The sequence below is a fragment of the Brevibacillus sp. FSL K6-2834 genome, assembly GCF_038592925.1.
Lineage (GTDB): Bacteria > Bacillota > Bacilli > Brevibacillales > Brevibacillaceae > Brevibacillus > Brevibacillus borstelensis.
In genome coordinates, this window is sequence record NZ_CP151945.1 from 4,877,745 (window position 1) to 4,993,087 (window position 115,343).

General features: G+C 50.5%; 93 protein-coding genes, 1 other RNA gene, 6 pseudogenes and 1 riboswitch (2 of these 101 cut by a window edge). Of the genes and pseudogenes, 33 read left to right on the top strand and 67 right to left on the bottom strand.

What is annotated here, in order from left to right; all coding sequences use genetic code 11:
* From nikC to NST96_RS23790, 6 genes are all read right to left on the bottom strand, one after another.
* Positions 1–39 carry the 5' end (the start) of a nickel transporter permease gene (gene nikC / locus NST96_RS23765; protein ID WP_003390100.1) on the bottom strand. Its footprint begins 858 nt before the window's first position, so the window shows 39 of its 897 coding nt (coding positions 1–39); it begins with the start codon at positions 37–39; its stop codon lies beyond the left edge, outside the window.
* Between the two features lie 14 nt (positions 40–53).
* Entirely contained in the window at positions 54–1,058 is a 1,005-nt protein-coding gene (locus tag NST96_RS23770; protein WP_003390102.1) for an ABC transporter permease, read from the bottom strand.
* A gap of 71 nt (positions 1,059–1,129) precedes the next feature.
* A complete protein-coding gene (locus NST96_RS23775) occupies positions 1,130–2,098 on the bottom strand; it encodes a dipeptide ABC transporter ATP-binding protein (RefSeq protein WP_003390104.1) in 969 nt (322 codons plus the stop codon).
* A gap of 2 nt (positions 2,099–2,100) precedes the next feature.
* Positions 2,101–3,117, bottom strand: a complete 1,017-nt coding sequence (locus NST96_RS23780; protein WP_003390105.1) for an ABC transporter ATP-binding protein — start codon at positions 3,115–3,117, stop codon at positions 2,101–2,103.
* A gap of 23 nt (positions 3,118–3,140) precedes the next feature.
* Positions 3,141–4,322, bottom strand: coding sequence for an amidohydrolase (locus NST96_RS23785; RefSeq protein WP_003390106.1), 1,182 nt, complete (start codon positions 4,320–4,322; stop codon positions 3,141–3,143).
* Positions 4,323–4,458: 136 nt separating this feature from the next.
* Complete coding sequence (locus NST96_RS23790; protein WP_003390107.1) at positions 4,459–6,078, bottom strand: ABC transporter substrate-binding protein; 1,620 nt, start codon at positions 6,076–6,078, stop codon at positions 4,459–4,461.
* A gap of 165 nt (positions 6,079–6,243) precedes the next feature.
* On the opposite strand from NST96_RS23790, the gene NST96_RS23795 reads away from it, so the two are divergent.
* From NST96_RS23795 to NST96_RS23815, 5 genes are all read left to right on the top strand, one after another.
* Positions 6,244–6,753, top strand: a complete 510-nt coding sequence (locus NST96_RS23795; RefSeq protein ID WP_152562186.1) for a hypothetical protein — start codon at positions 6,244–6,246, stop codon at positions 6,751–6,753.
* 133 nt (positions 6,754–6,886) lie between these two features.
* Complete coding sequence (locus NST96_RS23800; protein WP_024984641.1) at positions 6,887–8,506, top strand: peptide ABC transporter substrate-binding protein; 1,620 nt, start codon at positions 6,887–6,889, stop codon at positions 8,504–8,506.
* Between the two features lie 84 nt (positions 8,507–8,590).
* The gene (locus NST96_RS23805; protein ID WP_171506581.1) at positions 8,591–8,854 is read left to right on the top strand and encodes an ATP-binding protein; all 264 of its coding nucleotides are present in this window, start codon (positions 8,591–8,593) and stop codon (positions 8,852–8,854) included.
* Positions 8,855–9,037, top strand: a complete 183-nt coding sequence (locus NST96_RS23810; protein WP_003390111.1) for a hypothetical protein — start codon at positions 8,855–8,857, stop codon at positions 9,035–9,037.
* Positions 9,038–9,060: 23 nt separating this feature from the next.
* Complete coding sequence (locus NST96_RS23815; RefSeq protein WP_275261596.1) at positions 9,061–9,135, top strand: hypothetical protein; 75 nt, start codon at positions 9,061–9,063, stop codon at positions 9,133–9,135.
* A gap of 393 nt (positions 9,136–9,528) precedes the next feature.
* On the opposite strand, the gene NST96_RS23820 is transcribed toward NST96_RS23815, so the two are convergent.
* Both NST96_RS23820 and NST96_RS23825 read right to left on the bottom strand, forming a co-directional pair.
* A complete protein-coding gene (locus NST96_RS23820) occupies positions 9,529–10,194 on the bottom strand; it encodes an elongation factor G-binding protein (RefSeq protein ID WP_024984639.1) in 666 nt (221 codons plus the stop codon).
* Positions 10,195–10,508: 314 nt separating this feature from the next.
* Positions 10,509–10,775 (bottom strand): CD3324 family protein, encoded by a 267-nt coding sequence (locus NST96_RS23825; protein ID WP_024984638.1) that lies wholly within the window; start codon positions 10,773–10,775, stop codon positions 10,509–10,511.
* A gap of 152 nt (positions 10,776–10,927) precedes the next feature.
* On the opposite strand from NST96_RS23825, the gene NST96_RS23830 reads away from it, so the two are divergent.
* The gene (locus tag NST96_RS23830) at positions 10,928–11,425 is read left to right on the top strand and encodes a hypothetical protein (RefSeq protein WP_342404886.1); all 498 of its coding nucleotides are present in this window, start codon (positions 10,928–10,930) and stop codon (positions 11,423–11,425) included.
* Here the strand turns inward: NST96_RS23830 and raiA are convergent.
* The 6 genes from raiA to NST96_RS23860 all read right to left on the bottom strand — a co-directional run bounded on the left by raiA (position 11,377) and on the right by NST96_RS23860 (position 17,101).
* Complete coding sequence (gene raiA / locus NST96_RS23835; RefSeq protein WP_024984637.1) at positions 11,377–11,907, bottom strand: ribosome-associated translation inhibitor RaiA; 531 nt, start codon at positions 11,905–11,907, stop codon at positions 11,377–11,379. The two genes, NST96_RS23830 and raiA, sit on opposite strands and share 49 nt — an antisense overlap.
* A 296-nt stretch (positions 11,908–12,203) precedes the next feature.
* Positions 12,204–12,473: a hypothetical protein gene (locus tag NST96_RS23840; protein ID WP_003390116.1), complete on the bottom strand. Its 270-nt coding sequence runs from the start codon at positions 12,471–12,473 to the stop codon at positions 12,204–12,206.
* Positions 12,474–12,587: 114 nt separating this feature from the next.
* A complete protein-coding gene (locus NST96_RS23845) occupies positions 12,588–13,826 on the bottom strand; it encodes a U32 family peptidase (protein ID WP_342404889.1) in 1,239 nt (412 codons plus the stop codon).
* Between the two features lie 19 nt (positions 13,827–13,845).
* Positions 13,846–14,766 (bottom strand): peptidase U32 family protein, encoded by a 921-nt coding sequence (locus tag NST96_RS23850; RefSeq protein ID WP_327986135.1) that lies wholly within the window; start codon positions 14,764–14,766, stop codon positions 13,846–13,848.
* Between the two features lie 222 nt (positions 14,767–14,988).
* On the bottom strand, positions 14,989–15,567 hold the full coding sequence (locus tag NST96_RS23855) for a uracil-DNA glycosylase (protein WP_171505897.1): 579 nt from the start codon (positions 15,565–15,567) through the stop codon (positions 14,989–14,991).
* A 203-nt stretch (positions 15,568–15,770) separates the two neighbouring features.
* Positions 15,771–17,101 (bottom strand): IS1182 family transposase gene (locus NST96_RS23860; protein WP_122958896.1). Its coding sequence is split into 2 segments (ribosomal slippage): positions 15,771–16,561 and positions 16,561–17,101, totalling 1,332 coding nucleotides; the frame shifts between segments, so codons are not numbered across the junction.
* Positions 17,102–17,530: 429 nt separating this feature from the next.
* Between NST96_RS23860 and NST96_RS23865 the strand changes: the two genes are divergently transcribed.
* Positions 17,531–18,811 (top strand): Nramp family divalent metal transporter, encoded by a 1,281-nt coding sequence (locus tag NST96_RS23865; protein ID WP_051925595.1) that lies wholly within the window; start codon positions 17,531–17,533, stop codon positions 18,809–18,811.
* A gap of 45 nt (positions 18,812–18,856) precedes the next feature.
* On the opposite strand, the gene lpdA is transcribed toward NST96_RS23865, so the two are convergent.
* From lpdA to NST96_RS23900, 7 genes are all read right to left on the bottom strand, one after another.
* Positions 18,857–20,236, bottom strand: a complete 1,380-nt coding sequence (gene lpdA, locus NST96_RS23870; RefSeq protein WP_039070176.1) for a dihydrolipoyl dehydrogenase — start codon at positions 20,234–20,236, stop codon at positions 18,857–18,859.
* Between the two features lie 12 nt (positions 20,237–20,248).
* Entirely contained in the window at positions 20,249–21,610 is a 1,362-nt protein-coding gene (locus tag NST96_RS23875; RefSeq protein ID WP_342406550.1) for a dihydrolipoamide acetyltransferase family protein, read from the bottom strand.
* A gap of 70 nt (positions 21,611–21,680) precedes the next feature.
* The gene (locus NST96_RS23880) at positions 21,681–22,718 is read right to left on the bottom strand and encodes an alpha-ketoacid dehydrogenase subunit beta (protein ID WP_003390124.1); all 1,038 of its coding nucleotides are present in this window, start codon (positions 22,716–22,718) and stop codon (positions 21,681–21,683) included.
* A gap of 18 nt (positions 22,719–22,736) precedes the next feature.
* Positions 22,737–23,729 carry a thiamine pyrophosphate-dependent dehydrogenase E1 component subunit alpha gene (locus tag NST96_RS23885; protein WP_251237800.1) on the bottom strand — a complete coding sequence of 331 codons (993 nt, stop codon included), beginning with the start codon at positions 23,727–23,729 and terminating at the stop codon, positions 22,737–22,739.
* Positions 23,730–24,053: 324 nt separating this feature from the next.
* A complete protein-coding gene (ltrA, locus tag NST96_RS23890) occupies positions 24,054–25,319 on the bottom strand; it encodes a group II intron reverse transcriptase/maturase (RefSeq protein WP_024985202.1) in 1,266 nt (421 codons plus the stop codon).
* Between the two features lie 610 nt (positions 25,320–25,929).
* The gene (locus NST96_RS23895; protein WP_003390128.1) at positions 25,930–26,748 is read right to left on the bottom strand and encodes a biotin/lipoate A/B protein ligase; all 819 of its coding nucleotides are present in this window, start codon (positions 26,746–26,748) and stop codon (positions 25,930–25,932) included.
* A gap of 22 nt (positions 26,749–26,770) precedes the next feature.
* The gene (locus tag NST96_RS23900) at positions 26,771–28,639 is read right to left on the bottom strand and encodes a sigma-54-dependent Fis family transcriptional regulator (protein WP_039070220.1); all 1,869 of its coding nucleotides are present in this window, start codon (positions 28,637–28,639) and stop codon (positions 26,771–26,773) included.
* 606 nt (positions 28,640–29,245) lie between these two features.
* On the opposite strand from NST96_RS23900, the gene NST96_RS23905 reads away from it, so the two are divergent.
* Positions 29,246–29,836, top strand: a complete 591-nt coding sequence (locus tag NST96_RS23905; protein ID WP_003390131.1) for a sigma-70 family RNA polymerase sigma factor — start codon at positions 29,246–29,248, stop codon at positions 29,834–29,836.
* On the top strand, positions 29,811–30,887 hold the full coding sequence (locus tag NST96_RS23910; RefSeq protein ID WP_338463188.1) for a hypothetical protein: 1,077 nt from the start codon (positions 29,811–29,813) through the stop codon (positions 30,885–30,887). Before NST96_RS23905 ends, NST96_RS23910 begins: the two co-directional genes overlap by 26 nt.
* 233 nt (positions 30,888–31,120) lie before the next feature.
* Here the strand turns inward: NST96_RS23910 and NST96_RS23915 are convergent, their stop codons facing one another.
* From NST96_RS23915 to NST96_RS23965, 11 genes are all read right to left on the bottom strand, one after another.
* Positions 31,121–32,809 carry a DUF4179 domain-containing protein gene (locus NST96_RS23915; RefSeq protein WP_003390134.1) on the bottom strand — a complete coding sequence of 563 codons (1,689 nt, stop codon included), beginning with the start codon at positions 32,807–32,809 and terminating at the stop codon, positions 31,121–31,123.
* On the bottom strand, positions 32,806–33,360 hold the full coding sequence (locus NST96_RS23920; protein ID WP_003390136.1) for an RNA polymerase sigma factor: 555 nt from the start codon (positions 33,358–33,360) through the stop codon (positions 32,806–32,808). The genes NST96_RS23915 and NST96_RS23920 overlap by 4 nt, the downstream gene beginning before the upstream one ends.
* Before the next feature lie 165 nt (positions 33,361–33,525).
* Positions 33,526–34,929 carry an L-cystine transporter gene (locus NST96_RS23925; RefSeq protein WP_243014883.1) on the bottom strand — a complete coding sequence of 468 codons (1,404 nt, stop codon included), beginning with the start codon at positions 34,927–34,929 and terminating at the stop codon, positions 33,526–33,528.
* A gap of 22 nt (positions 34,930–34,951) precedes the next feature.
* Positions 34,952–35,341: an aminotransferase class I/II-fold pyridoxal phosphate-dependent enzyme gene (locus tag NST96_RS23930; RefSeq protein ID WP_327925947.1), complete on the bottom strand. Its 390-nt coding sequence runs from the start codon at positions 35,339–35,341 to the stop codon at positions 34,952–34,954.
* Positions 35,242–36,123, bottom strand: a complete 882-nt coding sequence (locus NST96_RS23935; protein ID WP_322630250.1) for a PatB family C-S lyase — start codon at positions 36,121–36,123, stop codon at positions 35,242–35,244. Before NST96_RS23935 ends, NST96_RS23930 begins: the two co-directional genes overlap by 100 nt.
* Positions 36,124–36,328: 205 nt before the next feature.
* The gene (locus tag NST96_RS23940) at positions 36,329–37,762 is read right to left on the bottom strand and encodes an MBL fold metallo-hydrolase (RefSeq protein ID WP_342404892.1); all 1,434 of its coding nucleotides are present in this window, start codon (positions 37,760–37,762) and stop codon (positions 36,329–36,331) included.
* Between the two features lie 88 nt (positions 37,763–37,850).
* Positions 37,851–39,047, bottom strand: a complete 1,197-nt coding sequence (locus tag NST96_RS23945; protein ID WP_122957861.1) for an FAD/NAD(P)-binding oxidoreductase — start codon at positions 39,045–39,047, stop codon at positions 37,851–37,853.
* Positions 39,048–39,074: 27 nt separating this feature from the next.
* Positions 39,075–39,356, bottom strand: a complete 282-nt coding sequence (locus NST96_RS23950) for a sulfite exporter TauE/SafE family protein (protein WP_122957844.1) — start codon at positions 39,354–39,356, stop codon at positions 39,075–39,077.
* A 424-nt stretch (positions 39,357–39,780) separates the two neighbouring features.
* On the bottom strand, positions 39,781–40,464 hold the full coding sequence (locus tag NST96_RS23955) for an SOS response-associated peptidase (protein WP_003390143.1): 684 nt from the start codon (positions 40,462–40,464) through the stop codon (positions 39,781–39,783).
* Between the two features lie 150 nt (positions 40,465–40,614).
* Entirely contained in the window at positions 40,615–41,022 is a 408-nt protein-coding gene (locus NST96_RS23960) for an ankyrin repeat domain-containing protein (protein ID WP_024984623.1), read from the bottom strand.
* Between the two features lie 87 nt (positions 41,023–41,109).
* Positions 41,110–42,201 (bottom strand): hypothetical protein, encoded by a 1,092-nt coding sequence (locus NST96_RS23965; RefSeq protein ID WP_340701099.1) that lies wholly within the window; start codon positions 42,199–42,201, stop codon positions 41,110–41,112.
* A gap of 404 nt (positions 42,202–42,605) precedes the next feature.
* Between NST96_RS23965 and NST96_RS23970 the strand changes: the two genes are divergently transcribed.
* Positions 42,606–43,883: an erythromycin esterase family protein gene (locus NST96_RS23970; protein WP_031933190.1), complete on the top strand. Its 1,278-nt coding sequence runs from the start codon at positions 42,606–42,608 to the stop codon at positions 43,881–43,883.
* A 99-nt stretch (positions 43,884–43,982) separates the two neighbouring features.
* Here NST96_RS23970 and NST96_RS23975 read toward each other — a convergent pair whose 3' ends face one another.
* Complete coding sequence (locus NST96_RS23975; RefSeq protein ID WP_003390150.1) at positions 43,983–44,402, bottom strand: VOC family protein; 420 nt, start codon at positions 44,400–44,402, stop codon at positions 43,983–43,985.
* Positions 44,403–44,896: 494 nt separating this feature from the next.
* Here NST96_RS23975 and NST96_RS23980 point away from each other — a divergent pair, with 494 nt between their 5' ends.
* Positions 44,897–45,223: a metalloregulator ArsR/SmtB family transcription factor gene (locus tag NST96_RS23980; protein ID WP_024984620.1), complete on the top strand. Its 327-nt coding sequence runs from the start codon at positions 44,897–44,899 to the stop codon at positions 45,221–45,223.
* Positions 45,220–45,641 (top strand): annotated as a pseudogene (locus NST96_RS23985) (SRPBCC domain-containing protein). Before NST96_RS23980 ends, NST96_RS23985 begins: the two are co-directional and overlap by 4 nt.
* Positions 45,642–45,778: 137 nt before the next feature.
* Here the strand turns inward: NST96_RS23985 and NST96_RS23990 are convergent.
* The 8 genes from NST96_RS23990 to NST96_RS24025 all read right to left on the bottom strand — a co-directional run bounded on the left by NST96_RS23990 (position 45,779) and on the right by NST96_RS24025 (position 54,891).
* Positions 45,779–45,943 (bottom strand): hypothetical protein, encoded by a 165-nt coding sequence (locus NST96_RS23990; RefSeq protein WP_155808004.1) that lies wholly within the window; start codon positions 45,941–45,943, stop codon positions 45,779–45,781.
* An 80-nt stretch (positions 45,944–46,023) separates the two neighbouring features.
* Positions 46,024–47,655 carry a peptide ABC transporter substrate-binding protein gene (locus tag NST96_RS23995; RefSeq protein WP_024984619.1) on the bottom strand — a complete coding sequence of 544 codons (1,632 nt, stop codon included), beginning with the start codon at positions 47,653–47,655 and terminating at the stop codon, positions 46,024–46,026.
* A 28-nt stretch (positions 47,656–47,683) separates the two neighbouring features.
* Entirely contained in the window at positions 47,684–48,640 is a 957-nt protein-coding gene (locus tag NST96_RS24000; protein ID WP_342404893.1) for an ABC transporter ATP-binding protein, read from the bottom strand.
* A complete protein-coding gene (locus NST96_RS24005; protein WP_342404894.1) occupies positions 48,633–49,655 on the bottom strand; it encodes an ABC transporter ATP-binding protein in 1,023 nt (340 codons plus the stop codon). Before NST96_RS24005 ends, NST96_RS24000 begins: the two co-directional genes overlap by 8 nt.
* 13 nt (positions 49,656–49,668) lie before the next feature.
* The gene (locus tag NST96_RS24010; RefSeq protein ID WP_031933194.1) at positions 49,669–50,616 is read right to left on the bottom strand and encodes an ABC transporter permease; all 948 of its coding nucleotides are present in this window, start codon (positions 50,614–50,616) and stop codon (positions 49,669–49,671) included.
* Positions 50,617–50,620: 4 nt separating this feature from the next.
* Positions 50,621–51,553, bottom strand: coding sequence for an ABC transporter permease (locus tag NST96_RS24015; RefSeq protein WP_122957850.1), 933 nt, complete (start codon positions 51,551–51,553; stop codon positions 50,621–50,623).
* A 116-nt stretch (positions 51,554–51,669) separates the two neighbouring features.
* A riboswitch (SAM riboswitch) is annotated at positions 51,670–51,774 on the bottom strand.
* A 426-nt stretch (positions 51,775–52,200) separates the two neighbouring features.
* Positions 52,201–54,324 (bottom strand): multicopper oxidase family protein, encoded by a 2,124-nt coding sequence (locus NST96_RS24020; protein WP_342404895.1) that lies wholly within the window; start codon positions 54,322–54,324, stop codon positions 52,201–52,203.
* 30 nt (positions 54,325–54,354) lie between these two features.
* A complete protein-coding gene (locus NST96_RS24025; protein ID WP_024984206.1) occupies positions 54,355–54,891 on the bottom strand; it encodes a hypothetical protein in 537 nt (178 codons plus the stop codon).
* Positions 54,892–55,034: 143 nt separating this feature from the next.
* On the opposite strand from NST96_RS24025, the gene NST96_RS24030 reads away from it, so the two are divergent.
* Complete coding sequence (locus tag NST96_RS24030; protein WP_171505906.1) at positions 55,035–55,733, top strand: response regulator transcription factor; 699 nt, start codon at positions 55,035–55,037, stop codon at positions 55,731–55,733.
* The gene (locus NST96_RS24035; protein WP_003392921.1) at positions 55,723–57,054 is read left to right on the top strand and encodes a HAMP domain-containing sensor histidine kinase; all 1,332 of its coding nucleotides are present in this window, start codon (positions 55,723–55,725) and stop codon (positions 57,052–57,054) included. The genes NST96_RS24030 and NST96_RS24035 overlap by 11 nt, the downstream gene beginning before the upstream one ends.
* A gap of 264 nt (positions 57,055–57,318) precedes the next feature.
* Here the strand turns inward: NST96_RS24035 and NST96_RS24040 are convergent, their stop codons facing one another.
* Complete coding sequence (locus NST96_RS24040; protein WP_024984208.1) at positions 57,319–57,630, bottom strand: zinc-binding dehydrogenase; 312 nt, start codon at positions 57,628–57,630, stop codon at positions 57,319–57,321.
* A 111-nt stretch (positions 57,631–57,741) separates the two neighbouring features.
* Here NST96_RS24040 and NST96_RS24045 point away from each other — a divergent pair.
* A pseudogene (locus NST96_RS24045) lies at positions 57,742–57,857 on the top strand (TetR-like C-terminal domain-containing protein); the annotation flags it as partial.
* A gap of 245 nt (positions 57,858–58,102) precedes the next feature.
* Here the strand turns inward: NST96_RS24045 and NST96_RS24050 are convergent.
* The 7 genes from NST96_RS24050 to secG form a co-directional block, all read right to left on the bottom strand.
* The gene (locus NST96_RS24050) at positions 58,103–58,687 is read right to left on the bottom strand and encodes a Fic family protein (RefSeq protein ID WP_172920115.1); all 585 of its coding nucleotides are present in this window, start codon (positions 58,685–58,687) and stop codon (positions 58,103–58,105) included.
* 561 nt (positions 58,688–59,248) lie between these two features.
* On the bottom strand, positions 59,249–60,769 hold the full coding sequence (locus tag NST96_RS24055) for an IS1182 family transposase (RefSeq protein ID WP_342404896.1): 1,521 nt from the start codon (positions 60,767–60,769) through the stop codon (positions 59,249–59,251).
* A 379-nt stretch (positions 60,770–61,148) separates the two neighbouring features.
* Positions 61,149–61,503, bottom strand: a transfer-messenger RNA (tmRNA) gene (gene ssrA / locus NST96_RS24060).
* A gap of 83 nt (positions 61,504–61,586) precedes the next feature.
* Complete coding sequence (locus NST96_RS24065; protein WP_161785219.1) at positions 61,587–61,730, bottom strand: hypothetical protein; 144 nt, start codon at positions 61,728–61,730, stop codon at positions 61,587–61,589.
* Positions 61,731–61,949: 219 nt separating this feature from the next.
* Positions 61,950–62,423: an SsrA-binding protein SmpB gene (gene smpB / locus NST96_RS24070; RefSeq protein ID WP_003392607.1), complete on the bottom strand. Its 474-nt coding sequence runs from the start codon at positions 62,421–62,423 to the stop codon at positions 61,950–61,952.
* Positions 62,424–62,738: 315 nt separating this feature from the next.
* Positions 62,739–65,213 (bottom strand): ribonuclease R, encoded by a 2,475-nt coding sequence (rnr, locus tag NST96_RS24075; RefSeq protein ID WP_327955490.1) that lies wholly within the window; start codon positions 65,211–65,213, stop codon positions 62,739–62,741.
* 133 nt (positions 65,214–65,346) lie between these two features.
* Entirely contained in the window at positions 65,347–65,589 is a 243-nt protein-coding gene (gene secG, locus NST96_RS24080) for a preprotein translocase subunit SecG (RefSeq protein WP_003392604.1), read from the bottom strand.
* 321 nt (positions 65,590–65,910) lie between these two features.
* Here secG and NST96_RS24085 point away from each other — a divergent pair, with 321 nt between their 5' ends.
* The 3 genes from NST96_RS24085 to fetB all read left to right on the top strand — a co-directional run bounded on the left by NST96_RS24085 (position 65,911) and on the right by fetB (position 67,908).
* Entirely contained in the window at positions 65,911–66,306 is a 396-nt protein-coding gene (locus NST96_RS24085) for a YqzM family protein (RefSeq protein ID WP_003392602.1), read from the top strand.
* 109 nt (positions 66,307–66,415) lie between these two features.
* Complete coding sequence (locus tag NST96_RS24090) at positions 66,416–67,174, top strand: ATP-binding cassette domain-containing protein (protein WP_003392600.1); 759 nt, start codon at positions 66,416–66,418, stop codon at positions 67,172–67,174.
* Positions 67,162–67,908, top strand: a complete 747-nt coding sequence (gene fetB / locus NST96_RS24095) for an iron export ABC transporter permease subunit FetB (RefSeq protein ID WP_171506761.1) — start codon at positions 67,162–67,164, stop codon at positions 67,906–67,908. The genes NST96_RS24090 and fetB overlap by 13 nt, the downstream gene beginning before the upstream one ends.
* Before the next feature lie 99 nt (positions 67,909–68,007).
* Here fetB and NST96_RS24100 read toward each other — a convergent pair whose 3' ends face one another.
* Positions 68,008–69,453 (bottom strand): IS1182 family transposase, encoded by a 1,446-nt coding sequence (locus NST96_RS24100; RefSeq protein WP_024985259.1) that lies wholly within the window; start codon positions 69,451–69,453, stop codon positions 68,008–68,010.
* 298 nt (positions 69,454–69,751) lie between these two features.
* On the opposite strand from NST96_RS24100, the gene NST96_RS24105 reads away from it, so the two are divergent.
* The 8 genes and pseudogenes from NST96_RS24105 to NST96_RS24140 all read left to right on the top strand — a co-directional run bounded on the left by NST96_RS24105 (position 69,752) and on the right by NST96_RS24140 (position 76,446).
* The gene (locus NST96_RS24105; protein WP_340701094.1) at positions 69,752–71,809 is read left to right on the top strand and encodes a 3'-5' exonuclease; all 2,058 of its coding nucleotides are present in this window, start codon (positions 69,752–69,754) and stop codon (positions 71,807–71,809) included.
* A 743-nt stretch (positions 71,810–72,552) separates the two neighbouring features.
* A complete protein-coding gene (locus NST96_RS24110; RefSeq protein WP_024984602.1) occupies positions 72,553–73,086 on the top strand; it encodes an RNA polymerase sigma factor in 534 nt (177 codons plus the stop codon).
* Positions 73,067–74,428, top strand: coding sequence for a YjgB family protein (locus NST96_RS24115; protein WP_172920174.1), 1,362 nt, complete (start codon positions 73,067–73,069; stop codon positions 74,426–74,428). Before NST96_RS24110 ends, NST96_RS24115 begins: the two co-directional genes overlap by 20 nt.
* Before the next feature lie 107 nt (positions 74,429–74,535).
* Positions 74,536–75,051, top strand: a pseudogene (locus tag NST96_RS24120) (transposase); the annotation flags it as partial.
* Complete coding sequence (locus NST96_RS24125) at positions 75,039–75,281, top strand: zinc ribbon domain-containing protein (RefSeq protein ID WP_265575845.1); 243 nt, start codon at positions 75,039–75,041, stop codon at positions 75,279–75,281. The pseudogene NST96_RS24120 and the gene NST96_RS24125, both read left to right, overlap by 13 nt.
* Positions 75,282–75,365: 84 nt before the next feature.
* Complete coding sequence (locus NST96_RS24130; protein WP_228006655.1) at positions 75,366–75,536, top strand: hypothetical protein; 171 nt, start codon at positions 75,366–75,368, stop codon at positions 75,534–75,536.
* Between the two features lie 247 nt (positions 75,537–75,783).
* Positions 75,784–76,113, top strand: coding sequence for a hypothetical protein (locus tag NST96_RS24135; protein ID WP_342406551.1), 330 nt, complete (start codon positions 75,784–75,786; stop codon positions 76,111–76,113).
* Positions 76,114–76,446 (top strand): DDE-type integrase/transposase/recombinase, encoded by a 333-nt coding sequence (locus NST96_RS24140; protein ID WP_311068017.1) that lies wholly within the window; start codon positions 76,114–76,116, stop codon positions 76,444–76,446.
* Here the strand turns inward: NST96_RS24140 and NST96_RS24145 are convergent.
* Positions 76,414–77,118, bottom strand: coding sequence for a PaeR7I family type II restriction endonuclease (locus NST96_RS24145; protein WP_228006664.1), 705 nt, complete (start codon positions 77,116–77,118; stop codon positions 76,414–76,416). The genes NST96_RS24140 and NST96_RS24145 overlap by 33 nt on opposite strands.
* A 26-nt stretch (positions 77,119–77,144) precedes the next feature.
* Positions 77,145–78,944 carry an N-6 DNA methylase gene (locus NST96_RS24150; RefSeq protein ID WP_172920215.1) on the bottom strand — a complete coding sequence of 600 codons (1,800 nt, stop codon included), beginning with the start codon at positions 78,942–78,944 and terminating at the stop codon, positions 77,145–77,147.
* 240 nt (positions 78,945–79,184) lie between these two features.
* Between NST96_RS24150 and NST96_RS24155 the strand changes: the two are divergent.
* A pseudogene (locus tag NST96_RS24155) lies at positions 79,185–80,307 on the top strand (IS3 family transposase).
* A gap of 114 nt (positions 80,308–80,421) precedes the next feature.
* Here the strand turns inward: NST96_RS24155 and NST96_RS24160 are convergent.
* The 4 genes and pseudogenes from NST96_RS24160 to NST96_RS24175 form a co-directional block, all read right to left on the bottom strand.
* Positions 80,422–80,685: a hypothetical protein gene (locus tag NST96_RS24160; protein WP_172920216.1), complete on the bottom strand. Its 264-nt coding sequence runs from the start codon at positions 80,683–80,685 to the stop codon at positions 80,422–80,424.
* Between the two features lie 14 nt (positions 80,686–80,699).
* Positions 80,700–80,942 carry a hypothetical protein gene (locus NST96_RS24165; RefSeq protein WP_311068015.1) on the bottom strand — a complete coding sequence of 81 codons (243 nt, stop codon included), beginning with the start codon at positions 80,940–80,942 and terminating at the stop codon, positions 80,700–80,702.
* Between the two features lie 249 nt (positions 80,943–81,191).
* A pseudogene (locus NST96_RS24170) lies at positions 81,192–81,665 on the bottom strand (SOS response-associated peptidase).
* A gap of 612 nt (positions 81,666–82,277) precedes the next feature.
* Positions 82,278–82,403, bottom strand: a complete 126-nt coding sequence (locus NST96_RS24175; protein ID WP_342404898.1) for a hypothetical protein — start codon at positions 82,401–82,403, stop codon at positions 82,278–82,280.
* Positions 82,404–82,534: 131 nt separating this feature from the next.
* Between NST96_RS24175 and NST96_RS24180 the strand changes: the two are divergent.
* Positions 82,535–82,905: pseudogene (locus tag NST96_RS24180) on the top strand (hypothetical protein); the annotation flags it as partial.
* 16 nt (positions 82,906–82,921) lie between these two features.
* Here NST96_RS24180 and NST96_RS24185 read toward each other — a convergent pair.
* The 7 genes from NST96_RS24185 to NST96_RS24215 form a co-directional block, all read right to left on the bottom strand.
* On the bottom strand, positions 82,922–84,151 hold the full coding sequence (locus tag NST96_RS24185) for an MFS transporter (protein WP_172920218.1): 1,230 nt from the start codon (positions 84,149–84,151) through the stop codon (positions 82,922–82,924).
* Positions 84,152–84,163: 12 nt separating this feature from the next.
* Positions 84,164–84,994, bottom strand: a complete 831-nt coding sequence (locus tag NST96_RS24190; protein ID WP_228006665.1) for a GNAT family N-acetyltransferase — start codon at positions 84,992–84,994, stop codon at positions 84,164–84,166.
* Positions 84,991–85,770 (bottom strand): alpha/beta fold hydrolase, encoded by a 780-nt coding sequence (locus NST96_RS24195; RefSeq protein ID WP_172920219.1) that lies wholly within the window; start codon positions 85,768–85,770, stop codon positions 84,991–84,993. The genes NST96_RS24190 and NST96_RS24195 overlap by 4 nt, the downstream gene beginning before the upstream one ends.
* A 330-nt stretch (positions 85,771–86,100) precedes the next feature.
* Positions 86,101–88,038, bottom strand: a complete 1,938-nt coding sequence (gene asnB, locus NST96_RS24200; RefSeq protein ID WP_029098756.1) for an asparagine synthase (glutamine-hydrolyzing) — start codon at positions 88,036–88,038, stop codon at positions 86,101–86,103.
* Positions 88,039–88,062: 24 nt separating this feature from the next.
* Positions 88,063–96,987: a non-ribosomal peptide synthetase gene (locus NST96_RS24205; RefSeq protein ID WP_172920221.1), complete on the bottom strand. Its 8,925-nt coding sequence runs from the start codon at positions 96,985–96,987 to the stop codon at positions 88,063–88,065.
* A complete protein-coding gene (locus tag NST96_RS24210) occupies positions 96,984–105,527 on the bottom strand; it encodes an amino acid adenylation domain-containing protein (protein ID WP_342404899.1) in 8,544 nt (2,847 codons plus the stop codon). Before NST96_RS24210 ends, NST96_RS24205 begins: the two co-directional genes overlap by 4 nt.
* A 119-nt stretch (positions 105,528–105,646) precedes the next feature.
* A complete protein-coding gene (locus NST96_RS24215; RefSeq protein WP_172920223.1) occupies positions 105,647–106,291 on the bottom strand; it encodes an ankyrin repeat domain-containing protein in 645 nt (214 codons plus the stop codon).
* 184 nt (positions 106,292–106,475) lie between these two features.
* Between NST96_RS24215 and NST96_RS24220 the strand changes: the two genes are divergently transcribed.
* Positions 106,476–107,666: an ISL3 family transposase gene (locus NST96_RS24220; RefSeq protein ID WP_172920624.1), complete on the top strand. Its 1,191-nt coding sequence runs from the start codon at positions 106,476–106,478 to the stop codon at positions 107,664–107,666.
* Positions 107,667–107,979: 313 nt separating this feature from the next.
* On the opposite strand, the gene NST96_RS24225 is transcribed toward NST96_RS24220, so the two are convergent.
* Both NST96_RS24225 and NST96_RS24230 read right to left on the bottom strand, forming a co-directional pair.
* Complete coding sequence (locus tag NST96_RS24225) at positions 107,980–108,354, bottom strand: hypothetical protein (protein WP_031933206.1); 375 nt, start codon at positions 108,352–108,354, stop codon at positions 107,980–107,982.
* A gap of 83 nt (positions 108,355–108,437) precedes the next feature.
* Positions 108,438–109,451 carry an iron-siderophore ABC transporter substrate-binding protein gene (locus NST96_RS24230; protein WP_024984605.1) on the bottom strand — a complete coding sequence of 338 codons (1,014 nt, stop codon included), beginning with the start codon at positions 109,449–109,451 and terminating at the stop codon, positions 108,438–108,440.
* Between the two features lie 217 nt (positions 109,452–109,668).
* On the opposite strand from NST96_RS24230, the gene NST96_RS24235 reads away from it, so the two are divergent.
* The 4 genes from NST96_RS24235 (at position 109,669) to NST96_RS24250 (ending at position 112,980) form a co-directional block, all read left to right on the top strand.
* Entirely contained in the window at positions 109,669–110,679 is a 1,011-nt protein-coding gene (locus NST96_RS24235) for an iron ABC transporter permease (protein ID WP_003392585.1), read from the top strand.
* Complete coding sequence (locus tag NST96_RS24240; protein WP_024984607.1) at positions 110,676–111,713, top strand: iron ABC transporter permease; 1,038 nt, start codon at positions 110,676–110,678, stop codon at positions 111,711–111,713. Before NST96_RS24235 ends, NST96_RS24240 begins: the two co-directional genes overlap by 4 nt.
* A gap of 20 nt (positions 111,714–111,733) precedes the next feature.
* Positions 111,734–112,591, top strand: a complete 858-nt coding sequence (locus tag NST96_RS24245; protein WP_342404902.1) for an ABC transporter ATP-binding protein — start codon at positions 111,734–111,736, stop codon at positions 112,589–112,591.
* A gap of 182 nt (positions 112,592–112,773) precedes the next feature.
* Entirely contained in the window at positions 112,774–112,980 is a 207-nt protein-coding gene (locus NST96_RS24250; protein ID WP_172920300.1) for a DUF4083 family protein, read from the top strand.
* Positions 112,981–113,395: 415 nt separating this feature from the next.
* On the opposite strand, the gene eno is transcribed toward NST96_RS24250, so the two are convergent.
* Entirely contained in the window at positions 113,396–114,682 is a 1,287-nt protein-coding gene (eno, locus tag NST96_RS24255) for a phosphopyruvate hydratase (protein WP_342404905.1), read from the bottom strand.
* A gap of 123 nt (positions 114,683–114,805) precedes the next feature.
* A protein-coding gene (gene gpmI / locus NST96_RS24260; RefSeq protein ID WP_122958727.1) for a 2,3-bisphosphoglycerate-independent phosphoglycerate mutase crosses the window boundary here: on the bottom strand, positions 114,806–115,343 show its 3' portion. It continues 1,004 nt past the right edge of the window; only the last 538 of its 1,542 coding nucleotides appear in the window; the start codon falls outside the window, past its right edge — the gene reads right to left on this strand; the stop codon is at positions 114,806–114,808.

Sequence of the window (115,343 nt, forward strand, 5' to 3'; positions counted from 1 at the left end):
CAATTCTTCTGCCGGCATCGTTGCCAAACCCGACTGCATCAGGGAACACCTCGCTATTTGTATTGAATTCTTGGGTCAAGATAGCTGTACAACAAGTCGACGATCAGATTCACGACAATGAAGATGACAGCAAGCACCAAAATGCCGGACTGGATGACAGCGTAATCGCGGTAGCCGATGGCATTGTAGATGTACTGGCCAACGCCCGGCCATCCGAAGATCGTCTCGGTCAACACGGCTCCTCCCAGAAGCCGCCCAACCTCCAGGCCGATGATCGTCATCACAGGAGCGAAGGCATTTTTCAATCCGTGCTTGTAGACGACAAAGAATTCGTGCAGGCCCTTTGCCCGCGCAGTGCGGACATAGTCGTGCTTCAGCACCTCCAGCATGCTCGACCGGGTCATCCGGGCGATGTACGCCATCGGGATCGTTCCCAGCGCCATCGCCGGAAGGATCAGGTGGCGCACGGAGGACCAGAACTGCTCGTAATTCCCCGCCAGCAGCGTGTCGATCAGATAAAAATGGGTGATGGTCTCGACGGTCACCCGCGGGTCATTGCGTCCGAGAACCGGCAGCCATTCCAACTGCAGCCCGAACAGCCATTGCTCCATCAAGCCGAGCCAAAAGATCGGCATGGACACCCCGACCAACGCCAGCAGCATCGGTATGTAGTCGATCCAGGTGTTCCGTTTCCACGCCGATACAATTCCCACATTGACCCCGACGATCACGGCAAAGATCATCGCAAACAGCGTCAGCTCCGCCGTAGCCGCCAAATGCGGGAGCAGCTCTTCGCTGATCGCCTTTCCCGTCACCAGCGATGTGCCCAGGTCTCCCTGCAAAATGTTCAGCAAGTAGTTGCCGTACTGCTGATACAGCGGCAAATCAAGCCCGAGCTCGTGACGCAGCTTCTGTATCGACTCCGCGTCCGCCCGCTCGCCCAAAATGACCTGCGCAGGATCGCCCGGAATCAGGTTGATGATCGCGAAAACGATAATGGATACGCCGAAGAGTACCGGGATTAATTGAAAGATTCGTCTGGCTGTGTACCTTATCACTGGTTTACACCCCATTGCTTCAAAATCTGTCCACAGCCTTTGCGGCCTGAACGGTATCTGTTACACCCGCCTTAGTACAAATGACAGGCAACCAGCTGCCCTTCGTGTGCCTCTCTGAAATCCGGACGGGTCGTCCTGCACACATCCATCGCATGCGGGCACCGTGGATGAAAGGCGCATCCGACAGGCGGATTGACCGGACTTGGCACATCGCCCTGCAGGATGATCCGCTCCCGCTGTTGGCTCGGGTCGGGAATCGGTACCGCTGAAAGCAGCGCTTGGGTGTATGGATGGAGCGGGTTTTCGTACAGCTTGTCGCATTCCCCCTGCTCGACGATCCGGCCGAGGTACATGACCCCCACCCGGTTGCAGATGTGACGCACCACGCTCAGGTCATGGGCAATAAACAAATAGGTAAGCTGAAACTGCTTTTGCAAATCCTGCATCAGGTTGATCACCTGGGACTGGATGCTTACATCCAGAGCGGAAACCGGCTCGTCTGCCACGACCAGCTTTGGCTTGAGGGCAAGCGCCCGGGCGATCCCGATCCGCTGCCTTTGGCCGCCGCTGAATTCATGCGCGTACCGGTCGGCGTGATACCGGTGCAATCCGACTACTTCAAGCAGCTCGCTGACACGCCGCTGCCGCTCTGTTTTGCTCTTCACCCCGTGAACCAGCAGCGGTTCCTCCAGGATCTGACCGATCGTCATGCGTGGATTCAACGAAGCGAAGGGGTCCTGGAAAATGATCTGCAAGTCTCTGCGCTTGGCCTGCATTTCCCTTTCACTCAGCGCAGCCAGATTCTCCCCTTGAAACAGCACCTCGCCATCCGTCGGCTCGGTCAGGCGCAGGATCGATCTGCCTGTCGTCGACTTGCCGCAGCCGCTTTCGCCGACAAGTCCAAATGTTTCGCCCTCATAAATCGTAAAGCTGACATCGTCTACCGCCTTGACAAAATGCTGCTGGCGACCCAGCAGCGATTTGCTTCCGACCGGGTAGTACGTTTTGAGTCCGTTTACTTCCAACAGCGCTTTTTTCATAGTCACTCGCTCCTCGCTTCCGGGTTCGCCAGGTGAGAAGGTCGTTCTTCCGCAAAGAGCCAGCATCGCACTTGGTGCGGTTTGGCGCCGCCCACCTGCTGAAGCACAGGCTCCTCCCCGAGACAGATTTCGGAGGCATGCTCGCAGCGCGGCGCGAATTTGCAGCCTTTGGGCATTTCCGCCGGTATGGGCACGTTGCCCTTGATCGAGTCGAGCCTGTCCTTTCGCTCGTGCAGCGTCGGCATCGACCGCAGCAGTCCCTGCGTGTAGGGGTGCTTCGGGTCGGAGAACAGCGTGTGGACATCCGCTTCCTCCACGACCTTGCCGGCGTACATGACGACGACCCGGTGGCACATTTCCGCCACCACGCCAAGGTCGTGGGTAATCAGCATGATGGCTGTTCCCGACTCCTTGGAGATGCGCTTCATCAAATCGAGAATTTGCGCCTGAATCGTCACGTCCAGCGCGGTCGTCGGCTCGTCGGCAATCAGCAGCTTGGGATTGCACGCCATCGCCATGGCGATCATGACGCGCTGGCGCATTCCTCCAGAAAGCTGATGCGGGTATTCGTCGACCACTTGCTCTGCCCTCGGCAGGCCTACCTGCTTCAGCAACTGGATGGCACGCTCTTTGGCCTCTTTCTTTTTCAGCCCCATATGCAGCTGAATCGTCTCGCACATCTGCTCGCCAATGCGGAAGACCGGGTTCAGGCTGGTCATCGGCTCCTGGAAAATCATCGCGATCTGATTGCCGCGGATGGCGCGCATCTCTTTTGCCGACAGCTTGAGCAGGTCCCTGCCTTCAAACTGGATTTCCCCGCCGACCACCTTGCCGGGTGGGTTGGGCACAAGCCCCATGATCGACAGCGATGTGACGCTTTTTCCACAGCCGGACTCTCCGACGACACCCAGGATTTCCCCTTCGTCCAGCGTGAGATCTACACGATCAACGGATTTGACAACCAGGTCGTCAGTGAAAAAATAGGTTTGCAAACCACGCACAGATAGTAGTGGAGCCATCGTTTTATCCCTTTCTGTCCAAGCTATTTGAGCAGTGAAAGTGCAACGTTCGTAAACGCTTTGACGCCGATGACAAGCGAATCCTCGTCAATCGTAAAGCGGGGGTGGTGATGCGGATGGACGATTCCTTTGGACACGTTGCCCGCTCCCACCCAGAAATACGTGCCGGGCGCCTTCGTAAGGAAAGAAGAAAAGTCTTCTCCGCCCATCGTAGGAATCAGCGGCTGAACCTGATCTGCCCCGAATACCTCGACCAACGTTTCTTTCACTTTTGCCGTCAGCTCATTGTCGTTAATGACCGGGGCATTTCCGTACGTGTAATGGAACTCGTACGACGCTCCGTGAGCCTCGGTGACGCCTTTGATGACGCGTTCCATCAAAGTGGGAATCGTCTTGCGCACCTCGGGATTGTACAAGCGGACTGTACCGCCCAGGTGGACAGCGCCAGGAATGACGTTGTTGGCCGTTCCCCCTGTCACTTTGGTCACAGAGAGGACGAGCGGCTCGATCGGGTCCGTATTGCGCGAGACCACATATTGCAGATTCGTTACGACCTGCGCGGCTACAGCCAGACTGTCTACCGTGTCATGCGGCTGCGCGGCATGCCCGCCTTTGCCCAACACCGTAATTTCAAACGTATCGGCAGCCGCGTGGGAAGGCCCCGCACTGACGGCCACGTACCCTACCTCCAGCGGAGAATGCAGGTGAAGCCCGATCACCATGTCGACTCCATCCATCACGCCCGCCTCGACCATTTGCTCCGCTCCGCCAGGGAACTGCTCTTCGGCGTGCTGGAACAGGAAGCGGATTTCCCCTTTTACCTGCTCGCGCATGCCGGCCAGAATTTTTGCCGTCCCGAGCAGGATCGAGGTGTGTCCATCATGTCCGCAGGCATGCATGACGCCGGGATTTTTGGAAACAAACGAAAAATCATTTTCTTCCGGGATCGGCAATGCGTCGATGTCGGCCCGAATCGCCAATGTTTTTCCCGGCTCGCTGCCGATCAGCCGGGCCATTACGCTCGTTTCAGTCGGCCGCGACAGCTCCAGTCCCTCAAACGTTTGCAGCGTTTCATATATAAAGCGGGAGGTGTTCACTTCCTCATACGAAAGCTCCGGATTTTCGTGAAGGTGACGCCTCCATGCAATGACTTGTTCCTTGATTTGCTCTGCCATAGTCTCCAGATGATCGCGTGTGGTACTCATCGGGCACCGTCGCCTCCTCGCGCTTCGTCATTCTTTCCCCGTAAGGTGACCGCACCTGCACGCGTTGCCGCAAGACATGCAGGTGCAGCTCTCTATTTTTTGCCCTCACGTTTTTGTAAAACCGTGCAGGCGTTTTCTAATTGGTGAGATCTACATCCGTAAACTGCGGACCGTAGGTAACCTGCGGAACGTAATTCGCTACCCTCGCGCTAGCCGCCCGCACCGGAGTCGAGTGCACCAGCGGGTTGATCGGCGCGTCTTGATAGATGATTTCCTGCGCTTTTTTGTACATCTCCGCCCGTTTTTCCTGATCGGGCTCCTGTAGTGCATCATCGAGCAGCTTGTCCACTTCTGGATTTTTATACATTGAGATATTGTTGGTCGGCACGCTGTCCGTGGAACGGTGATGCGTGTACATCATCGTCGTCGGGTCCCAGGTAGCGGAGGACCAGCCCAAGAGAGCCATTGGCGCTTCGCCGCTCTGTACCTTGTCGAGATACGTCGCCCATTCAAACGAAACGATTTTGGCGTCGACACCGATCTGCTTCATGCTCGCCTGCAAGGCCGTTGCGATTTTTTCCGGCTGCGGCATGTACGGACGTGCGACAGGCATGGCCCACAGTTCCGTTTGGAAGCCGTTTGGATAGCCCGCTTCGGCCAGCAGCTGCTTTGCTTTCTCGATGTCAACCGGATAGGTTTTCAATTCCTTGTTGAAGCCCCAGCTCCCCGAAGGAAGAATCGTTACAGCCGGCTCCGCCTGTCCGTAGTAGAAGGCGTCGATCAACGCTTGCTTGTCGATAGTCATGCTGATCGCCTGACGGACGCGCGGGTCGTCAAACGGTTTTTGCTTGGTGTTGAAAGACAGATAGCCGACGTTGTTGCTCGCGCTGGTGTACGTTTTCAGATTGGGCAGCTTTTCCAGAGAGCTGACATCGGAAGGATTGACCCCTTCCATCAGGTCGATCTGCCCCGACTTCAATGCATTCAGACGAGCCGAGTTGTCTTTGATTACCTGGAAGATCAGCTGGTCTACTTTCGGGAAGCCAGGAACGCGGTATTCCGGATTTTTCTTGAGAACGACCTTGTCGTTTGGAGTCCAGCTTACAAACTGGAAGGCCCCGGTTCCGATCAGTTGGTCTTTAAACTGACCATTGCTCTTCTTCAAGCTCTCCGGCGAAACGATGCCGTATTGCGGTTCTGTCAGCATCGCGACAAACGGGGCAAACGGGTGCTTCAGCTTGACCCGTACCGTATGGTCATCTACCTTCTCGATGCCTTCGATCACGGTAGAATCATCGCCTTTGAATCCGCCCATATCCGTTTTGAAGATCGAGAACGTTCCCTGATGGTACGGATGGTTCGGGTCCCACCAGCGCTCGAAGTTGAACACGACTGCATCAGCGTTGAACGGGGTGCCGTCATGGAACTTTACATTTTCCTCCAGCTTGAAGGTCACCGACAGCTTATCGGGTGAAACCTCCCAGCTCTTGGCCAGCAGAGGAGACAGATCGGAGGTCCCTTTTTTGTATGTAACCAGGGTTTCGACGACTTCCTCTGTCACGCGATTTGATTCGTCTTCTGTGGATTGCGCCGGGTCGAGGGTGACTGTGTCTCCGCCCCGTCCCACTACGAGTATTTTCTCGCTTGCGGACTTTTCCGACGATTTATCGGACGGATTGGAACCGGACGAACATCCTGTAAGCGCTAACAGTGCAGCCAATAAAACAACAGACGTCTTGATAGCAAGCTTCTTCATTACAACTCCCCCTTTTTTTCTCCTGAAATTGGTGCCGGGTAACTTCCAAGTTGTCATTCCTGATGAAAGCTGCAAGCCTCATGTCAAACCACTTTTTTGTCAGCTCCTCCTCGCCGAGAGATTTTGATAATGTCGAAAAATAGAAAATCTTATTAATTTGTCGAATTGACTTTAAGGTGGATTATAGTAAATTTTTTTACATTTGAAAATAGTATAAAGAAAATTTTTTTACAACCGGAAGGTCATATTTCGTTAAAATGGCTTCTTTATGCCCTTTTTCGTTACTCTGGCAGTTCAGTCAAGAAAAAAAGACACCTGCGTTCAGATGCCTTTCTCTATGATTTGCAGCAACAGCAGTTTGTCGTTTGTCGCGTTTGCGGCAGCTCGCGACGATTTGTGCAGTTTGTCGCGTTTGCAGCGCTGGCGACCATTTGCAGCGGTTGCGACGTTCGCGGCAGTTTGCAGCGGTTGCAGCATCGGCAATGGTTTGCAGTATTTGCAGTATTTGCGGCGTTTGCTCCAGTTTACGCCAGGTCGCGCCAGTTTACTGCTGTTCACGCCCGGTTGACGCTATTTACGCCAGCCGGCAGCCCTGAAAAAAATTTTCTTTCTGGATTTTCGGCTGCCTTGCTATCCCGAGTCAAAACCTCCTCTTCCATGCGTTTTATTCGTTAAGGGACAAATTGTATGAATTTACTGACTTTTTATGAGCTAATTTCGGCTTATATTTATACATCACGGTGAATGACATAATCATTTTTCCACCTTATCCTTTTAGCAATGACAAAGACAATTTGGGAGGAAAAGCATGAAAAAATGGTTTTCAGCCTTGTCCGCCGCGGCTTTGCTCTTTAGTCTTGTAACGGGTTGCAGCGAGAATGCTTCACAGAATGCTCTGCCTGCTTCCGAAACGTCTTCAACCGAACCGATGGTACTGCATTGGAGCATCACCGGGGAACCGCCGACGATGGACCCGGGCATCGCGACAGATGCGTCTTCCATGGATATGATCAATCTTGCCTTTGAAGGCTTAACCGCTGTGAATCGGCAAGGAGAACTGATCAACGCAGTTGCCGAGAGCTTTACCAATACCCCCGATTTTACCCAGTTTCGTTTTATCCTCCGCAGGGATGCCAAGTGGAGCAACGGCGATCCCGTCACCGCACACGATTTTGAATACGCGATCAAGCGCAATCTCGACCCCAAAACCGCCTCGGCTTACGCCTACCAGCTCTTCTACATCAAAGGCGGCGAGGAATACTTCAACGGGACAGGGACGCCGCAGGATGTAGGAGTCAAGGCAACAGACGACTACACCGTCGAATTCACCTTGCGCTCGCCGACTCCGTTTTTCCGCGAGCTTACCTCCTTCACCACCTACTATCCACTGCATAAGGAAACGGTCGAAAACAGTCCGAAATGGGCTACGGAAGCAGCCACCATCGTTGGGAACGGCCCGTTCGTGATCGATGAGTGGGAGCATAAGGCCAAGATGGCATTCAGTAAAAGTCCGACCTATTGGGACAAGGCCAGCGTCAAGCTGGACCGCATCGAAATCGTTATGATCGAGGACAACAACACGGCCCTTTCCATGTTTGAAAACGGCGACCTCGACTGGGGCGGCTACCCGTCCTTTGGCTTGTCGCCGGACGCGGTCGGACAGCTCAAAGAAGAAGGCCGGCTCCTTGTCGCGGACAATCCCGGCACCAAGGCCGTCATCTTCAACACGGAAAAGCCGCCGTTCACCAACAAAAAGATTCGCCAGGCATTCGCCTATTCCATCAACCGCCAGGAGCTGATCGACAACATCCTGCAGACTGGAGTTCCTCCGGCGTACGGCTGGGTGCCCATTTCCATGGGGCTGAATCCGGACGGCTATTTCAAAGAAGATGTGGAAAAGGCAAAGCAGCTTCTGGCCGAAGGGATGCAGGAGCTGGGACTGAAGGAATTCCCGAAGGTCACCTACTACTATGACACCGGCGAGACGGACAAAAAGCTGGCGCAAGCCCTGCAGGACGGGTGGAAGCGAACGCTGGGGCTCGACATCGAGATCCGCACCTCGGAGTGGAAGGTGTTTAATTCCGACGTACAAAATGGCAAGTACGATTTTGGCATCTGGCTGTGGGGGGCGGATTTCAACGACCCGATCAACTTTCTGGAAATGTACAAGGACAAGGCCGGGGGCAACAACGTAGTCCGCTTTGACAACAAAAAGTATCGCGAACTGCTGAACCAAAGCTACTACGAAACCGATCCGGAGAAGCGCAAAAAGCTGATGTTTGAGGCAGAAAAGATTTTGATGGAGGAAATGCCGCTGGCTCCGCTCCACTTCCGCGGAAACGCCTATGTGAAAAACGACAAGGTGAAGGATTTCGTCATCCTGCCGCTGGGCGGTTCCTACTTCAAGTACGCGTATATCGAAAAGTAGCGTGGAAGCCGGAGCGTCCAGCTCGTTTTTGACGAAGCCGTAGAGCACGCCATTCCGGACATCAAAAACTGCATTTACAAAACGGTGCGGGAAGCTGTCACCAACGGTGTGAAGCACGGAAATCCCGGTGCCTTTCAGATTGAAGTAGCCAAGCGAGGCCATTTCATACACGTCGCGGTAAAAGACGATGGCAGCGGCTGCAGCGAGATATCCAAATCTCATGGGCTCCGCGGCATCGAGGAAAGAATCCAGCTGCTTGAAGGCACGGTCCGCTTTTGCTCGGAAAAAGACCGCGGCTTTGCGGTAATCGCCAAGATTCCTTATGTCACAGCTAGGGAGAGTGTCTAGATGACAGATATCATGATTGTCGATGACCAGAGAATTGTTCGAGATGGCTTGAAAATGATCCTCATGGACCTCAGGATGCGCGTTATGACTGGCGTGGAAGCGACCAAGGCTGTAAAGGAAACATACCCTGCGGCCGAGCAGGTCATGCAGGGCAAGAGGCTATTGACGAGACACTGTTTCTGAGCGAAGGCACCGTAAAAAACTATGTGTCCCATATCCTTGGCAAGCTTCATCTGAACAGCCGCACTGAGCTGGTGCTGTATTTGACAAAAGAGAAATAGCGAAAGCATCTCTCCCTGTTGAGTGCCTCCCACAGCTCGTACCAGAACAAAAAACCACCCGACGAGGTGGTTTTTCTTATGTGCAGCGTATTTCAGGCGATTAGGCCTCATCGACGATCACCTGCATGCGGAAATTGAACACCAGACAGCTAAACCCGGTCTACCGCTGATAGGAACGGAAGAGAAATTTTCGTCATTCTGCCGCTTGTTACTTTCGTAAACGTTCACGATGACTATCGGAATTTCCTCTCTGCAGGGCAGCTCCCCCTGACCAAGCCTCATGCATTTTTGATACGGTCGAAATCAAATCGCCCATGCAAGCAAAAAATCGCCTGTTCCGGTGACCTGACTGAGAGATGAGGCGGACATTCCATACAGCCAAATCCGGGTGAACTAGTCGATTGCGCGGCCTGTAATATCGTGGATAAAGCGCTCCAATGCCGTCACGTCCGTAATCCTTTTGTTGCACTGGGCGCTGTCCGTGCAAATATAGTTGCCAATCGCTTTGTAATAATCGGGCGATACATGAGCCATCCTTGTTTTGCTGATAGCCGAAAACAAAGCCACTTCCCCGTGCCCATTGCATAAGGAGCACGTATTTTTCCTGTTTGCGATCGTATACTTTCCTTCGATCCCAACGACATCTTCCCTTGCAGGGTACACGATGAACAACTTGTTTGTGGCGACATCCATCCAGCCCAGATACGTTATTGCGTGGTAATCAATCGTCAGCAGATCGGGAACCTTGAGCTTTTTATTTTTAGGGAACAGCTTCTTGAGCTGTTTTTCGGTCACCTGCGGAAACGGGATTACATACGGCAATAGCGAGTGTACATACTGCTTGAAATCCTCTGCCTCTTTTAGAGAAGCTATTTTCTTCAACAATTGCACCTGGATTTCCGTAGCATGCGGAAACGCGTTCAATACCTTTGATTCCGCGCTGTACCTTACGGCTTCCAGCACTTTCGGATCGGCAACGGATACGGTCGCCTTCTGCACGATCTCCGCCTGATTTTTAATGAAGTTATATTGATGGTGTCGAATAAACGGTTCAACCATACCGTTCCCTCCTTGCAATCAATTTGTCGTCCGTTCGTTCTCGGGAGCTTTGTTCATTTGCGCCCCCTTTCACTATAAAAAAATGTGCTGCTCGCAAGAAATGCCGGATTTGATTTAGAAACGAACTCGCCATATAAAAAGCTTCCCTTTGAATCCTTTTCGCAGCAGCGGATTCTTTGGCAGCAAAAGCTGTTTATGCGGACCGGAACGCTTACACTGAGCCCTATACACTTGAGAAAAAAGTGAAACGTCCCTGCAAGAAAAAAGCACCGGCAATCGATTCCCTCGATAACCGGCGCTTCCGTCGTCTTTTCCTATTTGTTTGTATACACAATCTTTTTGATCGTCTCCACTGCAAGAAAGTGATCGTCAGCCAATTGATGGATCGTCTTTCCTTTTTTAAACGCTTCTTTAATCGCGCTGTTTCGCTCCTGGATGGCCCTTCTTCCTCCAGAACGCGCCCCCCATTTTTCATAGGTGGTTTTCGGTTTTGGAATATAGATGGTTTCACCCTGGATATATTTCTGAATTTCGCTGATCAGCTCTTCAGGTAAAATCGTGGTTGCTTTTACATATTTCATTTCTGCCCGCTCCTTATTCATTCGAGAATGGAAATAAGGGGCAAAGCCAAATGATTAGAAATGATCTATGCTCATACGGGCGATGAAAAATTCATGTCCGCCCCATGCAAAGTATCGCCTCCAATACTTGGCTTTGCATGAGTGGCTGCCGTATGCGGCAACAAACCCGTTATTGCCATTGCTGCTCACCTCCCCGGACATTTGCTGTCTTTGAAACGATTGTCCGCTCCCTTTCATCATATACATGTACGGATTCGGTGTTCAATAGCAGGCCTGGATTCGGTGAAAATTTTCGTTTCTTCCATTTCCTTCAGAAAAGTTCCCGTACCGCAAACTGTTGCCTGTCGGCCTTTACTGTCGCCACGGCCATTTTCGTTTCCCTGATTTGCAAGACAAGAAAAAACACCCTGGGCGCAGTTCATTGTGGCGCACAGGGCGGTTTGATGGCATCGAATGATTTGTACAAGATCAACTTTTATACTGTTGATCTGGGGCAGCAGCAGCTCTTCGTTCCGCTACGGGCATGGCCGCTGCCTTCAGGCGAATCGTTTAGCAGCGTATTTTTTCCTGCATCCTTTTTCCTCAAGCTTGTTCACATCGACTATACGGAGGGTTCGATCAAGCCAAATCCACCGTCATTTCGCTTGTAGACCACGCTCACCTGATTGGTTTCCGCGTTGGAAAAAACAAAGAAATTGTGTCCGAGCAAATCCATTTGCAGGATCGCCTCATCCACGCTCATCGGTTTGTACTCGAACCGCTTAATTCTGACGACGCTCTCCTGTGCTTCCGCCGGTTCCTCTGCAAACGCCTCAGGCGGAGAGGTCAGCAATTGCCTGTTGCGGGTTTCCAAGCGGTTTTTATATTTGCGAATCTGTCTGTTCAGCTTGTCAATTACAAGATCGACAGATGCGTACATATCCTCGGTGGATTCTTCAGCCCGAAAAATGGCGCCTGGGGTCGGAATCGTCATTTCCGCCGTGTGGCGTTTCTTCGTTACGCGCAGGGTTACCCGGCACTCGTCGGAAGCGGTCAGCAAATCGAATTTCTCCAGACGGCTTACCTTGTTTTCCACATACTCGCTTAAAGCTGGCGTAACAACCAAATGGTCACCGTGAATATTGCATCTCATGAGCGAAAACCCCTTTCGCGGCTTCTGGGGAGCTTTTCTTGTCCTCCCTAGTTCTCATTATGGGCGATAAAAAAAAGAGCGGTGTGAGATAAATCACACTTTGCTCTCGAAAAGCGTCAAATCCCGCTCGGCAGTTGCAATATTTAAAACATTTGCCACAAATAGCCGCGGCCGCAAATAAGTGGCTCCGCCTCTATTCACCTTCCCAAGCAAACGTATATCGCGTGAATGGCTCCGATAAGCCATCTCCGAGTATATCTCGTATATCCTTACAGTTAGTGCCATCATAAAGAACTTCACGTTATCATAAGAATCATTCCGATTACTAATAAAGCGATTACAGAAATGCTTCCTAATGGATTGAGAACTTTTTGGGCGAACCAAGTTTTTTCAAATCGAGGCGTTGTAAAGATGATCAGCAAAATCAATGTTGGCACACCAATGAAAAATACCCCCGTCCATTCTGACAACAGTTTTGAGATCCAGCTCACCAAAAATAGCAGTATTAATTTATCTAACGGGTGAAAAAATCCCTTACAAATAAAATCAAAGAACTTTTTCAACATAACCACTCCTTGAATATGCTCTTAAAAAATAAAACAACCCCTGTGTCATATCCAGGTGTTGTTTCGCAGTAGCTAACCAATCACAGCAATTATTTTATTATATTCGCCGAACCGTCACGTTGTCCCTTTTTCCTTTCGCATCAGGTCGTAAGGCTTTACCGGCTTCTCCACTCTCACCAAAACCTTTTGCATCGGGTGCGGGGCTTCGTCCAGACTGTTCCCTTCTTCATCCCACATCTCGCCGATCCGCTGGATGAACCTCTCCCGTCCCGGTCCGATAAATTCAACCTCTTGCCCCCGTTTGAAATGGTTGCGCTGCTCGATGGTGGCGATGCCCGTCTCTTCATCGTAGGCAAGCACCAGTCCGGCAAAATCATAGGCGGTCATTTTCGGCGGCACGCCAAAGATCTGGTCGTCTTCGGTCGGCTGGTTGAAATAAAAGCCGGTGGTCAGCGGACGGTTGGCCGCCTTCATGATCTCTTCCCGCCACTCCGGCTTGAACACGAACGTTTCCGGGCTGTCCCAGTAGGCGTCAATGACTTGCCGGTACGCGTTGACAACGGTAGCGACATAGTGAATGCTTTTCATTCTCCCTTCAATTTTCAGCGAGTCCACCCCCGCTTCGATCATCTCCGGGATATGCTCCAGCATGCACAGGTCTTTGGAGCTCATCGTAAAGGTCTCATCACCCTCGGCAAATAACGGATGCATGTCGCCCTCTTCCTCCGCAAACAAATCGTACTTCCAGCGGCACGATTGGGCGCAGCCGCCGCGATTGGCGTCGCGGTTCGTCATGTGGTTGGACAGGACGCACCGGCCCGAGTAGGAAATGCACATGGCTCCATGCACGAACGCTTCGATCTCGATATCGACGTGCCGTTTGATTTCGCAGATTTCCTGCAGTGAAACCTCACGGGCCAGCACGACTCGCGGAATTCCCTCTTCCGCCCAAAATTGCACCGCCTGCCAGTTGGTGACGGACGCTTGCGTGCTGATATGGATCTCCAGACCGGGGGCCGCTTCCCTGCACACATCGACGATCGCCGGATCAGCCACGATCACGGCGTCAATGCCAACCTTTTGCAGCATTTGGAAATAATCAGCCATCCCCGCGAAATCTTCGTTATGGGCCATGATGTTCGCTGCCACATACACCTTCGCTCCCCGTTCATGGGCGAATGCCACGCCCTCCCGCATGTCCTCAAACGTGAAGTTTCCCGCCTTGGCACGCAGCCCGTATTGCTGCCCGCCAATGTATACCGCATCCGCACCGTACAGCACGGCGAACTTCAACTTTTCCAAGTTGCCGGCAGGTGCGAGCAGTTCCGGTTTTTTCCTGATCTGATTCGTCATCGCAGTTTCCGTTCCCCCTTTAATAAACCTGCTCTCGAAAGTAAAAGCCGGTACCAAGCGGCCGTTCCGTCGGTTGAACCGCCTTGATCGCATCCAGCAAGGCAGGGTCAAGTGCAGCCTGCGGATTTTTCGCCAGGCAGTCAATCGCCTGCCGATAGACGGAGACAACCTGGCAATTGTACGAAAGCGGTTTGCCCAGCGCCTCTATGTAGAAGGAATCGATGCCGTTTTCGATCAAAACTCCCAAGTGCTCCAGCATGCATATATCTTCATGGCTCATGACATGTGTGCCGTTGTGATCCTCAAAAATGGGATAGTGCTGTCCGCTGCGCGTATTTTCCTTCAAAACCATCAGTTGCTCCTGCTTGCTGTCCCCTTTGCCCAGAATGTGCAGGTAATTGCTGACCAACGGCCGCTTTGAATGAAAGATGCAGGTCATGCCGTGAACCTGGACCTGGACCGGAATCCGGCTTTGCTGTTTCACGCCAATGACTTCTTCTAAAGACAGCTCACGGGCCAGTATCGCCCGGCTCGCCCCTTTTCTCGCCCAGAAATTGACGGTTCTCCAGTTCGTCGACGTCGTTTCCGTACTCCAATGCCGCTTCAACCCGGGCGCTGTTTTCTGCATTGCCACGAGTACCGCTGGATCACCGAACACCACCGCATCCACTTTACTTTGCGCAAGCTGCCGTACGTACTCGTCCAACCCGTTCAATTCCTCTTGATGCAGCAGGGCATTCAGGGCGACATATACTTTTTTCCCTTGCCCGTGAGCGATACGGACAACGTCAGTGATCATCGGCATGGAAAGATTGCCCGGCACGCGCAGCGCATACCGCCCGTCTCCCACGGTTACGGCATCTGCCCCTGCCGAAAGCAGCTTCTCGGCTTCTTCCGGACTGCCTGCAGAGACAACCAACTCCGGTGTGTGGAAATTCATCAGAACCATCCTTTCTTTCAGACAGGCCAACAGAACCATTTTATGGACCCAAGCGCCTCCTCTCAATCAGGGGGTTCCCCCATTTTCTCCGGTGAAATCACTGATTTTCGGAATGACAATGCCAGTTGAAGTCTTCTCCCGGCAGAAGGGTGGCCCGGGCGGATACAAAAACAGAGCCCTGGCCATCCCGCACGGGCGATTAGATGACCAAGGCTCACTTTGTTACTGACGGCTTTTTTTATACACAGACACAAGAAACTTCCAATCTTCCAGAAAATCGGCCCAAAGGTTAGGGCGTCTGCGCACAGCCAATGGATGGTAGGAAACTGCCGTTTTCACACCACGGGGGAAGTGCCACTGCTGCCGCAGCGCCTTCACCTCCGCTTCCCTGTTTGCGAAAAACGCCTGTGTGGCTACATTTCCCAAACAAAAGACGAGCTGGGGCGTTTTGCTTTGCAGTTGGACGAGCAGATGCTGCATGCAGGCTTCTCTCGCTCCTTCTTTGTCGTAGGCCCGGGTCGGACGGCGCTTCAATACATACGTAACGTACACATCTCTTTCCCCGAGCCCTGTCTCGTAAGCCGCCTTTTGCAGCGTTTCTCTCGTGCCGCAAACAAACGGGTTTCCGTGCCGGTCTTCTCTTGCTCCCGGATTGTCGAGCACGACCATGATCGGCGCATGCGGATTCCCTTCGCCCCAAATCATCCGCGAGCCGTGCTCAAACAGTCCGCAATCCATGCAGCTCTCAACGCCCTTTGGCGGCTCCTCCTCAGGCCAAATGGCCGGGCATGTTGCATCCATCGCGATCCCTCCGCCGTCGTTGTCGGCTATCCGCCTATGAATAGGATTGGATGGAGGAAGGAGTTTCAAACGCATACAAAGAAGAAGCAGCTCCTATGAGGGCTGCTCCAGGCTGTCGAGAAACCCCACAATATGTTGGAGTTTCTTCTTTCATAACAATAAAATTGAGCACGAAGTGCTGGAAGTCTTAGATAGCACCACACCTAACATGCCTTTGCAAGGTGGAGTGCTATCTTTTTTATATTTTGAACGGTTGCTGTCAGCAACGCTTGCTCTTGGACATTTTCACGTCCGCGCAACCTACAATAGCGAAGTCCATGCAGTTCTTTGGCATCTGCAAAACTTCGCTCTATCGTTTGGTATCTCAACCTGTATAGGTATTTTCCTGACTTACTTAAGCGGTTCTGTCGAACCCATTCTTTACTCTCTTCCCATACATGCCTGGTTATCACCTTTTGGTGATTTTTTGACCGTGTACACATAGTGAGCATCGGACATGCCTTACATATTTCTTTATTTGACTTATACATTCTGTATCCGTTACGGTCAGTTGTCGAATAAGCAAGCTCATGTTTTTGGGGGCAAATATAGACATTCTTTTCGGGATCATATTTAAACCGCCATTTGGCGATAAGGCCTTTAACAGGTGAAAAAGCTCGATGGCCAATGACGGCAAAGATATTTAGATCGTGCAGAGCCTTGCAGATTGGAGTAGTTAAATAGCCAGCATCCAATGCAACGGCTTCAATGGTATCTGTAAACCCAAACTTCTCAATTTGGTGTTGTAGCCGATCTACATAAGGAACAGAATCATGAACGTTACCCGCAGTCACGTGTACATCAGTTATGATATTGTACTTATGATCGACTGTCCGATGATCGAGATAGAAAAAGCCTTCAGGCTTTCCGTCACGAACCATGTAACCACTGTCCGGATCAGTAGTACTCACCTTGATTTCCTTTTCTTCCTTCACATCCTCTCTAGGCTTCAATCCTTTTTTCCGTGTGCTTCACGGTCTTCATTAATGGCTGCTTCTAAATCACTAAGGTAGGCTCGACTAGATTTTTCAATAACATGCTTCTTAAATTTACGTTTGTTCGCATTTGCTTTCAGATGAGTGGAATCACTTATCAAAACACGTCCGCCAACCATGCGATGTTGGATAGCAAGGCGAACGATTTCATCAAAAATCTCTTGGAAAACATTTGTGTTTTTAAAACGAGTTCGACGATTCCAACTGATGGTAGTGTGGTCTGGAACTCGATCTGTTAGTGAAAGGCCAAGAAACCAGCGGTAAGCGATATTCGTCTGAATTTCCTTTTCGAGTTGTCTTTCTGACCGGATACCGTAAAGGTATCCAATGAAAATCATTTTAAATAAAACCACCGGATCAATGGCTGGTCTACCGTTATCTTCACAATAGTATTGGCGTACTTTTTCTCGGATGAAAGAGAAGTCTACATGCTTTTGAATAACTCGTAGCAAATGGTCCTCCGGGACCAACTCATCAAGGCATACAAATTCATATTGCATTTGTTGCTTTTTTTCATTAGAGGAAAGCACAATAATCACCCGCCAGTAAATGTAATTACAAGAATATTATAACACATTAACGCGGTGTCGTCATAAAATACAGGGAAATAAAAATGGCTGTCGACTTTCTCGACAGCCTGAAGCAGCTCCTATGAGGGCTGCTCCTTTTTAAGTTACCCACAAGGAGAAACTGGATACACTTGGGAATGCATTTGATTACATCTATGTCGACCTGGCTCCCGAATTCCGAGGTTGATCTTTATATCCCAATCAAAAAAGTTCAATAAAGATTGTCCCTTCGATTACAAGGGACTTTTTCTTTTGTCATGCAAATGATGATCTTCCGTTAAGCAGTCATCTTTTGGGAAAGCTAGATGAGGACACTAGCAGAACGGTATTCATAAAGGATGAACATCATTGAAAGACAAAATGTTTACCAAACGGACATTCTTACATGGACATACAAACTCCCGCAACGCGCAGGCTGCACTGAGAGGAGAGCTGTCGGGCGTAAAAAGGCTCCTTCCTTTTCTGGGCCCCGCATTTATCGCTTCTATTGCTTATATAGATCCAGGAAACTTCGCGACAAATATTACAGCCGGCTCAAAATACGGCTATCTGTTGCTCTGGGTGATTGCCGTCTCCAATCTGATGGCCGTCCTGATCCAATCCTTGTCAGCAAAGCTGGGCATCGCGACGGGAAAAAATCTGCCCGAAGTAGCACGTGAACGGCTGCCTAAAGGCGTGTCTTTTTTTCTATGGGTGCAGAGCGAACTCGTGATTATCGCGACAGATTTAGCGGAGTTTATCGGAGCGGCACTCGGGCTCTCTTTGTTATCCGGTCTTCAGATGCCTGCAGCGGCTGTCATTGCTGCTGCAGGCTCGTTTGCCATATTGGAGCTGCAGCGAAGGGGGTACCGTTCCTTCGAGGCGGTTATCGCTTCCATGCTGCTTGTCGTCGTATTGGCATTTGCGGTCCAAATCTTCATGGTAAAGCCGGATCTTGCAGCCATTGCAAAAAGCGTGTTTTTGCCGAGGTTTGCAGATACGGACAGTATCCTGCTGGCAGCCGGCATATTGGGTGCGACGGTAATGCCCCATGCCATTTATCTGCATTCCTCGCTTACACAAAATCGCGTGATCGGACGGAACGATCATGAAAAAAAGCAAATCTTCAAGTTTGAATGCATCGATATTATCATCGCAATGGTCATCGCCGGAGCGATTAATATGAGTATGCTGATCGTGGCCGCCGCAATGTTTTATGCACACGGTCTATTCATCGAAGACTTGACCACGGCCTTTCACGCATTTAACGATTATGTCGGCCCAGTCGCCTCCTTTTCGTTCGGGCTGGGACTGCTCATCGCCGGATTGTCCAGCTCTTCGGTCGGAACACTGTCAGGCGATATTGTCATGCAAGGGTTTGTAAACATGCGAATCAACTTGTATATTCGCAGAGCTGTCACGATGATTCCGCCGCTGCTGCTCATCGTTTCGGGAGTAAACCCTACGAGTGCATTGGTGACAAGCCAGGTCGTTTTGTCATTTGGAATTGCTTTTGCCCTTGTCCCGCTCATTCTATTTACGAGCAACAAGAGCATTATGGGGGGATTGGCGAATCATCGTGTGACAACGCTATTAGCTTGGATCGTCGCTCTTTTGGTTGTCATTTTGAATATATTTCTGCTGGTTGAGACGCTTTTTTAAAAGGGGTTCGCCACTCACTTGCATGGCTTACCGGCAATCCGCGTCTCAGCCATGGATGGCTTGGCCTGTCGCATTCAGTATGGCCTCCAGCAGCGTTTCCGACAGAGTCGGATGGGCCGCGATAAAGTCTTCCATGGCATCTGCCGTCATTTCCGCATGCAGCATGACGGTTCCCTGACCGACCATTTCCGTCGCCCGGGGACCGACAATCGAGATGCCGACGATTTCATTGAATGTCGGCTCGACGATAACCTTCACTTTTCCCGCCTGTTCATGTAAGATCAACGCTTTTCCATTTGCGGCAAAAGGGAATTCGCCAACGCGGACATCCCCGTACCGCTCTCTGGCTTGCAACTCCGTAAGCCCGACACTGGCGATCTCCGGCGAGGTGTAGATACAGCGGGGGACAGCGCGATAGGATGCTTTCTTCTCCACGCCGCAAGCGTTGAGTGCCGCCACTTCGCCCTCGTGAAAAGCGACATGGGCAAGCTGAATGCCGCCAATGACGTCTCCGCAGGCATATATGTGGGAGACGCTTGTCTGCATGGTCTCGTCAACCTGAATGCCTTTCCCGGAATACTGCACGCCAATCCGGTCCAACCCCAGCTCCTCTACCCTCGGCTTTCTGCCAATTGCCACCAATACATGCTCCGCCCTTATTTCTTCCACTCCGGCTCCCGTTTGTACGGACACTGTTTTCGTTGCCGCATCTGCGCCCGACAGGGCAGTCCCGGTATAAATGGTTGCCCCATCCTCTTCCAACCGCCGTTTCAGCACCTCTGCGATGTCGCGGTCTTCTCCCGGCAACAGTTGTTCAGCCATTTCTACGATCGTGACCTTTGCGCCCATTCTGCTGTAGATGCTGGCAAATTCACAGCCAATCACCCCTCCCCCTACGATCAGGAGCGTGGCGGGAATGCGAGAAAGCGACATCGCCTGACTGCTGTGGATGATCCAGCTTCCGTCAAATGGAGCAAACGGCAGTTCGATCGGCTCGGAACCCGTTGCAATAATAAAGCGGTCAGCGGCGACTTCTTCCACTCCGTCCGGTTTTTCCACTTTCACGACCCGGTCCGTCAAAAAGGAAGCTTTCCCCTGGATGACTTGCACCTTGTTTTTTTTCATCAGGTATCCTACGCCGAGGACGAGCTTTTTCATCACGCTGTTTTTATATTGCTGGACCCCGTACCAGTCGACGTACACGCCGCTTGCCGGCACGGCGATCCCGAAGGCGGAGGCCCGCTTTACCTTTTCAAGCGTTTCCGCGCTTTCCAGCAGCGATTTCGTCGGGATGCAGCCTTCGTTGAGGCAAGTGCCGCCCAATTGGCGGTCCTCTATGACAATGACTTGCTGTCCTTTGCGTGCGGCTGTTATGGCAGCGACGTAGCCTGCCGGTCCTCCGCCGATAATGACTACAGTTCCCACGAGGTCTCCTCCTTACAATAGCAGACTCAGCGGATTCTCCAGGCAGTCCTTGACGCTTCCCAGAAATTGAGCCGCCGGCGCTCCATCCAGCACACGGTGATCAAATGTGAGGCTGAGCGGAAGCAGGCTGCGCCGTTGCAGCTCTTCTCCCCGGTAAACGGGCACCGCCTCGATTGCGCCGACACCGAGAATGCCGGCCTCCGGAGGATTGAGCACAGGCGTAAAATGCTCTACCCCGTACGCCCCCAAATTGCTGATCGTAAAGGTTGATCCTTTCATCTCGTCGCCGCTCAGCCGGTTGTTGCGGGCTTGCTCGCCAAGCGACTTGATCGCCTTCGATAGCTCCAGCAGCGAAAGTTGGTCAGCGTGGCGGATTACGGGGACCACGAGCCCCTTCTCCAGAGCGACGGCGATTCCGAGATGGACATGTCCATATGTCTCGATTCTCGGCTCCTGCTGATCGGTCAAATACGCGCTGTTCATCAGTCTATGCTTTTTCAGCGAAAGGACAACCGCCCGGGCGATCAAGTCGGTTACGGTAAGCTTCCCTTCCTGGCGCTTTTCCAGTTCGGAGGCAAGCTGTCTTTGCAACGCCAAAAGGTCGGTCAGGTCAGCCTTTGCGGTCATCGTTAGTTGGGCGCTCTGCTGCAGGCTTTCCAGCATGCGTGTGGCGATTACCTTTCGCATTCCGGTCACTGCGGTACGCTCCACCACTTCCTGATTGGAAGCCGTTTTTGAAGCTTCCACGGCAGGCTGCGTGGATGACAAAGGGGCTGCCGCAGGCTGAGAAGTCCCTTGCGGCTGAGGGGCCGTTTCTGCGCGGGAAGCGGCCTCCTTCGCCAACGCCTTTTCCACGTCCTCCTTCGTGATGCGGCCTTGCGGGCCAGTACCTGTGATGGACTCCAGATCCAATCCCGCTTCTTCCGCCATTTTTTTGGCGACCGGCGAAACTCTCAGATTGCTGCCTTTGCGCCCTGCCAGCGCTGGTGTCGTGTTTTCCGTTGTCGGCGCTGGTGTCGTGTTTTCCGCCGTGACTGCTGCTGACACCGGCGCCGTTTTTTCCGCCGCGACTGCCGCTGCGGCCACCTCCTGGGTTGATTCTGCTCCTGCATGGGATGCGTGTTCAATTTGCTCCCCCGACTCTCCGATATAGCCGAGTACGGTTCCATAAGGTACAACTCCGCCATCATTGACGGCGATCGCAAGCAGGATGCCGTCTGCCGGCGCTTCCAGCTCCATTTCGATTTTTTCCGAGCTGATGTCGACAATTCCCTCGCCTTTCGCGATTGGGTCCCCGACTTGCTTTTTCCAGGCGATCACCGTTCCTTCCACCATGGACATTCCCAATTTGGGCATGATCACTTCCGCTGCCATGTTTTCCATTCCCTCCCTCGTTTATTGGGCTGGCAGGCACTCCTTCTCGCTCGGGGAGTGCCCCGCTTTTTCAGGAAACCGCCATGATGGACTCGTCGCCGATCAATTCGGAGACGACCTCGATCACTTTTTTCGCAGAGGGCAAATACAGGTCTTCCAGAGGCGGCGAGAACGGCACAGGCGTATGCGGAGCCGTAATCCGTTTGATCGGCGCGTCGAGCGTGTCAAAGCCTTTGTCTGCGACGAGCGCCGCGATGTCGGTCGCAATGCTGCAGCGCGGATTGGCTTCGTCGATGACGATGAGCCGGTTGGTTTTGGCTACGGAGGAGAGGATGGTGTCTTCGTCCAGCGGCGACAAGCTGCGCGGGTCTACCACCTCGACCTCGATGCCCTTCTTGGCGAGCAGCTCGGCCGCCTCCAGAGCCGTGTGCACCTGTTTGCCGATGGCGACGATGGTCACATCGGAGCCGGTGCGCTTGATGTCCGCTTTCCCGAGAGGAATCGTATAGTGTCCTTCCGGTACCTCACCCGTCATGTTGTAGAGGGTTTTGTCTTCGAAGAAAACGACCGGGTCGTTGTCGGCGATGGCCGTCAGCAGCAAGCCTTTCGCATCGTAAGGTGTCGACGGAACCACCACCTTGATGCCGGGGATGTGGGTGAACATGGCATACAAGCTCTGCGAGTGCTGGGCCGCAGCGCGGAATCCGGCCCCGTGCATCGTGCGGATCGTGATCGGCACCTGGGCTTTGCCTCCGAACATGTAGCGGAATTTGGCCCCCTGGTTCATCACCTGGTCGAGACAACTGCCGATAAAATCGTTGAACATCAGCTCCGCAATCGGCCGCAAGCCCGTTGCGGCTGCAGCCATGGCCGCCCCCACATAACCGGCTTCCGTAATCGGCGTATCGAGTACGCGGTCCCGGCCAAATTCCTGGACCAAGCCTTTGGTCACGCCAAGAACGCCGCCCCATGCTTCATCGTCCTGCAGATGATCGACCTGCGCCCCTCCGGCTACGTCTTCTCCCAGCAAAATGACGTTTTCGTCCTGCTTCATCGCAATCTTCATCGCTTCATTAATCGCTTTTGAAAAACTGAGCTTTCTCGCCATCATTTCTCCTCCCTTCCATTAATAAGAGACGTATACATCGGTCAAGAGCTCGCCCGCTTCCGGGTATGGACTCTGCTCGGCAAAGCGGATCGCGTTCTGAATCGACTGTTCCACCGCTTCCTCTATCTGCCCCAATTCAGCTTCTGCAAGCAGCCGGCTTTCCGTCAGATAATCCCGGAACAGCTTGATCGCATCGCGTTCCTGGATGTGGGCCTGTTTTTCCGATTCCTTTTTATACTTTTGGGCGTCGCCCTCGAAATGACCGTAGTTGCGATAAGTAATGCACTCGATCAGGGTCGGCCCTTCTCCCGCTCTGGCCCTTTTCACCGCTTCTTCGGCGACACGGTAGACCTCCAGCACATTTTTGCCGTCCACGATAACACCGGGGATATTGTAAGCGCTTGCGCGGTCGGCTATATTTGTACAACTGGAGGCATACGTAAATGGCGTCGCCTCCCCGTATCCGTTGTTTTCGGCGACGAAGATCACGGGCAGCTTCCAAATCGCCGCCAGGTTGATCCCCTCATGGAATGTCCCCTGGTTGTTGGCTCCGTCGCCAAAAAAGCAGACGCTTACACTTTGAGTCCGCTTCAGCTTGGCTGTCAAAGCCGCTCCGCACGCCAGAGGGAAGCCTCCTCCCACGATGCCGTTTGCTCCCAGCATCCCTTTGTCCAGATCGGCGATGTGCATGGAGCCGCCTTTCCCTTTGCACAGCCCCGTCGCCTTTCCGTAAATCTCGGCCATCATCCCGTCCAGATCGCAGCCCTTGGCAATGCAGTGGCCGTGCCCGCGGTGTGTGCTCGTAATCGTGTCCCCCACTTCAAGATGGGCTCCGACTCCCACCGCAATCGCCTCCTCGCCAGCGTACAAATGAACAAATCCCGGAAGCTTCCCTTGGCCAAACAGGAGATGCACGGCATCTTCAAACTTGCGAATCTCCAGCATTTTTTGATACATCCATCTCGCCTTTTCCTGTGACAACACCTTATCCTTTGTCGCGGTTATCTTCATTCGAGCTTCCTCCCATCTTTCCTGAGCTTACAACCCGCAAATCAACTACTCGCACACGATTCCCAGCTTCGGCCAGCCTTCCCCCTTCCTTGCCCTATACCCGAAGCAAGTCGTGTGCCAACGCGGCAAACACCGCCGCTTCGTTGAAAAACGGGCATTGTCCGCGCGTCGTCCCATTATCTTGCAATACGAAATGAGACGAATTCCCAAACTGTCTCATTTTGTCTCAGACGTACCCCAGAGCCGCTTTTGGAATCGAGTAGGAGGGGGCGACTAACCCCCGTCCTCTCACACCACCGTACGTACCGTTCGGTATACGGCGGTTCACCAAGCTTGACGAATTTGAGAATATCGTTGCACTAAGCTTTTCAGCCCTTGTTGTTGCCAGTAGGCAATGCCGAGGGCTTTGTGTATATGCGGAGATTTTGTGGTACGCCATGCACCCTTGCGGGTATTTGCAATTTCAATGGCTTTTACGTGAGATATGCCAAGAGAACGAAGTTCTCGATATCTGGTTCTCACGCGTTTCCACTGCATCCACAAACAAAGACGGAGCCTGCGCCTTGTCCATTCCTCAATGGATTGTAGAATGCCCTTCGCGTCTGCAAGGGCGAAATATCCAATCCAGCCCATGAGGTACTGATTTATTCTTTCAATCCGCTTCTCCATCGAGATGCTCCACACCGGATTCGTGATCGTGCGGATTTTCTCTTTTAGCTTGAGGAGGGATTTGGGGTGGATGCGAATCCTTGTCTGTTTTGCAAAGGTAAAACTAAAGCCCAAGAATTTTCGTTTCCATGGTCGGTCTATCGCGCTTTTCTCCTCATTTACTTTTAGCCTTAGTACCTTCTCCAAGTGGTTTTGAATACTCTTCTTTACTCGTTCCCCTGCCCGTTTTGTTTTCACGTAGATATTACAATCGTCTGCGTAGCGGCAGAAACGGTGGCCTCTCTTTTCGAGTTCCTTGTCCAAATCATCAAGTAGGATATTTGCCAAAAGTGGGCTTAACGGCCCACCTTGCGGTGTTCCTTCACTTGATGTTGTACAGACGCCATTTATCATGATCCCCGCATTCAAGTAGGAACGAATCAGTCTTAAAATTCTCTTGTCCTGAACTTTTCGAGCCACACGGCTCATTAGAATATCATGATTTACGCGATCAAAGAATTTCTCTAGATCGATGTCCACCACGAAACGATATCCTTCGGAGATATACGCTTGCGCTTTCCTTACTGCCATGTGAGCGCTACGTTTTGGACGGAACCCATAGCTAGATTCCGAGAAGGTGGGGTCGAAGATCGGCGTTAACACTTGGAGGATGGCCTGCTGAATAAAGCGGTCTACCACGGTGGGAATGCCTAATAACCTTACACCACCGTCAGGTTTCGGGATTTCGACTCTGCGAACAGGTGAAGGTCTATAGGTTCCCCTTTCCATCTTCTCGCGGATGGCTTGCCAGTGTTCACGTAGATAATCGCGTAGTTGTTCGGTTGAAACACCATCGACTCCACCGACACCTTTGTTTTCCTCCACTCGTTGGAGTGCCATCCGTAAGTTTTCCCGTGATAAGACTTTTTCCAGCAAATCCATAATGATGTTCCTTCCTTCGCACATGCGGACTCCGTGCTTGCTGTACGATACTCAGCCCTCTTTTGTACCCTCGGGGCTTCACCCCTGCTCTTCAAAAGTAGTTCCTTGACAGAATTCTGCTTCGACGTACCGTATCAAAAGACATGGATCGCATGCTGACTTGATGTTCGGCCCTTCCCCATTCAAGCGTCCTCTACTCGGGTACTATGGCCTCTGCTGACTTCTGCATGTTCAGCGTCTCCTTACGGAGACGGTTACCAACAGTTGAAGGCGTTTCATGCAGACCTCCCCAGGTAAGAACGATAACTTTCATCCCATGTACCTGCCCAAGTTTACTACTGTATCCCTTGGCTGTATGGGGCTTTGTCTTGTTTGGCAGACTCGCCCGGATACAACAGCCTCAAATTGGGTTCGTGTACCTCAGGTCGGGATTTTGCCGCCGGCTTCCTTCAGATTCGACCTCGCGGTCGACACCCTTGCCTTGAGCTAACGGTTGGTACAGCCAACCCCCGTTCGGGACTTTCACCCTATAGCTATCGCCCATGCTGGGCGCACCAAAAAAACAGCCACCGGTGCGGAAAACACCGATGGCTGCGCTTTTGTTTTTTCCTTACACGTGCACAGGGTACCTCCTGCGGCAATCGTCCACAGCCTGCTGCAAGCCGTCCAGCTCAAACCGCAAGCAGTCGCTGTACGGCACGAGTGATGACAGCGAGGCAAGCTGCTGTGTGAGCAGCCCGACAAAGTCTTCTGCGGTCATGTCCCCCACAAGCTCCGACAGACTCGACATGCGGGCCGGTTCCACGATGGGATGGTCTGCCGCAGACGCTCCCCCGGCGGCGAGATCATAAAACGCTTTGACCAGCTTTCCTCTCGCCTCGCCGCTTCCTTCGACCAGCACAAATGCCTGGACGATGACTGCTCTCGTCTGCCTTCTTTGGGCGATTCCGCAAAACTTTTTCCCCCTGACGCTGACGTCAAATTCTCCCGGACAGTACGAGCCGCTTACTTCCCCGGTTTCGATCCTGCAAGACCGGCTTTTCAGACTTTGCCGGATGAGCTCCGCCATCAGGGCAAAGTGGCGCTGTACATCCAGATCGCCTTGCCGATTGGGCAAAATCAGGGACAGATTGACGACGCCGGGGTCCAGCGGCACTGCCGCTCCTCCTGAATTGCGAACCGTCACGGAATAGCCTTGTCCCTGCAGCCACTGGACAGCTTCCCGGACCCGGGGCAGCTTCCAGTCTCTCGACCCGAGCACAAACGCTCTTTCATGCCTCCATAGATGAACAGCGGGCTCCAGCAGGCCGTGCCCTACTTGCCTTCCGTACACTTCATCGAAAGCAAACGGAACCACGATGTCTCCTGTCATCACGTTGGCTGCGGCATCGATAGCGCCTAGCCGAGCAGGCAAGCTTGCTTTGTCCATTCCATCTCCTTTCCGCGCTGCCTTACAGGTTGTACTTTTGCAATTTCCTGTAAAAGGTGCTGCGTGGCATTCCCAAAAGACCAGCTGCAGCGGAAGCGCTTCCATTCGTTTTCTGCAAAGCCTGGATGATCGATTGCTTTTCAAGCTCCTCGCGGTACGTCAACGTTTCCGCACGGCCGCCCCCGCTCTCGCCACCGCCTTTCACAGCAGTCAGCGATCCAGCCATCAGGTTTGGGGACGCTGCCCCTCCCGCCCCGGTCTGAAATTGTTCATGCAGGAGGTATGGCAGCTCCTCTTCGCCGATAATGCTGAGCCTCTCCAATGTATTGAACAGCTCCCGAATGTTCCCGGGCCAGTCGTATTCCATCAGCTGCCGCATGACATGAGGGATAGCCGGCAGCTCCACTTTATTCTGCTGGCAGAAAAAGCGAATCAGACTGGGGATGTCTTCTTTCCGCTCGCGCAGCGGCGGCAGATAGAGCGGGAACACGTGCAGACGGTAGTACAAGTCCTCCCGGAACTTCCCTTCCTTCACCAGCAGGGCCAGGTCCCGGTGCGTAGCGGCAATGACGCGAATATTTACCGGAATTTCCGCATGGCTGCCGATCGGCGTAACCTTCCTTTCCTGCAAAACGCGCAGCAGGGCAACCTGCATCTGATGCGGAATCTCGCCGATCTCATCGAGGAACAAGGTGCCTCCGTTTGCCTGCTCCAGCTTTCCTTTATATCCGTGGCGCCGCGATCCGGTAAAGGCCCCTTCCGCATAGCCAAACAGCTCGCTTTCGATCAGGTCTTTGGGGATGGCGCCGCAATTCACCGCAACGAAGGGGCCCGCCTTGTACGGACTGTTCAGATGAATGGCCCGGGCGACGAGCTCCTTCCCCGTCCCGCTTTCCCCCCGGATGCATACATTGGCGCTGCTTTTGGAGATGCGTTCGATTTGCCCGAGAACGTGCCGGAACGCTTTGCTTGTTCCTGCTTCGCCCGGGAACTGAATCTGACTGGACGGAAACGGAGCTTGCAAACACCGGATGCTTGCCTCGGACTCCAGCAATACCGCACAGTACCCGAGCAGTCCTCCGTGCTGCCTGGAGTAGACAGGCGTACGCTTTCGTTCCACATAGCGGTACTCGTCCAACAGGTCCTGGTAGTCGCATGCTCCCGGCCACTGCAGCATCTTTTGACGAACAGCTTTGTTGACGAAAACGACCTGCTGTCGCAGGTTCAAAATCACGATCGGCTGATTCGTCTCCGCCAGCTCCCATCCACAGCGGATAAGCTCCAGCTCTTCCAGCTCGCGCCTTCTGCTCCATTCCTGCTCTACGGTATAAGCGATGGAGGAAACGATGGCCAGCATATGGGGATGGCTTCGCTCCAGCGGGCACGAGATATCGAGGATGCCGACCAGTTTGCCTTCGTCGTCGTGAATAGGCGCGGCCGAGCAGCTCCATTTATGGGAAGCCACCGAATAGTGCTCCGGGCCGCTGATCAGGATCGGCTCTCCGGCATGGAGCGCTGTGCCAATCGCGTTTGTTCCCACCTCTTCTTCGGTCCAGCGAACGCCCTCCACGAAATTGATATCTTCGGCATATTGCAAAATGGACTTCTTCCCTTTCATGGAGAGCACATAACCCTCAGCGTCTATCAGGATGGCGATCATCCCGGTGTCTTCAATAAATTTGGACATTTTCTCCACATGCGGCAAGGTAATTTCGAGCAATTGCCGATGCTTCCGCTTCTGGCTGTCAAAAGACTCGCCCTTCAAAATTTCCCGTCCCGTCCCCAGATAGGGATCGACATACCTGTTTTTGCAGCGAAGCCACGATTCAGAGATTCGCTTGTTGATGCGTGCAGAGTCGATAACACCTTCTTGTACAAAACGTTTCCACATTTTCGAAGAAAGCGTTTCGTTATACAAGGAGCCGCCCTCCTTTGCTTTTCATGGATAAGGGAATATCTATAGATTACCTGTTTTCATCCGGTTTCTCAATATTCCGAAAATGACCTCTTTGTCTTGGCTGCCGGTGTTTCCGTCGAAAAGCCAGCTCATTATAGTTTGCCTTTTTCTTTCAATTTTTCTTCTCCTGTAGCTTGGGATAGCGAATGGCTTTCTGTGATTTCTGCTTCGCAAAAAAAAACACCCAGCGAGTTTCACGCAAAGTCTGATAATCATTTATGATGGACAAAACTGTATTTTTGCCCGTATCGACTGACAGGGCATCAGTTTTACACGGAATATGACCTTAACCACAGATTGTTAACCTTCACAATACCGCCAGGATGATGTGGCACTAAATCAGCCAATTCCTTTACCATCAACTGAAACTCATCGCTTCTTGCTTCATCTATTAGCAAATATTGTACGGTGACTGATCCGGCAGAAGGTGAAATGTCCCTCGCACTCAACCGTTTGAAAAAAATTAAGAAGAGACCCGAACCTTTTTCCCATAGAGAGGCAATATAGGGTGTAAGCTGCTTACTCAGGAGGGCCCTCTGAATGCAAAATGAAGAGATGTACCAATTACTCATAAAAATGAAAGAGGGTGATCAACAGGCGTTTCATACGGTGTATGATGCCACCTATAAGGACATCTACCGGACAGTCTCCTTTCTGGTGGATCATCAGCAGGATCGGGAAGATATCATGAATGAGATCTATATGCAAATGTGGACCTCACTTGCCAACTACGATACGAACCGTCCTTTCCACTTTTGGCTGCACGGCTTGGTAATCCGTCAAGTGCAGAGATTTCGGGTCAAGAGCTGGAGGAGATTCCGAATTTTTGAACGCATCCGTGCCTTCTCTCGGGAAGAGTCTTATTGGGATCAACATACTGCTTTGATGGATGGTACAAACCAAATGATATCGCAATCCATACGAAAACTGACCGACAAACAGCGGACAGTGATTATCTTCCGCTTTTTTCACGACTATACCCTTGAAGAAATTGCGACTTTGCTCGACATTCCGCTGGGTACAGTGAAGTCTAGATATCATGCTGGCCTCCAGGCGCTTCGAAAAAACTTAGGGAATCTCCCCCTGGAAAGGATGGAAAAGATCAATGACTATCGAACGCAAAATCCGTGAGCATCTGCACGAAGAGGCAGAAACGATGGAGTGCCCTCCGGCCATTTCCAAACGAATCGAACAATCCTACTATCAATATTTGCAACGAAAAAGGAGCGAAAAACCCATGAAAAAACGAGTAATTGGCGGAATCGTTGCTGCTGCGTTTTTGATTCCAACCGCAGCATTTGCGGCCCCTGCCCTGATTGAAATGCTTACCAGAACACCAATGACTGCTGAACAAGTCAAGGTGGATGAGGTTGGCAAAGCAGCACTGGAGAAGCTGTATAGCGCATTTCCCGAAACAAGATCGTTTGAGATTGTCGATGCAAGCTACCTTGGAGAAGCCCCCGCTGATTCAACTAAAAAGCAAGCGATCCAGACAAGCATCGCACTGCAGGAAAAGGGAGGAGCCGGCAAAAAGATCAGCCTTACCATCGGTGTTACGGGCAAGATTGACAGCGTGATTCAAGAGAATTGGGAGGAGAAGCCCGTCAGTTCTTTAACCAATCAGGAAATCAAAGAGAAAGTAAATAACCTCATTGACAAAATGTATGGCAGCATCGACGGCTATGAGGTTTCTATGGAGCCAATGGGGGAGCCGCATCAAAAGACGTTTCGATTGAATTACATCGAAAAGGGGTCCCAAATACCGTTCTACCAGGTATTTGTTAAGGACAATAGAATAGATGTTACTCTGCACGGAGGCGAGCGTACACCTTCAAACCTTGTTAAAGTAGAAGGCTTTTTCACCAGAGATGGCAAGCCTGATACTTTTGCTGATTCCTTTTTAAATGATGAAAACCTGTTTTCTTTACTAAACATGAGCCCAACAGAATTGAAACAAGAATTAGCAAAAGGCAAATCTGTTGTGGAGGTTGCCGCCTCTAAAAATGTCTCTAAACAACAAGTGATTGATGTGATTGCAAAAACACAGGTTGAAAAAGAGCTACAAGCTGACCAAAATGGAGCAAGTGTAAGCAATCATGTAAAGGAACAAATGATGAAAGCACTTGAACCAAAAGTAGTACATGTTATTGAACACAAATCTGAAACGCCAGCGAAGAACTGACCAGTCACCACAGTATCAATCGAGATTCGTAACAAGAATAAGAGGCCGGTTTCCTTATCGTTCAGGAAACCGGCTTTTTTAGATCAAACGGGGCTTAGCGTACAAAATCCGCAGTTTGTTGGCGGGACCTTTCTTCAACCGCCTGTGAGTGTAGGACAGGAAAAGTCTAGCGTCAAGGGTTGATTTATAAACTTTTCCACCCTTGTTTGAAAGGTTGAAGAAAGGCTTCGTTGCTATTGCTCTACCTGGATCGGAACTTCCCATTTTACATCATGCTGTTTGATTTTCTCATCATACGTGATCGTGAACTCTTTCACGTCTTTATTTTTCGTCCTGATCTTAATCTGGGCATTCAGCTTCCTTGTGCCGTCCTCTGCGATGGTTATTTGGGGACTGAGTAAAAGAGCGTTGGACTCTCCCTTCTCGTCTGTTGCCATCCAGCTTTTCCCAACACCCACAACATCCTTTGCCAAAGTGCCTTCCATATCAATGATGTAAATGGTATCATCCCCACGCTCTTGCTTTTTGACGGGTGTAAACGTAAACGTATTTCCTTCCTCTGTGACCGTCACTGGCTTTTTATCCAGTTCAGCAATCGAAAGCTTCGCACGAAAATCAGCTTTTTCTGCTGTATAGACAGCATCCAGTTTCATTGTTACTTTTTTTGTGTGATCAATCGGAGCGAAGGAATGAACCCAGACGTTTTTATAGGGCAAACGTCCTGCATTATACATTCCACCTCGACTTAAACCCGGTATGACATTGCTGCTCAGCTCTTCACCGGGATAAATCACATGCAAGTCGTCCCAAGAAGCCAAAACCGTTCCCTGCTCATCAATCAGGCTGTACCGGACACCTTTGTCCCGGCCGGTCCCCTCGCTGACGGCAAACTGCAGCTGAGCCGCGCTTGGGCTAAAACGAGCTTCCTTCAGATCGATCCATTCTCCTTGCGGTGTCGTGAGCTTCTGCTGGACGGAGACCGTTTTTGTCGCTGCTTTTGCCGGTCGCAGATCAATCGGGATATCAAAGTTCCAGCTCCCTTTCGTCTCTCCCAATTGCTTTACCCGTACTTCGAGTATCGCTTCGTCCGGCAGCCTGCTCCGATCGTCAAATAGCTCTGCAAAATCACGTCCGATTACAAAATTCTCACCGTTTGGCAGAGGCATCCATCGAAATGAATCTGGAAGCTTTGAATTAGGCGGGTTCAAGACACGCCCATTTTTGTCTTTTAACTGGATGACTCGATACTCTTCCACATTTTCACTGGAAATTCTGCTGAACTGGTCCTGCCAGAAGGTATCCAGCTTTTTCCCCTCCTTGTCGGCAAGCGAACCCAGAACCATGATTCGAGCAGAGTCGGCCAACACTGCCTTCATTTCCATGGTCAGGCCCTGATCCGTCACTTTCAGGTTAAGCGGCTTTACATATCCCTTCTCGGCAGCTACGAGAGCTCCTTTATCTGTCTGCTCTTCTGAATACAAGCTGACAACGCTCTCGGTATCGGTATACGGCCCTTTCAGCGGATTTGCTGCATAGAACAGTCCATTCACATACGAAGCGAAAGTCGGTGACACAAGTGTTCCCAAAGCCACAACCACAGCCAGTCCTGCTACAGCCATCGTCGTTTTTTTCATCAAAGCAACACTCCGTTTTTTCCAGTCTATTTTCTGGGCTCGGTGTCTATCGATCCGTCTCAACACATTCAGGGGATGAGGCGGGACCTTTTCCATGACTTGCTGAATGACTGCATCGGTGTGCCATTTTTCCTGCTCCCCAAGCGTACCCGACTCGTCCAAATACTGCTCGAACAGCCGTTGACAAGCCGAGCAGGTGAGCAGATGATTTTGTACGTTTTGTCTATCCCGCAAAGAAAGTGAGTCTTCCAGATAAGCATCCAGCATGTCTTTGTCCAGGCATGTCATAGATAGCAGTCCCCTCCTTTGCCTCTTCTCGTCAGCGCTTCCTTCAGTTTTGTCTTCCCTCTGGACAGACGCGTACGAACCGTGCTGATCGGAACACCCAGCTTTTTACTGATTTCTTCATAACTCATGTACTGGAGATACCGCATTTCCAGGACGACACGATGCTTCGAATCCAAAGCCTTTATCCGATCCTGCAAATAAGAGTTTTGCTCTTTGACAAGGTACTCCGCTTCGGGCGTATGACTGGTGGCCAGCTCCACTTCTGTGTTCGTAACCATTATCGACCGTTTTCGGCTTCGCAGTTCATCGAAACAATGATTGGTCGCGATCCTGTACAGCCATGCGCCAAATTCGTAGCTTTTGTTGTAGTCGCCCAGATGGTAGTACACCTTGATAAATATTTCTTGAGCGATGTCTTGCTCATGGGGCGGCTGCCCTAACATCTTGCGGATCAGAAGCGTGATTCGCCTATTATATTTTTGTATGATCTGAGCAAAGGCCTCTTTGTTGCCTCGGAGGACCTCGTCCACGATCATCTTGTCGTCCTGCATCTGTTCTCCTCCCATTCAAAAAGGTCGCTGCGCAGCGGTCGCCTTTTTGCTGTACATGTATATACGACGGAAAATGGAGGAAAAAAATCGCATTTTTTTCTTTCCTGACACAAAAAAGCTGCCGGGATGATCCCGGACAGCCTTTACATTCTACTCTTTTTGATCTTACAGATTTTGCAATGGCGGAATGCTATCTTCGGCGCCTGCATGTTTCCCGTAAATCCCCATATCCAACTGTTTCGTAACCTTGCTTGTAAGCAATCCTGCTGTCATGCTCCCGCTTACGTTGACGGCTGTCCGTGCCATATCGATCAGCGGCTCGATTGAGATAAGCAGCCCGACCAGTGCCACTGGCAGGTTCATCGTGGAGAGGACAATAAGCGCCGAAAACGTTGCTCCGCCGCCTACCCCTGCAACACCAAAGGAACTGATGGCCACGACAGCGATCAAGGTCAAAATAAAGGTTGGGCTCGTCGGGTCGATCCCTGCCGCAGGTGCGACCATGACTGCCAGCATGGCCGGATAAATTCCGGCGCATCCATTTTGCCCGATCGAAATTCCGAATGATCCTGCAAAATTGGCGATTCCCTCGGGGACGCCCAATTCTTTGTGCTGTGTTTGGACATTTAGCGGCAGGGTGCCTGCACTGGAACGCGAGGTAAAGGCAAAGGTCAGGACAGGGATCGCTTTCTTTACGTAGGTCAAAGGATTTAAGCCAGAGAGCGCAATAAGCAGCAGGTGAACACCAAACATAATGAGCAGAGCGACATACGAAGCCAGCACAAATTTGCCAAGCCGCCAAATGGCATTCAGATCACTCGTCGCCGCTATTTTTGTCATTAAGGCAAGCACGCCGTATGGAGTCAGTCGCAGAATCAATGTCACGACTCTCATGATGATCGTGTAAAGGGCGTCGGTCATCTTCGCAAACATGTCGGCCTGGTCCGTTTTTTTCCGCTTCACTCCCAGATAAGCCATGCCCAAGAAGGCGGAGAAGATCACGACCGCAATCGTCGATGTCGGACGCGCTCCCGTCAGATCCAGAAACGGGTTGCCGGGGAGGAGCTCTACCAGTTTTTGCGGTGCGGACATGTTCTCAAGATTCCCCAATGTTTTTTCGATTTTCTCTATCTGGGCGACCTCTTTTGCTCCCTGATCCAGCTGCAAGGACTGCAAATCGGCCGCAAGCGATGCCCCTATGCCAATTGCCGCAGCAATCGCAGTCGTGCCAACCAGTAACCCGATGATCAAGCCCCCGATTTTGCCGATATTGTGCGACAGCGTCGCTTTCGTGAATGCGGACAGGATCGAAATGAACACGAGCGGCATGACAACCATCTGCAGCAATTTGATATAGCCATTCCCCGCGATGTTGAACCAATCGACGGACAGCTTGATCACTTCAGACCCTGATCCGTAGACAAATTGCAGCAAGAGGCCAAACAGTATTCCCAGGCCCAATGCGGCAAACACCCGCTTGGTAAAAGAGACGAACCTCTTTTGCATGGAATACAGGATGAATAGAATGATCAGCATGCCCAGGATGTTCAGAAGCACCTGTACAGTCATGAGGACTCCCTCTTTTCATGGTTTATTGGACCCATTTGTGAACGGCACTGGCCATTCTCTGCAAGCCCTCTTCCAGGACAGACCGTGGACAAGCGATATTCACTCTCGTAAACCCTTCTCCTCCCTTCCCAAATTTGTAGCCCTCGTCCAATGCCACCTTGGCCTGCTTTCGAAAGAACTGTTCGAGTGTCTTCGCATCCATTCCCAATTCGCGGCAATCGAGCCATACCAGATAGGTTCCTTCCGGCTGGATCACTTTGATTGGCTTTATATGGGCTTCAATAAAGTCTGTCAGAAAAGCCAGATTGTCTCCTACATACGCGAGGCATTGATCCAGCCATTCATCACCGTGTCGGTAGGCCGTTTCGGCAGGCCAAATGTGTTGGACAGACTCAGATGAAGCATATCCAATGCTTTCGTAAACATCGCCCGTTTCTGTTGATCCGGAATGATGATGTTGGACATTTGCAGACCTGCCATATTAAATGTTTTGCTTGGTGCTGTGCATGTAATCGACCCAAGCGCAAACGGTTCCGAAATGCTGGCAAACAGCGTATGGCGATGTCCATTGTGGATCAGATCGAAGTGAGCCTCATCGGATACTACAAGGATGTCATGCTCGGCACATATTTGGCCCAAGCGTTCAAGCTCCGCTTTTGTCCACACTCTCCCGACCGGGTTGTGCGGGTTGCAAAGAATGATCATCTTTACCTTTGGATCGATTTTGCCGATAAGATCGTCGTAATCCATTTCATACCGGCCATTGTTCAGCATCAGCGGATTTAGCACCAGCTCCCGGTTATTTTTTTGCACAATACCGGGAAAGGGATGGTACACCGGCGGCTGAATGATCACTTTGTCTTCCGGCTCCGTAAAGGTTTGGACAATGATGCTCAATGCTGTTAAAATGCCTGGACTGCAGCGTATCCATTCTTTTTTGATCTCCCAATGATGCCGGCGTTTCACCCAGCCGGCAAACGACTCAAAATAGCTGTCGGACCTCGCTGTATAGCCAAAAATCCCATGCTCCGCCCTGCTGATCAGACGTTCAATGACGGGCAGAGGGCAGCGAAAATCCATGTCGGCTATCCACATGGGCAGGATATCTTTGTCACCGAACAGCTTTTCCGTTCTGTCCCACTTGATCGAATCAGTGTGAAATCGGTTGTGGACTTGATCGAAATCGTAGTGCATGTACCTAACCTCCCCATGATGGCGCTTTCATTTTATTGTTGCGCTGCCTGTAAAAAAGCAGGCAGCCATTCCCTTTCGGCAACCGTCTATTTTCATCGGCCAGAGCCACTGTGATACAGACCTGCCAAACAGGCGAATACAGGCTTCTCGATCCCGAGTGGCAGCATCGTGCTCATAAACCTACCTGGTCCATGTCCATGTTCGATTAGGTTCTCCTTGTCTCTCGCCTTACGATGGGAAGCCCTTGTTTCACCCATTCGTCAAAGCCGCCGATCAAGTTCCGAACATTTTTGAAGCCGTGTGCCTGCAAAAGGCTCACCCCGATGGCGGATCTTCTCCCTGATTTGCATTGGACCAGGATCGGTTTGTCACGGGGCAATTCCTGAATGCTTGCCGGCAAGTATCCAAGCATGATGTGTTTCGCTTCGGGAATACAGCCATCAGCATGCTCTTTTGCATAACGGACATCTAGAACGTATATCTGTCCCGTTTGTACTTGCTCCCCTACCTCCTCTGGCGTTACCTCCTCGTATTTGGCGAACTTCGAGTCATCATGGAGCTCGAACACATCCAGATCCATCGTGGAAGCGACCTGGTCCAATCCGATTGACTGCAAAGCCTTTCGAATATCTGGAACGGACTGCTTGTCGGCCAACAGGTAGATGGGCCGATCATAGTCGAGCAGCCAGCCAGCCCACGTGACGAATGATTGGTCATAAGGAATATTGATGACTCCCGGCAAATGCCTTTGGGCGAACATGCTTGCCGGACGGGTATCGACAACCATGCCTTGCTGCACCCATGCCTCTACTGCGTCTAATGAAGCCTCTGCTTGCAACGGAGCTGCTATCTCTTGCACCAGTTGTGGGCCCATTTTATTGAGCTGCTTCATCATCGCAAAATAGGTTGGCGGCTCGGGCTGCCCCGCCAGCAATTCCTGGATAAAATCATTTTCATGCTCATGCTGCAACGCCCAATTCGTCCGTTTCTCATAGCCGACCGTGGACGATTGGACGGCCCCGATCGCCTTGCCGCACGCGCTGCCCGCCCCATGCCCGGGCCAGACTTGCAGATAGTCAGGGAGTTTTTTGAATCGCGCCAGCGAGTGAAACATTTTCCGTGCCATCTCCTCAGCGGAGCCGCTTACCTTTGCCGCTTTTTCCAAAAGGTCTGGACGCCCCACGTCACCGACAAACACGAAGTCCCCTGTGAAAATCCCGATCGGTTCGTTTGCCGAAGAACCGCCATCTGTCAACAGCAGCGATATGTGTTCGGGGGTGTGTCCCGGCGTATGGAGCACCTCGAACGTCAGATTGCCAATCTGGAAGGTGTCCCCGTCCTTTAGCAAGCAATGCTTGTATTCGCTTGCGTATTGGTAGCGCCAATCCGCCCCTCCTGCATCGGACAAGTACAAGGCAGCTCCGAATCTCGAAGCGATTTCCCGTGCGCCGGAAAGAAAGTCGGCATGAATGTGTGTTTCCGTCACGCCAACGATCTTCACCCCGTTTGCTTTTGCAGCTTTGGCATATGTTTCGATATCGCGGGCAGGATCAATGACGATGGCCTCGCCGGCAGCCTGGCATCCCACCAGATAAGATGCCTGGGCCAATTTGTCATCATAGAAATACTTGAGCAGCATAAGTCAGCCTCCATCCATCTTTTCATTAATTTTTGTCCGATCTGACAAGAGATCGGTAAGCAAAGCGTTTGTGCGGAATGGTTTGGTTTTACATCATCCCTTTGAGCATGCCCTTCCAGTACATCACGGGAAGCAAATCCTTTTTCAGCCAATACATACTGAGCCTTTCACGGGATTGATCAAAGGGAAACGACTCTTGGGGATTGAGCTCATAATCGAATTCCGCCAATATCAATTTTCCATAGCCGGTCACGAGCGGGCATGAGGTATATCCGTTGTATTTGTCGCAAACAGGCTTTCCGCTGATCATGGCCAGCAGGTTTTGCACGACGATCGGCCCCTGCTTGCGGATCGCGGCGCCCGTTTTTGATGTCGGCAAATTGGTGCAGTCCCCCACCCCGAAAACATTCCCAAACCGTTTATGCTGCAGCGTGTATTTATCCACATCGAGCCAACCGTCGCCTGCCGCAAGCGGACTTTTTTTGATAAAATCGGGGGCGCTCATCGGCGGCACGACATGAATCATGTCATAGGGCATGATCACACGCTCGTTGGTATCCATGTTCACAAAGACCGCTTGTTTTTTATCACCGATAATTTCAACGAGATTATGCTTGAACCGTGTCTCGATTTGTTTTCTTTCAATCACCTTCTGCAAAGCATCCGCATACTTTTTCACGGCGAATATGCTCGCTCCGCCGGAGACAAAACGGATGGATGCCCGGGAGCGTACGCCTGATTTGCGAAAGTAATCATCCGCCAAATACATGATTTTCTGAGGAGCCCCGCCGCATTTTACGGGAGTATTGGGGTTGGTAAAAATCGCCGTGCCGCCCGTAAAGCTGCGAATATTGTCCCATGTGCTCTCGACGTAATCATAAGAGTAATTGCTGCAAACCCCGTGTTTGCCAATACTCTCCTTCAGCCCTTTTACCTTCTCCCAATCAATCTGGATGCCCGCTGAAACGACCAGATAGTCGTAGCGGATTTTGTCTCCGGACGCGGTTACGACGGTGTTTTCGTTCGGCAAAAATTCAGTAACGGCATCTTGCACCCATTTCGCGCCATTCGGGATCAGCGATGCTTCCTCGCGCTCGGTAACCTCCTTGCGAACGACACCGGCACCGGCAAGCGTCCACAATGGCTGATAGTAATGCTTCGTCGAGAAGTCTACGATGGCAATCTTTCCGAACAAATCACGCGACTTGCGCAGAAGACGTGCTGCAACCGAGATGCCTGCGCTGCCTCCGCCTACAATCACGATTTTGTAGTGAGCAACTGACATTTCCATCCACCCCATCCCCATGTAAAGTCACATATTCAAGGCCTCTGCATTGAAAAACAGCATGTAAATGGCAACTGCGGCCCGCCAAACATTGACCTGCTCACCAGCAGCACTCGCCTCCTCTTGCTTTTTCTTTGGCATAGACATTCGGACAGCCATGCTCATCATCGAGATGGAAAATAAAAACAATAATTGGTTTTCAGGTATCAATGTACCGGCAAACGATCCGAAATATGCTCCTATTGCACCAAGAATGGCAAAAATCACCGCTGTTTTCCATCGGACATGACCGGCCCTGGCGTGCGGAATGAAATTGGAGCAACGACATGATTGCGAGAATCACGTGAATCGATGTCTGCTCAACCTTCTCCTTCTGACAACATCGGCCTTTTGGACAACACCCGTCCTTTTGATAACTCCCTCCTTCCCGACTCGCTTGCCCTCCCTTCAGACATACTTGACCATGAGTAATAGCAAGCATCGTGCCAATTCGATTTTTCCCGTCAAATCGTCATTTTTCGCTTGTCGCTTTTATGCGCAATTGTCAGCTTTGAAAGAGTAATTAACGGAATATTCAGTCACAATCTGAGTTTGAAGCCTCTTGCAACACTGACAACGGTTTGGCATTGTTGGCAAAAGGCAGGCAGAGATTCGGGAAGCTACGCAAAAAAGCCACCCTTTCAGGTGACCTTGCAAATCTTATACCTCGCCTCTCCCAAAACGGGAACGGGCTCTACCACGCCGGTTCGGCAATTTCCTGTATACACTCCGCTACATCATTTTTTGGACTTCCGACAATATGGGAGACAGGGTAGGCTCGCATCTGCGCCGCATCGTAAGGAGTGAGAAGCGACCTCAGCAATTCAGAGTCGCATGTATCGCGATCCAGCCAAATTGCTTCCTCCTCAGGTCCCTTTAAAATAACGGGCATGCGGTCATGGATGCCTGCGACAACCTCGTTGGCACTGGTCGTAATGATTGCACAGGTATGAAGCTTCACCCCATCTGCATTTGTCCAGGTATCAAAGAGACCGGCAAAAGCAAACGGTTCCTCATTTTTCATCATAATGCGCATGGGCTGCTTGCCTTTTTGCGTTTGCCTCCATTCATAAAAGCCGTCAGCCGGAATGAGACATCGCTTGCGGACAAAGAGCTTTCGGAAAGCCGGCCTCTCGGTTAAAGTCTCGGCCCGCGCATTGATCATTTTATAACTGTTCCTGTCGTCTTGAGCCCATGACGGAACAAGCCCCCAGCGCAATTGTCCGAGTCTTTGGCGCCCTCCGTCAGCTAGAATGGCCGGAATTGGCTGGCCGGGGGCGATGTTGTACCGCGGCTTTAGGTCGAACAGGATTTCCTGCAGTTGAAACCGGCTCATCAGCTTCTCCGGGTCGGTGACAAGCGTAAAGCGCCCGCACATAGGCAATTCCCTCCTGCCACCAGCATTCCTCATTCCCAACAAAAATACCCCCTCCCCGAAGCACGGGAGCGATTAGACGTGTCATCCCCTCTCCTACTCTCCGGTACATAACAAAAAAGCCCCCGAAGGCGCTTTTTCTTCATAATCCCGCTATTCTTTTGCCCCATTTCTCTCTAATAACTCTGTGAGCTTTGCGTCGTTTATTTCCCTTGAGATTTTTAACGGCGAGTCTCCATAAAAATCTTTGATATTGGGATCGGCTTTGTTCATTAGCAAGTACTCCGCTACCTCATGCTTTTTCCCGATGACAGCATGTAAAAGCGCCGTTCTTCCATCATTGTCTGTAACATCGGGATTCATATTATTCTGGATGAACGGCTTTACCTCGTCCACATTGCCGTTTTGTGCAGCACGGATGAACTCATTTGGGTTGAAGGTTTCATCGTAATTGTCATTGTAATTCTTCGTTTGCCCGAGGTGAAAAACAGCGGAAAGCTGAAATAAACCGATTCCAACAAGCACAGTGAATAGGGCAAAAATCAAATATCGTTTATTCATATCGCACCTCATTCTTTATAGACAACCCCTATGAACGTATATGGCAGCAGCAAGCCTAACTCTTTGCATCCTGTTTACGTAACAGAGTCATTTCAACGGAAGGCTGCTTTGCTTATTCCTTTCTGGAACGACAAGCACTTTGGAAGGCCACTCGCCAACTGCCACTTGTTGCTTCTGTTTAAGCTCCTCAGTATCAAACACCGATAGGGTCCCCTGTGTCATATTCGAGACAAGGAGGTTTGAACCATCCAAAGCGATAGAGGAAGGCGTTGGGGATTGCAGCTTTGCTTTCAGCTCCATTTTTTTCAGGTCATAGACTGAGATCGTGTCCCCCGTCATGTCCAGGTCCGTAAAATGATTAACGAAGGCTATGTCTCCCTTTCGCACAATGGATTGAGGAAAGGTTTCTTCCAAAGTGATCTCCTGCAAGACAGAACCTGTTTTCGGATTCAGCACCTTCATTTTGCTCGTATAAGATTCCGGACGTTTCACCCACTTCGGTTTAGGTCCTTTGGCGAACCCGGCATAGACAGCTATATAGTGATCCTGAAATGGAACAACGCCATTGGGCGGAAGTTCTTCCGGAATATCGTTCATGGTTATGATTTGGTACTTGCCCGTCTCGGCTTTGCCAATTTGGACCTTTTTTGCATACTGCCCATAATTATGCGCCCCGCCTGAGTTCACGTACATCGTTATGCCGTTTTCTGCCGGGATCATAGAGCGCACGGCCCCAGGTACGGTTAGCGTCTCGATGAGAGAAAAAGTGTCGAGATCGACAAGCATGAAATGAAAACCCACATTTCGGGATTCCACGGATGAAGCAATATACGCGATTCGATCGTGAATAAAAAGCTTTTGCGGAATGTAGGGCAGGGTCAATGTTTCGTACGAAAGGTCGTATAGATTCACGGCGTACAGGTCTTTTCTGGGCTCCTCAATTCCTGGATCAATCAGATACAGCGTTTGCCCATCGATCTGTGCATCGATCAGGAATTTGCCGATTTTCTTCTCCTTTACTACTTTGTAGTCTTTATCCAAAGTAACAACATTGGATTTTCCTGCTTGTTTGATGACTGCCAGATGCGGTGTTTTATTTTGCAAAGGCATTTCATCCGTATTCTGGCAGCCTGCTATGAACAGGATGGATACGAGCAGAAACAGCATGTATTTTTTCAATTGGGAACTCCCTCCGATCATGCAGAAACGGACCGAGGCAAAATGGCTTCGGTCCATTATGGAACGCAACTACCTGAGCGAAGATTCTGGCGTGAAACGAACTGTATAAATCATCCAAAAAATTACTTAGCCGGACTGATCATCTAACGGATAATGCAACTTTTCATTTGACTATTCCGCAAATTCCACAAAAACCCTTTTCCGCGGGGACGAAAAATGAAACTGGAACTGGGATAAAATTAATTCAATGTAGTTAAACGTATCCGAAAAGAGTATAATTATGTAAATGGCAAGAAAAACCATTAGATGAGCCTTGTACGTTTCTATCAATCCAAAAGGAAGATGACATATGCGGTTGTCATCTTTTATCAAAGCAAGGATCAACTCAAGAAAGAGAGAACGATATGAAAAAAAACCTCTTGATCGTCATGAGCTTGCTCATCATGATGAGTGTACTGACAGGTTTCCAAGCGGTATCCACCAACCCGTTGCAACAGTCGGTGAAATCCAGCCTCGTCCCTGTTTCCAAAATGGCGCTTCCTTCGAAAACCATTATCGGGTTTGGGGAAGCTACACATGGCAACAAGCAATTTACGATGCTAAAGTTGGATATTTTCAAGCATCTCGTAGAAAAGCAAGGATATCGCGTATTCGCCATCGAAGGCGATTTTGGCGGAGGGCAAAAGGTCAACGAATACATACTGGGAGGCAGCGGAACTGCCCAAGATGCGGCAAAGGCAATCGGATTTACCATCTACAATACGCAAGAAATGGCAGCCCTTCTCTCCTGGATGCGCTCCTATAACGAGCATCGGGATGCAAAAGACAAAATTCATTTTTACGGGTTTGACATGCAGCGCTATGACCACAACAAAAACGGGCTGTTCTCCTACTTGAAAAAGGTGGACCCGCCACTTGCCTCCAAGTATGAGACGGCACTTGCGAATCTGAATGACAAGACAGTGTATGATCAAAAGAAAGCCACCGTACAAGACGGGCTCTCCCATATGAAAAGCCTGATGGAGCGTATGAAAGAAAATAAATCCGTTTATATCGCCAAAAGCTCCGAGCGAGAATATGAGCTGGCACTGGCCTTTGCCGAGGCGATCAAGCAAAACGCTACTCTTCGCGGAACCAATGCCAACTATAGCAATACCCGCGATTTCTATATGGCGGAAAAAGTGAAGTGGGTCTTGTCCTACGAAAAGAAATATTACGGTCGCGAAAAACTGTTCATCACCGGACATAATGGACACATTGAAAAAACCTCCACTACCGCAGGAACAGCCACTTGCATGGGGGCCCATCTCGCCAAAGCCTTTGGGGACCAGTATTACGCCATCGGCAGTGAATTTTACGAAAGCTCCTTTATTGCCAATGACGCCTTTACCAATGAGCGAAAGGAGTTTCATGTAAAAAATAGCGGCAACGATCGGCTGGCTGTACTGTTTGCACAGACAAACATGCAGGATGGATTCCTGGATTTTGCAAAGGCCAAAAATAATGAAAGTTTCACCGCCTACCTGAATAAAACGCAGCCCATCAGTGCCATCGGAGCAGTCTTTAGCGGATTGTATGAAAAAATGGAAAAGATGTATACGTTGCAGATGGTTCCGGCGAAAGCTTTTGATGCGCTGATTTTCGTGCGGACTGCTACTCCTTCGGTAATGTTAAAAGAGTAACGGAGCGGGAATTGTCGGGTTCCTTGCTGATCATACCGTAGTTTAAAGAAAGAGAATGCCCTTTTTGCTGATGCAAAAAAGGCATTCTCTTTCCTAATTCTATCTGCTTTCCGTATAAATTTGAAAGGTCACGCCAAATTTGTCAGTTACATCGCCAAACCCTGGGCTAAAAGAGTTTTCTTCAAATGGTATATTCACTTGACCGCCTTGCTGCAGGGCTTCAAAAAATCGTTTTGATTTTTCCACGTCATTCGTTGAAAGGCAAATGGTTACCTGTTTGCCCTTGGGAATAGACGAACCGGTTGGAGCATCGGAAAACATGAGTTCCGTTTCACCCACACGCAGCTTTGCGTGTGCCACAAGATTCTTTACCTCATCCGTAAAAGTATCAGGCATTTCCGGCATATCACCGTAAGTAATGATGGTGAGGACTTCGGCACCTATCGCTTGTTCATAAAACTGAATCGCTTCCCTTGCGTTCCCTTCCAAATTTACATAAGGGGTAAGTTTTACTGTCATCCTAGATCAGCTCCTTTTTTTCCCATCATACCTTTTATCAAATGCGTTGATTTCTTTTCAATTGCTATCTTCAATAACCCAAACATTGTATTGGTTCTTCTGCTCATTTATCAGCCTCTCATTCAAACAAGCTGTGGTGCAAAAAATACTGTTTGACAGGACACCAAATGGTGTCGTATTATCAAAACAGACACCATTTGGTGTCCGAATGACGATTTATTCATTTTGTAAAGTTTGAATCTGAATAAGTTTGACTTGAACCAATTAAAAGAAGAAAACCAATGAGCAAGCTTATTGGTACGGAAACAACTGCGAAAGTAGAAAACCAGTCAGAGGAAAAAAGATTGAAAAAAGTGCATGCTGACGAAATATCGCCTCGTGGACACTGCGTCCGAAGAGTTGCATACTGTAAGGAGGTGGTGAAATCAACGGCTGTCCCTTAGTACACCATAGATTTCTCCTACATAAAATCATATTTTTTGGAGCGGGTAGCTGTGAACGAGAACAACCAGCGGGATGTGTTTGACGCGATTGCAGATCCAACCAGGCGCCGATTGATTCGTCTGTTGGCAGAGGCAGAGGAGATGCCGCTTCATGAGTTAACCACGCATTTTGAAATGGGCCGTACAGCGGTATCCAAGCATTTGACAGTCCTGAAAGAGGCCGGACTGGTACTTGATCGAAAAGTCGGCAGAGAAACGCGATATAGGCTGAACGCCTCTCCACTCAGAGAAATTCAAGATTGGGTGGCTTTCTACAGCAAGTTCTGGAGTACGAATATATTGCGCTTGAGCCAACTATTAGAGGAGGAAGAAGAATGAGTTTAACCTTATCCCTGGATTTTCAGTACAAGACATGATGGAGAAGCTTTGGACCGCCTTGACCGATTCAAGCAAGCTTGCCAAGTGGGTGGTCAACATCCACACCGGTCAGGCAATGGAAAATGATTTTAAACCCGTCGTAGGACACCGTTTTCAGTTTCGTACGGAACCGAACGAATATTGGGATGGAATTGTTGAAGGCGAAGTGCTTATCGTGGACCCGCCACACCGATTGTCCTATACTTGGGGCAGCGGAGAGGAGAAGCATACGATCACCTGGACGCTGCAGGATGTAGGGGACGGAAAGGTTAACCTTCATCTCGAACAAACCGGATTCTCAAATGCCCAAGCACTGGGTGGAGCTAAGTATGGCTGGACCAAATGGTGCGGCGAGCTTGAAAAGGTGTTGGAACAATAAGCGCATTCAATATTTATGCATCAATGGCGACAGCCGTATCGAGGCGATAAACAGCAAAAAACGGAGCACGTAATCGCTCCGGTTTTTTGCTGTGCCATGCCATGGCCCCTCAGACGTTTCGACCACGCTGGTTTCGTTTATTCGATCTCGTTTCGCTGGACGGAAGCGACCGGCTCCACGTTTTCCGTGTACATCCGCTTCACCAGCTCGCTCTCGCCCTCTACTCGATCCCCCTGCTTTGCCAAAAAGTCCTGCGACTCCCGCTGCTGATCATTCGGCTTTTTGTTGTTCGGTCTGGACATGTCTGTCCCCCTCCTGTTCTGCGGTAAACACCCTTCTTACTATGAGTGCCTCTGAGGGATTTTATTCCGGGTCCGTGAGGTTACTCAGCCAATCTTTTTGCCCCGCGCAGGTCCGGTGTCCCGGTTACGCTGAAGCGGATACCTTCGATCTTTTTGCTGTTGAGGTAGTTTTCGTTGTTGAAATAGATCGGGATGACCGGCATATCCTGCATCAACACGGTTTCGGCGTCGTGCAGAAGCTTCATGCGCGCTTCCTCGTTTTGTTCGACCTTCGCTTTTTCGATCAGCTCGTCAAACTTCGGATTGGCCCAGTTGGTAAAGTTGCGGGAGCTTTTCCCCGTGTACAGCTCCAGCATCGCGAGCGGATCGAGGTAATCGCCGTTCCACCCCATGCGGGCGATCTGGAAGTTTTTCTGCTTGAACGTATCGATGTAGGTTTTCCACTCCTGATTTTCCAGCTTCACCTGCACGCCCAGGTTTTTCTTGAACATTTCCTGCAGCGCTTCGGCGATCTTCTTGTGGTTTTCCGCCGTGCTGTATTTCAGCGTAATCGGCGGAAGCTCTGTCCAGCCTTCTTCCTTCAAGCCTTCCGCCAAAAGCTGCTTCGCCTTGGCCGGATCGAACTGATAGTATGGCGCCACTTCTTCCCGGAAGTCCTTGCCCGCAGGAGTTTTCACCCCGAATGGCGTGTAGCCGTACGCCGGGAGCTGGCCTCCCATGGTCACGTTTGCCGTCAGGATGTCCCGGTCGATTGCGTAGGAAAAGGCCTGACGGATTTTCGCGTTGGTGAACGGCTCTTTCTCTACGTTAAACGTGTACGTATAAATGCTGTAGTCCGGGAACGATTTGTACTCTTCTTTTCCCTTTTCCTGCTCAATCACGTCGATTGGCAAAGAGTCGATCAGGTCAAGCTCTCCCGTTTTGAACATCTGGTAGTAGGTAGTCGCTTCGTTCACCATCTTGAAGTGGACGGTCTCCATCGTTACCTTGTCTTTTTCCCAGTAGCTATGGCTTTTGGCGATGGTCAGCTGACTGTTGTGGTCCCAGCTCTCCACAGTGTACGGGCCGTTGGTCACGATGCCTTTCGCTTCCGCTGCCCAGTTTTTGTCCGCTTCCACAACTTTCTTGTTCACCGGCAGATAGGCGCGGCTCATCATGATTTTCGGGAAATAGGTGATGGGGTCTTTCAGTCTGACGACGAGTGTGCGGTCATCCTTTGCCTTGATCTGCACGTCATCCACGCTGCCTTTGCCCGAGTTGTACGCCTCCGCGCCTTGTATGTAGTAGAGCGCAGATGGTTCATAGGCGGCAGTCTGCGGGTTCAGCACACGCTTCCAGGAGTATTCGTAGTCATGCGCCGTTACCGGATCGCCGTTCGACCATTTCATCTCGGGGCGCAGGGTAAACGTGTAGGTTTTGCCATCCGGGGAGACTTCCACCTTTTCGGCTGCGCCTTCCACGATGTCCCCGTTTTGGCCGTAGCGGTACAGTCCTTCGTACAGATGGTCGATCACCCAGTACGAGGTGGTATCGGAAGCGAATGCCGGGTCCAATGTGTACGGTTCACCCCGCAGATTGGCGGTCATGACTTGTTTGACGGCTGCCCCCGTCTGTTGATCGGAAGACGTAGCCGGCTTATCGCTGCCGCATGCGGAGAGCGCAGGCACGGCGAGCGCCAGCAGTGCGGCAAAAGCGAGCAATCCTTTTTTCATCGATGATTTCCTCCTTGTTCTCCTCTGTCTACTGTACAAAATGGCAAGCGATCCAGTGTCCGCGCCTCACCTCCTTCCACTCCGGCGCTGCTTCGGCGCAGACGCCTTGGGCCGCCGGGCATCTGGTGCGAAACGGGCACCCGCTTGGCGGATGAATCGGGCTCGGCATCTCTCCGGTCAGGACAATCTGCTCCCGCTCTTCGCGCTGGGCAGGATGGGAGACCGGCATGGCGGAGATCAAAGCCTGCGTGTACGGATGCAGCGGTGCTGCAAACAACTCCTCGCCCGGTGCCAGCTCCATCATCTGCCCCAGGTACATCACGCCGATCCGGTCGCTGATGTGCTTTACCATCGCCAGGTCATGCGCGATAAACAAATAGGTGATGTCCCGCTCTGCCTGCAGATCTGCCAGCAAATTGACGATTTGCGCCTGAATGGATACATCCAGTGCGGAGATGGACTCGTCCGCCACGATAAAGCTCGGCTCCACAGCAAGCGCCCGGGCGATCCCGATGCGCTGCCGTTGTCCGCCGCTGAATTCATGCGGAAAGCGTTTGGCGTGGCCGGGGTGCAGTCCGACCAGCTCCAGCAGGCGGTAGATGCGTTCTTCCCGCTCTTTTCCTTTTGCCAATCCGTAGGCGTCGCTTCCTTCGGCGATGATGTCGCCCACCCTGAGCCGCGGATTAAGCGAGGCTTGCGGGTCCTGGAAGATTAGCTGCATGTGGCGGTTTGCTTCCCGCCTTTCGTGTCTGTCCATCCTGGCGAGGTCTTTTCCTTGAAACAGGATGCGCCCCGCAGTAGCCGGGTACAGGCCCACGATCGTCCTGCCCAGCGTCGACTTGCCGCAGCCGCTTTCCCCGACGATACCGAGCGTCTCCCCCCGCCTGATGGCAAAAGAAACGCGGTCAACAGCCCTGACCCGTTGGCCGCCGCCAATCTCAAACGATTTGGCGAGATTCTCCACCTCCACGATGTTGTCAAGCATATGTCTCCCTCCCTGCTGCAATCCACGCTTCCGCCTTCGGGGCACGCGGGTCGTTCAGCCAGCAGCTCGCCTCATGAGAATCGGAAAACGATTCGGCTGGCGGCATATGCGCCAGGCAAATTTCCATAGCAAAGCGGCAGCGGGCGGCAAACGGACAGCCGGCTGGCGGACGAAACAAATCCGGCGGAGTCCCTTCGATGGGGACCAGCCGCTCTTTTTTTCCTGCCGCAAGACGCGGCACAGACTGCAGCAGCCCCTGTGTGTATGGATGGCGCGGGTTGTCATAAATCTCTTCCACCCGGCCGCTCTCCACCACTGCGCCCGCGTACATCACCGCCACATGGTCGGCTACCTCTGCGACTACGCCCAGATCGTGGGTGATCAAAATGATCGATGTGTTCAACTGCTGCTGCAGCTCCTTCATCAGCCGAAGGATCTGCGCCTGAATGGTCACGTCGAGCGCCGTCGTCGGCTCGTCGGCGATGATCAGCTCTGGATGGCAGGCCAGCGCCATGGCGATGCCGACACGCTGCCGCATGCCTCCGCTCAGCTCGTGCGGATATTGTTCATACCGCCTCGCCGCCTCCGGAATGCCCACCCTCTCCAGCAGCTTCAGCGTCTCTTCCTTTGCTTCCGCCTTCGTCTGCTTTCGATGCTTGATCAGCCCTTCGGCAATCTGTGTCCCGATTTTCATCGTCGGGTTCAGCGAGGTCATCGGGTCCTGAAAGATCATGCCGATCTGCGAGCCGCGAACCTGCTGCCACTCCTGTTTCGTCAGCCGGGTCAGCTCACGCCCGCGAAACCGGATGCTGCCGCTCTTTACCTGGCCGGATCGGGGCGGAATCATCCCCATCAATGCCCGGGCGGTCACGCTTTTTCCGCAGCCGCTCTCTCCGACAATGGCCAGCGTCTCTCCCTCCCTCACGGAAAAGGACACCCCTCTCACTGCCTGCACCTCTCCGCCGTACGTGCGAAAGGAGACGCGCAGCTGGTCTACTTCCAACAATGGCTTCATGATGAACTCCCCCTCATTTCCTGATGCGCGGGTCCAGCGCGTCCTGCAGACCGTCCCCGAGCGCGTTGCACGCGAACATGGCAAGCGAAATCATGAATCCCGGAAAAAACAGCCGCCACCACTGCCCGCTCAGCACAACCGCCAGCGCGTCGTTGGCCATCGTTCCCCAACTGGCCGTCGGCGCTTGCACGCCCAGACCGAGAAAGCTGAGAAACGACTCGGCGAAGATCGCATGCGGAATCGTAAAGGTCAGGTTGACGATGATCACGCCAATCGTATTGGGCAGCAGATGCCTGATGATGATTTTGGCATGGGAGGTGCCCAGCTTTTCTGCCGCCAGCACAAACTCCTGCCGCTTGATCTGCATGATCTGTCCTCTGACCAGGCGGGCCATGCCCACCCAGCCGGTCAGCGAAAGCGCAATAATGATCGTGGCTAGTCCCGGCTCCAGAACGACCATCAGCAGGATCACCACCAGCAGATACGGGATGCTGTAGAGAATTTCAGCCAGCCGCATCAGGATGTTGTCCACTTGGTCACCCAGCCTGCTCCTTCCTGCCATGTATCCGGAAATGCCGCCGATGCACACACCGATTACCAGGTCGATGGCCGCCGCCACCACACCGATAAACAAAGAGATGCGGCCGCCCATCCAGGTACGCGCCCACATGTCCCGGCCCAGATCGTCCGTTCCAAACCAGTGCTCGCCCGAGGGCGGCAGATTCCCCTGCGTCAACGACTGCTCATGCGGGCTGTGAGGAACGAGCATCGGTCCGAAGATCGAGAGCGCCACCACCGCCGCGAGCAGGAAGAACCCGAGCATCGCCAGCTTGTTGCGGCATACCCGCTGCCATACCTCCTGCCAATACCCGAGGCTGGGACGTTCCCGCTCTTCCCCGGCAAGCCGGCTTGGGTCGACAGGTCGAAACAGCGAATCCAGTTGTGTTGCCTGATTGGCCATAACGCTATCTCCCTCCGCTCGTCAATCTGATGCGCGGGTCAATCACCCGGTACAGCAGGTCGATGATGTACAAAGTAAAAATGAGCACAAAGCTGTAAAAAACAGTCATTCCCAAAATGACCGGATAATCGCGGTTAAAAATGCTTTCCACGAAGTATTTGCCAAGCCCCGGAATGGCGAAAATCTTTTCCACCACAAAGGTTCCGGTCATCAGGTTGGCAAACAGCGGACCGACAAAGGTAAGCACCGGCAGTATGGTATTGCGCATCCCGTGTCTGACGACGATGGAAAAGGTGCCAAGCCCTTTCGCCTCCGCCGTGCTTATGTATTCCTGCTGCCAGACTTCCAGCATGCTGGCTCGTACGAATCGGGCGATAATGGCAAGCGGCCCGATGGCGAGCGCAAGCGTCGGAAGAACCGAATGCTCCCAGCTCCCCCAAGCCGCGACGGGCAAAAGCTCCCATTTGACCGCCATGTATTTGATCAACAGCGGTGCCAGAATAAAACTGGGGACGGAAATCCCGACGATGGCCGCGAACATGGACAGAAAATCCAACGCCCGGTTTTGGTAGAGCGCCGCGACGATTCCGACTGTGATCCCACCTGCCAGCGCGACAAGAAACGCCTGGAGCCCCAGAACAGCCGAGGCGGGAAAGCCCTCCGCAATCAGCGTGTTCACGTCCCTTGTCTTGGACTGGATGGACGGCCCCAGGTCAAATTGCACCAAGCCTTTCAGATAGAGCAGGTACTGCATAGGGATCGGCTCATCCAGGTTGTACTGGGCCCGCATGTTTTTCACGACTTCTTCCGGAAGCATTTTGGCGTCAGACGCGAACGGGTCGCCCGGAATCAGGTGCATGATCACAAACGTCACCGTGACAATGATCCACAGCGTAACCAGCATGAGAAAGCCACGCTTGACCGCATAATGAAGCACGTTGTTTCCTCCTTTGTGCAATTGTAATACTAAGTAAATAAATACGAATACTATGGATTATACATACAGAAAGCCCCTCTCCAGAAAGAAGAGGGGCGATTTGTACGGTTCCCACCTTCTTATCTCTCAGAATAACTCCGCAGGATTTAGCACCGTAAGGTCCATCAGACCAAGGTTGCCGGGTTTCATCGGGCCAGTCCCTCCACCACTCTCGATAAGAATGTTTTATGAAGTTAAATTTCATTCACTAAATTCTTTTTTATCTTATCATTTTACTTGGATATGTCAATGCGGTTTTAGTGCATTTGATTTTTGTTTATTTGTTACAGCTTTCATAGAAATGGACAAAAAAATCAATTTACGAGATCTGACGATAGTTACTTTCTATCTTACTGGAATGTAATAAATATAAAAGCAATAGTGATCAATAGAAAAAGAACAAATAATATCCCAAACACTATACATGTGTTTGCTGCTTTTTTAAATCTTGTCAAATTGGAGTTATTCAAAGACTCGATAGAACTAAAGAAACTTTTCAATGCTCCTATTAAAAAAAGAAATGTAAAGAAAGAAAATAAATACAGCAATATCATCACTTTCCTTTCTTTCTTAACCTTATATGGCATTATCATCATGGAGTCAATCGCCTAATCCGGCAAATTCCCAGACCTCGTCCCAACTTCATAAGAAGCCCGCACATGATCATACATAAGATGCAAAATCATGCCGGTCGCCGCATGATCCAGGTTATGGCAGTGGTCCATCCACATGCCCGGATTGTCCGCGACAAATGCGACCTCATACGATTCGCCGGGCAGCACGTTTAACGTATCGGTAAGCCATGGAGTCTTCACCTTCTCGCCGTTCTTCTTCAAAACCGTCATATGATGCCCGTGCAAGTGCATCGGATGCTCGGTCAAGCTTTTATTCACAAAGGTCGTTTTGACGCTATCGCCTTCTTTGACGACAAAAGTCGGCACCCGGGGATACACCTCTCCATTGATCGTCCACAAAAAATGAAACGTGCCGTTGTAAAATCCCATCTCGTTTCCGAGAATCATCTGGAATTCCCGATCGAATTTTTTCGCTGCCGTGACGTCATTTGTGACGGGCTTACCGTAATCGGACGGGTCGAACTCGGCAGATTCCGCCTTGAAGATCGGTTCCTCCGGAGGGGTTTCGGTATAAAAAATGATGCCAGGATTGCTCGTGTTCTTGTAATCGCCGAGTTTAAAGAGAACGGGACGGTCCGGCATCGTGAAGGTCACGTCGTATCTGCCGCCCGAACCAAGCCGCAACGCTGTTTGATCGGACAATGGCTGCGGGTCTTGAATCCGCATCCCGTCAATGCTCGTGATTCGGAAATCGGTCCCCTGCAGAAGATATTTTTGTGAAAGCTTATGCGTATTGATGATTCTCAGCTTTACTTTCTTCCCCGGCTTTACCTGCTTCGTTTGCCAACCGTCTTCTTTTCCAAAGGCATGTTTATACCCTTGGCTGGTCGTCCAGCGATGGTTGATGACGGTAAACTGTTCGTCAAAGGTTTCCGCGTCCTGCTTCGACTCGACAATCAGCGTGCCGAAAAGCCCTTTCACCACTTGCTCCGACGCTTGCTGATGAGAATGGAACCAGTACGTCCCTTCCTGCTCGGCCCGAAACTTGTAAGTAAACGATTGCCCCGGTTTCACGACATTTTGCGTCATCCCCGGCACGCCGTCCATTGCATTCGGCACGTTATAGCCATGCCAATGAATCGTCACTCCGCTATCGATATCTTTATTGATCAGCTTCACTTCGACCATATCGCCATGCTTCACCCTGAGCTCGGGAGCGATTTCGCCGTTATACGTCCAGGCATCGATCACGGCTCCAGACGCAAGCGGTATCTTCTCTTGCTGTGCCACCAGTTCGAACTTCACATCGGCAGGAGCGGAAATATCTCCGGTCAGAGCTGCTACTTCAACTGTCCCCGTGCCGGTTTGATGATGAGCGCCATGCTGCTCATGACGATGATGCCCGGAGCCTGCAGACATCCGTGTAGCCGCGCCGCCCCCTTCGTCAATCCGGTCGTGATTCATCATGTCGGATGCTTCCGGCAGCTTGGAGGCTTGCACTCCCGCCAGTACGTTTGATACAAGGATGGCGATTGCGACCACGGCGGTTAGCGTACCAGCAGCAACGAAGTTGACCATCCTGTAAACAAGCCCGCGCTGAAGCGGTTCCCCCCGTACAACCTTCGCGTACCTTCTTCTTGCAAAAATCGCCGGCACAAGCAAAAGGAGCGCAACCAGCATCATCCGTTGAACGACCTCAAACGGGCCGGGCAGAACAGGCTGGGCAAAGACGGTGCTGAAAGCAGCAATGCCGGATGCGAGCGCTGCCGCATAAAAGGACAGCGGTACGGATGGATGAGCCACTGTGCGCAACGCTTCCGTCGTCGGTGCATCTCCACCGGAGTCCCGCAAGCTTTTTAACCGGGGCCATACCGTTACCGTCAAATACAATTGAGAAAGCAACGTCAGCGGGATAATCGCTTTGACCGTTCCCTCTACAAACAGCCAGCCGCTCGTAACGAGTTGGCCGATGATGATCGCGTACCACAGAGCACTCAGAAGAAGCGCCGCGCCACCCACCCGCAGAAGGAAAGCTCTCCTCTTTTTCAAGCTGTCGCTGGTTTGCGAGTAAGGAAGGCCTGTTGCCACAATACCGGCGATCCCCCACAACAGGGTCATACAGATCGTAAGCACGATGCTGGAAATGGTTTCAAACATGGTCTCCCCTCCTCGTGATCGGATGCTTCGTCATTTTGCCGCTTCTTGCTTGGGCTTCCGGACGATCGGCTTGATTTTTCCAAACGGTTTGAAATAAGAGATCGCCGTCATAAAGATCAGCGAGACGATATTGGCAATGGCTCCGCCAATCAATGAATAACTAGTGTTCAGGAAGGCAGCATCGCCGAGCGCAAGGAATCTCTCCTGTTCGGCGATCCGAACGATTTGAGACAACCAGTCTGCCATATACCCGATGCCGAAACCGATCAACGATACAGTCAGGATCAGCTTAATCAAGATCCAGTAATGCTTGAAAAGCCCCCAATTCGTCCAAACGGACAAGACAATGCCGGTGAGCAGCGCGACTACAGCGGTGTACCGGATGAAGACAACATCGACCAAATGCATATTGTCCAAGGTGTAATACAGCTGCTCGCCGTTCTCCGCCTTCAGCATATACATACCGAGCAGCAGCATGACCATCGCTCCGCCAAGCCAGCAGACGACCGAAAGCACATGGATGATGATGAGCAATTGCTTTTTCCTGATCGACAATTTGTAACCCATACTCCAATCCTCCCTAACAGCTTCTTTGTTAGCCATCCTACCAACGAAATGTTGCGAACTTGTGGTGAACCTATTTACACATTGTGAGGGCCACAGATATCCGATAAAGTTGGTATTAAATGGGCAGTACTGGGAGGTTGAAAATGGGGAGTAAAGTTCTGATCGTAGAGGATGAAATCAAAATCGCATCGCTCATCGAATCGTTTCTTCAGAGCGAAGGATACGATTGTCTAACAGCGATAGATGGCAAAACGGCCCTGCAGCTCTTTGCAAAACACAAACCGGATATTGTGCTCCTGGACTGGATGCTTCCGCAAATGAACGGACTGGACATTTGCCGGCAGCTCAGACAGATCGGCTCTCCCGGCATCATCATGGTCACGGCCAAATCCGAGGAAACCGACAAAATCGTCGGCCTCGAAATGGGAGCGGACGATTACCTGACAAAGCCTTTCAGCTTGAGGGAGCTTTCCGCCCGAGTCCGTTCCCTCTTGAGACGGATGAACAGAAATGAAAGCGACGGGTCCGGCAGCGTGCTGCGAAGAGGCGATTTGACGATTCACGAGGACAGTCTGCAGGTGTTTAAAGGGACAGAGGAGCTGCATCTCACTCCAACCGAATTCAAAATCCTGCACCTGCTGGCGTCGAAGCCCGGACGGGTGTACAGCCGCATGCAGCTTCTGCAGCACGCTTTCGAGGAGGAATTTGTCGTCGACGAACGGACGGTAGATTCCCATATCAGCAAGCTCCGCAAGAAAATAGAGAACGGCGGCCGGACCTCCGACTACATTCAGACGGTATACGGATTCGGCTACCGATTCGGAGCGGAACATGAAAATTAGAACCAAGCTGTTCCTGACGATGAGCGTAATGATCGTGCTGCTCCTGCTTTTTCTGCTCGGCGTCACGCATGCACAGTTTTATATTTCTCGTGATTTTGCTTATCTGGAGGATAAAGCTGCTTTTGAATCACTAAAGAAAGAGTTCGAACAATTCTATAGGGACCACGGCAATTCATGGGAACATGTCGGCGATGCCAGGTTTGAGTATTCCGCCCCCTTTGCCGGAATCGTTTTGTCTGCAGATGGAAACTTCCTGTATCAGCAAGGAAAACTAAGCGCGGATGAACTACGCAATGACGGCTACAAACTCGTGCTTGCCTCGGGTGACAAGAGGATCGGCAGGCTGTACGTGATGAACGACAGTCAGTTCAAGACGTATGAGTTTAAGAAGATGTGGTACGGCATACTGCCCAATATCGGCATCGCTTCCCTGCTGTTCACCTTTGTCGCGGCTCTGCTGACCATCTTTTTGTTGTCCTGGAGACTGACAAGCCCTATCCGCAAAATCATCGCGGGCATCGAGGCCATCAAAAAAGGCGACGCTGCAGCCATCTTTCCGGAACAAAGGAAAGATGAATTTGGAGCGATTGCCAAGGCTCTTCGGGAGATGAACGATTCGCTGGCAGCCGCGGAACGAACCCGAAAACAGCTGATGTCCGATGTCGCCCACGAATTGAAAACGCCGCTGATGATCATTCAAGGGGAATTGGAGCTGGCTCATGAGACCGGGGCCCCCCTTTCTCCGGCCAAGCAAGCTTCCCTTCTCGATGAAGTATTGCGGCTGTCGCGTTTGGTCCATGATGTACTGGATTTGTCCAGGCTTGAGGCCGGCATGATGGAACTGCACCCGCGAACGGAAAACCTGGTCGTGTTGTTGGAGGATGTCACGGCGAAGACCCGGTTTATGGCAGAGGATAAGCACATACAGCTTTCCGTGCACGCCGAAGAAGAGAATATTCCTGTGTCGGTTGAGAAATCCCGGATTCTCCAAGCGCTGTATAACATCCTGTCGAACGCCATCTACTATACGAATCCCGGCGGCCAAATCCGCCTCCATGCGGAAACCGTACACCTGCCCGACCGGCAGCAGCCATACGCCTGTATCCGGGTGGAAGACAACGGGGTCGGCATACCCGAAGCGGATTTGCCTCATATCTTCAACCGCTTTTATCGAGCGGATCATTCCCGTGCCCGCCCGAGCGGCGGGACAGGTCTCGGGCTCGCGATCGCGCAGCAGAACATCGTGGCTCATCAGGGGTGGATTGAGGTGGAAAGCGAAGTGGGGAGAGGTTCTGTGTTCAAAGTCTATTTGCCGATGTGACGGATGGAGGCAATCTTGTGACAGACTCTGATGGCTGAACAATATCATTCCGACAATGAGGGCCGAGCAAAAACTGCCTATATTCAGCATGTTGTCGACCTGGCTCGAACTAAGCAGGGACTCCCTCTTCAAAAAGTATGGGGATAGTTGCTATCACCCCCGTTCCACTCCCGCTCCATTAGACATTCCTGTCCTCAGTTGAGAAAAAGGCAGCCGATGAACTTGTCGGCTGCCTTCGTGTCATTATTCAGCGATCGATACCCGTTAGTTTCCTGTAAGACGCGTAATGGAGTGTTCGGCGCAAAAGTCGAGCATTTCCTGCGTTTCGCGAATCCCGCCGATCATCGATCCAGCAAACGACCGCCGCTGACCGATAAGAGACAATACATGAACGGACAACGGCTCCGCCGGGGCACGGACGTTGACCAATGTACCGTCCACTGCCAGCAGCGATAGGTAGGCGTTCAGATCGATCTTCGCGCTGACTGTATTTACGATGAGGTCAAACGAACCAGCCAATTTTTTAAATGTCTCTGGATCGTTCGTGGCATAATAATGGTCCGCGCCAAGCCGCAAACCGTCTTCTTTCTACTTTACTGTTTGTGATAAAACCGTAACCTTTGCCCCCATGGCATGGGCGACCTTCACAGCCATGTGTCCAAGCCCCCCAAGTCCAACCACAGCTATCTTCTTGCCGGGAACGCCTATGTAGGGGTAATTGAGTGGTGGATCGAAATGAAATGCCGTACCCGCCGCAAGTTATGGCCAAACAAGTCGGGGTTTTGTTAGGGAGAAGTCTGTAGTTGATATATAACAAGAGCGTCCTCGGTAATTGCCGGGACGCTCTCGATCTTTACTCAAATTTGTTTTTACACCGGAAATGCAACGCTACTTATTTGTTTTCCTCCAAATCATTATGAAACGATCCTGTCCGTGAACGTAATAGCTCGCGAATCTAGAACCACCGGAGGCCTCCGGCGTAGCCCGTTAAAGTTGAGCCCGATCTACGGCACACGGGCCGATGCGGCGCGGCGGGAAGCCTCGCTGGTTATTTTTTCGACAAAACCTTTTTCATAACGTATTTCAATTCCGAATCATCTCTTGGAGAAAGAATCATTGCATGAAGTATTTTCGAGCCTTCAACTTTTGTCCAATCTATCTGATACCCAGCTTGTAAAGCTAAGCATCGAATAAACTCGCGCTGAGTTCTGCCGTTTCCTTCCCGAAATGGATGGAGGACATTAAGTTCGGTTAGATAGTAGGTTAGCTTGTCCACAAAGTTATCAAAAGGTAATTCCTTCAGAAAACCTTCTTGCTGCAGTTTGTTTAGCAACTCATCGGTTTGCTCATGTAAGAATCGTGCCGTGGCAAAACGGAAATTGCCTTTTGAAATGTCTTCGTCCCGTATTTTGCCTGCAAAGGGGTAAACATCTCTAAAAATGAACTTGTGGATATCACATAAATGCTTTTTATCGAACTTTCCTTTTAAGGGTCTTAGATAAAGAGCTCTTAATCGCTCAACTGTCACCATTCGTTCAAATGCATCAAGCTGAGCTTGTTCTTTAAATCCGGGAAGATTGATCAATGCTTCACTGCCGGGGTAACAATACTTAATATGCTCTTGTTCATCCATTTTTTGCGATTTCCTTGGCTCGTGCTAAAAACTCGCTATACGTCATTTTCCCCTCCGCACGATCCAACAATAAACGATCTTCCTGCGGTGTTAAAAAGAGCCCCTCAATCTCCAAGGACGCTTTCGCATTTAATAGAGCACGTCGCAACTTTTGCTGTGAGTATCTTTTCAAGACGATCACCCTTTTCCTGTTGCTTCGCAAACTTACTACATGCATATGCATTTAAGTTTGTCCCCCTTGCAATCTGAATATCCCATTACTCCCATTATAACAAACATATATGCTTCGTTGCGCTCCTTCCCCAATGACTTGATTGCATTCGGATTTATCATCAACATGGTTATAGCAAGGCTAAATGAGTTGAGAACAGGGTGTCTTAAAGCTATATGATATGGTTATATTTATTATCTTAAGGAGCTTAGAAGCACCTTCCAAAATATAAAAAAACACCCTTAAAGGAGAGTCCTGCAAAATACCTCTGTTGAGGTTTGCGGATCGGGTAACGCACAGTATTTTTTTTACAAAAAAGGACTTTAACGAAAAATGCAGTCCATTCTCCTTTAAGAGACGGGCTGCATTTTTTCTGCCAATTTTATCATCCGTTTTACATTTACGACGAAAGCCGTAAGTATTGCCTGTATTCGCATACGAAAGAGACCACGGTACTTGGCCTTGGTCATCCCATGATACCTTTTTAATTCAGCATTTTTGTGCTCAATAATCGGTCTGCGACGAATACGTTCTTTGAACGTATCGCTGTTTTCAAACTCGATTTGCGCCTTGTAGGGTTCCGCCACGATCCGGATGGAGTAGGTCTTGCTCTTTGCTCCTGGTTTGAAACAGCCTTCCCTAAGTGGGCATGTCTTACATTTCTCCGTATCGAAGTAAAAAACGAGAGAACGACTTTTGCCACTCTGCTTGCTTCCTTGGACAGCCTTTCGGATACTATGTTGTCCTGCCGGACAAATAACAAAGTCTGCATCCTTGTTGTACTCAAAGCCCTCTTGCTTCAGTCCCCCATTATGTACGACGGGGTTTAGCGGGACGACAGGTTTAATCCCCTTGGATTTCATCTCGGCCAAGTTATCTTTACCCGAATATGCGGTGTCAGCAATCACTTCTTGTACTTCTATTCCCACGTCAAGCGATTGGTTCAAAAGTTCTTTGAATTGTTTTCCGTCATCCGTACTTCCTCCGGTGACCTCCACAGCCGTAATGATTTCTTCATCCGTCATGGCAATATGCTCTTTGTAGCCAAAAAAGGATTTCGTATTGCTCTTCCATCCAAAGCGGGCATCTGGATCAATGGCCGACATAATGCCTTTATTGGCCAGCAGACGCTCATCTTCCACGATGGCCTTGGCGACCTTGATCTTCTCCGAGATGGAACCCTCATGATCGGGTAACAAAGTCTCGACTGTCTCTCCAAGTTCCGCCAAGTAGTGAAGCATGATCTTCTCGGCACCCTCTTGATCCTTCTTCAACTCCGGTAACCTCGGGAGTTTCTTTTCAAGTTTTGGATGCTTTTTCACCACAATACGGAATAAGCGCTTCGCCGCATCTCGCAGTACTTCAAGAGGCTTTTGTTTTGGCGAAGCTGCCAGTGTATAAGTGGAATCCACGATGATCGTCTTTGATTTCACAAGTCCTTTTTCGATGCACTGACGTACAACCGATTTGAGTACCTCGTCTACGGCTCCGGCTCCTAACCGATGATTACGAAAGCGGGATAACTGAGAGGGGTCAGGAAGGGTATCTTCTGGATTTAAACCTAAAAACCACTTATAAGCGAGGTTTACCTGCGTTTCCTGAATGATGCGTTCATCCGAAAGATTGTAGAGAACTTGTAAAAACAATAGACGAAACAGGAGTTCGGGTTCGTTAGCAGGTCTTCCGTAATGCTCACAATAAGAGGAACGAACCAACTCATGAATGAATGTGAAATCTACGATTTCATTGATTTTACGTAAAGGGTGATCCGCGGGAATTAGTTTATATAATTCGGCATGGAAGGATGCCGTGATTTGTTTAGAGGGCTGTAGCAATGGTTCCAACTCTTTCGTTTTCTTTTTATTGTACATCAAAACCCGGTGTCGAAGCGGCACTGGGTTTCAGCCTGTTGAAAACCTACTGTTTCGGAGGAGAAGCATGTTTCCAGGCGGAGCGACTAGCGGAGTCCAGCCGAGCGGAACAGCGAAGCCCGGGGAGACAGAAGCGCAATCCATGAGTAACCTTCGGAGCTGCGCGCCGTTTTGCGCTTCCCCCGGGATCGCTGTGGAGCGGACAGTTTCACATCCTTGCAGGACGTAGACCGGAGCGCAGATCGGAAACATGCTTCTCCCCACTACAGCTACATTCTCGATAATTGAAACCCCAGTACCTAAGGGCACTAGGGTTACGGTTTACAGATATTAGGTGGACTTTTGCAGGGCTCTCTTAAAGGGTGCCTTATTTTATGTATGGTGGAGGCGGGGGGATTCGAACCCCCGTCCGAAAACAGCGATACATAAGCATCTCCGAGCGCAGTCACTCATTTACATTTCGGTGATGGATTCGCGGAGTGACGCGCTGACCCAGCACCTAGCCTGATTGATCTTCTTCCTTTGGCCCCAGGCGGAGACCTCCGGCGTATCCCACTAAAGTTGAGCGCTAGTCATGCCACATGGGCGATGGAATGGTAGCGCCTCACTGGTTATTAAGCAGCGAGAGAAAGTTGTTTGTTGCCAGTTAATGGCGTTTGCGTTGATGACGAGGTCCGCAACCCCCCGGCTCGCTTCTTATGCTCTACCATCCCCGTCGAATCCAGAACGCCCCCAGAATGGAAAAGATCGCGCCGCCGATTAGGCAAGCGACGATGGTTGTCAAAAAGGCAATGAGAGCCTTCTGTTACGAATTACTTTACAGCTTGGAAACGATTCGTTTTACCGTCAGAAGCTCATTGTCTAACAGCAAGAGCCTCGCTTTGCCAAGCTTTGCCGAGATAAAAAAAGCCCAGGCGAAAACGGTAACGGTTCCACACCCAGACGTTTGATTTGGCATCACTCATTGCTCTCTTACTATAGCATATGATCGATACCGTTCTCAACGCCATATTGGTGGCAGCCTTGGCAGTGTGCGCCAGCTTGGCTGGCTTACATGAGACACAGCCAGTGTTGCATCGGCCTTTCAGGCAAGAGCCGCGTTCCTATGGCCCGACCCGCTGCAGTATAAACCCAGACGGTCCTCCCGCTGCCCCGCAATACTGCCTGCCTTACCAGCTTCCTACACCTTCTGCCGCTCCCGCAGCGCACGCTCCACTTCACGCGCAGCATCCTTCTTCTTCAAATCCTCGCGCTTGTCGTAGTTCTTCTTCCCTTTGACCAGCGCCAGCTCTACCTTGGCCCAGCCGCCCTTGAGGTAAATGCTGAGCGGGACGAGCGAATAGCCGCGTTCCCGGGTGAGGCTGTTCAGCTTGAGGATTTCCAGACGGTGCAGCAGCAGCTTGCGCGTCCGCTCCGGCTCGTGGTTGAAGCGGTTGCCCTGGTCGTACGGGCTGATGTGCACGTTGTACAACAGCAGCTCGCCATTTTGGATGCGGGCAAAGCTGTCCTTGAGCTGTATGCGTCCGGCCCTCACGGATTTGATCTCCGTCCCCGTCAGGGCGATGCCTGCTTCGTAGACTTCCTCGATATGGTAGTCGTGGCGCGCTTTGCGGTTTTGAGCCAGCGTTTTAACACCTGTTTTCGGTTTTGACATGGAGATCACCTCGCTTGGTACCGGATGAAAAAATATGGTATCTGTTAGTATAGCAAAAAACACTTAATACAGCAATACCCATTCCTTCTGACTGCTGCTTTGAGTGGCTTTAAGAGATTCGAGCGGTTTTGAGCGATTTTCAGCCATTGAGCAGTTTTGAGCCTTTGAGTGCTTTTAACTGCTTTTAACTGCTTTTAACGGTTTGACCTCTTTTAACTGCTTTTAATTGCTTTTAACTTCTTTAAACTGCTGCTAACTGCTTTCAAGTATTTCGAGTTACTTCTACAGCCCAGCAAACAAAGAAACAGCGGTGCTTTACCGCCGTTTCCTCTTCGCCTGGCCTGCTATATTTTTACGCTTCTTTTTCTTGGAACGGACAAAGTCCTCCCAGAATGCTTTTTCACGCGGAGCGCCTTGCTCTCCTTCGGCACCTCCCAGCGGGACAACCTCGCCAGCCCCTTCCAGGTCTGCCTGCGGAGTTGCGTTTTGCCGATAGGTTTTTTGCCCCCGTTCCTTGAGCTTCTTGCGGAAAGCAGCCGGGTGCAGCTCTCGCTTCGTTTCCGTCTTTTGCTTTGCAGAGCGCTCCTGCTTTGATTTTCTGCCCGCACGCTGTCCGCCTCTGCCGTCGATGACCTTGGGTCCGCGCTCGCGGCCGCGGAAGCCGCCCGACTTTTTCATCCCGACGATTTCAAAGTCGATGGCGCGCTCGTCGACGTTGACGTTGGAGACCCGTACCTGCACCACGTCGCCGATGCGGAACTGCTTGCCTGTCCGCTCACCGATGAGCGCGTACGCTTTTTCGTGGTAATGGTAGTAGTCGTCGGTCAAAAAGCTGACGTGGACCAAGCCCTCGATGGTATTGGGCAGCTCGACGAATATCCCGAACGAAGTGACGCCCGAAATGACGCCCTCGAACTCCTCGCCGACACGTTCCAGCATGTATTCCGCCTTTTTCAGGTCGTCCGTCTCGCGCTCGGCATCCACAGCCAGACGCTCGCGCTGCGACGAATGCTCGGCGATGAGCGGCATTTGCTCCTGCCAATGCGCCAGCCGCTTCTCGGACAGATCTCCTTCCAGCGACTCGCGGATTCTGCGGTGGACGATGAGGTCCGGATAGCGGCGGATCGGGGACGTGAAGTGCGTGTAAAAGTCCGTCGCAAGGCCGTAGTGGCCCAAGCTTTCCGCGTCGTAGCGCGCTTGCTTCATCGAGCGCAGCATAACCGTACTTATGATGACCTCTTCCGGCGTCCCTTTCACTTCCTCCAAAAGCTGCTGCAGCGCACGCGGATGGACCGTATTGCCCTTTCCGCGAACGGAGTAGCCAAAGTTGGTGATGAACTCCATAAAGGCCTGCAGCTTCTCTTCTTTCGGATCTTCGTGAACCCGGTAAATAAACGGCTGCTTCAGCCAGTGAAAATGCTCGGCTACCGTTTCGTTGGCTGCCAGCATGAATTCCTCGATGATGCTCTCCGCGATGGAGCGCACCCGGAACCCGATGTCTGTCGGGGTGCCCTCTTCGTTGACGTAAATTTTGGCCTCGCGGAAATCGAAGTCGATCGCGCCACGAGCCATTCGCTTCGCCCGGAGCTTGCGGGCGAGCTCTTCCATCTTGCGGAACATCGGGACGAGCTCCTCGTATTTGGCGATGAGCTCCTCATCATTGTCCTCGAGAATTTTGCGGATATCCGAGTAGGTCATCCGTTCGTTGGTGCGGATCACGCTCAGGAAAATGTCGTATTTGACGACGTTGGCCCCGGCGTCCATCTCCATGTCGCAGCTGATCGTCAAGCGGTCGACCTTTGGATTCAGGCTGCAAATGCCGTTGGACAAGCGATGCGGCAGCATGGGAATGACCCGGTCTACGAGGTAGACGCTGGTGCCGCGGCGATACGCTTCCTGATCGAGCGCCGAATTTTCCCGGACGTAGTAGCTGACGTCGGCGATATGGACGCCGAGCCGATAGTTGCCATTGGGCAAAACCTCTACGGAAACAGCGTCGTCCAGGTCCTTGGCATCCGCTCCGTCGATGGTGACCATCATGCGGTCGCGCAGATCGCGTCTTCCCTTGATCTCCTCTTCGGAAATTTGGTCCGGAGCCGCTTCCGCTTCGGCGATGACATCCGCCGGGAAAGCCTCTGGCAGTCCAAACTTGCGAATGATGGACAGAATGTCTACGCCCGGATCGTTTTTATGGCCCAGAATCTCGACTACTTCACCCTCGGGATTGACGCGCCCCTCCGGGTAACGGACGATTTTCACCACAACCTTGTGGCCGTCCACTGCTCCGTTGTACGCCTCTTTCGGAATAAAAATATCCTTCCCGATCCGCTTTTCGTCCGGGATGACAAAGGCGTAATGGTTCTCATCCTGAAACGTCCCCACTACTTCGGTGATGCCCCGCTCCACCACGCGGATAATCCTGCCCTCCGCGCGGTTGCCCCCGCTTATTTTTTCCATTCGCACCAGGACGGTGTCCCCGTGCAGGGCGCCATTCATGTCGTTGGCGTGGACATAAATATCGTCCTGATCTGGCGTTTCGGTTATGACAAACCCAAAACCTTTGGGATGATTTTGCAGTTTCCCCCGGATCAGATTCATTTTTTCAGGCACGCCGTAACGATTGGTCCTCGTCCGGATGATCTCCCCGCTATCCTCCAACTGGTTCAGTGTTTTGACCAGTTCTTTGAAGTCGTCGGAATCCGTGATCCCGAAAGCGGCCTCCAGCTCTGCCACCGTCATCGGGTGGTACGCCTGCTCCCTCATGAACGCGAGTATATCTTGTTCTTTCATATTTACCCTCCTCTGCCGCGAATACGTGTCTCGCCAGCTCTCTTACTATGTAGTATTCGCCGCTCGCGCTCACGGCAAACCAAATAGAGAAAAAGACAGCAAGGTAGCCTTGCTGTCTTCGACAAATCGTACTTTATGCTCCGCTTTTCAAGAAGTACCCGAGCAGGATGGCAAACACCATGAATGCCACTGCAAAGATAACAGTCAGCTTTCCGAGCAATGCGTCAATCCCGCGGGCTTTTTGTTTGCCCATCAGTTGTTCCGCGCCGCCGCCAATCGCGCCAGAAAGGCCGGCACTTTTGCCAGATTGAAGCAGGACGACAATAATCAAGCCGATACTTGCGATTATAAGCAAAATTTTTGCTGCCAATGCCATGTTTATTCACCTCAAGACATATTTCCAAGGCGTAAGAATTGCAATAGATGAACATTCTATAGGAGAATGTTGCTAAGCCTTTTGGGTAAGCGTGTCCGGTTTTTCTCAATTTATATGCCGCAGCAGCGACAACTAAATAAAGACCAGCATCACTACTTTATCACAAACAGGGATGATCATCAACATGCTTTCCTGATTTGATTGTTTCTATTAATAATTGTGTACTTTCTTTGTCTGTTTTCACGTTTCCTTGCATGTGTCACGATTTTGCCGTAAAATTGCATGTGTACTGCTATACTCGCCTTAGGAGGTCTTTGTCAGATGGCTGGTTCGAACAAAAAAGACATGAATCAAAACGACGTAATTGATTCCGCGAAGGCCTTTTTTGCTTCGTTTGGCATCTTGTTTCTTGTATTCCTCATCGCACTTGTAGGTTCTGCTATTTTCCCACCACAACACGGAGAACAGGCAAATGGTGGAGAGGCACCGACTGCTACCATCGACGCGCCAACCGTGTTCAAACAAAACTGCTCCTCCTGTCACGGCCAAAACCTTGAAGGTATCGCAGCACCGGCTCTGACACAGGTTGGCAGCAAGTACAGTGCCGACGAAATCGCAAAGATCATTAAAGAAGGTAAAGGCGGCATGCCTCCTGGCCTTCTGAAGAAACAACCGGAGATTCAAGCGGTTGCACAGTGGCTGTCCGAACATAAATAGTACATAAGTCATCCTGCCACCTGACAAAACACCGAAGCAAGCATGTCTTCGGTGTTTTTCTCGTTTTTGCCGACTATTCATTGGAAGACCTCTTTGAGGAGGAATCATCATGGCCAGCGTTCTGAGCCTGGAACATCTGGGCAAACAACTCCCGACACAGCAGCATACTTGGCTGTTTTCCGATATCACTGTCGACATTGCTTCGCCTGAGATTACGCTGATCATGGGGAAATCGGGGCAAGGCAAAAGCACACTTCTCCGCCTGCTCGGACTTTTGGACACGGCAGATGACGGGACGATTCGGCATTTGGGCAAAACCCCAACGGAGTGGGGCCCGGAAAAATGGAGAATGTCCGTAAGCTACGTCGCTCAGCAGCCGGTCATGCTGCCTGGCAGCGTCGAAGACAATCTGAGAGCGGTCAGCCGTTTGCACAAGCGGCCTTTCGAGACTGAGCTGGCCCGGACCTGGATGGAAGCCGTAGGTCTCGGCGAGATGGACTGGAGCAAGCAGGCGGCGCAGCTCTCCGGAGGCGAACGGCAGCGTGTCGCACTGGTCCGTTCTCTTCTCCTGCATCCAACGGTACTCTTGCTGGACGAGGTGACAGCTTCTCTGGACACCATCAGCAAGCGGGCTACAGAAGAACTTCTCGTAGACCTGCATCGCCGCGAAGGCACTACCCTGCTGTGGATCACGCACGACTGGGAGCAAGCGCGAGCGGTCGGCCAGCGGATCTGGTTTTTGGCGGGCGGCCGTCTGCTCGAAGACTCCCCGGCCGATCGCTTCTTTGAAGGACCGCAGACACAGGAGGCTCAAGAATTTTTATCCGCCCATCTTGTTCAAAAGGAGGATGCCCCATGTCTTCCATGAGTCTGTGGTTTTCCTTTACCTTTGTCGTCATCGCCCTGCTCCTCTCCATGTGGCAAAAGCTCGGTCTGGAAAAGGAAATTGCCATCGGGACGGTACGCTGTGCCGTACAGCTGCTGGCGATCGGCTACGTTTTGCAATTCGTCTTTCACACCGACCATCCAATCTACCAGGCGCTGGTAATCGCCATGATGATTGGCGTAGCCTCCTGGAACGCATCCCGGCGCGGCGATGGCCTTCCGGGAATTTTGTGGCGGGTCGCCGCTTCCTTGACCGTGACCGCAACGCTGACGATGAGTCTGCTGCTTGTGCTCGGTCTGATCAAACCGACGCCCCAGTATTTGATCCCGATCACAGGCATGATTATCGGAAATTCGATGATCGTCGCCGGCCTGTTCCTCAGCCACATGAAGCGCGAGACGGAGACTGCCCGCGGGGAAATCGAAGCCCTGCTCTGCCTGGGCGCAAACAAAAAGCAGGCCATTCACGGCGTGTTGAAACGAGCGGTAAAAGCAAGCATGATCCCCACCTTTGACACAATGAAAACCATCGGCCTGGTCCAACTGCCCGGTACGATGACCGGGATGATCATCGCCGGAGCCAACCCATTGGAAGCCGTTCGCTACCAAATCCTGATCATGTTCGCCTTTTCCTCGTCCGCGGCCATCTCTGCCGCCCTGATCAGCGCACTCGCCTATTCCTCGTGGTTTACACGTGAGTCTATGCTGAGGCCGTGAGTCTGTAGCTCCGCCCACAAAAAGTCGAAGCTCTTCTTTACTACCTTTTCTTTACCGCCGCTTCTTTTCTAAACAAAGGCTGCCGCTACGTGCAGCCTTTCAGGTTGCAGACAAACTCCCTCGCTGAACGAACAGCAGAGGGAGTTTGTTTAATAATTTGATGAAAATACCGAAGGTGTTTTGATCGTTCACCTTTTGGCGACCTGATTTCCATAGCCAGGTCGCCATTTTTTTCAAGTTCATGGCAGCGAAAACAAGCATCGCCTGCATCGTGACCTTCTCCAGTCCTCGTAAGGTCGTCCAACGCATGCCATGCTTTTCCTTCATATCAGCGAATACACGTTCAATCGTTTCTTTCCGTTTGCTATAGATTTGTTTGTTTTCCTCGGTATGCCGGAGGTGGTCTACCTCTTCGAGGTAATCAGCCCAGATGTGGCGACTCACTCTCTTTGTGTAGTCTTTACTTTCCGTGCATTGTTTCAAGAACGGACAACTTCGGCAAACTTGAGAATTTGATCGATAGATACGGTACCCATCCTTGTTTGTTGTCTCATATGTTAAGATTTGCTCGTTCGGGCAGATGTAGCAGTCGAAATATTCATCATACACATATTCGTGCTTTTTAAAAAAACCTTCTTTGGTGCGTGGTCTTGTGTAGGGCATAACGGGGCGAATCTGGTCATCAAGGAGTGTTTTACTGATGTAAGGCGTCTTGTATCCCGAGTCCACTGCCACAGCTTGAGGCTGTGCAAACGTCTTTCGCACTTGATTCAAAACATCCTCAAAAACCTGACTGTCATGCACATTGCCTGGCGTTACCTTGGCACCAAGCACAAATCCATTTCGATCACATGCTGTATGAAAACTATAAGCAAATACACGTTCCTTTTCCCCTTTTACAAACAATCCGCAATCCGGGTCAGTTGTGCTGACTTTCACCTCCTTCTTCGAAGTTTCTGTCTTTTTTTCAAGGGGCTTCTTTCCATGTGCAATACGATCCTGATTGATTTCTTCGTCCAGCAGCTCTTGATATTTCTTCGCTTGTTCTTCAACGATTTCTTTCACGTATTTATGCTTATTCGCACTGGCTTTTACATGCGTAGCATCAATGAAAAGCACATCAGGCTTCACGAATCCATGATGAACCGCCTCCTCCAATATTCGAAGGAAGATCGACTCGAAGAGTTGAGTATCCCGAAAACGGCGAACATAGTTCTTGCCTAGGGTCGTGAAATGGGGAATGGGCTGACTGAAATCATAGCCAATAAACCACCGATAGGCAACATTGGTTTCGATCTCTTTAATCGTTTGTCGCATGGAACGAATTCCAAAAATATATTGGATGAAAGCAATTTTAACTAAGACTACAGGGTCAACACTGGGTCTGCCATTGTCATGACAGTAAAGGCTTTCCACCAAGTCATAGATGAACGAAAAGTCGATTGCATTTTCAATTTTTCTTACGAGATGATCTTCTGGCACCAACTCATCTAGCGAGAATGCAGATATCTGATAACGCCCTTCGGCCTCTTGCTTATTAAGCATAATGCCACCTCTAAAAAATAACTTTTGAAAACGTAACATGTTCTATATTCAACAAAAAAGCCTGCAGACCCTGTTCCTTACGGAACTTTGTCTACAGGCTGAAAGGCTGCCGCTACGTGCAGCCTTTTTCCTTTCTAAAAAAAGAATTCGAGCACCAAAGCTCCTGCCATTATCAACCTTTCAAAGCACTTTTCCCCTCCTATTAATTTTTTGAGGATTTTACCTTGACGGGGCAAAAACCTTATGAGAAGATTATTTCTCCGTTTCGCTTTTTGGGAAAAATAGGGAGGTAAAAGCAATGTCGGTAAATTTTCCAGAAGAGACAAAACATCTTGATCGAATAATCGGGAGGCTGCAGGATGCGTTAAATGAATTGGATGAGCGGGTCAAAGCATATGCAGATGAGTTTAAGGAATCTATGAAGTACCTGGCCGAGAACAGAAGCGGCATGGACGGCATGGAAATCTTTTCGAACCAAACTTCGATCTCGCAAATGATTCGCTCGGGAACCCACACGGTTGAAAGAAGGACAAAAATCGCGAAACTAATCGATTCCCCGTACTTTGCCAGAATTGATTTCAAGCTTGTTGACGAGAATGAGGCGGACCCCGTGTATATTGGGAGGTTCTCGTTTTCTGACGACGATAACAATATGCTCATTTATGACTGGCGGGCCCCGATATCAAGCATGTATTACGATTTTGAACTGGGACATGCATTTTATGAAGCTCCCGCCGGGGTAATAGAGGGCGAGCTTACGCGAAAAAGGCAATTCAAGATTAAAAACGGCCAGATGGAATATGCGCTTGAAAGTTCGATTAGCATCATTGACGAGGTGCTGCAAAGAGAATTAAGCAGTAATTCGGACCAAAAAATGAAGAACATCGTTGCGACGATACAGAAGGAACAGAACAAAATCATTCGGAATGAAAATGCAGACGTGTTGGTCATTCAGGGGGTGGCTGGTTCAGGCAAGACCTCCATCGCCTTGCACCGGATTGCCTACTTTCTGTATAAGTACAAAGAACGTTTGTCAGCTCAAAATGTCGTCATTATCTCCCCAAACAAGGTATTTGCCGACTATATCTCAAATGTCTTGCCGGAATTGGGCGAAGAACCAATCGTGGAAGTCGGCTTTGAGGATATCGCGGCCGAGCAATTACACAATGTATTGGAGTTCGAGAGGTATGCAGTGGAAATCGACCGCCTTCTGGATGGACATGACCAGCAGTTGGCTGAGCGCACAAGGTTTAAGTCGTCTCTGGAGTTTTTGACGCAATTAGATGAGTACCTCGAGTTTGCGAGCGAGCAATACTTTGAACCTCAGGATTGTACGTTTGGCAGGGTGACCGTCTCGAAAGACTTTATCCAAAAGCGATATCAAGCCTATAAAAACCAGCCCATTTCCCAGAGATTTGCCGAGATAACAGAAGATATCATTCTGCTGATCAAAAAAGAAAGCGTGATGGAGCGCAAGATTCCGGTCCCGACAAAAAAAGCGGTTATGAAGAAGCTCCTTTCCATGTTCAAGTTTACCAGCACGTTAGCGCTCTACACCCATTTCTTTACGTTTATTGACCGACCCGAAATGTTTGTTTTCAAAAGCAAAAACACGTTAGAGCATGCCGATGTATTTCCTTACATTTACGTAAAAATATTTTTTGAAGGCATCGAAGGGCTGGATGGCATTCAGCATGTGGTCATCGATGAAATGCAGGATTATACGCCTGTGCAATACGCCGTTATCAAGAAGCTTTACAAATGCAAAAAAACTATTTTGGGCGATTTTGGACAAATCGTTAACCCGTACAATTCCAACTCTCTCCAATCCCTCAAGAAGCTTTTTGAAAACGTCGAATTTATGGAGCTGAACAAAAGCTACCGTTCCACCTACGAAATCATTTCATTTGCGCAGCGTATCCAGCAATCCAACATAGCTCCGGTAGAGCGGCATGGGGAAGAGCCTCGGATCATACCGTGCGATAGCTCGCAAAGCGAATTGGCGTCGATAGAAAAACTTTTGACGGATTTTAGAAACAGCAGCTATTCATCACTCGGGATTATCTGCAAAACAAATCGCCAAGCAAAAGAGCTATATGATGCCTTGCATGAAAAGCATGACGTGCATGTACTGGATTTCAACAGTGAAAAGTTCATCGACGGGATCACCATTACGACGATTCACATGTCTAAAGGCCTCGAGTTCGATGAGGTGATTATTCCTTCAGCAAACGCTGAAAGATACCAGACGGATTTTGACAGAAGCTTGCTCTATATCGCGTGTACAAGGGCTATGCATAAGCTTACTTTAACGGACCACGGGGAGATTACGAGTCTTTTGCCTTTACAAGGCTGAATATCGGGGCCCCTGCTACGAGCCCAATTGCTCTTTCTATTTTACTCATGTACGAAAAGCGGTACTGCTTATCCTTTTGCCTCTATTCTCGTTTTCTCCCAGTTGCCATCCTTCAAGACGAATACGGTCGCAATCCTTCCACAAACACCTCCCTTCACCGAGTACGACCTATAATGAACAAAGAGAAATTGTCGATACAAACGAACAAAGCATCCGGATTTTTTTTATTCAAACGTTCCTTATAAATCATCCAAAGAAAGTCTCTTGATACATTCCCAAATAATCACCAATCCTAAGAAAGCAAGATTTAAATATTCCTTCCCCCCTCTTCCTAGCCCTTTCTTCTTTGCCTTGCCGACAAACACGAATAGCTGTAGCGATGAAAAAAGAGAAAATGCGAAGGTCTTTGGGACACCCGCTCAGGTCCCTTTTAAAAGGGGAACTCGCTTTTATCGTCCAACCCTGAAACCCTTCCTGAACATGCTGCTTTTGGACGCGGTTCCCCTTTTGAAAGTGAGCCGGACAGGCCGACCCCAGCAAAGTGTCCCACCGTCCCCTGGGCATTTTCTCCTTTTTCATCTCCTCCGCCAAAGCCCGATCTATGCCAAATCAGAGGAAAGCTGCGGCAAGGCTAAGAGGCAAAATCTGCAGATGCCCCAAAATTTTCTTCAAAAAAAACTGTAAGATTTAAAAAGCTGCACCGTCCAATTACACAGACAACAACCGTAAAAGGTGGGGAACACGTGGACAAGAAAGCACTCATCGAACAATGGTTCCTGCGCTACGGTGACGAGATATACAAGTTTCTCGTGTACTACACAGGCACCGCTGATGTGGAGGATTTGGTCCAGGAGGTCTTTATCAAGGCCCTGCAAGCACTGGACCTGTTTGAAGGCAGAGCCCAGCCCAAAACCTGGCTGCTGTCGATCGCCCGCAACACCGCCATCGACCACCGGCGAAAACAGCGTTTGCGCAAATGGCTGCCCGACAGTTGGCTGCAAGACGTCCGCGACGAGCGAAAAACACCGGAGGAATGGCTGGACCTTCACGAGGAACAGCACGAGCTCTATCGGTCCCTCCAGCAGTTGAAGCCCGCTTTCCGCGAGGTGTTGATCCTCCGCGGCATCAAAGAGCTGTCTGCCAGGGAAACGGCCGACATTTTGCAATGGAGCGAAAGCAAAGTAAATGTCACCTACCACCGGGCCTTAAAGGCGATGAAAGGCATATGGCAATTCAGGGAAAAGGGAGGATTCGGAGATGCCGTCAAAGCACGATGAACATTGGTTGGACGATTTGCGAAATCTGCCCGACATTACACTCACTGAGCAACAAAAGGAGAAGATTATGACCGCCATTCGCGAAACAGATACCCCTATCGGAAAAAGAAGCTCACGCCACGGACAAAAAAGCTCGTACCGCCTGGCGACGCTGGGCAGAACAGCAGCCGCCTTTTCTTTGCTGGCTGCCACAGTGTGGCTCGGGAGTCAATTGATAACGTGGAATCAATCAGCGACACTTGATCCGACTGTCCAGCCCCCCAATCAGAAGCCCGCCGGAAGTTCCCATCAGGAGGGCGTGTCCCAGGGAACAGGAGGACCGAACGGCACGGGAGGAGAGATTGGCTCAGGCGAAGGTGCTCCGATCGCATCCAGCGACAAGGAAGCAGACCTGAACCGCACCATTAAAGACGTGATTCTTTCCATGAAGGAGAAAGCCGTCCGCGGACAATCATACGACCAAAAACTAACGTTGGAAACATCCATGTTTGACGAGGTCGAGCAGTCTTGGGGCAAGCCAGACCGTACTGATTACGCCAATGGCATTACGTACGCGACCTACAAGAACAAAGGGGTCATCCTTGGGTACAACAAGGGCATGCAAATCGTCGATATCCGCCGGGTATACGGCAACTGGGAGATCGGCAATATAGGCAGCAAGGGCTCCCAGCCTCACTACCTGTCCATGGCAGACGTGACTCGTGTGCTCGGGGAGCCGGACCGCGCCATCCTGTTCGCTGGCCAGACGATTCATATCTACAACGTCACAGACAAATACCAGCTAAAGATTGTCTACCAAGGAGAAGATAACGGCAAAAACGAACTTCGTGCAGTCCGCACCGATGTGTTTTACCCTCGCGGAACCGTCAATCTGATGCAGGCCGTTACCACGCCAGAGCTGGTGCAAAGCATCCGCGATCTCGCCAAAGAAGGCCGACTGTACGGCGTGGAATACCCTGTAGAAACCAGCGTCTTTGACACCGTGGAAAAGGACTGGGGCAAGGCCGACATGCTGGGCGGGGTTAACGGTGTTACGTATGCCAGCTACCGGACGCAAGGTGTCGTATTCGGCTTTAACAAGGGAATGCAGCTTGTCGATATTCGCAGCTATGACACCCGCTTGCAGGAGCTGTCGCTCTCCGATGTAACATCTGCCCTCGGCAAGCCTGACGTTTCCGCCGATGTGTCTGGCCAAACGATTTACACTTACAAGGTAAATAGCAAGTACGAATTGAAATTCGTGTTCTCCGGAACGGCGAACGGTCAAAACGCAAAAACATTGCTTGTCGATCATGTGAATATCGTTTATCCGAAAGGTGCTGTCAACATGATGGCGCAATAACGAGAGACTCTTTGCAAAAAAGCCGCTTCCCGGGTTTACGGGGAGCGGCTTCTTTGCAAGATGTTTCAGAGTGTTCTGTAAAACAGCAAGACAGCCTAGCACTGTAAGCTCGCGTAGAGTTTGGTGCCAAGGTATCTGTCAGCATGGTAAACGGTTATGCCTTTTTGGAACGCCTGTCATGGGACAGCTTCAACGAAGGCGTGACGCTGATCGAATCGCTCGAAGCGTACAAGAGACGCTTCGGCTGTTACCCGAAGGCGGTACTCACCGATCAAATCTATCGCACTCGTGAGAACAGGGCATTCTGCAAAGCGCACGGCATTCGCTTGAGCGGTCCTGCACTTGGCCGTCCGGTACAAGGTGAAGAAGCGGCAGAACAACGGCGAGTCGCCAAGCAAGATGCGAGCGAACGCAACGCCATCGAAGGCAAATTCGGTGAGGGCAAGCGCAAGTATGGGCTTGGCCGTATTCGAGCGTGCCTTGCGAAGACGAGCGAAACCGTCATCGCGCTGCAACTCCTGGTGATGAACCTCGAACGCAGGCTGCGAGGTCTTTTTGTCTCATTGATGAAACAACTGTTTTCTGCAATATTACCAAGCTTCCAGGCAATTTGTGCCCATTAAGAATCGTTCAGCAGACCCTACTTAAGGATAACCGGCTTGAAGCTCTCCGAAATGCAAAAAATCGTTACCTGCTGCGTGGACTGATGAAGTGTCAGTGCTGTGGATTGACTTATACAGGCATAAACTATCCAGGGAGTAAAAGAGCTTTGAGGGGCTATTACGTTTGCACGGGAAAACAGGCAAATCGAGGGCCGCTGCGGGGAAAGTGCCCATCAAAGAACATCCCCTAAGATTGGATCGAGGATCTGGTGTGGAACGATTGCCTTACCTTTATCCATTATCCTGGAGAAGCTCTTAAAGAGATTGCGGCAACGATGGAAACCAATCAAGCAGAAAAACACGATCTGGAGTCCGAACTTAACGTCATCCGGAAAGCTATCGATGACAAGAACATCGAGCGGCAGAGCATTCTCGATCTCTTCCGCAAAAACATCATCACCTTTTCTGACTTGGAAAAACAGATTCAGAAAATCAACCAGGAATAGGCGTTCCTGGAGCAACGGCTGCGTGATGTTCAGAGTTCATTGCAAGCGGACCAGGATTACGCCATGAAAACAACGAACGCGATTCAACTACTCCACGAGTGTCACCGCCGGGATATAATTGACCCAGGTTCGCCGGAATGAAAATGACCCACCCTTAGCGAATATATCCCCTTCGAAAATAGTCCGCCAAGACAACTTCGGAGGGAGACACATGCTAAGGAGTGGGATAGTGATATCGTTACATACCATGAGGGCAGAAGGCAAGAGTATTCGTGAAATTGCCCGTCTAACGGGGCATTCTCGAAATACAGTTCGCCGATATCTCCGGGGTGAATTCTCCCCCGAAAAGGGAACCCGTAAATCTCGTGGTTCCAAGCTTGATCCATTCAAACCGTTCCTGCAGGAACGGCTCCAAGAGGGTATCTATAATGCGAGGTGCTATTCGAACTTCTACAAGAAAAGGGACACCGTGGGGCGTACCATCCCCATCCTGAAAGACTATGTGAAGGACTTCCGTCCTCCCAAACAAGTTCCTGCTGTTCTTCGTTACGAGACGAAACTTGGTGAATACGCCTAGGTGGACTGGGGACTGTGTGATTGCGTAGATCAGGTCGGTAACGTCCGGAAAGTTCCGGTATTCGTCATAGTATTGGGGTACTCTCGTGGCACCTATATCGAGTTTACTGAGCGTTGCGACATCCACAGCTTTCTGCGCTGCCTGATTTACGCCATTGAATACTTTGGAGGGATCCCCAAAGTGATGCTGACCGATCAGATGAAAACGGTCGTACTGGGTATGGGAGACGATCGCCCCCTCTGGCACTCGCTTTTTGCCGACTTTGCTGCGGCGATTGGGCTTGTCCCAAAATATTCTGATCTAATTCTGATGTGCTGCCACATGCCCAACTAAAGAGCGTACGAAGATTTCAATCGAAAGGTCCTTGTTTGGAGTTCGGTACCCACCGTTATTTTTCTGATCCGCGATTAATAGAGCGCACTTATCATATAATTTCTCCTGCACCATTTTCATCATGAGAAGCTCCACTCGTTCCTCATAATTTGCCGGGCGCCCAGTCCGAAAAAAACGCGTATATTCTTCCAACGGAGCAAATAACATAGATACGCGACTTGTACCACTTTTGTTATCAGGATGGTCACTCATAACATATATGTAACCGAGAAACGGCCGCGTCGCCCCAAATGCGCCGTTCTCAAATGCCTTCCAAAAATCATAGCTACTCCCAACTGCCTCCTCCGAACGGTTGTTTAAATTATTACCGACTGATCCATGCATCGACTTAAACTCGATAACAGCTAAAAGACGTTTTGACCCATCTGATAAATTTTTAATAACGACCATATCCCAGTCCTTAGACATTCTGAAGTACCCTGGTAACTTAGCAGAACGACCCATGATGATTTCATCATCTGCAACACCGTTCCGTCGCAATACTTGTTTAAGCATATTCGCAAACCCGTCCATTGTTTGACCACTCAATACACCGTTTGTACGGACACCCCAAAAAGCCTTTAACGCTTCCTGGGTCAACTGTTGAATTTCTGTATGTTTTGGCATCCACATGTGAATCCCCCAAGCTTTATCTATTATTATTCTTCTCTCCCCACAAGCTCATAAATAATCTGAAGCTCATCATCGGTTAGCCCAAATAACCGTTGTGCTAATAAATCAATACTCGCATTATCCCTTCTTTGATGAAACTGCTTCAAATGATAAATGTCTTCTTTCGCAATACCTACTGGCAGTCGAATTTTTTTTAGATACTGTGCTTGATAGCGAAGGTAATCACCCCGCATTTTCGTTGCATAAGACCAGATGAAGAACTTAATAATTGAACTTGTCAACAGAGCTTGCAATGCTTCGATATCCCACGTTCCTGCCGTAATGTAATATAAACTATGCTCCGGATAAAAGTGTCCATCATCTCGTACGATTAGGTTCTCAGATTTAATGTCTGGGATAAGAAGTTTTGGTTCCTTAAGACGTTCTGGAAAGATCCGGTCGATCGTCTTATACCATTTCGCTGGGTTGTTTTTTGCTGTGTTTCGTTCTTTAAGTCGCTTCTCATGACTAAGAAAATAAGTTTGTAATTTCGGGTACTCCTCTAGATTTACGAGAGTACCATCAGGTTTGTATGGATTAATTACATAATAACCGCGCCAATTAATGTAGCCATCCTTAATGTCATCTTTGGTTACAGTTGGTAGAAGTACTTCCGGCTCAATATCAACCTTCTCAGGGTGAACGATGTAAATGTCTTTTGCACCTGTAGCAACCCCAATACCTACAGTTATATTATGTGGCGATTCAGTAAGCAATGGGTGAGACTCCTCTAATTTTCGTAGAATTGATTGTGCACGTTCGCCATTAAGAACCCATGGATCTGATCCTTTAAACCAATCCTTGATTGTGTGTGTCTCGATGCCATGACAAGTTGTCTCGAAACCACCCAGAAGATACTTGCGTGCTTCCTCAAGATGCATGCTGGACACCTCGTCCATCTTCAAGGTTCGAGCCTCGCCTTTTAAACCGTTCTCAATCGTAAAGATACATGGATAAGCAGAGACTACATCCATGAAAGGTTGGGTATTATGAATATCAAGAAAGTGGACGACACGATAGTTTTCATTAATCAGATGGCGAATTTCCTTACCGTAACGATTTTTTGTAAAACGGTCAGTACAGATGAAACTTAACCTTCCACCTTCTGCTAACATTTCGAGACCGTGCTCGATGAATGCAACGTAAATGTCTGCACGATCAAACAACGTTGCATAACGGCGTCGATATTCCTTAGCCATTGTTTCATCGAGGTTCTCGATTCGGACGTATGGTGGATTACCAATAATATAATCAAATCGGCGTTCAACTGGTTTATTCCACAATAAGAAATCAGTCTGAACTATCCATTGGTCTAACAGGTGTCTGCATAGTATCTCGGAAGCTCCATAACCCCTTAGTATTTTATTAATGTTGCTACGTAACCGGTGGTACGTCATGCTATTAAGTTCAATGGAACAGATAGCGTTTCGCAACAAATCGAAAGCAAGATTCTCGTCAGTGAAAAGTTCACCGTCCGAATAGCGCATAGCAGCCGAGATAAGACGCTTGACAGCTTCTATCAAGAAAGCACCTTCACCAGCGGATGGTTCGAGTAATGTACTCTTGTGAAGTAGCCGGTCGGACGTATAACCTGCTAGGTCAAGAATAAGTGAAACAATTTCTGGCTTGGTATAATAAGAACCTTTCCGTTTCTTGTAGATTAAATCTTGTACTGATATGTCACAATTTTCACGTTCAGTATTATCCATTAGTCTCGTTAATGAATGGGCATAAACCAATGGTGCAGATTTTTTATGTAGTTCAAGCTTTTCCAAGCTTTTACTCATAAGAAGGTTCCCCCATCGATAAAAGTAGCATTACTATCATAGCACAATTTTTTACATGAAGCCTTATTACATAAGAAAACAATAACCGGTTATAATAGTTGAGATTTTAAAAACAGAAAAATTGTAATTGTGAAGATCAACTTATAATTTCCAAAATCATGGATCGGCTACACTGAATTGGACAATTCTCTTAAGGTCTAGTAGATTGAAATCAAATCGACAAGGAACGGAGAGAATGTCATGCAGAAACGTGAGCGTCGGTCATTTACAGACGAGTTCAAGCAGCAGATGGTTCAACTTTACGAGAATGGGAAACCGCGTGCAGATATTTTGAGAGAATATGATCTGAGTGCATCTGCGTTTGACCGTTGGGTCAAACAGAGTAGAACAACAGGTTCTTTCAAAGAAAAAGACAACCGAACCGAGGAAGAAAAGGAACTCATAGCGCTGCGTAAGGAAATCCAACGGTTGAAGATGGAAAACGATATTTTAAAGCAAGCAGCGCTGATCTTCGGACGAAAATAACGGTAATCCAGCAAAACGCTCATAAGTATCCCATATCGGCCATGTGCAAGATCCTTCAGGTCAATAGGAGTACCTACTACTACGAGAGTAATGAGCAATCATCTGTCAATGATGAAGTGGAACAAGCAATTATCCGTATTTTTGAAGAGAATCAGCGCGTGTATGGAGCAAGGAAAATCAAAGCAAAACTTCAAGAAGAGGGAATGACGGTTTCCAGACGGCGCATTGGACGTCTGATGAAGAAAAACGGCCTGGTCTCGGTCTACACAGTGGCGCAGTATAAACCGCATATGTCGTCATGTAACGAATCGCCGATCCAGAACGAATTGAATCGCGAGTTTGCGAAAGAAGCACCACTGGAAGCCGTTGTGAGTGGCTTGACATACGTTCGGGTCGCAAATAAATGGCACTATATTTGTTTGCTCGTGGACTTATTTAATAGGGAGATCATCGGTTACAGCTGCGGAAAATTTAAAGATGCCGCACTAGTCTATCAAGCATTTGCAAGCGTAAAAGGAGATCTACGCCAAATCCAGCTTTTTCACACAGATCGTGGCAGTGAGTTTAGAAATCTCACGATTGATGAAGTGATCAACACGTTCAAGATCAAGCGTTCATTGAGTATGAAAGGCTGTCCCTATGACAATGCAGTTGCGGAGGCAACCTTTAAGCTGATCAAAGCCGAGTTCGTGAGAAATCGCAAATTTGAATCGCTATCTCAGTTAAAGCAAGAGCTAGGAACATACGTCAAATGGTTTAACGAAGCAAGGATTCATTCACACTGGGATATCTAAGCCCATTAGCGTACAAAGAGAAGGCACTTAAGAAATCTGTCTAGTCAGGTGTGGACAATCCATCATCTCTGTAGAAGAGCGCCCCCGTCAGGTAGCTATAGTTTCCAAACAATGCCCATGGCCAGCCGACAAAAAAGAGTGCCCATTTCTGGACACCCTCACCCTTCTTGAATCCTATCTCCACGCATGTACATTTTCTTCGCGTGGAAGAACGTCACGTGTGTAGACAAGGTTCTCTCCCCAAACAGTTCATTCAAATAACCAGCCACTGCCTGCGCCGCGAATCGATTTGTAATCAACCGCTGCGGTTCCGATGCAATCACCTGTGAGCAAGCCATTTCAGAGGGAGCGATCTCGTCCTCATCCTCCAATATGTCCGGGAAGCGGCCGGCCAACGGTTCCAGAACTGTTTTTTCGTTCAATCTCAATCCGGCTACTACTTGTCCTGTCCATCCAGTATTAGAGTGGCGCTGCCGCTTCTCCTCCGTCCACTCTTCTCGTGACCGGCCGTCCTGGGGTACCCAAGCTCCACGCCCACATCGATGTAGAGCAGTTTTTCGCGTGAGAAAACCAGCGCCCGATACCGGATCGCTTCCGCCACATGGGCGGCCTCGATCTGCTCCGCTCCCGCCAGGTCGGCAATGGTGCGAGCCCACCTTGACGATCCGGTTGTAGGCACAGCGAGCGTTTAAGGGCAAGCGGTCTGATATCGATAGCATTGAATCACCCTCCCTCCCCTTTGATGCTGACCTCTTCATCTTGGCGAACAAAACACCACAAAAGTAAGCCCGCATTATGTCCAGCTGATCAAATAGGGCCGATTGTATCATGGATATGTTGGCTAACTCATTCTTAGACAAGTAAAAGGAGGTTGCGGCTACTGCCAAGCAACCTCCTCAATATATTCAGGGAAATCATGTTTCGAGTTTCAAACAATCACAGATTCTGGATGCGCTCGCATTTGAGTGGCATCATATGGCACGTGTATCGGCTGTAACAAGTCGGGATCATATTTCTCCCGGTCCAGCCAGATGTCTTCATCCTCCGGCCGCAGAATCACCGGCATCCAATCGTGGATGTCAGCGACGACTTAATTGGGCCGGGTGGTAATGATCGTGCAGGTGTGAAGTTTCTGGCCGTCAGGCGCCGTCCACGTGTCAAACAGGCCGGCAAAGGCAAACAATTCCCCGCTCCGCATGGTTATACGCATCGGCTGTTTTCGACCGTGCATCTGCTTCCACTCGAAAAAGCCGGCCGCAGGGATCATACAGCGCTTGCGTTCAAACAGTCTCCGAAAAGCTGGCTTCTCCTGCAGCGTTTCGGCGCACGAGTTGATCATCTTGTAGCCGATGTTATCGTCCTGTGCCCATGATGGAACCAGGCTCCAACGCAATTGGCCGATTCTGCGGCGTTCACTGTCGGCAAATTAGATTGGTTATCTGTAAATCCAGCTGACATAATAGTTTTTGATTTTTATGTATTAATATGCTATATTATACAAAATACAGAAATTTCATATTGTTTAACAAGGAGGTTTTTGCTCATGGACGTGATAATAATGAGTGTATTTTTTTAGGATGGTTCGTTGTAACTGCGTTTATTGCGATAAATCCTGTTGGTGCTTGGAAACTATTCGGTAAATGGCAGGCGAGAAGTTACCCTTCGCAACAATGCTTTTTCATACTGAGAGTCTTCGGAATTATTGGTTTTGTGCTGCCAATTCTTTACTTAATTAGTCAACATTTTAATTAAAAAGACGAGGAACAGGCCTCGTCTTTTGGTTTCTTTAGTAAGTGCTGCGTCCAGATTTTCTCCAAGAGTCATCACCATCGAAATCAATTTCTGATCCGATTGAAACAACTCCATGAGATACAGAGAAAGAAATCGGTGGTGCATCGAATCCCCACGTGTGTGCATATTCAAAGGTAAGTTCACCATCTGCACTATATTCATCCTTACCGTCACGTGGTGTCAAGATTACCCAAGCATTTCCCCTTTCATTGTCATCCTCAACTTACATACCCACACCACCAATTTCATCCTCGACAATGGAGATATCACTGTCGGCACCCGTGGCATCCCCATAGGCTTCCTCGGTATCCCAGTTTACACCCCATCCGTCATCGGTACCATTAAACAATTCGGTGTCATCCCATTCATAGTAGTAGTCAACTGTAATCCTAATGTCTCTCTCCTCCAAGGAGAGAGTCTGCGATGAAAATGGGGAATTTTCAACCGATTCTATTGGGGATTTTATCGCTGATCTTCACACGCAGGCTGATGAGCGAGCTGGGAATTCATTCCGTTATCCGCAAGAAACGGCCATATGCAGGTCGCAAACCATCCGTAATCTTTCCGAATGTCCTCAACCGTGAATTTACAGCAGAAACCATTTTGAAGAAATTTGTGACTGACATGACCTATATTCGAATTGGTCATGATTTTGTCTATTTGTCGGGTATTTTAGACCTCATTCCTACCAAGGATTTCAATACACAACTAAATCGTACAGGGATCTACTCGAGGAGAAAGAACTTATGGGAAGCCATTCAAGACGCGGGAATTGCTTTGACAACGCATCGCTTCCAGAAAAACTCGGCGACCTCTCCCCGGTTGAATTCCGAGCAGTGATCGCCGTGTAGACGGGGCTATGACACGTTAGGTAGTTGTCTGCGTCTCTTTTTTCGAAGCGAGATTATTCTGAAGTAGTGGAAGGACCGTGCTCATACCAGTAAAGAACAGAAGACCAGCAAAGATGTAGATGGAGGTGATCGAAAGCAAGTCCTTCAACCAGCCAGAAACGCACATCATCAAAACCATCATTCCCATAAACAAGGGGTTTAGGAAGCCGTTGACCCGGCCTAGATATTCCTGGCCCGTCGTACTGACGATGATCGCGCTAATACCAATGTGAATCATTGGTTGAAACAAGCCGTAGACAATCTGAGCTGTAAAGGTAAGCATAACGGACTCAGAAAAACCAATAACGATCAGACTTATTGAATCCACCAACATACCCAGTACCAATAGTTTTTGTGGAGTAATCCTGTTTCGAAGAAGCATGACCAATACGCTACCCAATAAGGTGGATACTCCAGACGCTACCATTAGGTACATTACACTTTCTTTTGGCAAGAACAACTTCTCCATAATAACGAATACGGCGAGCGGCTGGATCATTCCGACCGCCAAGCCGGCAAACATGTAGCAAGCACCCATGATCTTTAACTCAGGCTTGTACAAGATGTAACGAAATCCATCCATGACATCCCTAAACATACTATGATTAGTTGACCGAATCACTTCCTCCTCGTCTCGAGGAATAGTGGACATTGCTAGAGAAGAGAATAGAAACATAAGTGAAGTAATGGCAAGTGAAACAAAGATGCCAAATCTCTCATACACATATGCCCCGACTGCTGGTCCGATTATCATAAACATCGACTGGAGTGTCTGGAACATTGCCAGCGCTGATTGTAGCTTATCTGAAGGTACGTGCCTTTTGTATAATTTCATCGTTGAAGGTTGTGAAAACTGCGATAGGATCGACGATGCCAGAGTCACGACGTAGACGATCTCCCAGATCCCGATCTTCAACGTCACCAATACTAGAAGGACGAAGAGAGAGGAGAGCATGTCACTGATGACCATTGTCTTCTTCGGTTTCCAACGATCAGCCAACGTTCCCCCAATAAACGAAAACAAAAACATCGGAGCGTACTGGGCTACCGATATCATGGTGACAGCGAACGCGTCGTTATTCGTCTCCTTCAGAACGAACATTAGGACTGCGAAGTTACGCACCCAAATCCCTATCTGTAGAAAGAACACCGACATAAGAATAGAGCGGAGGAACGCAATCCTAAAAAGAAAGAAACTATTTTTCATATTTTTCTCTCCTCATGGACGCTCGACCCAAATTGATTTAGTATAAGCAATTTGCATACCAATACGCTGCATGTTTTGCTGACTCACGCTACCGAATACGGCTTGTCCTATAATCAAGTCACATCCTCCTTTACGTGCATCGGCAATACGCCTTTGGATCAGAGCCATATGGCATCCCTTACGTCGCATCTCCGGAACAGTGCACGCAGCCGCAAGATTCCCCACTCCATCCTCCATATAGAGAACACCGATCCCCGCCGCTTGTCCGTCTACAAAGGCGATGTAGAATTTCCAGCCGGGCCGACCATGAAGTACACGGTTGTTGTCTGCGATGCCTGTACTTAGAAGAGCGGGCAAACCAAATCCCTTAACGTAAAGCTCACCGAAGAGCCCGAACTCATCTTCATTTACCTCAAAAACCTCAATTTTTTCAGCCAACGTTAGACCTTCCACTGGGGCACCCCCCTGCTCTTTGGGTGGGACGCCGTAGAGTACTGTGTGAAAACCTGCTTGGTAGAAGCCACGATCGGCCAGGCGGCCAAATAGTTCCGGCGTTACGTGACCGGGTATTAGTTCAAAACGGCAGGGAATACCTTGGTTACGAAACGCTTGAATAATCTCATCCACATGGTCTACATCACTTCCGGTGGCTCCCAAAACCTTGTTGAAGCTCGGCCCGGGGATACCTTTGATGGTGAACAGGGAAGCACCTCCAATTCGCCTGATCTCTACTCCCATCGGGTTGCCTTGCCGTTCCCGTATGGCCGTCAGACGAGACCGAAGTGTTTTGATTTCCGCTTCTTCCACTCGAAGAGCCAGATCAAGCGTCATCACCCGACTCATATTGTCATCCCCTTTCTATAAATGAATGTCAAGAGATCATCCTGTATTACCCGTAACATGTCTTTACTTTTTTGGTGAAGGAAAAAATGGTCTCCTTCGTACATTCGTACGATGCCCGGACCCGTGACCAATTCCCGCCAAGCTTCCAAATCTTTCATCGGGATTTGTTCATCCCGTAGACCACCGAAGACAGTGATTGGACAGCTTAGGCGCGAACCCGGACGGAAACGATACGTGTCGCAAACTTCGAAGTCTGCTCTCAAGATCGGTTCGTACAACTTCATCAGCTCGCGGTTCTCAAGCACCTCCTTGGGTGTACCGTTCAAATCATACAACTTCTGTATGAACTGTTGATACGGGAGATTGTAGATTGTAGGAGAATTTTTCTCGACTTGAGGAGCTGCTTTTCCAGAAACGAAGAGATGGACGGGATGCGTTCCATATCGCTTAGCTAGTTCGCGTGCCAGCTCAAAGGCGATGAGCGCCCCCATGCTGTGACCAAAAAAAGCAAACGGGGTGTTCAGATAGGGATTTATCGCTCTCGACAGCCCAGCCACCAACTCGTCAATCGATCGACAAGGCGATTCTCGAAAGCGCTTTTCACGCCCTGGAAGCTGGGCGGCGAGCAATTCGATCTCTGGCAACAATTCTTCGTGCCAATACCGGTAGATAGTGCTACCCCCTCCTGCATAAGGAAAGCAGAAGAGTCGTAGCTTGGGCCGTTGTTTCGGTTGATGGCAGACAAACCAGGAAGGTTCCTTTGATAAGAGCAGCATGTGGCTCCCTCCTTAGGGGGTAGCGCCAGTATCATCAGTGGATCAATGATTCGAGCGTCCTGGCACTTGATTTGCATGATCTTGGAGAGCAGATGAAATTCAGTGCATCCGAAGATCCAACCGGCGATAAAAACATCGGATCCGGCTGCCTGCAGGTGTTTCCTCGCGATTATCAGGCGTTAAAGCGGTTCGGTCTGGAACGCTCGGAGATTTACTTGATAGATGGTGTTTACAAATTCGGCGGAGGCGAAAGGACCCATACCACCAAGTATGCCAGCCAAGTTACTTGTCATGTGATGCTACCTCCTAATTACGCCCATAATTACATTCCTACGAATGGGCTGCTAACTGTTTAGAGATATAGCACTTATGCAGGATACAGGTGGACACGAGCAACAGCATTATGGAGTCGAGGTTAATGCGTGTTCGGTAATCCATCTTCGGAATGTTGTCCAGGAGGACCTTGATCGCCACCGGATTAATAAAGGGAATTTCCTGCACGAGTTGGCTTCGCAACGTGTCTTGAATCAGTTCAAACAAAGAGTTTTTAGGGTCCAACGTCGAGTGGGGCGCGGTGAAGGGCTGCTTTGGTCTGCGGTAAACAGTTTCTGTGAGATACGGTTTGGCAGCTTCTCGCAGTGCGTATTTCTCCTGCAGTTCGCATATAAGCATGTTCGTCGGCAGGCGGCGAACTACCTCAAACAGTTTGTGGTCGAGCAACGGCATGCGTACTTCCACGCCATGTGCCATTTCGAGACGGTCAGCGAAAAGAATCTGATTCGGTAGTAGCGATTTGTTCCAGAGATACAAGCCCTGCAAGATCGGAGACCGGTTGGTTAGTTGCCCATCGACATCGATGCTGTCTAGCAGGGATTTCACTGGGTCGAAGGAGAGAAACTTGGACAGAAAGCTTTGGTTAAGAAGAGATTTTAACGGTGCTCGGCTGACCTCCATCGCCTGGATCCAGGCCGGGGTCGATCCGATGACCTGCCTGCATACCTTCAGCGCCTGGGTGGTCTGTGACGGAAAGAGAACATCACGGAACGCCGGATTCCGTAGGCTCAGCTCTTCAAGTCGCTGCCGCTGACTCTGCTCACTTAGACCGTCTTCGTTGCTTAGTACATAATCCAGACGGGAGTAGATGTAGCCAGCGAACAGTTCGTCCGCCCCATCACCGGAGAGGACCACGCGGTAGCCCTGTTCGTGTACCGCTCGGCTTTGGAGGTATCGTGCTACCCCGTGAGCATTGTGCCCAAGCGTCTCACTGTGCCAAACAGCCTGTTCTATGTGTGCAGCGAAGTCATCCTGCTTTAGCTCGATGGGCACGTAGTCTGCTCCTATCCATTCGGCTGTCTCCTTGGCGACTCTGCCCTCATCATACGCTTCGTGATCGAAGGTCACGGTAAAAGCCCGGATCTTCTCCGGGAATTGTCGAACGGCGATGCCGAGAACGGCCGAAGAATCGACCCCTCCGCTCAAGAAACAGCCGACAGGCACGTCAGCCTTTAAGCGCAGGCATACCGACTCCTCCAGTACATAGCGGAGTTCTTCCAAGTAGTCTTCTTTGGAGCGGGCAGGGTCTACCTCCTCTCTCGTCGGGTAGTCAAGGTCCCAATACGGTTTAATTTGTACACCTTGACTGTCTGCGATCAGGAAGTGCCCGGGCGGAACTTGGCGGACACCTCTAAACAGCGTACGTTCCTGATCCATGCACAAGAAAAGGTGCTGGTAGTATGACTGCTGATCCCATTCGGCCTGGATGCCCGCTGCAAACAAGGCTTTCATCTCGGAGGCTAAATACAGGATCTCGTTCTTCCACGCGTAGAACAAAGGTTTGATGCCGAAGCGATCTCGAGCGGCGAACAACTTTTGCTCCCGGTCGTCCCAAAGCAAAAACGCAAACTCACCCCGTAAATACTCGAGACAGCCAATCCCCTTCTCTTCATAAAGATGAAGGATGATTTCGCTGTCGGACTTTGTCTTCAGCATGTGGCCTCGCCGCTTCAGCCCCTCTCGGATGCGCTCGTAGTCATACAGTTCGCCGTTCACCACCAGATGCAATTGTTCATCTTCATTGGACAGAGGCTGATCGCCCGTTTCTAAGTCGATAATGCTTAACCTTGTATGCCCCAATCCAATACGGCTGTGGGTAGACACCCACAGCCTTTGTTGATCGGGACCTCGGTGACGTAAAAGATTTGTCGCACGATCAAGTGCATTTACGGAAATCGGCCGTTCTCTCGAATACATTCCCACAATACCGCACATAAGGAATCTCCCCCCTACTAAATCTCAACTCATACTCAGACTCAACGGATCCGACATCGATACAAGGACGTTGCGTATTCCCCTGAATGGAGAGCGTCCATGTGCCATCAGCATGTTGTCGAGCAGCATAATGTCCCCTTGTTGCCACGGGAAGCTGATGCTGACCTGGCGATATGCTTCCCGGATTGATCCAAGCACGTCTTCTTCTATTCTCGTGCCGTCCCCGTAATAAGCGTTGCGTGGGAGTTCTTCTTCCTTAAACATCGCCGCAAGCGAGTGCCGTACTTCCGGCTGAAGATTGGAGACGTGGAAAAGATGGGCCTGGTTGAACCACAATTTCTCCCCCGTTTTCGGATGAACGGAGACTGCCGGTCGAACCTGCCGCGTGCGGAGACGGTTCTCGTCTATCCATTCAAACTCGATGCTCTGTTTCCTGCAGTACGCTTCGACTTCAGCTCGATCGTTTGTCTGGAAGGCTTCCTGCCACGGTAGATCCAATCCGAATCCATAATTGCGTATGTACATGACCTGCTTCCGCTCGAATGTCTCACGAATCTTCGGATCGATCAACTCATACACCTTTCGGCTATCCCCGATCGGTGTTTCCCCGCCGACCTGTGCAGCTGTGTGGCAGTAGAACCAAATCTTCATCGGCCAGACTGACGAGTAGGAGTTTTCGTTGTGCAACGGAATGTGTTGGTCCTCCGGATATTCAGTGGACGTGTAGACGTTTCCGCTCACTTGTCTACGCGGTGTTGAGCGCTCCTTGTATTCAAGCAACTCGGTTGACAGCGATTGAACAAGATTTTGGAAATCGTCCATCGACCGGATGGTGAATCCACGAAGCCGAACTACTCCATACTTCGTCAGCAATTCTTCAATCTCGGGCTGGCGGGTCTTGAGCCATTTGATCTCGTTCAAGTCTTGTACATCTGGCTTAATAATGAGAGGCAGGTTTTGTTCCCACTTATTCGGAAGGCGAATGTCTGCGGTTACCACTTGTACTTTTTTGGGTCTCATGCTCAACAGTCTCTTGCGTTTCTCAGAATCCAACTGTCTATATTCCATATTCTTCCTCACTACCTCCTCTTCAATAAGAGTGTTAACCACGGTCTGAATATTTGCTTCCGGCTGATTCGCGAGTCCTTCGGCAATTCGGTGAAACCCGACCACCATCTCTTCCACAGTTCGGTCTTCAAACAGTTCAGCGTTATACTCTAAGAAGCCGGTGATCCCCTCTTCCGTATTGATCAGTTGCATCTCCATCTCGAATTTGGCTGTTCCCCGGTAAATATCCAGTTGACGCATGGACAGACCTGGAAGGTCCAGCGAACGATGAGGCTTGTTTCTAAGACCAAAGACAACTTGGGTAAGAGGTGACTGGAGCTGTTGACGGTCAACGACTAACTGCTCCACTACACGTTCGAACGGAACGTCCTGATTGGCAAAGGCGTTTAGGGCCATTTTCTTTACCCTTCTCACCAGTTCGAAAAAGGTCGGATTGCCCGAGAGGTCACTTCTCAATGCCAAGGTGTTCAAGAAAAGCCCGATCATTTGCTCGGTCATTCCCCCTTGGCGGTTGGAGATGGAAGTGCTAACGACGATATCCTCCTGCTTCGTATATCGATAAAGCCAAGTGGTAAAGACAGCGAGCATCGTCATGAACAGTGTTGCTCCTTGCCGATTTCCAATCTCCTGAAGCTTGGAGGAGCATTCCTTGGACAGGCGTACACTCTTACGTGCTCCTTTGAACTTGCGACTACCTGTGCGCGGACAGGAGATCGGAAGATTCAGCAAGGTGAGAGGACCCGCGAGATGCTGTTTCCAGTAGCTCAATTGCTCGGTTTCTACCTCCCCCTTTAACCACTCTCGCTGCCAATATGCGAAATCTGTGTATTGGACGGACAATTCAGGTAATTTCGGGTCCTGTCCAGCAACGGCCGCCTTATACAACTCCACCATCTCGTTTAAGAACACTTCAATTGACCACGCATCGGAGATGATATGGTGCATGGTTATAACGAAGATGTAGTCTTTCTCCCCTAGGCAAAACATTTTAAACCGTACAAGGCTAGGTTGTTCCAGCTGGAAAGGAATCCTTACTTCCACTTCAGCAAGCTGCATCGCTACTTCTAAGCGTTTCGACTCCAGCTCGTTGCTCAGGTCAACAATTGGCATTGGTAGCGTCAAATCCGGGGAAATCACCAGTTGCGGTTCTCCAAGATGGCTCTCAAACCCGGTACGCAGCACTTCGTGACGTCGGACGATCTCGTTCAGGCAATCGTGAAAGATCTCCAGATTCAGGTTTCCTGTGAGCCGGATCGCAACCGGTATGTTATAGGAGGAATTGCTTGGGTCCGCCTTGCAAAGGTACCACAACCGCTGCTGGGCGTACGAGAGCGGCAGCTTGCCTCCTCGTGGCACCTTGACGAGCGAAGGGCGTTCTTTGAGCCCGCGAACGCATTTCGCCTCTTCGATTATCCGGGCTAGACTTGCAACGGTCGGCTCTTCGAAGAAGCGACGCGGGGAGATCTCCACGGAGAAACGTTTATTGATCCTTGACATTAGTTGGATGGCGATCACTGAGTCGCCGCCAAGATCAAAGAAGTTGTCGTCCGCGTTCACATGATCTAGGTTCAGCATTTTTTTCCACACTTCAGTCAATTCCTCTTCAGTCTTGGTTAGGGCGGGTCCGGTTTCACTGTCTTTCCCAGGTTGGAACTGCGGTTCAGGTAACAACTTCCGGTTCACCTTACCGTTTGGCGAAAGTGGAACAGCGTCTATTGTCATAATCAACGAAGGGATCATGTAGGACGGCAACCTGTCACGCAAATATCCTTGAAGTTCGGCGGTAACATCGGCAATTGGCCGGTTGAGCACTACATATCCGACCAAACGCTTGTTGCCGTGTTTTTCTCCGATCGCCTTTACGACAACGTTTCGTACCGCATCATGCTGGGACAGAGCCGCTTCAATCTCGCCCAGCTCGATTCGGTACCCTTGGATCTTGACTTGGAAGTCTTCGCGTCCCCAAAATTCGATGTTGCCATCCGGCAGGTATCGGCCAATGTCTCCCGTCTTGTACAAGCGCTCGCCCGTCACCGGGTGCCGGATGAAGCTTGCGTTTGTCTTTGCTTCGTCCTTCCAATAGCCCTTCGCCAGACCGATCCCTCCGATATACAGCTGTCCCGGCCCCCAGGTCGGACACGGCTCCAGCAGTTCGTTTAGCACATAGAAGCGCTGATTTTTCATCGGCTTTCCGTACGGAATGCTCGTCCACTCCGGATCTACTTCGCCGATCGGATAGAGAATTGACCAGATCGAAGCTTCTGTCGCCCCTCCAAGTGAGATGATTTCTACCGTGGGAATTAACTTGCGCAGGCGATCCGGCAGGGAAACCGGGATCCAGTCTCCCGAGAGCAGCACCAGGCGAAGGCCTTTCGGCAGAAGATCCGCTTGCCCATCCGCATAATCGACCAGCATCTCCATGAGCGCTGGTACGGAGTTCCAGATCGTCACCCCTTCGCGCTTCATGATCTCCGACCAATGCGACGGGTCTCGCAGCCCCTCCGGCTCCGGGAAGACGATCGTGCCGCCCGCCGCCAAGGTACCGAACAGGTCATAGACGGAGAGATCGAAGTTCAGCGCAGAGAGCGCGAACACCTTGTCCTCCGGTTTGACACCAAAGCGTTCGTTAATATCCAAAATCGTATTTACCGCCCCTCTGTGGTCGATCATGACTCCCTTTGGCTGACCGGTCGAACCGGAGGTGAAGATCACGTAGGCGAGATCATCCGGGCCTTGTACCACGTCCAACGGGGTGTCTTCATAATCCTGCAGGTCGGCATCTTCGACCGTGAAGACACGGACATGGGACGGCCACGCGATTTTATCCATCCAGCCGGTCTGTGTCAGTGCAATCTCGACTTCACCGTTTTCCAGTAGGTACAAGAGGCGTTCTTGTGGGAGATTCGGGTCAATGGGCAAGTAAGCCGCTCCCGCCTGCAGGATACCCAGTGCCGCCAGCACCTGCTCCCAGCCTTTCTCCATAACGATGGCGATCAGGCGATTCGGAACGGCTCCGGATTCTCGCAGTTTACTGGCAAGTTGATTGGTGCGTCGGAACAACTCCCCATAGGTCAGTGTCCGGTCTGAGGACACGACAGCGCGTTGGTCCGGACGCTGTGCAACCTGCTCCGCAAACAAAGTGTGTAGCAGGTTGTCCGTCACAAGGCCATCTGTGGCATTGATTTCTCCATGCTGTCTGCGTTGGGCCTCAGGCAGCAATTCGGGAAGAGCCCTTTTCCAGGCGTCGTCGTCCGTAGCAAGCCGGACCAATAGATTGTAGTACGCATCGAACATATCTTGTATCATACCCTCTGGGAAAAGCTCTTCTACAACATCCCATCGAAAGATCAACGCACCCTCTCTCTCGGATACGGCATGGTCAAGATAGACTTGAGGAGTTTGCGAAACTCCAGCATTCATGTTCTCCTTCCAGAGAGATGGAAACGCCCCCTCTTCGCTAGTACGCCTATCGACAAGCATGGAGGTCAGTACAATTGGCATTGCCGCGCGAGTGCCCACTCCACCTTGCAGGCGGTTAATCTCACGCAGCACCTGCACTCCACTGAAGAGACTGTGATCTAGATCACTGAAAAGTTGTTGCTGGACCGCCCTTGCACGTTCCTCGAAACAAGTATGATGGAGGTTGACCGCAAGAAGGATGGACGATGTGAAGTCGCCGACAATTTCATTGACCTGATGGTGAATAGGTAGACGGTTAAACTGGGTCAGGTTGATCGTGAAACGCTGGTTCTTACTCCATCTCCCTAGCACCGTTGCGAATGCGGCAGCAATCAGACCCGAAGGTGTTACACCCGCCCGTGCTGCCCGAACGCACAAGGACCTCCATGCGTCTTTCTCCAAACGAGCGCTGTGTCTTATGAAGCGCGGCCGTTTGAGGTCCTCTGGACTCGCGGCAAGCGGAAGATCTGGTGCGGGCGGAAGGTCTGCAAGACGTTCCATCCAATAACCCTTCGCCCTTTCGTAATATTCGGTCCGACGGATCTCATGCTCAGCCAGTACGTAGTCCCTAAAGGAAAGTTCTAATGGTGGCAGTTCAAGATCCGGATCATCATATAGACGGAACAATTCAAGAGCCAAGATCCAGCGGCTCCATGCATCTGCCGCAAAGGAATCGGTACTTATGTGTAGCATGGTACGGCGTTTATCCAGTTTGGTTGCCCGAATGTCGAACAAAGGCCATTTGTCAAGTGGCAACATCTGGTGCGAAAGCTCCTCGCGAATCCCATTCAGCCGTTCTTCTGCCGTCTCGCTATCCAACCTTTGTAGATCAAGAACTGAAATCCGGTATTCCGGTACCTTGTCCAAGATACGTTGCTGTCCGTCGGAAGTAAGAACGGAGCGCAGCATATCATGTCGGTGGATCAGCTTGTTCAATGCGCTATTCAGTCGGTCAATGTCCAGGTTAACCGTTTCCAACTCCAAATAGCTATGAGTCGAGACATTACCAAGCTCGTAGAACCCATTGCGCCCCACCCAATATGCTTGTTGGATATCTGTCAGCGGGAAGGGTTCGGTTCGTTTCTCAAGGTTCGGGCTAATCGTCGGAAGAACGGTTGTAAAGGCTTTCCGCTTTCTTGCCTCCTCTTGTAGTGCCATGATCATCTCAGCCATTCCGGCAACATTTACCGTGTCGAAAAGAGATCGTAGCGGTAGATCCACTCGAAATTCTTTCCGAATTCGTGCAATCAATTGAGCCGCGAGGAGAGAGTGACCACCAAGTTCAAAGAAATTGTCATTCATACTGACTCTTTCTAATTGAAGCACCTGACCCCAGATATCCGCCACTTTCTTTTCCAGTTCCGTTCGTGGTGCGACATACTCCCTTTCTGCTATCTGGAGCCCTAGCTCGGGAGACGGTAATGCCTTCCGGTCAATTTTCCCGTTTGGTGTCAGAGGGAAACGCTCCACTCTCACATATACACCCGGAAGCATGTATTCCGGCAACTTCTCCTTGAGATACTGACGGAGTTCAGCAGGCGAGGGGACTTCCGATCCATTTATCAAATAATACGCGACCAACTGCGATTCTCTAAAACTCCCTTCGGACAGAACCACCACGGCGTTCTGCACTGCTTCGTGCTGGCAAAGCATAGATTCGATCTCACCAAGCTCCACACGAATCCCGCGCAACTTAATCTGGTTATCCATCCGTCCCAGGTATTCAAATATTCCGTCTCTGGTAAGACGTACAATGTCTCCGGTACGGTAAAGGCGATCGCCCTCTGCGGAGAATGGATTCTGTACAAACTTCTTTTTAGTGAGTTCAGGCTGTTTGAAATAGCCGGGTGAGACCCCTCTCCCCCCGATGTACAATTCACCTGGAACTCCAAACGGCACCGGCTGCATTTGGCTGTTCAAAATGTAGAAATCCACGTTGTGGATCGGACGTCCGATCGGTACGGTGGCGGCCCTCGGCGGAAACGCTAATACTGGATAGTAGCTTGAGGTCATCGTACACTCGGTGGGACCATACTGATTGACTAAAGTAGTAGACGGAAATACTGCTTGAGCTTGCTCTACTACAGTCCGGTTCAACACTTCACCGCTCAGCAGGATCATACGCAAACCTTCGTACTTCCATTTCAGGTTAAGGGCAGTCAATGTTAGGTTATTCAGTAGTGTCGGCACAATGCCGAGTAGGCGGGTCACCCTCTTCTCTTCGATTAAATTCAGAAGACGTTCAAAGTCGAAGATATCCTCCTCACGCGGAAGAACCACACAAGCTCCCGCTGTAAGAGGTCCGATCAGATCCCGTATCGAAGCGTCGAAGGAGAATGATGCCAATTGTAACACCACATCTTCCGGCTTCAGTTGATACGCTTCCTTAATGAAAGTTAGATAGTTGACAGGCCCCTGATGGGAAGCCATGACCCCCTTGGGACGCCCCGTTGACCCGGAAGTAAAGGTGATGTAGGCGAGATGGTCTGCCCTTGAATGACAGATGGGGGCGATTCCTTTCTCGTTTGCGTAAAACTTTGGTACTGCATCCAGATCGAGTATTTTCCCCTCAAAAGGTGGCCGTTTGCTTCTAACCTGACTTTGAGTGAGTAGAAGTACAGGCTGAGTCTCTTCGATCATCATTGCCAAACGCTCTTTTGGGTAATTGGGATCCAAAGGGATGTAAACGCCACCTGCCTTCCAGATTGCCAGGATGCCTATTACCAACTCAAGGGAGCGCTCAACGGAGATGCCAACCATGGTTCCAGCTGTTACCCCGTGCTTTTGAATGGCGTGAGCCAAACGGTTGGCCTCTTCATCCAACTCTCGGTAGGTCAGTCGATGTCCTTCGAACTCTACCGCCGTCCGGTCTGGAGTCTTGGCAACCTGCGCTTCGAACAGCTGATGAATGAGGAGTTCACCCGGAATTTCCTTACGTTCTCCTTGAGATATAGCAAACAACTCCTGAACCTCCTCTTGACTTAAAAGTGGCAAGAGGGAAATTGGCTGATCCGGCAGTTCAGACATGGAGCGAACCAGGATGCGAAAACTTTTACTCATCCGTTCAATCGTACTCGAATCGAACAGATCGGTACTATATTCGAAGGTCAGATGCAACCCGTCTTCCCGTTCGGCTGCATAGAGCGACAGATCGAACTTCGAAGTACCTCGCTCAACGTCGAGCGAACGGATGGTAAGATTCTGAAGACGAATAGGATCTGTCGGGACGTTATCCATGTCAAAGAATACTTGGAACAAGGGATGATAGCTCGAACTTCGCTGCGGTTGGAGCACTTCCACCAACTTTTCAAACGGAAGATCCTGGTGTTCATATGCTTCCAATGCGGTTTCTTTGAATTGCCGAAGTGTACAACGAAAGGTCGGTTCACCAGAAAAATTTGTACGCATGACCAGTGTATTAACGAAAAAGCCAATGATCCCTTCCAATTCCCGACGACTGCGGTTAGAAATCGGCGTACCAACCACAATATCTTCCTGTTCCGTGTAACGGTAAAGAAAGGCTTGGAAAGCGGCGAGAAGGGCCATGAACAAGGTAACCCCCTCGGTCCGACTCAACTCTTTTAGCCCCTCCATTTCATCTTGAGGGATGACCAAGTTCAATCTCGCCCCTCGGTAGCTAAGAACGGGCGGGCGTGGCCGTGTTGTCGGGAGTTCCAAGAGGGGGCATGCCCCTCTGAGCTTGTTCTTCCAATAGTCGATATGTTTGTTCATTAAACCTGCATTCATCAGTTCTTGCTGCCAGTGAGCATAGTCAGCATATTGAAGCTGCACCGGAGGCAATGGGGAGGGAAGACCTTTCTCAAACGCATTGTATAAGGCGACAAGTTCCTTCGTGAATACAGCACGAGACCAAGCGTCCGTAATGATGTGATGAGTTGTTAGGAGAAGGACGTTATCGTCCTCCCCCATTCGAATCAAAAGTCCTCTCATCAACGGGCCGGTGCTGAGGTCAAATGGGCGCAACGACTCTTCCCTTACAAGTTCAGCCATCCGAGCTTCCCTGATCTCGGTGGGTAGATAATTCAGATCGATAATCGGAAGCTCGAAAGGAACTGACGGTTGTATTGTCTGGAAGGGTTTCCCGTCGACATTGGTGAATGTCGCCCGCAAAACCTCATGGCGTTCCAGCATCACGGTTAACGCATTCTCCAGAGCCGTTACATCGAGTGTTCCTGTAAGACGTAGTGCGGACGGGATGTTGTAAAGCGGACTGCCTGGCTCCATCTGGTCCATGACCCAAAGCCGTTGCTGAGAGTACGAAAGCGGGTAAACGTTTGGGTTCGGTCTTTTTTGGATCACATTATTCTGATGTTCGGACTGTCTGTTCTCCTTCCTCAACAGCTCCAAAAGAGCCTTCTTTTCGGGAGAGAGTGCTTTCAAACGATGGCTTACGTCTCTCATGCCGATCCCCCTTTTTCAGACAAAAGCTTCTTGACTTCTTCATCGGATAGGCCTTCCACTAGGTCGAGCAAATCCGTAAGATCTTCATCTTCCTCTCGAAGTAACAGTAGCCCCTCAATCTCCTGTGCTAGTTTAGCCACGGTAGAACCTTCTAACAGACTGCGAAGGGATAGGTCCACGCCGAATGCTTCCCTTAATCGGGAAATCAGTTGTGTGGCAAGGAGCGAATGTCCACCAAGGTCGTAGAAATCCTGATTTCGCCCCACTTTTTCATAGCCGAGCACATCCTGCCAAATGCCGGCGATTCTTTTCTCTACTTCGGTTTGTGGTTCTTCTAATGTGTCCATACACTCCAGCGTGTGCCAGTCAGGTGCGGGAAGGGCCTTGCGATTAAGTTTTCCGTTCGGTAGAAGTGGAAACTTCTCCACGGGCACATAAAAGGAAGGCACCATGTAAGCGGGCAATCGTTCTTTCAAGTGGCGCCGCAATACACCTGTGTCTGGTTCATACTCCGGCTTCATTACGACATATGCGACAAGACTTTTCTCTTCGGCCCTAACTTCCCGAAGGACTACTACCGCTTGTTGTACGGCCTCATGTTCGCCAAGACAGGTCTCAATCTCGCCAAGTTCAATCCGAAACCCACGAATCTTGAGTTGGTCGTCCAACCGGCCCAGATACTCTATACTCCCGTCCGGCAAGTATCTCGCCAGATCACCTGTGCGGTAGAGTCTCGCCTCTTTGTTGTCAGAGAATGGATGTTTCACAAACTTTGCTTGTGTCAAATCCGGCCTTTTCAAATAACCACGGGTTACTCCCGCACCGCCGATACACAATTCTCCCGGCACACCAACTGGCACGGGCTGACCGAATGAATCTAGCAGATACACTTCGGTATTACGAATCGGACGACCGATTAAAATTGGACCGTCCATAGAGGTAATCTTGTGCAAAGTCGACCATATCGTGGTCTCCGTTGGTCCATACAGGTTCCAAACTTCTTCGGAGCAAGCGGACAGTTTCCTAGCCAAATCGACAGTGAGCGGCTCCCCGCCACAAAGCACTTTTAGACTTCCCTTATTTGACCATCCCGCTTGAAGCAGTAAGTTCCAAGTCGCAGGAGTGCCTTGCATAACGGTAACCTGTTCCCGTTCCAGGAGCTCTGCAAGTGAATGTCCATCAGCTACCACTTCCTTCGAAGCTAAAACCAATTTAGCACCGGTGATGAGAGGCAGATAAAGTTCGAGTGCCGCAATGTCAAAGGAAATCGAGGTAACTGCAACCATTACATCATGTTCCTGAAGCCCTGGTACGTTTTGCATAGATAATAGGAAGTTGACAACTCCACGATGCGGCACCTGCACGCCTTTAGGTTTTCCGGTAGAACCAGATGTGTAAATAACATAAGCGAGATTCTCCGGTGAAAGGCCGTCGATAACGGGCGGATCACTCTCCTCTTGAATATCATCAGGGAGGAGTACGGAGACCTGCGGGTCATGCAATTCTTGCAACAGTTCCTTCTGAGTCACAATTGCGATCAAATCCGCATCTTTGATCATGAACTCTAGGCGTTCTTTCGGATAAGACGGGTCGAGCGGTACATAGGCAGCACCCGCCTTGAGGATGCCAAGGAGTCCGATTACCATTTCCAAAGAACGCTCCATGCAGAGGCCGACCAGCTTATCCGGTCCTACACCGAGGTTTTTCAACTTAATGGCCAGTCCGTTCGCCTTAGCATCAAATTCACGGTACGTCAGCGTTCGTTCACCTTCTATAACGGCAATCCGGTCAGGGGTACGTGCCGCTTGTTGTTCAACCAACTGATGAACGCATAGCAGGTCCGTCTCCTCATATTCGGAAGTGTTGTTCCACTCTACGAGCATCTTCTGTAGTTCCTGGGGTGAGAGAAGAGGTGCCTTATCATATCTACCAGTAGGATCATTTGTCATTGCGGTTAGAACGTTTTGGTAGTACGCCGCGATTTGATCCATTTGCTCGGTGTTCAGTTCATACGGATTGTAGTCAAGAGCGAGGTGAATATCCCCGCTGTTGACATCAACAGTAAACTGGGCAGTCAGGGTGATGAAGGTATAATCGGTGTGCTCAGCATCCAGCACCTCAAGCCCTGGTAGCTCCGTCAATCCTTTGTATACATGGAAGTGAGTGTAGTTGAAGGCCGTTTCGAATAACTGTTGCCTTCCTCCATAAAGACGCTGTAGCTCAGCAAGCGGAAAGCGCCTGTGAGAAAGAAGGTCGCGCTCTTTTTCAAATGCTTGCCTTGCCAGATCCACCCACCTACTGCCGCTCGACAATTTCGCGCGTAGCGGAACAGTGTTCAAGAAGAGACCCCCCACTTTCTCCCCTTGGTATTGTTCCAACCGGCCGTTTTGAAACATCCCCGTCAGAACGTCCGTCTGACCTCCCAACAAACTAACTACGCGTAAATGTGCAGCCAATAGAACACTTTTCAGAGGTAGCGAGGCCGACTTCGCCATCTGACGGAGACCTTCCGACACATTCTTGGGGATCGGTACCCAAATACGATCTTTAGCTGCACTCGCCTCATCAGGCCTGCGGCCCCAACGAGGTAAGTGAGTCGGCATGCAATCCCTCAGTTCATTCTCCCAATAAGCTTTCGATGACTCGTTCTCCAAAGCATGTTTTTCAGCCGCAACATAGTCACGAAACGTGCTCTCAAGTAACGGCAGCGGCGGAGTATTAGGTTCCTTCAAAAGGGCGAGATAATCGCTGAATAACTCGGTTATCAAGGAAGCTACGCTCCAGCCGTCCAGAAAAGGCTCAGTCATTGTGAACTGGAGGGTCTCGTCCGTCAATCTGTGGACATTGAAACGCAACAGTGGAGCTTCCTTCCAATCAAACTTGTTCCGCTTCTCCGCGTGCAGAAATTCAGTGAAGCCAGCCTCCTGTTGCTCCGGCGTCTTGTCTCTCCAGTCGTTGAATATTAAACGCGGGATTACCTTCTTATGAACAAGCTGCATCGGAACGCTATATCGACTGACGTCAAACGAGGTGCGGAGCATCGGATGCCTGGCCGTTAAACGCTCCAATGCTTGGCGGATGACCTTATCATTGAAGGGGGCTTTTAAACGGAACGTGGTGATATAATTCTTGTAATCGGGGTTGTATTCGCTATGGAAGACGAGACCCGCCTGCAACGAGGTCAATGGGTAGGCATCCTCGATTCCGTCTGGGACTAACCGCCGGTCTTCTGGCTTGAGCAGTGCAAAGGACTGTGAGGTCATTTTCACTTCATAAGACGGATTACTCTGACCAGCAGCGAATGCTAATTCACGAATAGTCTGATAGCGATAGAGATCTTGTAGCGATAAATGAATGCCGAATTCTTTGGCCAAGGTGAGTACCCTTATGCTTCGAATCGAATCGCCCCCAAGATCGAAAAAGTTGTCTAGGGCGCTGATCCGCTCCACTCCCAGCACGTGGGACCATACCGATGCAAGAGTTTCTTCAATCGGTCCGCTGGGGGCAACGTACGGAAATGACGATATGCGATCATTCCATTGCGGAGCGGGCAGTGCTTGCATGTCTATTTTGCCGTTCTCGGTTAGCGGGATGCGATCGAGAATTACAAAATGCGCCGGCACCATGAACTCAGGCAGCTTGGATCTTAGGTAATTCTTCAGTTCTGACGTTTTGAGCACATTTTCCATGTTCCGCAGTACAATGTACGCTACGAGTACCTTTTCACCCCTACGGTCCACGTGTGCTAATACAACAGCTTCCCTTACTTCCTCCCGCTGAAGAAGGGCGGACTTAATCTCTCCAAGTTCAATACGGAAACCGCGAATCTTAACCTGATGGTCAAATCGCCCTACATATTCTAATTCCCCATTCGACAATCGGCGTGCCAAATCGCCGGAACGATAGAGCTTTGCACCTGTGTCGGCGACGAATGGATTGGCGATAAATTTTTCTGCCGTAAGCTCAGGTCGGTTCATGTAACCTTGCGCGACCCCTGGTCCACCAATGAACATCTCGCCGATGACTCCGTAAGGTACCGGCTGCATATTACGGTCCAGTAGATATACCTGGAGGTCTCGAATTGGTACACCAATCAAGCTGTTTTGACGACTCAAATCCTCCAGGGTGATCTGGCGGTAGGTGACGTGTACAGTAGTCTCAGTAATACCGTACATGTTGATTAATTTGGGATGGTCACAGCCATGCCGTTGAACCCATGGTTGGAGACTTTCAGGACTTAGCACCTCTCCACCAAAGATTACGTATCGAAGTAACAAGGGGAGCTTCATCTCTGACCGTTCCTCCGCGTAGATCAGCTGCTGGAACGCTGACGGCGTTTGATTCAGTACGGTAACGCCTTCTCGATGTAACAGCCGGTAAAATTCTTCTGGATGACGGCTCACCATGTACGGGACGACTACCAATCTTCCTCCCTTGAGCAACGCTCCCCATATCTCCCAGACGGAAAAATCGAATGCATAAGAGTGGAACAACGTCCACACATCTTCTTGGTTAAACTGGAACAAGTGATCAGTGGACTCAAACAATCGAACCACGTTTCCATGGCTGACCAGTACACCTTTGGGTTTCCCTGTAGAACCGGATGTATAAATGACGTAAGCTAAGTGATCCGGAGAGAGCGACAAGCGAAGAGGCTGGGTATCCTCTCTACTTATGTCACTATTTACATCTTTTAGCAGTAGGATTGTAGAGGTCCGCTTCCTCAACCGCTCTAGTAGATGTTCTTGAGTGAGCAGTAGCGAGAGCTCAGCATCTTCTATAACAAACTCAAGACGCTCTTGCGGATAAAACGGATCTAGCGGAACATAGGCCGCCCCCGCCTTGAGGATTCCAAGGATCCCTACGATCATCTCTAGTGAACGCTCAACGAAGATTCCTACTTTATCGCCTGGAAGAACACCTTTTTCCTGAAGAAGACGAGCAAGCCGGTTGGCTCGAGCATCGAGCTCAGAATAAGTCAGCGAACGATCCTGGTATGAAATTGCCACCTTCTCTGGCGTTGCCAGCACTTGCTCCTCGAATAGTTCGACTAATGTACGGTGGGGCAACTCGCTTACAATGGGGGTAGGAAGCAGTTCTTGCCTCTCCTCCTCTGTCAGCATAGGCAACCTGTCGATCCCCTCTTCTTCGTTTGTTGTCAGACTGTCCAGAAGCACGGTGAAGTGGTGTAGCATTCGGGTTACCGTCTTCTCTTCGAACAAGTCGGTATTATACTGCATAGTCAAGATTAACCGGTCTTCAACCTCCGTGACAGTCGTGGTCAAATCAAAAAGAGAAGAAGTCTCAGGTAAAGGTACCGTTTCAACCTGCAGACCACCCAACGTTGAAATGCCCCCTGCCTTCCCCGCAATAATTGCTCCTGCTTCTCGAATGGTACCGACATTCTGCATGACAAATACCGTCTGATAGATAGGGGATCGGCTTGAATCGCGCTTCGGGTTAACTTTCTCCAGCAGCATGTGGAACGGATATTCCTGATGAGCGAATGCCCCGAGTACCTTCCCACGTACTTGACTGATGAGGTCGGCGACCTTGTCACCCTCTCGTACAAAGAACCGCAGGGGCAAAGTGTTTGTGACGAATCCAACAAGTTTGTTCATCGCAGCCCGTGTCCGTCCTGCCATTGGAGAGCCGATAATGATCTCATTCTGACCGGTGTAGCGGTACAAGAAAAGTAGGTACGCGGCCAAGAGAGTCATGTATAAAGTTCCATTGTGCTTGGCAGATAGTTCCTTTAAACGTTTGGTTTGTTCATCACCCAGCGTGAGTGTGCAGCTCGAACCGTTGTAGGTCTGGACGGGCGGACGCGGACGGTCCGATGGGAAATCCAGAACAGGTAGTTCGCCTGTGAGCTCCCTCAGCCAATATGCTAAGTGTTCTTCACCGTTGCATTTCAGCCAACTCTCCTGCCAAACTGTATAGTCCCTGAACTGCATGGCTGGCATTGGTAGCAATGACTCACTGTCAGTTCCCTCCAATTCCAGTAAAGTAATGGTCTCCTCTATCAGGACGTCGACCGACCATAGGTCAACAATTATGTGATGGAAAACCCACAAAAGTAGGTGCTCCTCAGTCGAACAGTTTAAGAGTAGCGTTCGCATTAATGGTCCGCTCTCCAGATCAAAGGGACGTTGCGTCTCAGCAACAAGAAGATCCAGACGCTGTTGATCACTCCAAGAGGCAGCTTCCACGTAAGTAAACTCAATGCGGGGCTCGTCAGCAATCTTCTGCAGAAGTCCTCCGTTCTGGTCTTCAATAAACGTGGTGCGCAGTGCAGTATGCCTTGCTGTAAGGATCTGGAGGATATTTCTGACCTTCTCTGTTTGAAGTGGTCCCCTAATCTTGACAGCCCTGGCGATGTGATAAGCTGAACTGTGTGGTGCCAGCTTCTGTAGAAAATACAAGCCTTTCTGACCTCGTGATGCTGGGATCAATCCTGTCTGTATTCCATGGTCGACGGGGAGGATTTTATAGTTCATATCCAACTTGGTTAAAATTATATCTCGTAAATCCTCCAGTTTCATGTCCTGAAGGAATGTAACTGCTGGGACCATGACGCCCCACTCTTCCTCTAAAACATGCTGTAACTCGAACGCCTTCATCGAGTCGATCCCCAGTTCGCTGGGCGACATCGCGAGATCAGCAACTGATTGTGTGACACCAGTTGTTTGCGATAGCAGGTTCAAGAATATTCGCTCGATTTCAGCCCTGCGGTCATCTCCATGTTCGATAGAGACGGATTTCCGCAGATCCTCAACTGAATCCGAGACCTCATTTGAGTATACACGCCTGCCAATCTCGTTTAGTTCACCGGCAAGAAATCTTTCACGGGTCAGCCCCCGTTGAATTTTTCCGCTCGACGTCTTGGGAATTCCGCCGAATTTCACCAAGACGACCGCATACGGCTGAACCCCGTACTCACGCAAGATTTCTTGTGTAATCGCGTCAACCATCTCGTCCTGAACCAATGCGCGGTATTTACGTTGAACCTCCTGCACGATCACCAGGCGATCTTCGTCCTCAACAGTGATTGCAAACGCTGCTGCAGCATTAGGGCGTGCGGCGGGATGGCTCTTCTCGGCTGTCAGCTCAATGTCCTGTGGGTAGAGGTTTCGCCCCCGGATGATGATCAGATCCTTCATGCGGCCGGTCACGAACAGATTCCCTTCATACAAGAAGCCCATATCGCCAGTTCGGAGGAAGGGACCTTCACCAGTCTTCAAAAGATACGCCCGAAAGGACTCATCTGTCAGCTCCGGCATGCTCCAATAACCTTGAGCTACACTGGGTCCTTTAACCCAGATTTCTCCAATTTCCCCCTCTTTGCACTCAGTAAAAGTTGTCGGATCGACAATGCAAACTTTTTGATCCATCAGACTTTTGCCACTGCTGACAAGAACCTTGCTTTTATCCTCCGGTGACGAGTTATGTACCACTCCTATGTACCCTTCTTCGAGAGACTGTCTGTTGCATGTCAGCGTTAATGGTCTCGTCCAACCCCCGGTTACTATCAACGTCCCTTCTGCTAATCCGTAGCAGGGGAAGAACGCTTCGGGCTTAAACCCGCAGCAAGCGAACTCATCGGCAAATCGTTCCAACGTAGATGCCCGAATTGGCTCCGCCCCATTGAATGCTACCCTCCACGAGCTAAGGTCGAGGGTGCGTTTCTGATCTTCGGTTATTCTTTCGACACATAAATCGTATGCGAAATTCGGACCGCCGCTGGTCGTTGCTTTTGTACGAGAGATCGCTTTCAACCAGGAATACGGCCTCTGCATGAAGTCATAAGGTGACATTAAGGTAACCGGGTATCCCGCGTACAGCGGCTGAAGAATACCACCAATTAATCCCATGTCATGATAAGGAGGTAGCCAGATTACACCCCGGTCGTCAGTCCCCTGCTCGAAGGCCGTTTGTATCATCTTTGAATTATGAATCAAATTGCCATGAGTGACCATGACCCCTTTTGGAATTGAAGTGGAACCGGATGTATACTGCAGGAAGGCTAGAGTATCCCAGGTAATCTGAGGTTCTTTCCACAGGGTCTCTAACCTTTTGGGTAGAGCGTCTGTTGCCACCCAGGTCAGCCGATTTAATTCCGGAACTTTCTCAAATCTATCGGATATTTCATCTAGCAGTTTGGAAGATGTTAGGGCCACAACAGCTTCAGCGTTTTTGGCAATGGCCTGCAAACGTGGAATCAAACGGGTTGATGTTGGAGGATAGGCGGGGACTGCAATGCCCCCTCCATAGAGACATCCGAAGTAAGCTGCTACATATTCAAGACTAGGGGGAAACAGTAACAGAATACGTTCACCAGAACAGCCGAAACTTTGTAAAAATGCACCTATTGCCCGCGCCTTGCGATCCAACTCGGAGTAAGTGATTCGAGCAGAAAGTTCATCTCCGTCAAGCAGAAACTCATAAGCGGTTATATTGGGCTGGCGGATTGCCCTTTCGCGTAGGATCTCAACAAAGTTAGATGTTTCCCGAAATGACATCAAGTTGAGTTGACTCATCTTGTGTGCACCTCCCCGTTGTAACTCGATATGTCAATGACAGAAAAGGGAACAATACAATATGGCACTGTATCTACGAACATGTCGTTGATACAAACGGAAGGACGCCCGAGGAATTATCAATTCAATAGAGTAACCACATGAAGATGGTTACGCTGAAGTGCGACATCCAAAGGGATTTCACCGTTATCTTTTTTGATGGTTTTATTTGCACCAAATTCAAGCAACAACTTGATCATTTCTTCATGGCCGTGGAGTGCGGCTTCATGAAGTGGAGTCCACCCACCTTGCTGAATTGCGTTCACTTCAGCGCCATGCTTGAGTAGCAGTTCGGCAACGTCGACTTGGAGAGTGGCTACCGCAGAGTGAAGCGGCATAACCTTCATGTCGTTCTTTGAAGCCCTGTTCACATCTGCTCCCTTCTCCAACAGATATTCGACAATATCTTTGTGACCCAGATACGCGGCCAGCCCTAGAGCTGTAAAGCCATCATTCGCATAGGCGTTCACTAGGTTCGGTTCAGAGTCGACCAGCTCTTGCACTCGATCTAGTCTACCGGAGGCAGCAGCTTCAAACAGGTCCAGCGGGATATCCTGTTCTAGAAGGTATGCAAGCGTAGCTCTTGCTCCGTTGTAGATAGCGGTTAGGACAGGCGATTGGCCGGTCTGAATACGGAGTTGGAGTAGTGTTGGGTTCGATTGGAGCATATCTTTTACACCCCCGACGTCGTCCTTCACAATTGCCTCTAAAAATTCCTGTACCATGTATTCATACCCCCAAATAATAGTAACCTGCGTTGAGATGAACGTTGCTCTATACAACCATTTTAAGGCAATAGCACAAGTTTTTCGATTCATCACCATAACCCGTGCTAGACATTGAAAAAACGCAGATGTTCCTCTATCGTGGGAGTTGTCGAGACAACCACTGAAAAGGAGGAAATCTGCGTTGTGCCTTGATTTTAGCACAGACTTTGTCAGACTTCCATCATTCCATCTCACTCATTGGGAAAAAACAACGGAAACGGATTGGATCGCTGTTCTGGAACCGAATTCTGCTTGTTATCTTTGTCCGATCTGTCTCCGAGCCAGTACCAACCATGCCCGTCCTGGACGGCGTATTCTTCGTCATCGTTTCGTTCCTTCTTGGGGGACCGTCTGGGTATCCGTTCCCGTGTATCGCCAGCGCTGTGCGAGTTGTGGGCTTACATGGACAGTGGAATGGAACGGTATCCCGCCTCGAGGATTGGTCACCTCTGCTTTTCAAGAGATGGCGGTGGATATGTGCCGCGGCCGGGATTTGCTCTCGGTTGCCAAGCAATTGAGTGTGGCCTACTCGACACTCGAACGCTGGTACTACCAACTGGCCCCCCAACGCCTTGCTCAACCAAAAGAACATGAAGCTCCTGAAGTGGTCTGTCTGGATGAGTTTGCGTTGCAAAAAGGACATAAGTACGGCGTGAACCTCATGGATGCTCAAACCGGTCATATCTGGCAAGTCACAGAAGGACGTTCACGTGAACAGGTACGAAACGCCCTGCAGCAATGGCCCTTTCGTAAGGCTCCCCATGTAGTTGTCACGGATTTGGCTCCAGGAATGGCTGAAACAGTACGCCAAGTCTGGAAGCATACCCTTGTGGTAGCAGATAAATTTCACGTGATCCAGCTTTTCTCGAAAGCGTTGGAAGCTACCCGAAAACGCACTCATGCTCGTGGAACACATCGTCGGGGCAGACATGAGCAACGCCTGCTCCATACGATCCCTGACAAGCTGAAGCCCGAAGAGCTTCAGGAACTGAAGAATTGGTTAGCAGAAGATCCACACCTCAAACGACTCTACTTTGCGCTTCAAGACATAAGAACCGTGTATGCCGTTCAAACCCAAGAGGCAGGCGAGGAAGCACTTCAGAAATGGATTGACGACCATCTCTATTCTCCGACTCCTGCGGTTCGTTCCATTGCCAAAACGATTGTCCAGTGGCGAGAGCCCATTCAGAATTATTTCTCCTTTCGGGTAACGAATGCCAAGATTGAAGGGACACACAACAAAGTGAAGGTGATCAAACGAAGAGCCTACGGCTACCGCAATCTAGAGAGATTCAAGATTCGCATTAGACTGGAGTGTAAACCGGCTACATAACTACGAAAAACTGCGATAGAGGGAGATCAAGCACGTTTTACGGTGAAGAGCTTGTTTAAACCAATTATTATAATTCTTTCATAAATTACATAAAATAGGTTTCCTGGGCACAATAAAAAATCGTATGGACATACCTTCTCATTTTCTATGGTCAGTTACAAAGAATTGTTACCTAATCATGTATTTACTTTAGGCTGGTTTGTTCATCGGGGGGAAATTAGTACAAAGAGGCATTCATCATCGGAATTTCTAGCAAACCGTCTTCCCCAAAGGTATCGTTTGCTTTAGCTCAATCTGCTCTAACTCTGTTTCCTTACTCTTCCTCCCTCTCTTTTCTGCTCGCACGCAAACCGAGTATGCCCGTAGCAAGAAAACATCCGGCGATGAGGAACTGCAAAATAAACCAGGACCAAATCCGTTGATGGCTCGGACCATTTCCGACAGGACCGACATGAGGCTGATACGACTCCCATAATCCCAGGAATGCAAATATCATCATGATGCCAGCCATACAGATGATGAATATGGAACGCGTCTGCGACATCTTTACTCCCTCGCCCAATTTGGGTTTTCTTCCGATCACGGTGTAAATCGTGCTTTCAACGTATATTTTAGCATATTCTGTAAACTCATCCTTCCGTTCCCCATGTCCGCCGGTGTGAACGAGAAATAAGCTGCCAGAAAACATATCCGTATAGCTGCTGTCTTCCTCTTTGATAACAAAAAAGACGGCACAGCATGCACCGTGCCATCTCTTTGTTCATAAAACGTTTACTGACCGATAATGTATTTCTCCAGCTCATCCAGAACCATGTTCGCGCAGATTACACCGCCGGAGGTATTCCAGACAACGTCATCCACTTTGAAAGCTTTGTTGTTTTTCACGACATTCAGGTTTTTCCAAAGCGAATCATTTGTCCACTCTTGTTCCAGCTTGCTCGCCTGGCCATCACCGGTTTCGTAGGAGAAGTAGAACATGATGTCGCCGTCCATTTCCGGAATGCGCTCTTTCGTTACCTCATCAGCAAACTTGTCTTGATCCTGGCTTGCAGGACGGGCTACGCCCAGGTCTTTCAAAATGGTTCCCAGGAACGTGTCTTTGTAGTAAATGCGTACTCGTCCAGGCATGAAGCGAACGATCGATACTTTTGTATTCAGCTTGTCGCCGGCTTTTACCTTGAAGTCTTCAACACGCTTGTTCCAATCGGCAATGACTTGCTCGCCCTCGGCTTTCTTGTTCAATGCTTCCGCGTACAGCATGAAGTTCTCTTTCCAGTCGCCGCGCGGCTCTTCCACGAATACAGTCGGAGCGATTGCTTTCAATTGCTCGTAAATTTTTTCGTGACGGAATTTCATACCGAGAATCAGATCAGGTTTGAGCGCCATGATCGCTTCCAGGTTTGGCTGGGATTCGGAACCGACAACCTTAGTGCCTTCCAGGTGCGGCTTCACCGGCTCATAAAACTGAGTCGGATCGGTAAAGGAGCCAACTGCGCCCACCGGCTTCACACCAAGCTTCACCAGTGTCTCGACGCCTTGAGCAGTCAAAACGACGACGCGTTGCGGTGTACCTTTAATTGGCGTTTCACCCATAGCGTGCTTCACTACATATTCCTTGTCGGAGCCGCCGCTTGCATTGCCGGTAGTTTGTCCAGCCGGCTGCGTTTGGTCTGCCGGTTTTTGCTCCGCCTGTTGGCCACCGCAACCGGTGACGATCAGCAGAAGAGCCATGAGAACGGAAAAGAACATCTTTCCTTTGGTCCCCTTGTATGTACGTTGAAACATGATGATGACTCCCTTCGGGTTGTATTCGAATCAATGAGAATGAGAATGTGTATCACTGACACTGAATATCCTACAACCAAGCCTGGGAGGAAGTCAACAACAAATTGATAATGACTCTCAAAATCATTGACAAGAAAAATCCCTACATCTAAACTTATCATTGGATACGCTGTTCGCAATTGATCGAGACAACTCAACCTAAGGATGAAAACCTGTTATGAAAGCTTTGCTATCCAATACTTATTTAAAGATTTTGGGAGTGGGATTCTTCCTCTTGCTTCTGGCGTACTTGAGTTACGCCAGTCTTGTTTTTGGCATCGTGGAAACAAGCTGGCACACAGCGATCGATGCCTTTACACAGTTTAACGGTACCAATGAACATATCGTCATCAAGGAGGTGCGCGTCCCCCGCGTCCTCAACGCCTTGGCCGTAGGGATGTGCCTGGGGATCGCAGGTACGCTGCTGCAAGCGCTGACCCGCAATCCGATCGCCGATGTCGAACTGTTCGGGCTAAACGCAGGGGCCGCTTTCTTTGTGGTCGTGGCCATCACCTTCTTTGGCATCAGCTCTTTGACGCAGTTTACATGGATCGCCTTTCTCGGGTCTGCGGTCAGCGGCGTCGTAGTCTACCTGCTCGGTTCTCTCGGGCGTGACGGAATGACGCCTGTCAAGCTTACCTTGGCCGGAGCCGCCATTACCGCATTGGCTGCTTCCGCACGTCACGGCATGATGGTATTAAATGAAAAATCTGTGGATGAGGTGCTGTTCTGGCTCTCCGGGTCAGTGGGCGGACGAAAGCTGGAATTTTTGACCGCAGTCTTTCCTTATATGATTGTCGCCTGGATCATCGCCTTCCTGCTGGCCCGTCCCATCCAGACCTTGCTGATGGGGGACGACGTCGCAAAAGGCCTCGGTCAACGCACGATGATGGTGAAGCTGGCCGCAGGCGCTACGATCGTCCTGCTGTCAGGCAGCTCTGTCGCTGTAGCCGGTCCGATCGGCTTTGTCGGATTGGTCACGCCACATCTTGCCCGCTTTCTCGTCGGGATTGAGACGCGCTGGGTGATGCTGTACAGCGGCCTGTTGGGAGCGGCTCTCTTGCTTGCTGCCGATATCGGCGCGCGTTTCGTCGCCAAGCCCGCAGAAGTGCCTATCGGCGTGATGACCGCCCTGATCGGCATTCCGTTCTTCATCTACGTGGCACGAAAGGGGCTGGACAAAGGATGAAAGGCTACCTGACTCTGCGCCCCGGCAAGCGCTTGTCTTCTTTTCATTTGCACAGAAAATCGATATGGGTGACCGTGGCCGCCGCCATCGCCACATTGGCTGTCGCGGTGATCAGCCTGGGGATGGGAGAGATGAAGGTCTCTCCGCTGGACGTCCTCAAGGTGCTGATCGGCATGGGCGACGAGCAAAACACCCTGCTCGTTCAGCAGTTTCGCATGCCGAGGGTTGTCGTCGGCATGCTGGTCGGCGCTTCCCTTGCCGGAGCCGGTGCGATTATGCAGGGGGTCGTTCGCAATCCCCTGGCCGCCCCTGATATTCTCGGTGTTTCCGGCGGCGCTTCTGTGGCCGCAGTTGCATTCCTGCTTTTTTTTGAGACGGTGAGCATCAAGTGGCTTCCGCCGGTAGCGTTTCTCGGGGCAACACTGATCATGTTCCTGCTGTACGCTCTCGCCTGGAAAAAGGGGGTGACACCGCTCCGCCTCGTCCTGATTGGCGTGGGGATCAAAATCGCCGCAAGTGCCGTCGTCACCATGCTGATCATGTTCAGCCCGTTCCTGTTGCAAAACAAAGCCATTCTTTGGCTGACCGGCAGTATTTACGGGGTGTCCTGGGCAGACGCGCGGATGATTCTCCCTTGGACAATCGGGCTGCTGCTTCTCGCGGCGCTGATGGCCAGACGGGTCAATATCCAACAGCTGGGCGACGATATTTCCATGAGCGTCGGAAGCACGGTGCAGCGGGACCGCTTTTTCCTGCTTCTGATCTGCGCAGCTTTGACCGGTACAGCGGTCTCCGTAGGCGGTGAGATCGGCTTCGTCGCTCTCCTGGCTCCGCATATTGCCAAGCAACTGATCGGGCCGTCATTTGGCAGCGCACTGCCCCTTTCCGCCTTTATCGGGGCACTGATCGTCTTGATTGCTGATTTAATCGCCCGCATGGCGTTTACACCTATCGACGTTCCGGTCGGCGTGTTCACTTCCGCCGTCGGTGCACCGTTTTTCATTTACCTGCTGTACAGAAACCGAAATCGCTAAATGAAAGGAGACGGATCAGCGTGCATGCTCTGGAGACCCGTCAACTCACTTTGTCGTATGGGGAACGGAATATTATCGAGTCGCTTGATTTGACCATTCCGCGGGGAAAGATTACTGTCTTTATCGGCAGCAACGGCTGCGGGAAGTCCACGCTTCTGCGTTCGCTCGCACGGCTGCTGAAGCCAAAGGAAGGCGCGATCCTGCTGGACGGCGAAGCGATCGCCAAACGGCCTACCAAGGAAGTGGCCAAACGGCTCGCCATCCTGCCCCAAGGCCCGGTCGCTCCTGAGGGACTGACGGTCCTGCAGCTGGTCAAACAAGGCCGCTATCCCCATCAAAGCTGGCTGCAGCAATGGTCCGAAGAGGACGAGAAGATGGTCGTCAAAGCATTGGAGGCGACGCAGCTTACCGCTTTGGCCGACCGTGCCGTTGATTCGCTCTCCGGCGGCCAGCGCCAGCGCGCATGGATCGCCATGACACTGGCGCAGGGAACAGAAACGATCCTGCTGGACGAACCAACCACCTATCTGGACATGTCCCATCAGATTGAAATTCTTGATTTGCTCTACGATCTCAACCAGACCGAGCAGCGGACGATTGTCATGGTGCTGCACGATTTGAACCTCGCCTGCCGCTACGCTCATCACATCGTGGCCGTGCACAACCAGAGCGTATTTGCCGAGGGAAATCCTCATGACGTTATGAACGAGGAGCTCGTCCGGCACGTCTTCCAGATGGAGTGCCAGATCACCCGCGATCCGATCTACGACACGCCGATGTGCATTCCTTTCAGCAAAAGCCGTCTGGGTGCTGGTGCAACTGCGGGTTCAGGTGCCAATACAGAAAAGAAAGAGCAAAAAATCGCGGTACACGCCTAATCGGTGAATCACCTGAGTAACGAACGACAATGACTGTCAAAATAAGCAAGGCTTCGCTGTATTACGGCGGAGCCTTTTTTATGCCTGCTTGATTTAGTCTGGGTAAACTTTCTGAAAGTACAAGGAAATCTATGTAAAATGGAGAATCCTTCCTATATACCCACTGAAAGGAGCTGCTACCCTTGCACAGTATCGGCATCCCCGGTCTCATTCTTATGTCGGTTGTCGTCATACTGCTCATACTCTTTGTCATCTCCCTTACAGCCTTTATCCGCAAGCTTCTCCAAAATTCGAGCACGCGCAGCGACGGGCTGAAACAAATCGAAGAGAAGCTCGATCGGCTGATCGAACTCCAGGAGCGCAAGGAAGACCGCGATCAGAACAAATGATTCCCGCTGGCGACTGCTGCTGCCTGCGTAAAATTATTTTTCATGTTCGCATCCGAAAAGAAAATCCGATGTTTCTGCCGTCACTATACGGGAGCACCCGATTTTTTAAATCTCAAGAGATCAACCATCCCTGAAGTTTATTTGCTTCATACTCCAAACCCCTTTTGACTATTTCTCCGCACAACCGTTCATTCGTTTCCGAATCGTCCATCGCCTGTTGCCAATAGTCTCGATAAAAGCCAATTCCCCCTTCTTTGAGAAATAACGGGCCTCCCCCGTCACATAAAAAGAGCTTCCTCCTGTTCAAGGAGAAAGCTCTTTTCAAAAGACTGCAGGAAAGCAACCCTTACTTCTTTCGAGTTGCAACAAAGCTCGCAGCCCTTGCTTCTTCAAGTTGCCTGAAGGACCGCAGCCCTTACTTCTTCAAGTTGTAAAAAGCAGCACGGCCGCCAAAGCGAGCGGTATCGCCCAGCTCGTCTTCGATGCGCAGCAATTGGTTGTACTTCGCCACACGGTCGGTACGGGACGGAGCGCCGGTTTTGATTTGACCCGCGTTGGTCGCCACAGCGATATCGGAGATGGTGGAATCCTCGGTTTCGCCGGAACGGTGCGAGATGACGGCTGTGTAGCCTGCGCGTTTCGCCATTTCGATGGCGTCGAAGGTTTCGGTCAGGGTACCGATCTGGTTTACTTTCACCAGGATGGAGTTTCCTGTGGAAGACTCGATGCCGCGCGCCAGACGCTCGGTGTTGGTCACGAACAGGTCGTCGCCGACGAGCTGCACTTTTCCGCCCAGACGGTCAGTCAGCTTTTTCCAGCCATCCCAGTCGTCCTCGGACAGGCCGTCCTCGATGGAGATGATCGGGTATTTGCTTACCAGATCCTCGTAGAAAGCGATCATTTCGTCTGTGCTCTTCACGACGCCTTCGCCTTCAAAGTGGTAGCTGCCGTCCTTGTACATTTCGGTAGCGGCCACGTCCAGTGCGAGGAAGACGTCCTTGCCCGGCTCGTAGCCTGCATTTTTGATCGCTTCCAGGATCGTGGTAATCGCTTCTTCGTTGGATTTCAGGTTTGGCGCGAAGCCGCCCTCGTCGCCCACAGCGGTGCTCATGCCTTTTTCATTCAATACCTTTTTCAGGGAGTGGAAAATCTCTGCTCCGGTGCGCAGCGCTTCCTTGAAGGACGGAGCGCCTACCGGCATCACCATGAATTCCTGAATGTCGACGGTGTTGTCCGCGTGCTTGCCGCCGTTGAGGATGTTCATCATCGGCACGGGCAGTGTCTTTGCGTTGAAGCCGCCCAGATAGTTGTACAGGGAAACGCCGAGAGATTCAGCAGCCGCGCGAGCGACAGCCATCGATACGCCGAGGATTGCGTTTGCGCCCAGCTTCGCTTTGTTCGGAGTTCCGTCTAGCTGGATCATTGCCATGTCGATGCCGACTTGATCCATGGCATCCATGCCGATCAGCTCAGGAGCGATAATCTCGTTTACGTTTTCGACGGCTTTCAAAACGCCTTTGCCGAGGTAGCGGGATTTGTCTCCATCGCGCAGCTCAACAGCCTCGTATGCACCCGTAGAAGCACCGGATGGCACTGCAGCACGGCCCATCGAGCCGTCTTCCAGATACACTTCCACTTCTACTGTCGGATTTCCGCGAGAGTCCATGATTTCGCGTGCATAAACATCGGTAATCATCGCCATTTGCCATCCATCTCCTTATGATCGCTTTTCATGTATAACCAATTCCGTTACACATACATTCATACCTATTTGAACATCATTCGGTCAAGCTCTTCGTTTTGCAAAATATTTTTCCCGGCAAGTTTATTTCACAGTCAATGGCTTGCCTGTCATCTCTGGAGGCTGTTCTACACCCAGAAGCTGGAGCATCGTCGGGGACAAATCGGCCAAAATGCCGTCTTCCCGCAGCGTCAGGCCTTCGCGCGTGACAATGACAGGTACCGGGTACGTGCTGTGCGAGGTGATCGGACGTCCCGCCTCATCGAGCATCAGATCGGCGTTGCCGTGATCGGCTGTGATGATGGCGACACCGCCTTTGGCGATGATAGCGTCCACCACTTTTCCGAGGCAGGCATCTACCGTCTCGACCGCCTTGATCGTCGGCTCCATCTTGCCCGAGTGGCCAACCATGTCGCAGTTGGCAAAGTTGAGAATGATGGCGTCAAAATTCTCCGCCTCGATCTCTTTCACGACCGCCTCCGTGACTTCCGGTGCGCTCATCTCCGGCTGGAGATCGTACGTCGCTACCTTCGGGGACGGGATCAGGATGCGGGTCTCGCCCGGGAATTCCTGCTCGCGGCCGCCGCTGAAAAAGAACGTGACATGCGGGTACTTTTCCGTC

Excerpts from the sequence above, each read along its gene's own strand:
- NST96_RS23990 (WP_155808004.1), bottom strand. The coding sequence starts at position 45,943 with ATGTCCAGACCGAACAACAAAAAGCCGAATGATCAGCAGCGGGAGTCG.
- NST96_RS24145 (WP_228006664.1), bottom strand. The coding sequence starts at position 77,118 with ATGTGGATGCCAAAACATACAGAAATTCAACAGTTGACCCAGGAAGCG.
- NST96_RS24030 (WP_171505906.1), top strand. The coding sequence starts at position 55,035 with ATGGGGAGTAAAGTTCTGATCGTAGAGGATGAAATCAAAATCGCATCG.
- NST96_RS23785 (WP_003390106.1), bottom strand. The coding sequence starts at position 4,322 with ATGAGTACCACACGCGATCATCTGGAGACTATGGCAGAGCAAATCAAG.
- ltrA (WP_024985202.1), bottom strand. The coding sequence starts at position 25,319 with ATGGATTTGCTGGAAAAAGTCTTATCACGGGAAAACTTACGGATGGCA.
- NST96_RS23915 (WP_003390134.1), bottom strand. The coding sequence starts at position 32,809 with ATGACATGCCTGGACAAAGACATGCTGGATGCTTATCTGGAAGACTCA.
- NST96_RS23945 (WP_122957861.1), bottom strand. The coding sequence starts at position 39,047 with ATGTCAGTTGCTCACTACAAAATCGTGATTGTAGGCGGAGGCAGCGCA.
- NST96_RS23960 (WP_024984623.1), bottom strand. The coding sequence starts at position 41,022 with ATGAATAAACGATATTTGATTTTTGCCCTATTCACTGTGCTTGTTGGA.
- NST96_RS24035 (WP_003392921.1), top strand. The coding sequence starts at position 55,723 with ATGAAAATTAGAACCAAGCTGTTCCTGACGATGAGCGTAATGATCGTG.
- NST96_RS24020 (WP_342404895.1), bottom strand. The coding sequence starts at position 54,324 with ATGTTTGAAACCATTTCCAGCATCGTGCTTACGATCTGTATGACCCTG.
- eno (WP_342404905.1), bottom strand. The coding sequence starts at position 114,682 with ATGGCGATGATTACCGATGTTTATGCACGCGAAATCATGGACTCTCGC.
- NST96_RS23845 (WP_342404889.1), bottom strand. The coding sequence starts at position 13,826 with ATGACGAATCAGATCAGGAAAAAACCGGAACTGCTCGCACCTGCCGGC.
- smpB (WP_003392607.1), bottom strand. The coding sequence starts at position 62,423 with ATGTCAAAACCGAAAACAGGTGTTAAAACGCTGGCTCAAAACCGCAAA.
- NST96_RS23885 (WP_251237800.1), bottom strand. The coding sequence starts at position 23,729 with ATGAAGATAACCGCGACAAAGGATAAGGTGTTGTCACAGGAAAAGGCG.
- NST96_RS24185 (WP_172920218.1), bottom strand. The coding sequence starts at position 84,151 with ATGAAAAATAGTTTCTTTCTTTTTAGGATTGCGTTCCTCCGCTCTATT.
- NST96_RS24050 (WP_172920115.1), bottom strand. The coding sequence starts at position 58,687 with ATGGATGAACAAGAGCATATTAAGTATTGTTACCCCGGCAGTGAAGCA.
- NST96_RS23995 (WP_024984619.1), bottom strand. The coding sequence starts at position 47,655 with ATGAAAAAAGGATTGCTCGCTTTTGCCGCACTGCTGGCGCTCGCCGTG.
- NST96_RS23840 (WP_003390116.1), bottom strand. The coding sequence starts at position 12,473 with ATGTTGAAAAAGTTCTTTGATTTTATTTGTAAGGGATTTTTTCACCCG.
- NST96_RS24235 (WP_003392585.1), top strand. The coding sequence starts at position 109,669 with ATGAAAGCTTTGCTATCCAATACTTATTTAAAGATTTTGGGAGTGGGA.
- NST96_RS23810 (WP_003390111.1), top strand. The coding sequence starts at position 8,855 with ATGACAGATATCATGATTGTCGATGACCAGAGAATTGTTCGAGATGGC.
- asnB (WP_029098756.1), bottom strand. The coding sequence starts at position 88,038 with ATGTGCGGTATTGTGGGAATGTATTCGAGAGAACGGCCGATTTCCGTA.
- NST96_RS24135 (WP_342406551.1), top strand. The coding sequence starts at position 75,784 with ATGAGGGCAGAAGGCAAGAGTATTCGTGAAATTGCCCGTCTAACGGGG.
- NST96_RS24225 (WP_031933206.1), bottom strand. The coding sequence starts at position 108,354 with ATGTTTTCTGGCAGCTTATTTCTCGTTCACACCGGCGGACATGGGGAA.
- NST96_RS24215 (WP_172920223.1), bottom strand. The coding sequence starts at position 106,291 with ATGGTACAGGAATTTTTAGAGGCAATTGTGAAGGACGACGTCGGGGGT.
- NST96_RS23850 (WP_327986135.1), bottom strand. The coding sequence starts at position 14,766 with ATGAATTTCCACACACCGGAGTTGGTTGTCTCTGCAGGCAGTCCGGAA.
- NST96_RS23935 (WP_322630250.1), bottom strand. The coding sequence starts at position 36,123 with ATGCACTACGATTTCGATCAAGTCCACAACCGATTTCACACTGATTCG.
- NST96_RS23940 (WP_342404892.1), bottom strand. The coding sequence starts at position 37,762 with ATGCTGCTCAAGTATTTCTATGATGACAAATTGGCCCAGGCATCTTAT.
- NST96_RS24150 (WP_172920215.1), bottom strand. The coding sequence starts at position 78,944 with ATGAGTAAAAGCTTGGAAAAGCTTGAACTACATAAAAAATCTGCACCA.
- NST96_RS24210 (WP_342404899.1), bottom strand. The coding sequence starts at position 105,527 with ATGAGTCAACTCAACTTGATGTCATTTCGGGAAACATCTAACTTTGTT.
- NST96_RS24190 (WP_228006665.1), bottom strand. The coding sequence starts at position 84,994 with ATGAGTCGGGTGATGACGCTTGATCTGGCTCTTCGAGTGGAAGAAGCG.
- NST96_RS23955 (WP_003390143.1), bottom strand. The coding sequence starts at position 40,464 with ATGTGCGGGCGCTTTACGCTTGTCACCGACCCGGAGAAGCTGATGAGC.
- NST96_RS24100 (WP_024985259.1), bottom strand. The coding sequence starts at position 69,453 with ATGCTTAATAAGCAAGAGGCCGAAGGGCGTTATCAGATATCTGCATTC.
- NST96_RS23975 (WP_003390150.1), bottom strand. The coding sequence starts at position 44,402 with ATGACAGTAAAACTTACCCCTTATGTAAATTTGGAAGGGAACGCAAGG.
- NST96_RS24085 (WP_003392602.1), top strand. The coding sequence starts at position 65,911 with ATGGCTGGTTCGAACAAAAAAGACATGAATCAAAACGACGTAATTGAT.
- NST96_RS24005 (WP_342404894.1), bottom strand. The coding sequence starts at position 49,655 with ATGAAGCCATTGTTGGAAGTAGACCAGCTGCGCGTCTCCTTTCGCACG.
- NST96_RS24055 (WP_342404896.1), bottom strand. The coding sequence starts at position 60,769 with ATGTACAATAAAAAGAAAACGAAAGAGTTGGAACCATTGCTACAGCCC.
- NST96_RS23825 (WP_024984638.1), bottom strand. The coding sequence starts at position 10,775 with ATGAAATATGTAAAAGCAACCACGATTTTACCTGAAGAGCTGATCAGC.
- NST96_RS23895 (WP_003390128.1), bottom strand. The coding sequence starts at position 26,748 with ATGGACAAAGCAAGCTTGCCTGCTCGGCTAGGCGCTATCGATGCCGCA.
- NST96_RS23905 (WP_003390131.1), top strand. The coding sequence starts at position 29,246 with ATGCAAAATGAAGAGATGTACCAATTACTCATAAAAATGAAAGAGGGT.
- NST96_RS23970 (WP_031933190.1), top strand. The coding sequence starts at position 42,606 with ATGAAAAAAAACCTCTTGATCGTCATGAGCTTGCTCATCATGATGAGT.
- NST96_RS24240 (WP_024984607.1), top strand. The coding sequence starts at position 110,676 with ATGAAAGGCTACCTGACTCTGCGCCCCGGCAAGCGCTTGTCTTCTTTT.
- NST96_RS24010 (WP_031933194.1), bottom strand. The coding sequence starts at position 50,616 with ATGGCCAATCAGGCAACACAACTGGATTCGCTGTTTCGACCTGTCGAC.
- NST96_RS23830 (WP_342404886.1), top strand. The coding sequence starts at position 10,928 with ATGCGGCAACAAACCCGTTATTGCCATTGCTGCTCACCTCCCCGGACA.
- NST96_RS24230 (WP_024984605.1), bottom strand. The coding sequence starts at position 109,451 with ATGTTTCAACGTACATACAAGGGGACCAAAGGAAAGATGTTCTTTTCC.
- NST96_RS23775 (WP_003390104.1), bottom strand. The coding sequence starts at position 2,098 with ATGAAAAAAGCGCTGTTGGAAGTAAACGGACTCAAAACGTACTACCCG.
- NST96_RS23820 (WP_024984639.1), bottom strand. The coding sequence starts at position 10,194 with ATGGTTGAACCGTTTATTCGACACCATCAATATAACTTCATTAAAAAT.
- raiA (WP_024984637.1), bottom strand. The coding sequence starts at position 11,907 with ATGAGATGCAATATTCACGGTGACCATTTGGTTGTTACGCCAGCTTTA.
- fetB (WP_171506761.1), top strand. The coding sequence starts at position 67,162 with ATGTCTTCCATGAGTCTGTGGTTTTCCTTTACCTTTGTCGTCATCGCC.
- NST96_RS24205 (WP_172920221.1), bottom strand. The coding sequence starts at position 96,987 with ATGAGAGACGTAAGCCATCGTTTGAAAGCACTCTCTCCCGAAAAGAAG.
- NST96_RS23875 (WP_342406550.1), bottom strand. The coding sequence starts at position 21,610 with ATGGCAGCGGAAGTGATCATGCCCAAATTGGGAATGTCCATGGTGGAA.
- NST96_RS23920 (WP_003390136.1), bottom strand. The coding sequence starts at position 33,360 with ATGCAGGACGACAAGATGATCGTGGACGAGGTCCTCCGAGGCAACAAA.
- NST96_RS23790 (WP_003390107.1), bottom strand. The coding sequence starts at position 6,078 with ATGAAGAAGCTTGCTATCAAGACGTCTGTTGTTTTATTGGCTGCACTG.
- NST96_RS23855 (WP_171505897.1), bottom strand. The coding sequence starts at position 15,567 with ATGGATGCAACATGCCCGGCCATTTGGCCTGAGGAGGAGCCGCCAAAG.
- NST96_RS23865 (WP_051925595.1), top strand. The coding sequence starts at position 17,531 with ATGTTTACCAAACGGACATTCTTACATGGACATACAAACTCCCGCAAC.
- rnr (WP_327955490.1), bottom strand. The coding sequence starts at position 65,213 with ATGAAAGAACAAGATATACTCGCGTTCATGAGGGAGCAGGCGTACCAC.
- NST96_RS24025 (WP_024984206.1), bottom strand. The coding sequence starts at position 54,891 with ATGGGTTACAAATTGTCGATCAGGAAAAAGCAATTGCTCATCATCATC.
- NST96_RS24105 (WP_340701094.1), top strand. The coding sequence starts at position 69,752 with ATGTCGGTAAATTTTCCAGAAGAGACAAAACATCTTGATCGAATAATC.
- NST96_RS23800 (WP_024984641.1), top strand. The coding sequence starts at position 6,887 with ATGAAAAAATGGTTTTCAGCCTTGTCCGCCGCGGCTTTGCTCTTTAGT.
- NST96_RS24195 (WP_172920219.1), bottom strand. The coding sequence starts at position 85,770 with ATGCTGCTCTTATCAAAGGAACCTTCCTGGTTTGTCTGCCATCAACCG.
- NST96_RS24000 (WP_342404893.1), bottom strand. The coding sequence starts at position 48,640 with ATGCTTGACAACATCGTGGAGGTGGAGAATCTCGCCAAATCGTTTGAG.
- NST96_RS24130 (WP_228006655.1), top strand. The coding sequence starts at position 75,366 with ATGGAAACCAATCAAGCAGAAAAACACGATCTGGAGTCCGAACTTAAC.
- NST96_RS23900 (WP_039070220.1), bottom strand. The coding sequence starts at position 28,639 with ATGTGGAAACGTTTTGTACAAGAAGGTGTTATCGACTCTGCACGCATC.
- NST96_RS23880 (WP_003390124.1), bottom strand. The coding sequence starts at position 22,718 with ATGGCGAGAAAGCTCAGTTTTTCAAAAGCGATTAATGAAGCGATGAAG.
- secG (WP_003392604.1), bottom strand. The coding sequence starts at position 65,589 with ATGGCATTGGCAGCAAAAATTTTGCTTATAATCGCAAGTATCGGCTTG.
- NST96_RS24115 (WP_172920174.1), top strand. The coding sequence starts at position 73,067 with ATGCCGTCAAAGCACGATGAACATTGGTTGGACGATTTGCGAAATCTG.
- NST96_RS23910 (WP_338463188.1), top strand. The coding sequence starts at position 29,811 with ATGACTATCGAACGCAAAATCCGTGAGCATCTGCACGAAGAGGCAGAA.
- NST96_RS24090 (WP_003392600.1), top strand. The coding sequence starts at position 66,416 with ATGGCCAGCGTTCTGAGCCTGGAACATCTGGGCAAACAACTCCCGACA.
- NST96_RS23925 (WP_243014883.1), bottom strand. The coding sequence starts at position 34,929 with ATGACTGTACAGGTGCTTCTGAACATCCTGGGCATGCTGATCATTCTA.
- NST96_RS23780 (WP_003390105.1), bottom strand. The coding sequence starts at position 3,117 with ATGGCTCCACTACTATCTGTGCGTGGTTTGCAAACCTATTTTTTCACT.